Here is a 110,812-nt window from a genome sequence, read left to right as displayed (position 1 = left end):
TCGGCATCAACGCGATCTTCTACTACTCGACCACGCTGTGGAAATCGGTCGGCTTCAGCGAGTCGGACTCCTTCACCACCTCGGTGATCACGGCGGGCATCAATGTGCTGATGACGGTCGTGGCCATGCTGTTCATCGACCGGGCCGGGCGGCGCAGACTGCTGAGCATCGGGTCCGTCGGGATGTGCTGCGCCCTGGCGCTGACCGCCTTCGCCTTCTCGTATCAGCGGGGCAGCGGGAACGACGTGTCCCTCCCGTCCCCGTACGGGCCGCTGGCGCTGGTCGGCGCCAACGCCTTCGTGGTGTTCTTCGCCCTCTCCTGGGGCCCGATCATGTGGGTGATGCTGGCGGAGATGTTCCCCAACCGGATGCGGGCGATGGCCCTGGCCATCGGTACCGCCGCCAACTGGATCTTCAACTTCCTGGTCACCTTCTCCTTCGAGCCCATGACCCGCAAGGTGGGGCTCACCTGGCTCTACGGCGCGTTCGCCGGCTTCGCGCTGCTGTCCTTCGTCTTCGTCCGCACGAAGCTGCCGGAGACCAAGCGCCTCGAACTGGAGGAGATGACGGGCGAGACACACCGGCGCCGGCCCCGGAGCGCGTCGCCGTAGCCGCCGGGACCCGGCGGCGGACGAGCGGCCGGGCCGTCAGCGGGTGTACTCGGCCAGATACCGCTGGACGCGCTCCACATGCGGGCGCACCCGCGCCGGGACACCGCCGGCCTCGACGACGGTGCGGGAGCTGGTGCGGTAGCCGGCCGCCATCAGCGCGGGCAGTTCCCGCTGCATGCCGTTCTTCTTGTACTGCCGATCCAGCCAGCACACGTAGTCGGACATCGCCGAGATGGCGTCGGGCGGTGACATGTAGCTCTTGTCCCCGTCGTGGTCACCGTCCCTGGCCCACCCCTTGAAGACCGACGGCGTCCACATGGCGATCCCGTACTCGTCGGTCCCCGGCCGCCTGGCGTCCGCGTCGAAACCGCTCTCCGCCTTCAGCATGGCCGCGAGGAAGGCGGGGGTGACCTCGTCCTCGGAGCACTGGAGCGCCGCCCTGGTGAGGACGGGACGCAGCGCGCGGGGCACGTCCGAGTCCGCGGGGACGGCCCCGGAGACCCGCGCCGAGGGGGGACCGCCGTCGGCAGCGGCCGGGTCCTCGCCGGTCCGCAGCAGCGCGAACGCCCCCGCCGCCAGCGGCACGGCGGCGACGGCCGCCGCCAGGAGGGCGAGGCGGCGCCGCGGGCGGCCCGTACCGGGCCCGCCGGGCCCCCGCGCACCGCGCGGCACCGGGGCCCGGTGGGCGCGGCGTCAGAGTTCGAACTGCTCCAGGTGGCGGGGGGACACCACGCGGCTGTGGGAACCCGCGGCCTTGCGGAGCCGGTCGACCGCGGCCCGGTCGGCCGTCCCGTGCACCGCGGGGTCGTCCAGTGGCGTGACCAGGTCGTCGTGGTGGCTGGGGACGATGACGCGGGGCCTGCCCAGCGTTTCGACGGCGCGCTCGAAGTAGTCGTGCACGGCGGCGTGCCCGCTGGCGCCGAGGACCAGGACGTCGGGCCGGGCGCCGGAGACCTCGCGGGCCGCGAAGTTGGCCGTGCCGCTCAGGAACATGACGCTCAGCCGGTCGCCGACGGTCACCTGGTAGCCGAGCGTGCCGCCTTCCACCAGGTCGTTCAGGGTCCGGGGCCGGGCCGGGGGCGCGGTCAGGGTGCCGTAGGGGTCGAAGCCGTAGCCGCCGACCTGGCTGTGCAGGCTGCGCACCACCTCGACGGTGTAGTCGGGGCGGGATTGCTTGCCGGGTGGCATCAGGGGGTGGCGCAGCACCTCGCCGCCGGAGACCACCGCGGGCCGGTGCTTGCGCCCCTTGCCCGGGACTCCCATGGCGGTGAGCAGGTGCAGATGGGTCTCCGAGCCGAGGACGGTGATCTCCGCTTCCCGCCAGGCCGGGTGTTCGAGCAGGTAGGGGACGTCGGCGAGGTGGTCCCAGTGGCCATGGGTGAGCAGCAGGAACTCGGGGGCGCCGGTGAGGTGTTCGCGCAGCACCCGGTCGATGATGCGGTGGTCCACCTCCAGCTTCCGGGTCATGTCGGGCTTGCCGTCGGCACCGGTGAAGCCCTGGCGGGTGAGGTAGGGGTCGATCACCACGCGGTGTCCGTCGAAGGTCATCTCCCAGCCCGCGATGCCCAGCCAGCGCAGCCGTACCCCGCTGTTCCCCGGGCGGCTGCGGCGGGCCGCGGGGCGGGCGGCGGTCGCCCGGTCGCCGGAGAAGGCGTCGGCCGCGGAGGCGGCGGCGATCCCCGTGCCGCCGACGGCTCCGGCGGCGATGCCGGTGCGCAGCACGCCGCGGCGGCTCGGGCGCCGGGGGACGGCTGCGGGCTGCTGATCGGACATGGGTGGCTCCTCGGTCTGGGGTCGTGCGGGCTTCCCGCGCCGGTGGCCGGACCGGGCTCGGGAGCAGGGAGTCAAACCCAGGGGACACCTGGTGTCGAATACACTCTCGACCGGAAAGCGATTCATTCGGCATATCACCGCAGGCCATGGGGGGCGCATGCTGACGGAGCGGCATCTGGAGATCTTCGTCGCGCTCGCCGAGGAGGAGCACTTCGGCGATGCCGCGCAGCGCGTGGGCATCACCCAGCCGCCGCTTTCGCAGGCACTGCGGCGACTGGAGGCGCTGCTGGGAGTGCGGCTGTTCGACCGGGGGCGCGCGGTGTCCCTGACGCCGGAGGGCGCGCTGCTGCTCCCGCACGCGCGCCGCGCGCTCACCGCGCTGGCCGAACTGCGGGAGACCGGAGCGCGGGAGCACGCGGACGGGCAGCGCCTCCGGCTCGGACTGCCGCCCGAACTGCCGCCTCCGCTGGGCGCCGCGCTCGCCGCGGCCCCGGGCCGGGCCGGGGCCGGCGGCCGGGTCTCGGTACTGACCGCGCCGACGGCAGCCCTGCTGGCGGACGTCTCCGCCGGACGGCTGGATCTGGCCGTGGTGCGCCATCCCGCCGTGCTGCACGGGCTGGCCGCGGGGCCGGTGGCGCTGCTGCCGACCTGGCTGCTGGCCCCCGGCGGCACCGACGGCGCGGCGGCCGCCGGCCGGTTGCCCTACGCCGTGCGTCCGCGGGCCGAGGCGCCCGCCGCCCACGACCTGTTCCTGGACACCCTCGCGGGGCGGGGACGACGGGTGGAGACGGTGGTCGTCTCGGACGAGCGTGCCGGACTCGCCCTGGCGGCCGCCGGGCAGGCCGTGCTGGTCACCGCGGACTCCGGGCTGCGGGCCGACGGTGTCGTGCGGCAGCGGACCACCGCGCCGGCGCTGCCGCTGCGGCTGCGCGTGGTGTGGGACGCCCGGCGGCTGGCCGCGGCCGGCGCGGACGAAGCGGCCGACGTGCTGGTGGCGGCGCTGGCCACCGGCACGACGGTCGGCGAGGGCACACGATGAGCGCGGCCCCGGGCAAGGGCGTGGAGCGCACGCTGCGCGGGATGTTCGACGACGCCGGGGTGCGCGGCTGGCTCCACGTGGCCGAACTGCACCGTCCCGCGGCCCGGGTGACGGTCGACGCGGACGGCCTCGCGCTGATGGGGTCGGTCTACAAGCTGCCGCTCATGGTGGCCTACTGCCGGCAGGTGGACGCGGGCGCTCTCGACCCGCGGCAGCGCCTCACACTGCCCGCCGGGGACCGGCTTCCCGGGCCGACCGGTCTCTCGCTGCTGCGGGACGAGGTGTCGATGTCGCTGCGCGACCTGGTCGTCATGATGATGAGCATCTCGGACAACGCGGCGGCCGACGCCGTGCTGCGGCAGGTCGGCACCGCGGCGGTCGAGGAGACCTGCGCGGCACTCGGCCTGCACCGCACCCGGTTGGACGGCGGTGCCGCCGGGTCGCTGGCGCGGCTGCTCGCGGAGACCGGCGCGGAGTCGGTGGAGGCGGCTCTCTCCAGGATCGCCGACAACGACCGGGCGGTGCCGCCGGGCGTCTACGACCCCGCGTGGGCGGCCGCGACCACCCCTGCGGAACTGGCCGTACTGCTGCGCGCCGTCTGGCTGGACGAGGCCGCCTCCCCCGGCAGTTGCGCCTTCATGCGCGCCACGCTGGGACTCCAGCCCTGGCAGCACCGGCTCGCGGCGGGATTCCCCTACGACGAGGTGGCGGTGTACGGCAAGACGGGGACGTTCGGCGCGATGCGGCACGAGGCCGGAGTGGTCGAACTCGCCGACGGGCGCGGATACACGGCTGTCGTCTTCACCCAGGCGGCCCGCGCCGACCGCCGGCTGCCCCGCGCGGACGCGGTCATCGGTGCCGCGGCCCGCACCGCTGTCGAGCACCTGCGGAGCGCTGGGTAGCACCGGCGCGGGCAGCGCCCGGCCACCGGGCGGCCGGGCGCGGGGCGAGGAAGCCCGGCAAAGACGCGGGACGGCTCAGGCGGCGGCGCGCGGCGGGTGGGCGTTGCCGTCCTCGTCCTCGCGCTCCTCGATCTCCTCGCGCACCCGGCGGCAGGCCGCCGCGAGCAGGCGGGAGACGTGCATCTGCGAGACGCCCAGCCGGCGGGCGATCTGCGACTGCGTGAGCTCGCGGAAGAAGCGCAGATACAGCAGGCGCTGCTCCCGCTCGGGGAGCCGGCACAGACAGGAGCGGACCGCCTCGCGGTCGACGACGTGGTCGTAGCCGCCCTCGTCCGAGCTGAGGGTGTCCATCAGGCAGATCGCCCCGTCTCCGCCGTCGCCTCCGCCGCCGGACTCGGCGGCGACAGGCGCGTCCAGGGAGAGCGAGTTGAAGCACTGGAGGGCTTCCATCCCGGTGAGGATGTCCTCCTCGGAGAGGCCGCTGTGGGCCGCCAGTTCGGCGACGGTCGGCGATCGCCCGGACGAGGTCAGCTCCAGCTCCCGGAGGCTCGCGCGGACGCGGTTGCGCAGGTCCTGGACGCGGCGCGGGACGTGGATCTCCCACATGTTGTCCCGGAAGTGGCGCTTGAGCTCACCGTAGATGGTGGGGATGGCGAAGGTCTCGAAGGCGTTGCCCCGGGCGGGGTCGTAGCGCTCGACGGACTTGACCAGCGCGAGCGCGGCGACCTGCTCGAGATCCTCCAGCGACTCGCCGCGGTTGCGGAACTTGCGGGCCAACCGGTGTGCCATCGGCAGCCACGCCGTGACCACGCAGTCCTGGAGCCGGCGGCGCTCGGGGCAGTCCTCCGGCAGTTCCGCCAGCGCGGCGAAGTCGGCCGCGGTGTCGGGCGCGTCGTGATGGGTACGACGGGTGGTGCGGGACGGGGCGGACGGGTCGGCCTCGTCCGGAGCGGTCCCGTCCGGAGCGGCCCGGGACGCGGCGTCGGCGGCCCGGAAGGGGTTGCTCGCGCCCTCGTCCGGGGCAGCGGCGACGCTGTCGTCCTCGGTGGTGCGGATCTGCGTGGTCTTCATGGACTGCTCACTCCCACGTCGCACATGGGTGCCGCGCAAGGCAGGCGGGAAGCGACCCCCAGTCCGCTCCCGGGCGGGATCTGTGCCGGTGCCGCCGTGTTCCCAGCGGCCCGATTTCACCGTGACACACACCACGCCGCACGGCATCTTCGCAGGTCACACCCGAATGCGCGGGGTGGGCACCGGTCGACGCACGGTGGCCACCGGGTCGGCTCGGGGTGCGGGCGCGGCCGGCGGGGCGAGCGGAGGGTTACTGCAACTCGACCAGGTAGCCCACGAAGAACAGCAGCACGGCGACGACGACGAGGGTGATGAGCACGACCGGCACGACGCTCCAGCCGGTGGCGGGGTTGTGCTTCTCGAAGGGACCGGACTCCGATGTGCTGCCCTCCGCCGGCGGTGTCTCGCCCGGCGGCACCTCGCCGCCGGGCTCCAGACCGGTGGTGGTGTCCGGATCGGGGTCAGGGTTGGCGTAGCTCATGGCTCCCGAGTGGACCGGCACAACCCCTCGTACACCTCACCCGCGCCCGATAAGATGTTCGGAGAGACGATCATTCGTCGATATTTCGAACAGGAGGGGCCATGGGACGGCTCGTGCCCGCGGTGACCAGGGCGCTGGACATTCTGGAGCTGTTCCTGGAGCGGGACGGCCCGCTCTCGGCACCCGACATCGTGCGCGGGCTGGGCCTGCCCCGCACCACCGTGCACGAGCTGGTCGGCACCCTGACGGCCCGCTCCTACCTGGTGCCGGTGCCCGGCCGGGCGGGCCACTACCGGCTGGGGGTGCGCGCCTACCAGCTCGGCAGCCGGTACGCCGAACAGCTCGACCTCGCGGCCGAGGGGCAGCAGGTGGCCCGCTCGGTGGCCGAGAGCTGCCAGGAGACGGTGCATGTCGCGATCCTGGAGGACACCGACGTCATCTACGTCGCGAAGGTGGACTCCACCCAGGCCGTGCGCATGGTCTCGGCCGCGGGCCGCCGGCTGCCCGCGCACTGCACCGCCGTCGGCAAGATGCTGCTCGCCTCGCTGCCCGCCGAGGAGCTCGCCGCGCGGCTGCCCGACGGGGCCGGGCTGCGTGCCATGACACCTCGCAGCGTCACCGACGTGGCGGCGCTGTGGAAGGAACTGGAGCAGGTCGCCGAGCGCGGGTTCGCCGTCGAGGAGAGCGAGTCGAACCCCGATGTGAGCTGCGTGGCCGCGCCCGTCCGCGACCGCTCGGGCCGGGTGGTGGCGGCGCTGTCGGTCTCGGTGCCGCTGATCCGCTGGAACCGGGAGCGGCGGGACGAGCTCGCGGAGCTGGCCCGGCGCGGCGCCGGGCGGCTGTCGGAGCGGCTGGGACACCCGAGGCGGTGACCGGGATGCGAGCCGAGACCGCCGTGCCCGCGGCCGCCGTGCTCGGCGAGGGGCCGACCTGGGACGCGGCCGCCGGGCGGCTGATCTGGGTGGACATCCTCGCCTCCCGGGTGCACACCTTCGACCCCGCGACCGGCAGGCGCACGGTGCTGGCCACCGAGCAGCACGTGGGTGCGGCCAAGCCGCGCGCGGGCGGCGGGCTGGTCGTCAACCTGCGGGACGGGATCGGGCTGTACGACGCGGACGGCCGCTTCCGCTGGCTGCGTCACCAGGCGGTGCCCGGCCGCCGGGGCAACGACGCGGCCGTCGCACCCGACGGTGCGCTGTGGGCGGGCACGATGCGCTACGACGAGGCGCCGGGCGGCGGCACCCTGGAGCGGTTCGCGCCGGACGGCCGGGTCCGCACCGTGCTGGACGGCGTCACCGTCTCCAACGGAACCGGCTGGAGTCCCGACGGGCGGCGGCTGTACTACATCGACAGCCCCACCCGGCGCCTCGACGTCTTCGACGTCCGGGAGGACGGGCTGCCCGCCGGCCGGCGCCCGCTGGCGGAGGTCGAGCCGGGCGCGGGCCACCCGGACGGACTGACCGTGGACGCGGACGGGTGCGTGTGGGTGGCGCTGTGGGACGGGGGCGCGGTGCGGCGCTACACGCCCCGGGGGGTGCTGGACCGGGTGGTGCAACTGCCGGTGCGGCGGCCCACCGCCTGCGCCTTCGGCGGTCCCGGGCTCCGCGATCTGTACATCACCACGGCCCGCGCCGGGCTCGCCGCACCCCGCCGGCCGGCCGGTGCGCTGCTGGTCCTCCGCGACGCGGGGCAGGGACTGTGCGGGCCGCCCTTCGCCGGGTGAGCCCCACCGGGTGAGCCCCCGCCGCCGGGCCCGGGGCCTGCCGTCGCCGCGCGCGGACGCACGACGGCGGCAGCCGCCGGCACCGCCCCGGCCGGACGCCCGGGCCGGTGCCGGGCGTCCGGTCCGCTCCCGGCGTCGCTCTCAGCGTCCGGCCCGGCGCTTGTTCCAGACGTCGAATCCGACCGCGGCCAACAGCACCAGCCCCTTGATGACCTGCTGGTAGTCGGTACCGATCCCGACCAGGGACATGCCGTTGTTGAGCACGCCGAGGACGAGTCCGCCGATGACCGCTCCCACCACGGTGCCGACGCCGCCGCTCATCGAGGCGCCGCCGATGAAGGACGCGGCGATGGCCTCCAGTTCGAAGTTGAGGCCGGCCTGCGGGGTGCCGGAGTTGAGGCGGGCGGCATAGACGCACCCGGCCAGCGCGGCGAGGACGCCCATGTTGACGAAGACGAGGAAGGTGACGCGCTGGTCCTTGACGCCCGAGAGCTTGGCGGCGGCCTTGTTGCCGCCGAGCGCGTAGACGTGCCGGCCGACGACGGCGTTGCGCATCACGTAGCCGAGCCCGATCAGCAGCGCGCACATCACCAGCATCACCACGGGCACCCCGTGGAAGCTGGCGAGCGTCAGCGTGAAGGCGAGCACGGCGGCGACCAGGGCCACGCACTTGGCGACCCACAGCGTGGTGGGCAGCACCTCCAGTTCGTACCGCAGCTGCCGCCTGCGGTCGCGCCGCTCGCGCAGCAGCAGGAGGACGATGGCGACCAGCCCGATCACCAGCGTGGGGTTGTGGTACTGCGTGTAGGGGCCCATCTCCGGGATGAAGCCCTTGGCGAGGTTCTGGAAGCCGGTGGGGAAGGGCGAGAGGGACTGGCCGCCCAGCACGATCTGGGTCAGTCCGCGGAAGAGCAGCATCCCGGCGAGCGTCACGATGAAGGACGGGATGCCGACATAGGCGATGAAGAAGCCCTGCCATGCTCCGGCGACGGCACCGATCAGCAGCGACAGGATCAGCGCCGGGACCCACGGCATGCCGTGCTCGACCATCATCACCGCGGCCATGGCGCCGACGAAGGCCACCAGCGAGCCGACGGAGAGGTCGATGTGGCCGGCGATGATGACGATCATCATGCCCATGGCCAGGATGAGGATGTAGCCGTTCTGCTGGATCAGGTTGGAGACGTTGTTCGGCAGCAGCAGCGTGCCGTCCGTCCATATCTGGAACAGCACGATGATCAGGACGAGCGCCGTGAGCATGCCGTACTGCCGCATGTGGCCGCGTACGTTCTCCAGCAGCAGGGAAGCCGCCGACCGGGCGGCTCCCTGCGCGGCGGGCGGGGCGTCGGTGGGATCGGTCGTGGTGGTCATGGCGGGCCTCAGCTTCTGTTCCGGGTCATGTGGCGCATCAGGACCTCCTGGGTGGCGTCCGCACGGGCGACCTCGGCCGTGAGCCGGCCCTCGGCCATGGTGTAGACGCGGTCGCACATCCCCAGCAGTTCGGGCAGTTCGGAGGAGATGAAGAGCACGGCCTTGCCCTGTGCGGCGAGTTCGTCGATGACGGTGTAGATCTCGTACTTGGCGCCCACGTCGATCCCCCGGGTCGGCTCGTCGAGGATCAGCACCTCGGGGTCGGCGTGGATCCACTTGCCGAGCACGACCTTCTGCTGGTTGCCGCCGGAGAGCCGGCCGACCTGCTCGTGCACGGTGGGCGCCTTGATGTTCATGGAGGTGCGGTAGCGCTCGGCGACGGAGCTCTCCCGGTGCTCGTCGACCACGCCGTGCCGGGCCAGCCCGCTCAGCGAGGCCAGCGAGATGTTGCGGTTGATGGTGTCGATGAGGTTGAGGCCGTACTGCTTGCGGTCCTCGGTGACATAGGCCAGGCCCGCACCGATCGCGGCGGGGACGGTCCTGGTGCGCACCTCGCGGCCGTCGATCCGCACCGTGCCGGACTCGTAGCGCCCGTAGGAGCGGCCGAAGACGGACATCGCCAGCTCGGTGCGGCCCGCGCCCATCAGCCCGGCCAGCCCGACGATCTCACCGCGGCGCACCGACAGGGACACGTCGTCGACGACCTTGCGCTGCTGGTCGACGGGGTGCCGTACGGTCCACCCGGACACCTCCAGCGCGGTGCTGTGCTCGCCGCCGTACCGGGTGCGCTCCGGGAAGCGGTGGTCGAGATCGCGGCCGACCATGCCCCGGATGATGCGGTCCTCGGACAGCTCGGGGGCGTCGTCGGGGTGCGCGCGCACCGGGAGCGTCTCGATCGTGCGGCCGTCGCGCAGGATGGTGACGGTGTCGGCGATCCGGCGGATCTCGCCCAGCTTGTGCGAGATGACGATGCTGGCGATGCCCTGTTCGCGCAGCTCCCGGATGAGGGCCAGCAGGGTGGCGCTGTCCTCGTCGTTGAGCGCGGCGGTGGGCTCGTCCAGGATGAGCAGCTCCACCTCCTTGGACAGCGCCTTGGCGATCTCCACCAGTTGCTGCTTGCCGACGCCGAGGTCGGCGACGGGAGTCTGCGGGTTCTCCCGCAGACCCACTCTCCGCAGCAGCTCCGCCGCCTGCCGCATGGTGGCGCCCCAGTCCACGAACCCGCGCCCGGCGCACTGCTCGTTGCCGAGGAAGATGTTCTCGGCGATGGACAGGAAGGGCACCAGCGCCAGTTCCTGGTGGATGATGACGATGCCGCACTGCTCGCTGGCGCGGACGTCCTTGAAGGCGACCGGCTCGCCCCGGAAGCTGATCCGACCCTGGTAACTGCCGTGCGGGTGCACCCCGCTGAGCACCTTCATCAGCGTCGACTTGCCCGCGCCGTTCTCCCCGCAGACGGCGTGGATCTCCCCGGGGCGCACGGTCAGGTTCACCTCGCTGAGTGCCGTGACGCCCGGGAAGGTCTTGGTGATCTCCCGCATCTCCAGGACGGGGCGGTCCCGGCCGGTGTCGCCGCCGGCCGCGCTCACTTGAGCTGCCCCGCGGTGAAGTAGCCCTCGTCGACCAGGAGCTGGGTGTTCGACTTGTCGACGGAGACCGGTTTGAGCAGGTAGGCGGGTACGACCTTCTTGCCGTTGTCGTAGTCGGTGGTGTTGTTGACCTCGACCTTCTTGTCGTTGAGCAGCGCGTCACCCATCCGCACGGCCTGCTTGGCCAGCTTGCGGGTGTCCTTGAAGACGGTCTGGGTCTGCTCCCCGGCCACGATGGACTTCACCGAGGCCAGCTCGGCGTCCTGGCCGGTGACCACGGGCAGCGGATGGCGTTTGCTGCCGTAGCCGGCGCTCTTGAGCGCGGAGATGATGCCGATGGAGATGCCGTCGTAGGGCGAGAGGACCGCGTCCACGTCGGTGCTGCCGTAGTTCTTGCTGATCAGGTCGTCCATCCGCTTCTGCGCCGTGCCGCCGTCCCAGCGCAGGGTGGTCGCCTGGTTCATCTTCGTCTGCTCGCTGCGCACCACCAGTTGTCCGGTCTTCAGGAAGGGCCGCAGCTTCTTCAGCGCGCCGTTCCAGAAGTACTTGGTGTTGTTGTCGTCCGGGGAGCCGGCGAACAGCTCGATGGTGTAGTGCTTGTCGGCGTCCTCGTCCGGTTTCTCCAGTCCGAGCCGGTCGAGGATGTACTGGCCCTGGAGTTCGCCGACGCGCTCGTTGTCGAAGGACGCGTAGTAGTCCACGTTCTTCGTGCCGAGGATGAGCCGGTCGTAGGAGATGACCGGAATATGGGCGTCGGCGGCCCGTTTGAGGACATTGGTGAGGGCCGAGCCGTCGATGGCGGCGACGACCAGCAGCCGGTGCCCCTTGGTGATCATGTTCTCGATCTGGGCGACCTGGTTCTCGACCTTGTCGTCCCCGTACTGCAGATCGGTCTTGTACCCGGCCTTGCGGAACTGCTCGGCCATGTTCCTGCCGTCGGCTATCCACCGCTCGGACGACTTGGTGGGCATGGCCAGGCCGATCGTGCCGCCCTTGCCCTTGTCCGGCTGGTAGCGGCTGCCGCCGCGTGCTTCCTGGCCGCAGGAGGCCAGGGCGGTGACGAGCGCGGCGGCCAGTACCGCGGAGACGGCGGTACGGCGTCTGCGGGTGCGCATCTTCAGTTCCCTTCGGACTCGGTGTGCTCGAAGCGGTGCAGCGGCCCCGGCAGCCGGGAGCCGAGCGGGGACATGCCGTCCGCCGCGCCGTGCCGGGCCAGCAGGTCCAGGGCGAGCCGGCCGCGGCGCACCCGCTCGCGCGCCGTGTCCAGCACGGCGGCACGCAGCTGCCGCCCGGACGGGTAGACGCCGGGCGCCCTGGCCAGCCCGAACTTCAGGTAGAGCGGGGCGCCGCGCCGGATCAGCTCGGCCAGTTCGTACATCCGTACGTAGCCGCCCAGGTCGTCGGGGGCCTCGATGTACATGTCCATCGGCGCCCCGCTGACCCGCCGGATCTCGGTGAGGTGGTCGGGCGTCAGATCGCTGGGCACGTTCAGCGAGTCGGCGCCGAGCCGCTCGTAGACCGCATACGAAGCGGGGTTGACCGGCCCGATCAGCGCCGAGACCTTCAGCGTGGTGCCCGCGGGCAGGATGCCGGCGGCGCGGGCCCGGTGCAGCGTCCACAGCACCCCCTCGTCGGCGACGAGCAGGCAGCGCACCCCCAGTCCGGTGGCGCGCACCGCGTCCTCCACGCACCCGGCGAGCGCACTGTGGCCGCGGGCCCGCAGCCCGGCGCCGCCGGAGTCGGTGCGGGTGGCGGCTCCGGTGTCCCAGGTGCCGCGCGGGCCGGTGAACAGGCACAGCTCGATGTCGCGTTCGGCGCACGCCTGGACCATCTCGGTGATCTCGGCGTCGGTGAGCATCCAGATGCCACTGCCCTGGCTGATGCGGTGCAGCGGCACGTCGAGCCGGGCCGACTCGGCCAGGACGACGGCCAGCGCCTCGGGTCCCTCGCAGGAGGGCACCTCGGTGCGCCACCGGCCGCCGTCGGGGAAGGCGTGCGGGGAGGTGTCGACGGGTTCGGGCGGGGAGGGGGGCAACTCCAGGGCGGTGAGCGCGGGTTCGCCCGGCAGTCGGGGTGCGGTGCTGGTGGTCACGGGGCTCCTTCGGTACGGGGCGGGTGGCCGTGCGGGGAGGGAGAGCGTGCGGGGGGGGGAGGGCGTCAGGGGTGCAGCAGCACCTTGCCGACCGCGGGATCGCCGTCGGCGACGAGAGCGACGGCCTGCTCGAACTCATCCACCGGCAGCCGGTGGGTGACCAGCGGCAGCGGATCCAGCAGTCCGCGGGCGAAGGCACGCACCGCGTGCACCCAGGCGGCGGGCGGGGCACCGAAGACGGTGTCCACCCGCAGCGCGCCCAGGACGAGCGCGGCGGGGTCGAGTTCCGCGGCCCCGGCGGGCGGGATCCCGGTGAGCACCAGCCGTCCGCCGCGGCGCAGCAGCCCGGCCGCCTGCCGCGCCGCACCGGGGACCCCCGCCGCCTCGACCACGATGTCGTAGCCGCCGAGCCCGGCGGTCTCCCGGTGGTGCCGGTAGCCGGTGGCGCCGAACCCGGCGGCGAGCTCCGCGCGTCCGGGGCGGGCACCGGTCAGCAGCAGTTCGGCGGGCGAGCCCGCGGCCAGCAGCCGGACCGCGAGCAGCCCCAGGGTGCCGTCCCCGACGACGGCCACCCGGTCCCCGGCGCGGACGCCGGCACGCAGCGCGGCGGCCGCGGCGCAGGCGGCGGGCTCCAGCAGGGCCGCGGCCGTCAGATCGGCGTCGTCCGGCAGAGTGTGCAGCAGCCGGGCCGGGAGGGTGAGGGTGGGAGCCATGGCACCGGGCTCGGTGAAGCCGGTCTCGGCGTACCCGGCGGTGCACAGCGTGGACGCGCCGGTGCGGCAGCGGTCGCACAGCTGGCAGTTGCGGAACCCCTCCCCCACCGTCTTGCGGCCCACGAGCGTGCCGGGCACCCCGTCGCCGACCGCTTCGACGGTGCCCGACCACTCGTGACCGGGCGTCACCGGATAGCGCGCGTACGGCGCGGGGCGGTTGCCCTGGTGCAGCTCGCGGTCGCTGCCGCAGATCCCGGCGGCGTGCACCCGGACCCGTGCCTCGCCGGGACCGGGCGGGCGCGGGGTGTGCGGGACGAGGCGGACGGTGCCGGGTGCCTCCAGGACGACGGCGCGGCCGTCGCCGACGGTCCCGGCGGTCACCGGCCGGCGCCGCTCGGGTCGCGGGTCTCCCAGCCCTCGGCCCACAGGTCGAAGTGGGCGCGCTGCTGGGGGAACTCCGCGGCCGCGTCGGTGTCCAGCTCCACGCCCAGGCCCGGCTCCCGGGAGAGCGGGAAGCAGCCGGTCGCGGGGTCCACCTCGGGGGCGCCCCTGACCACTTTCCTGATCTCGGCGTCGGCGAAGTCGTTGAAGTGCTCCAGCACCTTGAAGTTGGGTGTGGCGAAGCCGACCTGGAGGCTGGCGGCGGTCAGCACCGGGCCGCCGACGTTGTGCGGCGCCACCAGCGTGTAGTGGGTCTCGGCCGTGGCGGCCAGCTTGCGGGTCTCGGCGATGCCGCCGAGGTGTCCGAGGTCCGGCTGGACGATGTCGGCGGCCTGGCTCTCGAACAGCTCGCGGAACTCGATCCGGTCGTGGATGCGTTCACCCGTGGCCACCGGCATCTCCACCTTGTCCGCGACCTTGGCGAGCGCCTTGAGGTTCTCCGGCGGCACCGGCTCCTCCAGCCACGCGGGCCGGAACGGCGCCATCTCGCGGGCGAGCCGGACGGCGGTGGCGGGCGCGAACCGGCCGTGCATCTCCAGCATGAGTTCCGCCTCGGGGCCGATGGCGTCGCGCACCGCCTCGATGAGGGAGACCGCGTACCGCGTCTCGGCGTGGGAGAGTTCCAGGTGGCCGGTGCCGAACGGGTCGATCTTCAGGGCGCGGTAGCCGCGCGCCATGACGTCCCGGGCCGCACGGTGGTAGGCGTCGGGTGTGCGTTCGGTGGTGTACCAGCCGTTGGCGTACGCGGGGACGGCCTCGGTGACGTTCCCGCCCAGCAGTTGCCACACGGGCACGCCCAGCGCCTTGCCCTTGATGTCCCAGCAGGCGGTCTCCACGCAGGCGATGCCGGACATCACGATCTCGCCCGCGCGCCCGTAGTCCCCGTACTTCATCCGCCGGACCAGGTCCTCCGTGCGGAAGGGGTCGGAGCCGCTGATGTGGTTGACCTCGGCCTCTCGCAGGTAGCCGAGCAGCGCTTCGGTGCGGCCCAGCATCCGGGTCTCTCCGACCCCGGTGAGTCCTTCGTCGGTGTGGACCTGGACATAGGTCAGGTTCCGCCAAGGCGTCCCGACCACGTGGGTACTGATACCGGTGATGCGCACGAGAACCGCTCCTGAAGTCGTCCGCCATGTTCGACATTTCGACACGTGTTCGAAATAGCGATGTGACACTAAGGAGGGCCCAGGGGGGTGTCAATGGTCGGAACGAGCTTTTCTGCGCGATCTGTTGAGTGAGCGTGATCGGCTTTGTTGCCCGCTGTGCGGTGTCCTCGCGCGCGGTCCGGGAACGCGCGCGGTCAGGAGCGCGGGGTGATACTGCTGTGCACCCGGTAGCGCGGCGGCTCCTGCCCCGCGCGCGGCGGACACAGCCGGACGGCGACCGGGCCCGCGAAGCTGAAGCGCCGCTCGGCGGCGTGCCGCCGCACCTCGGACGCGAGCCGCTCACCGACCGGCCCCGCCTGGCCGGCCAGCCGCGCGTAGCTCTCGGAGGGCAGTTCCAGCTCGAAGGCGTTGGGCACCACCGTGCGGCCCCGGCCCACGATGACCGCCTTCGCCTCGCACTCGCGGCGCAGCACCTCCAGCACCTCGACCGGCTCCTCGGCGCCGCGCGCGAACAGCCGCCACAAGGAGTCGGAGAAGCGCTCCATCCTGCTCTCGACCTCACGGAAGAACGTCATCGCTGCCCGATTCCCCCTTCGCGCCCGAGCATGTCCCCCCGATCAGGTGATTCGGAGCGCCTCGACGGGAACGCACGTGCGGGCAGGGTCGCCCGGTCGTCGTGCAGCGCACGGACGGGCAGACAGGCGCCGCCCGGGGCGGGCACCGACCGGCGCCGGCCCCGGGCCGGGAGGCTCAGCCGCGGCGCGACTCGGTGTGCAGACCGAGGGCCTGGGCCAGCTCCTGCACGTTGCGGAAGCGGGTGTCGGCGGGGAGACCCGCGGCCATGTCCACGAGCCGGTCCGGGGCGTGCTCGGCGCGCAGCGCGTCCAGCACCTCCGCGCGCCCGGTCGGGTACAGATGCCGGCCCAGGTACTGGGCGATCTCCGAGCGCAGCTCGACGTCGCGGGGCGTCATCCCGGCAGGGGTGCCGCCGGTCCGCAGGGCCTGCGGGTCCCGGAAGGGCTCGGGCTGGTCCTCGCCCGAGGGCTCCATCTCCCGCCCTTCCTCGCGGTTGGAACGCAGCTCGCCGCGGAGCCGCTTCTTGGCCTCGTCGTCCTGGATCGGTCCGTTCTTGTCGTTCTCCTGCATGGTGTGCTCCTTACGCGCTGAGCAGACAGAAGGAGGCTCCCTTGGGATCGCGGAGCGTCGCGGTCCGCCCCAGGGGTCCGGCCCGGGGCGGGGTGGCGACGGTGCCGCCTTCCCGTTCCGCGGCACTCAGCGCCGCGTCCAGGTCGGGTACCCGGAAGTACGGCTCCCACCGCGCCCGGATGGCCGGATCGGGCGGCGCCTCCAGGGCGCCGCCGCGCAGCCCGGCCACCGGGGCGCCGTCGACCCGTACGACGATCTCGTCGTACTGCTCCTCGTAGGTGACCCCGTGGCTCGGGTCGGCCATCCAGTCGAAGATCTCTCCGTAGAAGACGGCGGCGGCGAAGGCGTCGGAGGTGTGCAACTGGAGCCAGGCGGGCGCGGGGCCGGACCCCACCCACCAGGAGGCGGGCCCGTCGCCCTGCCACAGGCCGAACGGCGCGCCCCACCGGTCGGCCGCGATGACGGCACGGCCGCCTCCCGCGCGCAGCGGGCCGACCGCGACGGTCGCACCCCGCTCGGCGATGCGTTCGGCGACCACGTCGGCGTCCTCGACCTGGAAGTACACCGTCCAGCGCTCGGCTTCCGGTCCGGCGCCGGGGGCGAGCTGGTTGATCCCGGCGACCGGCTGACCGGCCACCGTGGCGATCCGCCGGTCGGGCCCCGCGTCCGAGGTGACGAAGGTCCAGCTCAGCACCGGCCCGTAGAACTCCTCGGCGGCCCGTTGATCAGGGGCCATCAGACTCACCCAGCAGGGCACTCCGCCGACCGCAGCCATGTGTCCGCCTTCCCGCCGCGTGGGGCATCGCGCGTGCTCCACTCAGGGTACATACGGCTGCGTAGCAGGCATAACGGACACTTTGGTGAAGGCGCGCCCACCGCGCCGCATCCCGCGGCAGAGGCCGATCGGACCCCTTCCCGGAGTCGCACCCGGGAGAGCCGGTACGCCGGTACGCGCCGGTACGCACGGATCTCCGCACGGACCGTACCGGCGTCACGGCAGGGTGAGGATGCGGGGCCCCTGGTCGGTGACGGCGACGGTGTGTTCGACATGGGCGGCCCGGCTGCCGTCGGTGGTCAGCAGCGTCCAGCCGTCGGCCCCGGTGCGGTAGGCGTTCCGTCCACCCGCCATGAACATGGGTTCGATGGCGAGCACCAGGCCGTGGCGGAGCGGGAAGCCGCGGCCGGGACGGCCCCGGTTGGGCACATGGGGGTCCTCGTGCATGCTGCGGCCGATGCCGTGGCCACCGAAGTCGGCGGGCATGCCGCAGCCGGCCTGCCGGGCGACGGCGTCGACGGCGTGCGAGATGTCGCCGAGGCGGCCGCCGGCCCGCGCGGCGCCGATCCCGGCATCCAGAGCCCGGCGGGTGGCGTCGATCAGCTCACGGTCCGCGGGGCGCGGGGTGCCGACGGTGAAGCTGACGGCCGCGTCACCGGTCCAGCCGTCGAGCCGGGCGCCGCAGTCGAGGCTCACCAGGTCGCCGTCGCGCAGCCGGTAGTCGGTGGGGACGCCGTGCACCACGGCGTCGTTCACGGAGACGCAGAGCACGGCCGGGAAGGGTGTCGGCGCGAAGGAGGGCCGGTACCCCAGGAACGGGGAGTCCGCTCCCGCCTCGGCCAGCACCGTTCGGGCCGCCTCGTCCAGCTCCCGCAGGGACACCCCGATCCCGGCCGCCTCCCGGGCCGCGGCCAGGGCGCGAGCCACCACCCGCCCGGCCTCCCGCATCGCATCCATCGCGGCGTCGGTCTTGATCTCCACCATGTGCTGCGTCTCCCCGCCTCACCACTACCCAATACTTATACCGGTATTAGTATCACAGTCATGGTGAGGACTCCTTTGACCCCGGAGGAACGGGAACGCGGCGAGCGGTTCGGCCTGCTGCTGCGTCAGGCGCGCGGCAGCAGGAGCATGACGGAGGTTGCCGCCGCCGCGGGCGTCTCCGCCGAGACGCTGCGCAAGATCGAGACCGGCAGGGCGCCCACCCCGGCCTTCTTCACCATCGCGGCCCTGGCCTCGGCCCTGCAGGTGTCCCTGGACACGCTGGCCGCGGGCTGTACGCCGGATCCGGAACAGGAGGAGGCGGCGCTCTCCGCCTGACGGCGGCGCCCCGCACACGCGCCCTCCGGGGCCCTGAGCACCGTTCACGCAGGTGACAGCGGCGACAGCGGCGACAGCTGACCCTGAACCGGTGGCTCGGGGCAGCAGGGGTCCGCGATCATGAACCGACCGCCGCCTCCGCCGAAGGACCACGCCCATGCCTGTGCCCGCCGATCCGACCGTGCTCCACCCGATGCCCGGGCAGCCGCGGGTGGTGCTGCTCAAACCGCTGGTGACGTCCCCGCTGATCGAGGTCGGCGAGTACTCCTACTACGACGACCCGGACGATCCGACCGCGTTCGAGACGCGCAACGTGCTGTACCACTACGGCCCGGAGAAGCTCGTCATCGGCAAGTTCTGCGCACTGGGCACCGGCGTGCGGTTCCTGATGAACGGCGCCAACCACCGCATGGACGGCCCCTCGACCTTCCCCTTCCCCACCATGGGCGGTGCGTGGGCGGAGCACTTCGACCTGCTCACCGGGCTGCCCAGCCGGGGCGACACCGTCGTCGGCAACGACGTCTGGTTCGGCCACGGCACGACGGTGCTGCCCGGGGTGCGGATCGGACACGGCGCGATCATCGGCTCCGGCGCCGTGGTCACCCAGGACGTACCCGACTACGGAATCGTGGGCGGCAACCCGGCCCGGCTCCTGCGCACCCGGTACAGCCCCGAGGAGGTCGCCCGGCTGCTCGCGGTGGCCTGGTGGGACTGGCCAGCGGAGCACCTCACCGCTCAGCTGCGGACGGTCATGTCGGGCAGCGTCGCCGAGCTGGAGGCCGCCGCCCCGCGGACGTGACGCTCCCGCGGCTCCGTCGCCCCCGCACGCCACTCGGCGCCCCGCCCGGCCGCCCGGCTCCACGCGCGGCGCCGGGAGGCGGCGCCCCGGCGAAAAGGGGATGCCCGCGGGCCGGGGCGGGACTACAGTCCCGCGCATGTACTTCTGCGCTCAGATCTACGGCTGACACGGCCGGGGCAACGCCCCGCCGCTCCCCGGCACGCCCCTGTGCGCGCCCCGTCCGGTACCGCCGGGCAGGCCGGCGCGCGGGCCTGCCGTGTCCTGTCCGCCGCAGATCTGAAGTGAGTGATCACCCTTGTCCCGTCGCCGTGCCCATATCGCGATGGTGGGCATCCCCGCCGTCAGCCACGTCCTGCCCAGCCTCGAGGTCATCCGCGAACTGGTGGCCCGCGGCCACCGCGTGACCTACGCCAACGACCCGGCGGTGGCCGCCATGACGGCGGCCACCGGAGCCGAACCGGTCGTCTGCACCTCCACGCTGCCGGTCGCCGACAACAACTGGCCCGAGGATCCCATCGCCGCGATGGACCTCTTCCTCGACAACGCCGTACAGGCGCTGCCCCGGCTGCAGGCCGCCTACCGCCATGATCCGGCGGACCTGTATCTGTACGACATCGGCGGCTACGCCGCCCGCGCGCTGGCCGAAGCGCAGAACCGGCCGCTGATGCAGCTCTCCCCGACCTTCGTGGCCTGGGACGGCTACGAACAGGAGATCGGTGCGCAGCTGCGCCGGTTGCCGGGCGCGGCAGCGCACCGGGCCAAGTTCGCCCGGTGGCTGGCCGGCTGCGGCGCCACCACCACCGATGTGGACGCCTTCGCCGGCTCGCCCCCGCGCGCCCTGGCGCTGATCACCCCGGCGATGCAGCCGCACGCCGACCGGGTCGACTCCCGCCGGGTGGACTTCGTCGGTCCCTGCTTCGACCCGGCTGCGTCCGCCGACCGGTGGACCCGGCCGGCGGACGCGGAGAGCGTGCTGCTGGTCTCCCTGGGCTCGGCCTGCACCCGGCGACCGGAGTTCTACCGCCGGTGCCTGGCGGCCTACGGCGACCTGCCCGGGTGGCATGTCGTCCTCCAGATCGGCAAGTACACCGACCCGCGGGAACTCGGCGCCGTCCCCGCCAACGTCGAGGTGCACCCCTGGGTGCCGCAGCGGGCGATCCTGGAGCAGGCGGACGCCTTCGTCACCCACGCCGGGATGGGCGGCTGCGGAGAAGGGCTGCTGGCGGGCGTCCCGATGATCGCGGTGCCGCAGGCCACCGACCAGTTCATGAACGCCGACCGGCTGGTGGAACTGGGCGTGGCCCGCCGGCTGGACACCCCGGAGGCGACCGCCGAGGCGCTGCGCACGGCGCTGCACGAACTGGTCACCGACCCGGAGGTCGCCCGCCGTTCGGCACTGCTGCGCGCGCAGGCACGGGCCGCGGGCGGCACCGCGCGCGCCGCCGACCTCGTCGAGGAGATGCTGGACTGATCCCGCCTGCGGCCGGGCACCGGGGTGCGCCCCGGTGCCCGGCCGCCCCCCGTCCCGGTGCCCCGGCCGTCCTGGGCGATCCGGGCGTCCTCAGCGCTCCAGCAGGAAGGTGGCGATCTCCCAGGGGCGCAGCCGCACGGCGACGGACTCGTCCGCCACGGACAGTTCGCCCTGCCCGACCGGCCGGCCGAGCAGATCGCAGCGCCGCGCGTACCGCAGCCCCGGCAGCGCGAGCCGGGCCGGCACCGGGTGCGGGACCTCGGCGACGACGCGGACCTCCAACCGCCCCTCGCGCTCCCGCACCGCGCTCAGCACCACGCCTTCACCGGCGAGGGTGAGCCCGTGCCCCGCGCCGGGCAGCGGGGTGGCGGCGGGCGCGGTGCCGGGCAGCGCGGTGAAGGGGTGCCGGAAGGACTCGGCGGCGGTGTGCACCCCCGACTCGTGCCACTCGCCCGGGTACGGCAGCACACCGAACGTCACCGTCCGCGGGCCGCGGCACTGCGCCTGCGGGGTGGCGAACTCGCCGCCCGCGGGCTCGTCGCGCCACACATGGCGGTTGCGGGACATCATGCCGGTCGGCCGCAGCAGGGTCAGCGCCAGCTCGCGGCCCCCGTCCACCAGTTCGTACTCGGTGGCGTGCTCCAGCAGCACGGCCGCACCGCCCGCCGCGACGAAGGCGGCGGCCGGGAAGGTCGGCAGCGGCTCCTCGCCGAAGCCGCCCTCCGCGGTCAGGCCCCGCTCGACCACGGCGAACTGGCCCTCCGCGTGCGAGGAACGGGCGCGGCGGGGCAACGGGACGTGCAGCCGGACGCGGTGGTCCTCGCTGCGGTTGTCGAAGGAGACCCGCAGCCGCACGAACCGCTCGCCGGACCGCAGTTCGACGCGGGTGAGCACGGTCGTCGGCTCGGTGGCGGCGGTGCGGCCGTCGGCGGCGACGTCACCGGCCGCGGGCCAGGAGTAGCGGCGCTCGATCTCGTACGCGCCGAGCAGCGGGCCCTCGGCGAGCCGGCGGATGGTGACCTCGGTGGGCCGGTCCACCAGCACGTCGTGCCGGGGCGGTGCGTAGTTGTAGGTGTCGCCCAGGTCGCCGCCGTCCACCACCCGGCCCAGGCCGGTCAGTTCGCTCCCGTCCGCGGTCCGCACGGTGCAGGTGCCGTCCTCGGCGGGCTCCACGGTGAGCAGTCCGTTGGTGAGGGCGCCGTCCGCCGCGCGCACCGGGTGCGCGGGCTCGGGCGCCGCGCCCGGTGCGGCGCGCACGGCCGTGTGGCCCAGCGCCGGTGCCGGGACCGCCGCGACGATCCGCTGCCGGGGCTCGGCCTCGATGACCACCCGCCAGTCGCCTTCCGGCCGCGCGGCGGACAGCGCGTCCCGGACCTCGGCGACGTCGAATCCGGCCTCGCTCCTGCGGGCGACGGTGAAGTGCAGCAGCCGCTCGGCGGGGTCGAGGTGCCAGGAGGTGATCTCCTGTCCGTAGAGCTCGCTGCCGTGCACCCGCGCCAGCACGGTGGGCAGCCGGTCGGCCGGAACGGTGTCGTCGGCCAGCAGCGTGGGCGCTTCGGCCGTCCGCTGGGCGGGGAGGACGGTGCCGTCCGCGGCGGTCAGGTGCACGGGGCCGTCGCCCGCCACGTCCAGCTCCACCAGGTCGGTGCGGGGCGTGGGCGTCGGGTTGAGCAGCAGATGCGCATCGTGCGGTACCTGCGAGGTCAGCCGCTTGCCGACCATGTCCCGTACCGCCAGGCCCAGTTGTTCGGCCTCCGCGATGCGTGCCGCGACCTGCTGCGCGGTCTCGTCGCAGCCGCAGCCGGTGACGGAGTCGTGGCAGGAGACCTCGATCAGGCGGTGCCAGGCCATCTCCAGGAAGCGCTGTGCCGTCTCGTCGAGCCACAGCGCGGCGGGGGGCTCGGCGTACCGCTCCACGGCGCGTTCGGCACGGGCCATGGCCTGCTTGAGCGGGGCGCGCGCGGAGAGGACGCCGGGCAGGATGTTGGCCCGCGCGTGGCTGCGCAGTTCGCCGTGCACGGCCCGCAGGCCCGCCGTGCCGGTGGGCTGCGCGGCGAAGTACTCGGCCATGGTCGCCAGCCGTAGCCGGACCCCGCCCTCGGCCGGCTGCCGCCGGTTGTGCCGCTCCAGCAGGTCGGCCAGATCCGCGGCGGGTGCGGTGTGGTCCGAGCCGTACATCGCCAGCATCGGGGAGCCGTCCGGGCGCCAGGCGCGGAGCGCCTCCGCGACGGCGCCGGCCCGCTCCGCGACCCGCGCCGGGTCGTCGAACAGGCCCGCCGCGCTGCCGTATCCGCCCGCGGCCAGGTACTCGGTGCGGACGGCCGTGCCGTCGGGCGCGGTCCAGGCGAAGACGTGGCTGTCCACGGAGGCCGGGACGCCGCGCCACACGCAGGCGTGTTCGAGCCCGGCTCCGCGCAGGATCTGCGGCATCTGGGCGCAGTGCCCGAACATGTCGGGCAGATAGCCGACGGGAAGCGAACCGCCCAGCTCCTGGCTGCGGCGCAGCCCGAGTTCGAGGTTGCGGACGATGTTCTCGCCGGAGCAGAGGAACTCGTCCAGCAGGATCTGCCACGGCCCGACGGACAGCCGGCCCGCGGAGACCAGCGCCGCCAGCTGTGCGCGCCGCTCGGGCCGGACCTCGAGGTAGTCGTCGACCGCGACGGCCTGCCCGTCGAGGGTGAAGCGCTGGCGCGGGTCGTTCTCCATGCGCTCCAGCACCGCGTCCAGCAGGCCGATGAGCTGGAGGCGGAACTGCTGGAAGGGCAGATACCACTCGCGGTCCCAGTGGGTGTGCGGCACGATGACGAGTTCGTCCGTGCCCGGCTGTGTGACGCTCATGCGGTTGCTGCCTCTCCGTCGCAGGGGAGCCGGTGGTGGGCCGCGTACGCCGCGACGGCGCGCTGCGCGGTGGTCAGGTCGGCCAGCGCGCCCTCGGTCCCGGTACGCGGCGGGGTGCCCTCGGTGACCATCGTGTGGAAGGCGGCCAGCTCCTCCTCGAACGCCTCGGTCACCGAGCGGTGTTCGGCGCGCCGCTCGGTGTGCGGCCCCTCCCCGGGGGCGGTGGAGGTCTCGGTCAGCACGGTCGGCGCGTTCATCAGATACGGCGAGGGGAAGGCCAGTTCCAGGGTGCCGCTCTCGTGGTGGACGGTGAAGGTCTCCCGGTAGGCGGCGTGCCCGGGCAGGAAGTGCCAGCGGATCGCGTAGCGGGCGCCGCCGGGCAGCCGCCCCGACAGTTCGACGGAGCCGGGGCCCTCGGCGGAGGCGCCCCACATGGCGGCCAGGTCGACGGTCTCGGGGGCGCCGGCCGCGGTCCGCAGCAACGACAGGTCGTGGCTGATGGAGCCGATGACGATGTGGTAGAGCGAGCGCATTTCCGGGGTGGCGGCGCTGCCGAGCGCCGTATCGGTGAGCGCGTCGTCCCGGGCGGTGAGCGCGGCCAGTTCCGCCGGGTCCGCGTCGCCGCCGGGCGCGGGCAGCCGGGCGAAGGCGAGCTGGTCGGGTCCGGTGGGGTGCAGGACGCACACCTCGGCGGACCGGACGCGGGAGGGCCCGCCGGCCTCCGCGAGCAGCGCCGCCAGCCTGCGGGCGGCCGGGTCGTACTGCTTCATGTAGCCGACCATCAGCCGCGGGCCGCGCTGCTGGGCGCGTTCGGCGTCGGCGATCCGGGCCGCCTCGGCCCGGGTGAAGGCGAGCGGCTTCTCGCACAGGACGGCGTGCCCGGCGCGCAGCGCGGCCTCGGCGGCCGGACCGTGCGAGCCGGAGGTCAGCAGCACGACGGCGTCGAATCCGCCGTCGGCCAGCAGTGCCTCGGTGCTCGTGTGCCGGTGCCCGGGCGGTACGCCGTACCTGTCCCCGAGCTCCGCGAGGGCGCTCGGGGACAGGTCGCACAGCGCGGTGATCTCGAACAGTTCGCGGCGCCGTTCCAGCAGCGGCAGATGTGCGGTGCGTGCGATGGCCCCGAGCCCGGCGACGGCGATGCGCAGTGGCCGGCCGGCGGGCGTGGCGGTGGCGGGGGTCATGGGTGCGGCCTTTCCTGACGGAGCGGTTCGGGCGGTGTCCGGTGCGGTCCCCCGGGCGGCGGATCGCGCAGCAGGCTGCGGAGCAGTGCGCTGTTCGCCTTCTGCTGCGCGGCGAGGGCGCCCTGGTCCGCTTCCCGGCCCCGGTCGTGGTCCGCACTCCGGTCCCGGTCCTGGTTCCGGTCCTGGTTCCGGTTCCGGTCCGTAGGAGGGGCGTCCTGCTCGACGACCAGCCAGCCGCCGTAGTCCGCCGCGCGCAGCGCCGCCAGGACGGCGGGGAGGTCGATGTCGCCCTCGCCGAGTGCGGGGAACCCGCCGGCGGCGACCACCGCCCACAGGTCCCCGCCGGCGCGGCGGACCCGTTCGTGCACGGCACGGTCCGCGTCCTTGAGGTGCACCTGGCGGATCCGGGGCCCGAACTCGGCCACCGCCGCCACCGGATCGCCGCCGGCCAGCCACCAGTGCCCGGTGTCCAGGCACAGCGAGACATCGGTGCGGGAGAGCAGCAGGCGTGTCTCCGCGGGGGTTTCCACCGCGGTGCCCAGGTGCGGGTGGAAGACGGGCTCCAGTCCGCGCTCCCGGCACCGGTCAGCGGCCCGCTGCACATCCGCGGCGAAGCCCTCCCACTCCTGGTCCGGACGGCCCGGACCGTCCGGACCGTCCGCGGGCAGCCGGTCCGGGCCGTAGGGCACGCCCGGGGCCGCGAAGCGCTCCGGGTCGGCGGGGCAGGCCAGGGTGGGGCGCGGCGCGAAGAGCGCGTCGTCGACCGGGACGGCGGTGAAGGCGTCCAGCGCCCGGTCGAGGGCGCGCAGGTCGGCGGCGAACGCGGCGGGCTCCGCGCCGTAGCGCAGATCGGCCCAGCCGCCCGCGAGGGAGAGGCCGTGCCGGGCGAGGCGGCCGGCCAGCGCCTCCCCCTCGCCGAGGTAGCCGAGCGGGCCGCTGTCGGTACCCCGGTAGCCGTGGTCGCGGAAGGCGGCCAGCAGACGGTCCGGCGGGAGCGGGTGGTCGGGACGGTATATCCCGTACGAGACGGGGGCGTTGGCGATGCGGACGCGCATGGATCCCTTTCGTCGCGCCGGGTGAACGCCCGGACGGTTCAGGTGCACAGGGCCACCACCTCGCAGGTGTGCGTCTCCAGCCGGTGGAGCCCCTCGGCGGCCGGCAGCCGGACGGTGTCGCCGCGCACCACGGTGCGCCGCCCGTCGGGCCGCACCAGTACGGTGCCGTCGGCGTCGAGGGCGAGCAGTTCGTCCCCGTACCGCAGCAGCACGGCGGCACCGGGACCGGCCGAGACGGCTGTGCGGCCCGCCGCGAGACCGGCCAGGACGTCGCCGTTCGGGCACAGCACCCAGGTGGTCGGCGCACCGAGGGGGCGGCCCTGCTCGGGTCGGTGGAAGTCGCTGCCGCCGAGCGGGACGACCTCCTCGCGCCAGGCCCGCGCCCAGGCGAGGGGTGCCGAGTGCCGTCGGTCGGTCCAGGTGTGGTGCCAGAGTTCGGCGTGCCGGGGCCGCCGTGCGGCGAAGGGGAGTTCCCAGCCGCAGTCGTCGGCCAGCGGGTGGTTGACGGACAGGACGCCGCCCGCGGTCTCGGCCTGCTCCAGCCACTCCCCGGCGGGGCGGCGGAAGTCGATCCACCCGGTGTCGCCGAAGACGTTGGCGTGCCCGAGGTCGGTGGTGACCTCCTGGCCGGGCAGCAGCCGGATGCCCTGCCGGCGGGCGACGGCCGGCAGCCGGGGGTGGTGGCTGACGGTGTTGTGGTCGGTGACGGCGAGGAAGTCCAGGCCCTCGGCGGCCGCGGCGCGGGCCAACTCGTCCGGGGTGAGGGAGCCGTCGCTGTGCACCGTGTGCGCGTGCAGATCACCGGCCAGCCACTCCGCGCCGTCCAGCCGGGGGACGCCGCGCCGCGGACGCCGGTCCGCCGCGGGGTGCGGGGGCGGGGTGGTGGCCGGCGGCGCCGCGGGCGCCCGGGTGCCGAGCCGGGCCCGCACCGTCCAGGGCAGGCCCTGGGGCGGGATGCGGTGCAGCCGCAGCAGTACGTGCCAGGTCCCGGGTTCCAGCGGGCCGGGCAGATAGCCGGGGGTGGCCCACTCCTCGGTGACGGTGAAGGTGTCCCGGGCGCCGCCGGACCAGCCGCGGAACTCCCCGTGCGGGCCCAGGAGTCCCAGGTCGAGCACGCCCGCGGCGCGCGGGTAGGAGAGGGCCGCGGTGAGGGCGCCGGTACCGCCGGGGACCTCGACCGGGACCGTGCGGAGGACCTCCTGGGCGCGCTGCTCCATCGTCCAGGTGCCGTGCCGGATCTGTTCGCGTACGGTCATGACAGCGGGGCCGCCGCGGTTCCGGCCTCCGCGCGGGCACCGAGGAGGCCTCCGTCCCGGTACAGCAGTGCCCGGTCCGCGCGCGGCAGGGCCCAGCCCGGGGCGCCGGGCGCCGGCTCGCGCTCCTCGGGGACGACGACCTGCACGCTGCTGCCGTCCTCGGGCTCCAGGGTGACCAACTGGGCGCTGCCGAGGTTCTCCACGACCGAGACGGTGCCGCCCACCGCACCGTCCACCGCGCTGTCGGACCAGCTCAGGTACTCGGGGCGGATGCCGTAGACGACCTCGTCGCCCGCCGCTGCCAGCGGGGCCGCCTCGTCGGGCACCGGCAGTTCGCCGCCCGCCACCCGCACGGTCCCCTCCGCGGTGACCCGGCCCGGCAGCAGGTTCATGGGGGTCGATCCGATGAACGAGGCCACGAAGGTGCTGGCGGGGCGGCGGAAGACCTCGGTGGGGGTGCCCACCTGGCGCAGTTCGCCGCCCTCCATCACCGCGAGGCGGTCGGCCATGGCCAGCGCCTCGGCCTGGTCGTGGGTGACGAAGACGGTGGTCACGCCCAGTTCCCGCTGGAGCTTCTTGAGGAAGGTGCGGGCCTCCAGGCGCATCCGCGCGTCCAGGTTGGACAGCGGCTCGTCGAAGAGGAAGACCTGCGGATGGCAGGCCATGGCGCGGGCGAGCGCGGCCCGCTGCTGCTGGCCGCCGGAGAGCTGGCCCGGCCGGCGCTCCGAGAGGTGGCCGAGGCCGAGTTCCTCGGCGGTTTGCCGCGCCTTGGCGGCGCGTTCCGCTCTGCCCACCTTCTTGATCTTCAGCGGGTAGCCGATGTTCTCCTCGACGGTCATGTGCGGGAAGAGGGCGTAGTCCTGGAAGACCATGGCGATGTCCCGGTCGCCCGGCTGCAGCTCCGTGACGTCGCGCGCGCCGATCCGGACGGTGCCGCCGCTGGCGGCCTCCAGTCCCGCGATGGTGCGCAGCAGCGTGGATTTGCCACAGCCGGAAGGGCCCAGGAGGGCGAAGAACTCGCCGTCCCGGACGGTCAGGTCCAGGTCGTGCAGGGCCCGCACGCCACCGGGGTAGACCTTGGCGAGCCGGTCGAGAGTGATGTCTGCCATCAGGCCTTGATCCCTCCGTGGAAGCGGAAGCCGTAGCGGCGGCTGACGAAGAGGAACATCAGCACGACCGGCAGCGAGTAGAGCAGGGAGAAGGTGGAGATCAGCGCGAGGTCGGGCTGGCCGCCCTCGGTGTAGAAGGTGTACATGACCACCGCGGCCGGCGACTTGTCGGGCGAGCGCAGCAGCAGGAACGGGATGAGGAAGTTGCCCCACACCTGGGCGACCGTCCACACCCCGACCGTGGCGAGTCCGGGCCGGACCACCGGCACGACGATGTCCTTCATGACGCGCAGCGGAGAGGCGCCGAAGACCCGCGCGGACTCCTCGTAGGAGCGCGGCGTGGTGTCCATGAAGTCCTTGAGGATGAAGATCGCCGCGGGCAGCAGTCCGCCGGTGAGGACGAGGACGACCCCGAGGTAGGAGTCGACCAGGTCGAGTTCCGCGGCGAGCAGGAAGATCGGCACCATCGCCGCGGTGCCGGTGACGATGGAGGACAGCAGCAGCAGCGCGTACAGCAGCCCGTCCCGGCCACGGATGCGCACCCGGCTGAGCGCGTAGGCGGCCAGCGCGGAGAGCCCCACGACGAGTACGGCGCTGCCGGCGGCCAGGATCAGCGAACTGGCCAGTGAGTCGACGGCGTTGGGGTTGTTCCAGAGCCGTTCGAAGTTGGCGAGGGTGAAGTCGGGCACCGAGACGGTGATGCCCGGGTGCTTGTCGAAGGGGGCGCTGGCCAGCCACAGCATGGGCAGCGCGAAGAACGCGAGGGTGAGGGCGACCAGGAGGTAGACGCCGACGCCGCGCAGCAGTGCGGCGGCGGGGTTCGCCGGAGTTCTCACGCTGACTCCTCCAGTTCGCTGCCGCGGGCGCCGTCGGCGGATGCTCCGCGTGCGGTCCGGGTCTTCTTCTTGCGGTTCTTCTGGCCGAGCAGCCGCAGGTAGATCACCGCCACCACCAGGTTGATCAGCAGCATCAGGAAGGAGAGCGCGGCACCGTAGCCCAGCTCGCCGCTGCCGAGCGCCGTCTTGTAGATGTGCACGGGCAGCGTCTCGGTCTTCCCGTCGGGGCCGCCGGCCGTGATGAGGAACGGGGTGAAGTCGTTGAACGTCCACAGGCTGATCAGCAGCAGGTTCGTCAGGATGTGGCCGCGGATGCGCGGGAAGACGACGTCGCGCAGTTGCTGGAATCCGCTCGCCCCCGCCAGCCGCGCGGTCTCCAGGTGGGACGCGGGCACGTTCCCGAGGGCCGCGCTGTAGAGCATCATCGAGAAGGCGCTGCCGCGCCAGATGTTGTAGACGATGATCGACAGCATCGGGTGGTCGAGCAGCCAGGCGGCGCCGGGCGTGCGGAGCAGTTCGTTGAGAGTGCCGCCGTCCCGGTCGAGGAAGGCGATCCACAGGAAGGCGACGACCGAACTGGGCAGGATCCAGGCGAGCATCACCAGTGCTTCGAGTGTCGTCCTGAGCCATCCGCTGCGCTCGCGCATCCACCAGGCGAGCGCGAAGCCGAGTCCGGCCTGGCCGATGACGGCGGAGCCGAGGACGAAGAGCAGGGTGAGGCGGAGCGAGTGCAGGAAGCTCTCGTCGCCCAGTGCCTTGGTGATGTTGTCGAATCCGACGAAGCTGGGGTCGATGGCGGGGATTCCGGTCAGCCGGTAGTCGGTGGCGCCCAGGTAGAGCGTCCAGACGGCGGGCAGCACCAGGAACAGGGCGATCAGCACCAGCGCCGGCGCGACGAAGGCGGCGGCCCGGCGGCGGCCGAGTCCGGCCGCGTCCCGCTCCGGCTCGCGTCCTCCCGCTTCGTGCGGGCCGCGGTCCGCCGCCGGAGCGGCCTGCTCAGCCGATGATGTGGTCGCTGCCACCGAGCACCTCCTCCAGATCCTTGCGGTAGGCGTGTGCGACGTGGTCGGGCTCCTGGCCCGCCACCACCCGGGCCGTCGCCTCCTGGAGCGCGAGGGAGACGGCGGTGTAGGCGGCGAGCGGGGGCCGGAAGCTGGTGACGGGCAGCGCCTTCTCGGCGCAGAACCGGAGCATGGGGTCCTTCTTCAGGACCACGTCGTTCACGTCGTCCCGCTCGGTGATCATGGCGGCGTCCCCGAGCCGTGCCCGCAGCGCGCGCGCCGAGTGCAGCGCGGTCAGCAGCGCGAACGCCTGCCGGGGATGGCGGGTGTTCGGGTTGAGCACGTGCACGGCGCCGCCGGAGAGGCTGACGTGGTCCCGGCCGCCGATGCCCTCGTGCCGCGCCCGGGCGGGCACCAGGGCATAGCCGACATCGTTGTCACGCCGCTTCATGGGGGCCGTTCCGGTGCCGGGGGAGATCACGTCCCGCCAGAAGTAGTCGCCCTCGGCCAGGATGCCCAGCCTGCCCTCCGCGAACTGCTCGAAGGACTTGTCCCGCCCCTTGGCCTCCTGCTGGAGCCGCGGGTCGCCCAGTCCGTGCCGGTAGACGTCCCGGTAGAAGCCGAGCACGGCGCGGAGCTCCGGGGTGTCGCCGTACCAGCGGTCCCCCTCGGCGATCCGGCCGCCGGCCCCGGTGAGCAGCGGGAGCAGGCCCTGCATGGTGGTGGCCTCGCCCATCGCGGTGCCCGCGTTGATCTGGAGCGGGGTGACACCGTCGAGACGCTTGAGCGTGCGGGCCGCGTCGAGGATGTCCTGCCAACTGGCGGGCTGCCAGTCGGCGGGGAGTCCCGCCCTGCGGAAGAGCGGTTTGTGGAAGTAGAGGACCCGCGCGTCGGTGCCCGCGGGTATGCCGTACAGCTGTCCCTCGAAGCGGGCGAGGGAGCGCACCTTTGGACTGATCTGCCGCCAGCCGGACCAGTCGGTCACGCCGGACCCGGCCACCTCGCGCAGCGGTCTGATGTACTCGGCCTGCGCGAACTCGCCCAGCCAGATGCCGTCCAGCGCCATCACGTCCGGCCCCGCCTGCGCCTTCAGGTCGAGGGCCAGCTTGGTCTTGTACTGCTCGTCGTCGACCCCGCTGGGCTGGAACTCCACGCGTACGTCGACGCCTTCGGCACGCTGCTGGGCGACGAAGCGGGGTATGACCCAGCGCTCGATCCACTCGGCCTCGTCGGCATTCTTGCCGCCCGCGACGGCGTTTGTGGCGACGCTGAGCGCTATCGCACCGTCCCCGCCCTCGCCCCCGCGTGGATCGAGCGGGCTCCCGCAGCCTGCGAGTGCCGCCGAACCAGCTCCGAGGACGGCGGCGGTCAGCGCGGTTCTCCGCGCGACAACTCCCATCCGGGCCCCTCCTTGCGTCCTTGCGCCAGAGATCGTGCCCGGAAGAGTGGCACGGTGCCCGGATGACGTAAAGAGCTGTTGTCCTTACATTTACATCACGGACACAACGCCCGGCGGCCGGCCACCGCGGCAGGGCGCGTCAGCGCGGAGAACGCCGGGTGGCCCCGGCGGTGATGCGCCAGGCCGCGTACAGAAAGGCGATCAGCGCCACGAAGATGCCGATGACCAGCAGGTAGAACAATCCCTCGACGATGGAGCCGAAGACTCCCAGCAGGATCGCCACCGCGACCAGGAACAGGAACAGCAGCATCGCGACCTCCCCGTCTCAGCGGCGCGCGAGGCGGCGCTCGCCACCCGCGCCCGGGGTGTACTCGATCTCGTAGTGGGCGAAGACGGAGGGCTCGTCCCCGGCCGGCAGCACGTCGTCCGTGCCGATGGAGGGGGCGTCCTTGACCTGGCTCCTGGGGTACCGGACCTTCAGATACCCCGGCCCCACGGTGGCTCCCGCCAGCGGGACGAAGACGAGCCGGTGCCGGGTGGGCATTCCGACGGTCACGGTGGCGAAGGAGGGCTGGTCGGTGGCCGTGTCCACGTACACCGACTCCAGCGGGCCGATTCTGCTGCCGCCCGCGTCCACCACGTCGTGGCCGCGCCACTCCCGGATGTCGTCCGGCTCGAACATCTCTTCCTCCCATGCAGGGGGCCTGCCTCCATGGTGGCACCGGAATCCCCGGCGCTCACGGCAGCGCGCCGAGAGGCGGCGCGCGCCCCCTGCCTCCGGGCCACGGACGGTGGCGTCGGGTCGCCCGCCGCGGTCGCCGCGGGGACCGGCCGGACCCCGCGGCGCGACCCCGCCCCCCCGGACCGGCTCGGCGCCCCCTCCGGCAGGGCCCGGTGCACATCCGGCGGGCACCCGGGCGGACGGACGGCAGCGTGGCGGCGGGTGGCCGCCACGCGGACCCCGGCGAAGAGGGACCGGGGGCGGGAGCCCGCCGAGGACGGACCGGCGGCAGCGCGCCGGGGCACCGTCGCCGCGCCTCGGGCACCCCCGGAGCGCCGCCGATCGCAATCGCGTAGCCGCGCCCCCGACGAAGCCCTGCGGCGGAGCCACCGCGGAACGAACCCCGGGAGCAGATACGCCGGTGGGGACACGAAAGTTCGATTTTCAATCGCACGCACGACCGCCGTCGACGTCCAATTTTCGCCGTTGCGGCTGAGAACCAGCGGCCGAAACCGGCAACCTCCCTATCTACCGGACGAGTTCACCCATCGTTCACCTTCGGCGCGCGGGTTCGTCACGCCCTGTGGGTGACGATGGAATCGGCCCAGCTCGGAGCGGTGGACCGGAGGACGACGATGCGACGCCACGTGACCGCCGCCAAGGCGTGCCTCTCGGCCCTCGTCCTGCTCCTGTCCGTCCTGCTGGCCGCCGAGGGCACCGACACCCTCCGCTCCGCGGCGAGCGGTCCGGCGGCACCCGCCGTCACCACCGCGGACCTCTCCCCCTCCGCGGGGCACGAGACCGAGCACGGGGCGGCCGCCTGCCACCCGCGCCGCACCGTCCGGCACCCGGGCGCGCCGCCGGCCCCCGGTGAGCGTCCGCCGCACGCGTGCGCACCGCGGCTCGGCCCGCCGGCCGCCGCGGGGCGGATCGCGCTGCCCGGGAACGGCAGCGCCGGCATGCCGTGGCGCAGATCCGTCGAGGTCCCCGTACTGCACCAGGTGCTGCTGCACTGATACCGCCGGCGGCAGCAGCCCGCCGCGGCCGGCCGTGACCGGCCGGTGAGCGGCGCGCGCCGCCGCGGGGCGCGGCCCCGCCGACTTCCGTACGCGGCCTCCGTACCGCGGTCCGTACCCGGCCCCCGCCGCCCGGTCCCGGACCGGGGCTCCGTACGTCCATCCCGTACGCACCTGAACGCAAGGTGATCCAGATGCGCTCTCTCATCCCGCACGCACGCTCCTTCTCCACCCGCATCAGCGCTCGCGACGACGAACGCGAGAGCTACGGCAGGCTGGCGCAGGGCCAGTCGCCCGAAGCCCTGTTCATCTCCTGCTCCGACTCGCGGGTGCAGCCCGCCGTGTTCACCGGCGCCCGCCCCGGGCAGCTCTTCGAACTGCGCACCGCGGGCAACGCGGTGCCGCCCTGGACCGGAGCCGAACGCCCCAGCGGCGAGTCGGCCACCATCGAGTACGCGGTCCGGGTCCTGGAAGTGCCCGAGATCGTGGTGTGCGGGCACTCGCACTGCGGCGCGGTCGGCGCCCTGGTGCGCGGTGAGGACCTGGCGGCCGTGCCGGCCGTGCACAGCTGGCTGACCGCCCAGCTGCAGTCCTCCGCCGAGCTGGCCCCCGACGACGAGGCCCGCACGCAACCCGACGTGTCCGCCGCCGTGCAGCGCCATGTGCGCGCCCAGTTGGCCCGGCTGCGCGACCATCCCTGCGTCGCCGAGCGCGAGGCCGCCGGGCTGCTGCGGCTCCGCGGCTGGTTCTACGGCATCGACACCGGCCTGATACTCCAACTCGACACGCGTCTCGACGCGTTCCTCCCGCTGTGAGAGGTGGCGTCATGACGCACTCCGACAACACGCACAACGCCCGGAACACCCGAAGCCCCGGGAGCGACGGGCGGCCCCCGGGCGGCGGACGCCGGAGCGGCCCGCTGCCCGGCCGGGACACCCTGCGGGCGGACTTCACCGCGTCGCTGGTCGTCTTCCTCGTCGCCGTGCCGCTGTGCGTGGGCATCGCCGTCGCCTCCGGCGTACCGGCCGAACTCGGGCTGCTGACCGGCATCGTGGGCGGTCTGGTCACCGGGTTCCTGCCCGGCAGCAGCATCCAGGTCTCCGGCCCGGCCGCCGGGCTGACGGTACTGGTGTACGAGGCCGTGCAGACCTACGGCATCGGCGCACTCGGCGTCCTGGTGCTGCTGGCCGGGCTGCTGCAACTGCTGATGGGCCTGCTCAGGCTGGGCCGGTGGTTCCGCGCCATCTCCGTCTCCGTCGTGCAGGGGATGCTCGCGGGCATCGGCCTGGTGCTGATCGCCGGTCAGCTCTACGCGCTCGCCGACGCCGAGGCGCCCGCGAGCGGCCCGGAGAAGATCCTGGGCCTGGGCGGGCTGGTGCTGGACACCGCGCGCGACAGCACCGCCGCGACCGCCCTGGCGATCGGGGCCGGGACGGTGGCCGTCCTGCTGCTGTGGCCGAAGTGGCGGGCCGCGGCCCGGGTGCTGCCCGCGCCGCTGGCGGCGGTGCTGCTGGCCACGACGGCGACGGCGATGTTCGACCTGCCCGTCGCGCGCGTCGAGGTACAGGGCCTGCTGGACTCCGTCCAGCCTCCGGGCCTGGACGAGTTCGGCGGCCTCGCCTCGCTCGGCATGCTGGGCACGGTGCTCGCGTTCACCCTGATCGCCTCGGCCGAGTCGCTGTTCAGCGCGGCGGCCGTCGACCGGCTGCACGAGGGGCCGCGCACCGACTACAACAAGGAGCTGATGGCCCAGGGCGCCGGGAACACCGTGTGCGGGGCGCTGGGCGCGCTGCCGATGACGGCGGTCATCGTCCGCAGCTCGGCCAACGTGCACGCCGGGGCCAGGACGAAGATCTCCCGGGTGCTGCACGGCCTGTGGCTGCTGCTGTTCGCGGCCGCGCTCCCCGCTGCGCTCGGCATGATCCCGCTCGCCGCGCTGGCGGGCATCCTGGTGCACGCGGGCTGGAAGCTGATTCCGCTCCGCGACCTGGGGCCGATGTGGCGGGAGCACCGCGCCGAGGTGGTGGTACTGGCCGTCACGGCGCTGGCCATCGTGCTGACCAACATGTTCGAAGGGGTGCTGCTGGGACTGCTGATGGCCGTCGTCAAGACCGCCTGGGAGACCTCGCACGTCCACGTCGAGACGGAGGACCCCGGGGCCGGGCGGCCGCTGCGGGTCACTGTGCTGGGAAACGCCACCTTCCTGCGGCTGCCCAAACTGCAGGACCAGTTGGAGGCACTGCCGGCCGACCGGCGCGTCGAACTGTGCCTGGAGAGGCTGCGGCACATGGACCACGCCTGCGGACTCGCCCTGTCCACCTGGGAGGAGCAGCACAACAAGGCGGCCGCACGCGGCGGCGCCGCCGGGCCCGGTGCCGGGGAGCAGCACGGGGAGCAGCACGGGGAGGGCGCTTCTAGCATGATCCGATGACACGATTCGAGGGGTACGCGGCGCTGGTGACCGGCGCCGGACAGGGCATCGGAGCGGCCGTCGCACGCCGGCTCGCCGCCGAAGGCGCACAGGTCCTGGTCACCGACCGGGATCCGGAGCGCGCCGGGCGGATCGCCGCGGACATCCGCGGCAGCGGCGGCCGGGCCGAGTCCCGCGGCTGCGACGTGACGGACACCTCGGCGGCGCAGGCGGCGGCCGACCGCGCCGCCGAGGTGTTCGGAGGGCTCGACGTCCTGGTCAACAACGCCTACGCCTGCCACCGCGATCCGGCCCGTTTCGAGGACTGGCAGGAAGCGTCCTGGTACGAGGACTTCGAGGTCACCCTGCACGGGGCGGCGCGGTGCACCCGTGCCGCGCTGCCCCTGCTGGCCGCGGCCGAGGGGCGGGGCGCCGTCGTCAACGTGGGCTCCGTCAACGCGGAGCGGCACTTCGGGGACCACGCCTACAGCGCCGCCAAGGCCGGACTGGCCTCCCTCACCCGCACCCTGGCGGTCGAGTCGGCGCCGCGCGGGGTGCGGGTCAACCTGGTCGAGCCCGGCACGGTGCGCACCGACGTGTGGCGGGAGCGGGCCGGGATGCTGGAGCGCGTCGCCGCGCACTACCCCCTCGGACGGGTGGGCGAGCCCGCCGACATCGCCGCCGCCGTGGCGTTCCTGGCCTCCCGGGACGCGGCCTGGATCACCGGGGTCAGCCTCCCGGTGGACGGCGGACTGCTGGTGTCCAACCTGGCGATGAACCGCACCATGGCGCAGCCCTGACCGGCCGCCCCCGGCCCGGACGGCGCCGGTCCCGCCCCGTCCGGGTCCGGGCGCGCGGACTCAGTCCTCGGCGCGCCGCGCGAGCTGCCGCGCGTACCCGGCCATCGAGCGCTGATAGCGCGGCAGATGCGGTGCGAGAGCCGTCAGCAGGAGGGGCACCGCCTCGCGGGAGCGGCCGAGGTCGGTGAGAGCCAGCGCGAGAACGGCACGCACAGCGTCCTCCAGCGCGACGACCTCGGCCCTCTCACGCGCCCCGCCCGCGCTGTCCGTACCGTCGGTGCCGCCGCTGCCGTCCGTCCCGATGCCGCGGTCCAGTTCGGCCCGCAGCAGCGCTTCGCTCTCCGCGGACCGGTCCAGGTTGCGCAGCGAGCTGGCGAGCTGGATGACGGCACGGCGGCGGCGCACCCCGGCCAGTCCGCCGTGCAGCGCCTCCCGGTAGAGCGGGACGGCCCGCTCCGGGAGGCCCGTGGAATCGAAGGCGCAGGCCCGTTCGAAGGCGGCCGGCGGGCTCCCGGCGGGCTGTTCGTCGGCCAGCTCCCCGATCGCGGCGCGGAAACCGTCCGCTCCGCGCTCGGCCACCAGTGCGTCCATCCGCGCCCAGGTGTCGGCCACCCGCCGCTCCCAGTCGGCGCCGTCCCCGCTCCTGCCACCCGCGTCCTGTCCGTTCACGGCGCCAGCTTCACACGCCGGGCGGCCGGCGGCCAGCGGCCGGTCGGTGCGAGGCGGTGGGGCCGGGTGCGGCGGGGCGGAAGCGGGCCTCCGCCCCGCCGCATCTGCCGTCGCCGCGGCGCGGCGCCGCGGCGGCGGTGTCAGACGTGCACGCCGCGGCTGCGCAGCCAGGGCAGCGGGTCGACACCCGAGCCGACGTCGGGCGTGACCCGGACCTCGAAGTGCAGGTGTGGCCCGGTGGAGTTGCCGGTGCTCCCGGACAGCCCGATCTGTTCGCCCGCGTGCACCCGGTCGCCCTGCCGGGTCTGGATCCGGGAGAGGTGCGCGTACTGGGTGTAGTAGCCGTTGGGGTGCTTGATGACGATGTGGTTGCCGAACGGCCCGCCGCTGCCGGTCCGTACGACGGTCCCGGCGCCGACGGCCCGCACCGGAGTGCCGGTGCCGACCGCGAAGTCCTGGCCGGTGTGGCTGTGCGCCCAGCGCTTGCCCGCCGAGGCGTAGCCCGCCGACAGCGTGTAGCTCTCGACCGGGGCCACCCACTTCGCCTCCTCGCCGCCGGAGCGGAGCGCGGCACGGGTGATCGGGCCGGCGGCGCGCGCGGCCCTCTCCTCCCGTGCCTCCCGGGCCCGCCGGCCGGCCTGCGTCAGCCGCCGTTCGACGGCGCGCTGCGCGCGTCGCCGCCGGTCGGCCTCGGCCTTCAGCTCGCCCAGCACGGTTCGCCGGTGCGCCCGCTGCCGGTCCAGCCGCCGCTGGACCGTCTCCGTGGTGCGCAGCAGCCGGTCGAAGGCGTGATCGCCCTGGTGCTGGGCACGCAGCTGGTCGAAGAGGGTGTCCGGTGATCCGGTCGTCAGCAGCCGAGTGGCAGGAGCCCAGCCACCCTGCTGGTACTGCCGGCGGGCGACGGCGCCGAGCCGGCGGTGCAGCCGCCGCAGCCGGTGCTCCCCTCTGCTGACGGCGCGTTCGGCCCGGGCGACCGCCGCGCGCTGGGCGGCCACCTTGCGGGTGGCGGCCTCGTAGCGGGCGGCGGCTGCCGCGGCCTCCCGGTAGAGCGCGGGCAGCGGTCGCGCGGCCTCGGCGACGCCCTTCGCGGGGGCGGTTCCCGCGGCCTGCGGCGTGCCTCCGGCGAGTACCGCGGCACACACCAGTGCGGCCAGCGGAGCCGCTGCCCGTCTCGTTCGTACGGCCTCATTCATGGCACGATCGTGCGGCCGGGAACCGCGTGAAGGCCGGTTGGCGAGCGCGGCGCGCGGGCAGCTTGAGCCGTTCGCCGCAGCGGTCCGTCCTCAGGACGGGTGCTTTCCGGCCCGGTGCGCGGGTGCGTCAGTCGTGCCGGGCGGCGGCTGCCGGGCGGCCGGAGCCGGGATCCGCGTCGCCGCCCTCCCCGGGCCGGGGCCGCAGCAGCAGCCAGGCCAGGACGGCGGCGACCGCGAGCAGTGCGGCACCGGCCAGCCCGGTGGCCTGGACGCCGCCGGTGAAGGCGGACCTGGCCTCGGCGAGCAGCGCCCTGCCGGGCTCACCGCCCAGCCGCACGGCGTCGGCCTGCGCGTTGCCGAGCGTCTCGCGGGCCGCCTCCAGCGCGGCGGCCGGTACGCCGTCCACCGGGTCGAGGCGCATCCGGTAAGCGGAGGAGAGCACGCTGCCCAGCACGGCCACGCCCAGGGCCCCGCCCAGCTCGATACCGGTCTCGGAGACGGCGGAGGCGGCCCCGGCGCGCTCGGGCGGGACGGCGGCCAGGACCATGCTGTTGGTCAGCGTCATCACCGTGCCCACGCCCAGGCTCACCAGGCAGAAGGCCAGGACGACCAGGGCCACCCCGTGGCCGAGCGGCAGTGCCGTCAGCACCGCGAATCCCGCCGCCGCGGTCGCCAGCCCCGCGGTGATCAGCTGCCGGACGCCGGTGTGGCGGGCGGCAGCGGCCGCGAAGAACCCGGAGGCCACCGAGAGGGCGGCGCCGGGCAGCAGGAGCAGTCCGCCGCGCAGCGGGGAGAGGCCGGCCGAGAGCTGGAGGAACTGCGGGATGAAGAAGAGCGAACCGGCCAGCACGAAGACGACGAGCACGTTGGTGACGATCGCGGCGGAGAAGTGCCGGATGCCGAAGAGCGAGAGGTCGATCAGCGGGTCGGCGAGGGTGCGCTGGCGGCGGACGAAGACCGCGCCGAAGGCGAGCCCCAGGACGAGGAAGGGCAGGGCCGCGGGGCCGTCGCCGTGTGCGAAGGACTTCACGGCGTAGACGGCGGGCAGCACGGCCAGCAGGGTGAGCGCCGCACTGGGCAGGTCGAAGCGGCCCGGCGAGGGGTCCTTGGTCTCGGGTACCAGCAGCGGCAGGCCGATCAGCGCGAGCAGTACCAGCGGCAGGTTGATCAGGAAGACCGAGCCCCACCAGAAGTGCTCCAGGAGCACTCCGCCGATGACCGGGCCGAGCGCGGAACCGGCGCTGAAGGCCGAGCCCCAGGCGGCGACGGCGACCAGCCGCTGGCGCTCGTCGCGGAACATGTTGCGCAGCAGCGAGAGGGTGGAGGGCATCAGCGTCGCGCCGGCCACGCCGAGCAGCACCCGGGCCGCGATCAGCCAGCCCGCGCTCGGGGCGTAGGCGGCGAGCGCGGAAGCGGCGCCGAATCCGGCGCATCCGGCGATCAGCAGTCGGCGCCGGCCGATGCGGTCGCCGAGGGTTCCCATGGTCACCAGCAGTCCGGCGAGGACGAAGGAGTAGATGTCCACGAGCCACAGCAGCTGGGTGCCGGAGGGCGCGAGGTCGGCGCTGAGGGCGGGGACGGCGAAGCCGAGGACGGTGAGGTCGACCGCGATCAGCAGCACGGGCAGGGTGAGGATCAGCAGCCCCGCCCACTCCCGGGGTCCGGCCTTCTCGGTCGTCTCCTGCGCCATGGCTCGCTGTCTCCGTCTCCCGGCGCCTGCGCGGCGCGTTCTGCCCGGTGTGCGGTGCGGCGGCACGCGCGTGCGGCGCGTTCCTCACGCGCACCGCACTTTTGTGTACAGCCGTACATAAAACTGTGTACTAGGGTACACAGAATCGCCGGAGCCGAGAAAGGCGGACAGCGCCGATGGGAGCGAAGCGCGGGCCCGCCGACCCCGCACGCCGGGAACGGATCATGGCCGCCACCGAGCGCATCCTGCTGCGGGGCGGCCTCGCGGCCCTCAGCCACCGCGCGGTGGCCCGCGAGGCCGGGGTACCACTGGGCTCGACCACCTACTACTTCGCCACCCTGGACGACCTGCTCGACGCGGCCATCCGCCGGCTGAGCGAGCGCTACGCGCTCCGGCTGCACGCCTGGGGCGCCGCGCTGGGCGACCTCTCCCGCGCCGGACTCGTCGAGGCACTGGCCGACCTGGTGGAGGCGCTGCTGCGGGAGGACCGCCCCGCGTTGGTGCTCTCCTTCGAACTGTCCGCCGCCGCCATGCGCAGACCGGAACTGCGCGAGGCGGCACTGCTGTACGCGGAGACCGAGCGCGAGGTGCTGCGCGCGCACACCGGCGAGCGCACGGCGCGCGCGCTCTCCCGCGTACTCGACGGCCTGCTGCTGCACTCCCTCGCCGCGGCGGCCCCGCCCACCCGCGCCGACATCACAGGACCGCTCGCGGCGCTGCTGACGCCCGAGGAGTGAGCGCCCGAGGAAGAGCGCCCGGCGCGGGAGCGCCTCCGGCACACCGCGCGCCCCCGGCCACGATCGCCGAGGGCGCCTCACCATGCTGTCCGCGGCGCCGGGCCGGGCACCTGGCCGTACGGCGCGGGGCCGCCGCCACGCGCTGCTCAGGGACCGGGCTCAGCCGGCTCCGCCGCTGCCGAAGGAGCCGCTCTTGCCGGGCTCCCACTTCTTGCGGGTGGGGGGTTCGCCCGGATGGTGCTCGCGGTCGCCCTGGTCGTGCACCCCGCTGTGCGGCAGCCGGCGGATCCCGTCGCGCGGCATCTCGTCCGGCTCGCGGTTCTCCGTGATCTCCTCGACCGGGCCGCTCTCGGGCAGGTGCGGCTGCTGGTCGGGCTCCGGGAGTTCGGGCTCACGGCTCTTGATCCGGATGCCGAGCCACACGGCGCCGATCAACGCGGCCACGATCAGCAGCCCGATGAGCCCGGGCACCAGGCCCACCAGATGGTCGCGGGCGGCGAGGTCCGCCGCCGCTGCGAGGACGTCCGCGTTCATGTACTCAGCCCCCTTCGGCTCGCGGTGTCGCCCCACGGGGTTTCCGCAGCGGCCGGGCAGGAAACCTCACCCGGGGGCGAGCACCCGGTTGCGCCGGGCTCAGTCGCCGTCCTGCGCGCTCGCGGCGGTACGGCCGTTGACCGCGCGCACCCCCGGCACCGCCACCAGCTCACCCACCAGCTCCGGCACCGAGCCCGGCCCGGAGACCGCGAGGGTCAGCCGGGCCAGGTCCGGTTGCCGCTCGTCCATCTGCTCGACGTTGGTCTCGGTCACCGCGAACCCTCGCTCCGTGCACAGTTCCAGCACCGTGCGCAGCACGCCCCGCCCCTCCTGGTAGGTGAGCCGCAGCCGGCCGGGCTCCACGCCCGGCAACCGGTCGCTGATCTTGGTGAAGCCCCACACGGTGAGGAAGTGCATCGCCACGACCGCCACGGCCAGCAGCGGCAGGCCCGCGCCGCACGCCATCCCGACCGCGGCCGAGACCCACACGATCGCCGCGGTCGTCAGACCGCGCACCACGTCGCGGCGCAGGAAGATGACTCCCGCACCGAGGAACCCGACGCCCGAGACCACCTGCGCCGCGATCCGGGAGGGATCGAAGGAGACGTCCTCCCTCCCCATCAGATCGGCGAAGCCGTACTTGCTGACCAGCATGAACAGCGCGGCACCGATGCCCACCAGCGCATGGGTGCGCAGCCCCGCGCTCTTGCGCTTGGCCCGCCTCTCCAGTCCGATCAGCGAGGTCAGGACGAAGGCGAGGGCGAGGTCGGCGAACTGGGGCCAGCCCTGGCCCGTCGAGGAGAAGAACGCGTCGTTCATGTCCGAGGTGTCACCGCTTCACATCATCCGTCCGGACAGGCGGCCCGCAGGCCGGTGGCGGTCGGGCGGTGTCCGGCACCGCGCCCGCTCCGCACCGCCCGCACCCGCCTCCGGCGGGTCCGGCTGCCCGTCGCTCCTGGTTTCCTGGGCTCCTGACGAAGTTTCCCGTTTCCCTCCGATCAGCGTCCGTTATATCCCGGTTCGCCGTTTCGTCACCCGAAGGCTGGGGACCCGCTCCCGTGAGCCGACCTCGGAGGTGATCCCCCGTGCAGCACCCCCAGACGACCCGTGACGAGAACGCCCGGGAACCCCGCCGCCCGACGGTGCACGTCTCGCGGACGGCGAGCCGCCCGGACGGCCCCATGAGCTACGGGCCGCGCTCCTCCCGCGGCGACGGGGACCCGGAATCGCACATCTTCCGCGGCGAGGACTGAGCCCGGGCCGTCCGGAGCGACCGGGTACCCGCGCACGCGCACAGCACTCCGCCCGAGTTCCGGGCGGGCCGGCGGAGGACGGCGCCCCGGCGGAGGACCGCCGCGCGGAAGGGCGGTACGGAATCGGCCGGCGGCCTTCCGGAACGCCGGCGGCAGCCTTCCGGAACGTCACTGGACGCACAGCGCGAGGATCGTCGCGTCGTCCTCGGCCTCACGCCCCAGCAATGCCGCGGCCACGCAGTCGACGGCCTCCTGGGCGGAGGCACCGCGCTCCGCGCACTCCCGGGCGGCCGCCATCAGCGCTGCGATCCCCTCGTCCAGGTCCATGCCGCGGCGCTCGATGACCCCGTCCGTGTACCAGAGCAGCAGATCGCCCGAGCACAGCCGGGTGGTGGTGAGCGGATAGGCCGCATGCGCGGTGACCCCGAGCATCAGCCCGTGCTCCGCCTCCAGCAGCCGCGGCACCCCGTCCCGCACCAGGACCGGCGTGGGATGCCCGGCACTGGCCCAGCGCAGCACCCGCGCCCTCGGGTGCAGATGGCCGACCACACAGGTGGCGGTGGTGTCCAGGCCGCTGTAGTAGACGACCTCGCCCAGTGCCGTGGTCAGCGCCGCCGCGTCCTGGTCGGTGTAGGCGAGTCCGGCCAGCGCGGAGCGCTGCTGCACCGCCCGGCTGGCCGCGTCCACACCGTGCCCGGAGGCGTCGCCGACGGCCAGCAGCACCCGCCCGTCGGGCAGCTCCCGGCACTTGTACCAGTCGCCGCCCACCCCCGAGTCGGAGGGCACGTAGACGGCGCCGACGGAGAGCCACGGCGCGGTGAGGACCCCCAGCGGCGGGGTGAGCGCCTGGCGGAAGGTCTCCGAGACGCGCCGGTCGACGGCCGCCTCCCGGCGCAGCCGCTCGGTCTCGGTCAGGGCCCGGCTGAGCAGTTCCTCCTGGCCGGTGACGTTCCGCGCGGTGAACAGCAGGGAGTCCGGCACCCCGGCGCCCTCCGGCTCGGCGTGGCCGATCCAGCGGATCCGCCGTTCCCGTCCCGCCACCCGGAGGGTGACCTCGCGGTCCACGACCTCGCCGCCGTGCAGCAGCGCGCTCATGTCGGCGGCGAAGGCGGGCACGTCCTGCGGGACGATCCTCCGCCGCAGCTCCAGCAGCTCGGCCGTCACGTCGTCGACCGAGGTCACCGAGCGGGCCTCGCCGTCCAGACCGTGCTCCGGCTCGGCCGCGGCCGCGGGCGCGGTGGGCAGCCCCAGCAGCCGGCGCAGCCCGTGCGACCAGCGCATCCGGCCGCTGACCAGGTCCCACTCCGCCCACCCCAGCCGGCTGCGCTCCTGGATGCGGTGGCTGAGCCGCACGTCGCCCACCGGTTCCCAGTTCGTCAGCAGCAGGCCCTCGTCCGGCAGCAGCACCACCGTGCCGCGCAGCCGCCCGCGTTGGAGACCGCCGTCGACCAGGTCGACGTAGTCGAGGTCGTCGGCGGTCGCCGGGCCGCACCCCTCCAGCGCCCTCCGGTAGACGTCGTACATCCCGCCGGCCCGGATGCCCGGCCGGGTCTGCGACAACGGCCGGCCGAGCAGGTCGCGGGGGTCGCGCTCCACCCCGCTCAGTTCGAGGTGGTTGGCGCCGACGACGAGGAAGTCGCGGGCCGCGCCGTCCCCCGCGTACTGCGGAAGCAGCACCGCGGCGCTGCCCCGCAGCACACCCAGCACCGCCGGCAGCCAGGACGGCAGCCCGGGCAGCACCGCCACCTCGGGGGTCGCCCGGTGGGCGGCACCGGCACGGCGGGGCGGTCCGCTCCCGGTGCTCCGGGCGGAGGAGGCGGGGAGACTCCGCCCCTCGGTGACCCGGACCCGCGCGCGGTGCCGGGCGCACGCCTCCGTGCGCAGCGCGACCCGGTCGAGTTCCCGGAAGGCGTCCTCCGGGGTTCGGGCGGCGGCTGCGGAGCCGGGGTCCGCGGAGAAGGCATTCATATGTGCTCATTGTCGGCCTCGGCACGGATCTTCGCCGGGCGGCGACCGGCAGTCGGGCGGATCCCGCGGCGCCCTCCGGGGTGCGGAGCCGCCACCCCTTTCCCCAGCGGCGGGCCGTTCGTCCCGAACCGGCCGGTCCGTCGCCTGCGGGCACCGCGGGATCGGCCGGGCGCCGCACCTAGAATCGGGAGCATGACGGCAGACGAGGGGTCGGTGCGGGTCGACAGCTGGATCTGGTCCGTCCGGCTGGCCAAGACCCGTTCCCAGGCGGCGACCGCCGCCCGCGGTGGACACGTCAAGGTCAACGGTGCGCGGGCGAAGGCGGCACACACCCTGCGGGTGGGCGACGAAGTGCGGGTGCGGCAGGCCGGGCGGGAGCGCATCGTGATCGTCAGACGGCTGCTCAAGAAGCGGGTGGGGGCCGCGGTCGCCGTCGAGTGCTATCAGGACAACAGCCCGCCGCCGCCCTCCCCGGTGGAGGTCCCGCTCGTCCCCCGGCGCGAACGGGGAGCGGGCCGTCCCACCAAGCGCGACCGGCGCGAACTGGACCGGCTCCGCGACGTGCGGCGCACGGTGCCCGAACCGGAGTGAGGTGCGGTCTCCCGAGCCGGTCGGACTCGCTGCCGGAGCCGGACCGCTCGAACGCGCGGTCTAGAGTTTGCGGATGACCGAGCGGAGCCGACGGCCGCTGGCAGGCGTACTGGCAGCGATGGCCGTGTCCCTGACCGGGACCCGCATCTCGGCCATCGCACTCCCCTGGTTCGTCCTGGTCACCACCGGCAGCACCGCCCGCACCGGGCTGGTGGCCCTGTGCGAGATGGCCCCCTACGTCCTGGTCAAGGCGTTCACCGGACCGCTGGTGGACCGGATCGGACCGCGCACGGTCTCCTGGATCACCGACGTGGTCAGCGCCGCCGCGATCGCCGCCGTCGGCCTGCTGCACCTGGTGGACGTGCTCTCCTTCTGGCTGCTGCTCCTGCTCGTGGCGGTGATCGGAGCGGCCCGCGGGCCCGGCGACCTGTCGAAGGAGATCATGGTCCCGGTGGCCGCGGAACGCGCCCGGGTGCCGCTGGAGCGGGCCGCCGGACTGGCCGGGGTCACCGAGCGGCTGGCGTCCACGGTGGGTCCGGCCGCCGGTGGCGCGGTGGTGGCCCTGCTCGGTGCGCAGACCGCGCTGTTCGCCATCGCCTGCTGCTTCGCGGCGGGTTCGGTCCTCATCGTGCTGCTGCTGCCGGGGCGCCGCGCGACCGAGCCGGCCGGCTCGGGACCCGACACCGACACCGCGTCCGAGGACGGCTACTGGCGGCGGCTCGGTGCCGGTTTCCGCTTCCTGCGGCGCGATCCGCTGCTGCTGACGGTGATCGCGATGGTCGGCGTCACCAACCTCCTGGACGCCGCCTTCGCCACGCTGCTGCTGCCGGTCTGGGCCCGGGAGTCCGGCAACGGGCCCGGCGCGATCGGGCTGGCCAACAGCGCACTGGGGATCGCCGCGGTCCTCGGCAGCCTGCTGGCCGCCGCTGTCGCGCACCGGATGCGCCGCCGCCCCGTCTTCTTCGCCGGGTTCCTGCTGGCGGGCGCCCCCCGGTTCCTGATCCTGGCCGTGGACGTGCCGCTGTGGGCGGTGCTGGCGGTCTTCGCGCTCGGCGGCTTCGGTGCGGGCTTCCTCAATCCGATACTGGGGGCGCTCAACTTCGAACGGGTACCCGGCGAACTGCGCGGCCGGGTCAACGCGCTGGGCGACTCGCTCGCCTGGGCCGGTATCCCGCTCGGCGGTCTCCTCGCCGGTACCGCCGTCGCCTCCTTCGGCCTGGTGCCGGTGCTGTGCACCGGGGCCGCGGCCTACTTCCTCACCACGAACCTGACCGGGCTGCGGCCGGAGTGGCGCGAGATGGACCGGAAACCGCCGCGGCCCCGCAGCCCCGGCGACGAACCCCCGGACGCGGACGCCGGAGCGGACGCCGCATCCGACGGCCGGGGCACGGCGCCGGGGCCGGGCACGGCCGGCGACCTGACCTCCGCCCGACCGTAGCCCGCGGGATCCGCCGCACGGGCCCGGCCGCCGAACCGCGCACGGCGGCGGCGGCCCGGAGCCCGCGGCGCCGGGCCGCAGGGCGCCCTCCCTCCCGGCGCGGGCCGGTTCCGGCGGGGCGGCGCCGGGGTTCCCCGCGGGGCCGGAGGCCGGCCCGGCGGGCGTCCAGCCGGGCGGCAAAGCGCTTCGGCAGGCATGCCGGAGCGGCGGCCAGGGGACCCGGCACGCATGACGATCCTCGGTCTGCCGGACCGCATCCGCGCATGCCTGTTCGACCTGGACGGCGTGCTGACCAAGACGGCCGCCGTGCACGCCGCCGCGTGGAAGGAGATGTTCGACGCCTATCTGCGGGACCGGGACGGGCCCGGGTTCCGCCCTTTCGACCAGGTGGCGGAGTACGACGCCTATGTGGACGGGCGCCCGCGGGCCGACGGCGTGCGCACCTTCCTCGCGGCGCGGGACATCCACCTCCCGGAGGGCGACCCCGACGATCCGCCCGGCCGCGAGACGGTCAACGGCCTGGGCAACCGCAAGAACGACCTGCTGCTGCGGAAGATCCGCACCGACGGTGTGGCGGCGTACGACGGATCGGTGCGGTATCTGCACGCGGTGCGGGCGGCGGGGCTGCGGACGGCCGTGGTCTCCTCCAGCGCCAACTGCCGCGACGTGCTGGCCGCGGCCGGTATCGAGGACCTGTTCGAGGTGCGGATCGACGGGATCGTGGCCCGGGAGCGCGAGCTGCCGGGCAAACCGCGCCCGGACACCTTTCTGGCCGCCGCCGCCGACCTGGGGACCGCAGCGGGCGAGTCCGCCGTCTTCGAGGACGCGCTCGCCGGGATGGACGCCGGACGGGCCGGGGACTTCGGCTATGTCGTGGGGGTCGACCGCACGGGACAGGCGGACGCGCTGCGCGCGCACGGCGCGGACACCGTCGTGCAGGACCTGGCCGAACTGACGGACCGGGAGGGGAACCGGGAACGGGACATCTCCCGCCCCCCGGCGCGGAAGGAGCGCCCGTGATCAGCAACTCGTCCTACGCCGTGCAGCCCTGGTCGCTGCGCGAGAGCACACTGGACATCGACCGGCTGCCGCAGAGCGAGTCCCTCTTCGCACTCTCCAACGGGCACATCGGCTGGCGCGGCAACCTCGACGAGGGCGAGCCGCACGGTCTGCCCGGCACCTATCTCAACGGGGTGCACGAGCTGCGCCCGCTGCCGTACGCGGAGGGGGGCTACGGCTACCCGGAAGCCGGGCAGACGGTCATCAACGTCACCAACGGGAAGGTCATGCGGCTGCTCGTCGACGACGAGCCGTTCGACGTGCGCTACGGCAAGCTGCGCTCCCACGAGCGGGTGCTGGACCTGCGCACCGGGCTGCTGCGCCGGGTCTGCGAGTGGAGTTCCCCGGCGGGCTGCACCGTACGGGTCACCTCGACCCGGCTGGTCTCCTTCAGCCAGCGGGCCGTCGCCGCCGTCTCCTACGAGGTGGAGCCGCTGGACTCGGACGTGCGCGTCGTCGTGCAGTCCGAACTGGTCGCCAACGAGCAGCTGCCGCAGAAGAGCGGCGAGGACCCGCGGGTCGCCACCGCGCTGGAGGACGTGCTGCAGCCGGAGGAGGACTTCGCCTCCGACATGCGGCTGCGCCTGGTGCACTGCACCGAGCGCAGCGGGCTGCGGGTCGGCGCGGCCGCCGACCACCTCGTGCACGGCCCCGAGTCGACCCGCACCTCCAGCGAGAGCGGCGAGAACGTCGCGCGGCTCACCGTCACCGCCGAGCTGCGGCCGGGCGAGCCGCTGCGGGTGGAGAAGCTGGTGGCCTACGGCTGGTCGGGGGTGCGCTCGCTGCCCGCCGTGCGGGACCAGGTCGACGCGGCCCTCGCCGGAGCCCGCAGCAAGGGCTGGCAGGGGCTCGTGGACGAGCAGCAGGCGTATCTGGACAGCTTCTGGGCGCGGGCCGATGTGGAGGTGGACGGGGACGCGGAGATCCAGCAGGCGGTGCGCTTCGCGCTCTTCCACGTGCTGCAGGCCGGTGCCCGGGCCGAGAAACGCGCCATCCCCTCCAAGGGGCTGACGGGCTCCGGCTACGACGGCCACTCCTTCTGGGACAGCGAGCAGTTCGTGCTGCCGGTGCTCACCTACACCTCGCCGGACTCGGTGGCCGAGGCGCTGCGCTGGCGGCAGGAGACCCTGCCCGCGGCCCGGGACCGGGCCCGCCAGCTCGGCCTGCGGGGTGCGGCCTTCCCCTGGCGGACCATCGACGGCTCGGAGTGCTCCGCATACTGGCCGGCCGGCACGGCCGCCTTCCATGTCAACGCCGACATCGCGGACGCGGTCACCCGGTACGTCGCGGCCACCGGGGACGTGGAGTTCGAGCGGGAGACGGGGGTGGAGATCCTGGTGGAGACCGCCCGGCTGTGGCACTCGCTGGGCCACCACGACCATCACGGCATCTTCCACTTCGACGGGGTCACCGGGCCCGACGAGTACAGCGCGGTCGCGGACGACAACCTGTACACCAACCTGATGGCGCAGCAGAACCTGCGCGAGGCGGCGGACGTGGTGGAGCGGTACACCGAGCGGGCCGCCGCGCTGGGGGTGGACGACGAGGAGGCCGCCGCCTGGCGGGACGCGGCCGAGGCGGTGGCGCTGCCGTTCAACGAGACACTGGGCGTGCACGAGCAGTCGGCGGGCTTCACCGGGCACCAGATGTGGGACTTCGCCGCGACCGGCCCCGACCAGTATCCGCTGATGCTGCACTTCCCCTACTTCGACCTGTACCGCAAGCAGGTCATCAAGCAGGCCGACCTGGCACTGGCGCTCTACAAGCGCGGCGACGCCTTCGACGCGGAGCAGAAGGCGCGCGACTTCGACTACTACGAGCAGATGACCGTCCGGGACTCCTCCCTGTCCGCCTGCTGCCAGGCCGTGATGGCCGCCGAGGTCGGGCATCTGCGGCTCGCCTACGACTACGTGGGCGAGGCGGCGCTGATGGACCTCGCGGACCTGGAGAGCAACACCCGCGACGGACTGCACATCGCCTCGCTGGCCGGGGCCTGGATCGCGCTGGTCGCCGGGTTCGGCGGGATGCGGCTGCGGCACGGCATGCTCGACTTCTCCCCGCTGCTGCCCGAGCAGTTGAGCCGGCTGGCGTTCACCGTGCAGGTGCGGGGGCGGCGGCTGCGGGTGGAGATCCGCAGCCGGACGGCCGTCTACACGCTGCTGGAGGGCGAGCCGCTGGAGCTGTGCCACTGCGGCGGGCGGTTCACCCTCTCGGCCGGGGAGCCGCAGACCCACCAGGTGCGGCGCCCGCCGCCCCGCCCCGAACCGTCTCCGCCGCAGGGCCGGCACCCCGCCCGGCGGCGCGGCGGGCCGGTGCCGGTCGAGCCGGGACGGTGACTCCGGCGCGGCTCGGGGCGGCGGCGCCGTGCCGCCCGGAGCCACCGCCCGGAGCCGCGCTCAGGCGTGGCGCTGCAGCTCCCGCCGGGCCAGCGACCGCTGGTGCACCTCGTCCGGCCCGTCGGCCAGCCGCAGCGTCCGCGCCGACGCCCACAGGTGGGCGAGCGGATAGTCCTGCGAGACCCCGGCGGCGCCGTGCAGCTGGACGGCGTCGTCGAGGATCCGCACCACCGCGCGCGGCGTGGCGATCTTGATGGCCTGGATCTCGGTGTGCGCGCCCCGGTTGCCGACGGTGTCCATCAGCCAGGCCGTCTTCAGCACCAGCAGCCGCAACTGCTCCACCTGCACCCGCGCGTCGGCGATCCACTCGCGCACCACGCCCTGCCGGGCCAGCGGTGTCCCGAAGGCCGTCCGGTCCAGCGCCCGGCGGCACATCAGCTCGATGGCCCGCTCGGCCATGCCGATCAGCCGCATGCAGTGGTGGATGCGGCCCGGACCGAGCCGGGCCTGCGCGATGGCGAAACCCCCGCCCTCCTCGCCGACGAGTGCGGACGCCGGGACGCGGACGTCGTGGAAGACCACCTCGGCGTGGCCGCCGTGGTAGTGGTCCTCGTACCCGTAGACGGACATGGCACGGCGCACCTCGACGCCCGGGGTGTCCCGGGGGACGAGCACCATCGACTGCTGGCGGCGCACGTCCGCGCCGTCCGGGTCGGTCTTGCCCATGACGATGAAGACGGCGCAGTCCGGGTGCATCGCCCCGGAGATGTACCACTTGCGGCCGGTGACGACGTACTCGTCGCCCTCCCGCCGGATCCGGGTGCCGATGTTGGTGGCGTCCGAGGAGGCGGCGTCCGGCTCCGTCATGGCGAAGGCCGACCGGATCCCGCCGGCCAGCAGCGGCTCCAGCCACCGGGCGCGCTGCTCGGGCGAGCCGAACTGGGCGAGCAGTTCCATGTTCCCGGTGTCGGGCGCCGCGCAGTTGAGCGCGGTCGGCGCGAGCTGCGGACTGCGCCCGGTGATCTCGGCCAGCGGCGCGTACTGCAGGTTGGAGAGCCCGGCCCCGTACTCCGCGTCGGGCAGGAAGAGGTTCCACAGCCCCTGCTCGCGTGCCTCGGCCTTGAGCTCCTCCAGGACCGGCACCGTGCTCCAGGGCGAGTCCTGCGCGGCGCGCTGCTCCTCGGCCGTCTGCTCGGCCGGGTACACGTGCTCCGTCATGAAGGCGAGCAGCCGCTCGCGCAGTTCCTCGGTGCGCGCGTCGTATGCGAAGTCCATGTGCTGCCTCAGCCCTTCCGCAGAGTGGAGAGTCCGTTGTCGATGAAGACCGGTACCAGTTCGCCGATCCGGTCGAAGCCGGCGCCGACCGTGCTGCCGAGCGTGAAGCGGTAGTGGATGCCCTCGAGGATGACGGCGAGCTTGAAGTAGGCGAAGGCGGTGTACCAGTTGATCCGCGAGACGTCCCGGCCCGAGAGCCGCGCGTAGCGTTCGATCAGCTCGGCGGCCGAGGGGTGCCCCGGGGCCCCGCTGGTGGTGCTGACCGGCGAGTCGGGCACGTCCTGCCGTTCGCTGTACATCGCCAGCAGCCCCAGGTCGGTCAGCGGGTCGCCGAGCGTGGACATCTCCCAGTCGAGCACCGCGGCGACCTCGCCGCCGGTGTCGATCAGCACGTTGTCCAGGCGGTAGTCGCCGTGCACGACGGTGGGCCGCGGCGAGTCGGGCAGCGCCTGGCCGAGCGCGCCGCGCAACTCGTCGACGCCGGCCAGCTCACGGCTGCGGGAGGCCTCCAACTGCTTGCTCCAGCGGCGCAGCTGCCGCTCCAGGAAGCCCTCGGGCCGCCCGAAGTCGCCCAGTCCCACCTCGTGCGGATCGACGGCGTGCAGCGCCACCAGCGTCTCGGGCAGCGCCAGGACGACCTCGCGGGTCCGCTCGGCGCCGAGCGGGGCGAGTTCCTCGGCGGTCCGGTAGGGGGTGCCCTCGACGTGGTCCATCACGTAGAACGGCGCGCCCAGCACGTCGGGGTCCTCGCACAGCAGCACGGTCCCGGGCACCGGCACCGGGGTGTCGCGCAACGCGCTGATGACGCGGTACTCGCGGGCCATGTCGTGCGCGGTGGCCAGCACGTGCCCGAGCGGCGGCCGCCGCACCACCCACCGGCCGGTCCCGTCGGTGACCCGGTAGGTGAGATTCGACCTTCCGCCCTGGACGACCTCGGCGTTCAGCGGCCCCCGCACCAGTCCGGGGCGCTCGCGCTCCAGGTGCGCGGCCAGCCGTGGCAGATCGAGACCGGGCGGGTTCTGTTCGCTCATCGTGCGCGCTCCTTCGGCATCGGTCGGACCGATCATGCCGACTAGTCGGTATGGAGTCCAGAGGGGGTCACCTGCCGGTCCGGATTCCGTTCCTCGCGGCCGGGCGACGGGGCCGGTGGAAGACGGTCCGGATTGACCGCCGTCCTCCCGGCTCGGTGTGTGATGCACCGCTTTCCGACCGAAGTCCCATGACAGCCGCACGGGTGGCGCTCTAGCCTCGGGGCATGCCCATGGGTGACAACGAGCCGCTGTTCGTACGCGACGAGCGCTCCAGGAACGGCTACGTCCTCAACCACCGCAACCCCTCCGGCCTGGCCCTGATCATCGTCCTCTCGGTCGGGGTGCTGATCCTGGCCGCCGTCGCGCTCGCCTGACCCGCGGGCCGAAGCGCGTCCGGCCCGCGGGCCGGACCCCGGCGGGCGCCCCTCAGCACACCCGGGCACGCGCCAGAGCGCTCCGCACGGCCTCGCGGGTCTCCTGCGGGGTGCCGGCGACGGAGACGGCGGCACCGTGCTCGTCCCCGCCGAGCGGTTCGAGGGCCTCGAACTGGGAGCGCAGCAGGCTGGACGGCATGAAGTGGCCGCCGCGGCGGTCCAGCCGTCGCGCTATCAGCGGGCGGGGGCCCGTCAGGTGGACGAAGAAGAGCCGCCCCGACGCCCGGCGGAGCCGGTCGCGGTAGCGGCGCTTGAGCGCCGAGCAGACCAGCACACCCCCGTCGGCGGGGCTCCCGGCGGCGGCGCGGCGGCGCAGCCAGTCGGCCAGCGCGTCCAGCCACGGCGCCCGGTCCGCGTCGTCCAGCGGGACACCGGCCGACATCTTCTCGATGTTGTGCGCGGGGTGGAAGTCGTCCGCGTCGGCGAACGGCACACCGAGCGCCCCGGCCAGCCACTCCCCGACGGTGCTCTTGCCGGACCCGGACACCCCCATGACGACCACGAGCGGCGCGTGCGTCCCCGCCGGGCCGTTCACAGCAGCATCATTCCGCCCACTCCGACCAGCACCAGCACACAGGCCAGCGCCCCCATGGTCTGAGCCGCCCCCATCGTCCGGGGCCGGGACCGGGAGAGCGCACGGATCCGGCGGTGCGCGGTCACCAGCAGTCCCACCCAGGCCAGCGCGCCGAGGCAGGCAGCCGCCACGGCGGGGCCGGAGGGGTCGGCGAGCGCCACCCGCGCCGTCAGCGCCACCGACACCGCGCAGGTCAGCGTGGTACGGCGCCAGGCCAGCCAGGTGCGCTCCGGCTGGGCGCCCGGATCGCGGGGCGGCTCGCCGCTCACCGGCCGGCCAGGCCGAACACCACGACGGCGACGACCAGCAGCGCCGCGAACGCCGTGCCGCCCGCCAGCAGCACCGGGAAGCGCGAGGCGGGCAGGTCCTCGCCGCGGCGCATGGCACGCTCGCAGCGCACCCAGTGGTTCACGGCCCGGACGGCGCACAGGGCGGCACCGGCCAGCAGCACGGTCGCGACGGCCGTGCGCACCCCCCAGCGCAGGTCGGTCAGGAACTGGTCGACCGCGATCCCGCCCGCCACCAGGGCCAGCGCGGTGCGGATCCAGGCGAGGAAGGTGCGCTCGTTGGCGAGCGAGAAGCGGTAGTCGGGCGTGGTGCCCTCCTCCCTGAGCCGCTGGGGGGCGAACCACAGCCGAAGAGTCGCCGAGAGCCGGTCGCGCATGGTTCAACCGTACGCGGTGACCTGCGGCGCTTCCCCACGGGGACACCCGCGCCGGACAGGTGCACCCCTTACCGGGCGGCGAGCCGCCGGTGGCACTCGAGTCCGTCCGGGACGATGTCGCCCCGCGCCTCCCAGCCGGCCAGCCGCCGCTCCAGCTCCTCCTCCGGCAGGAAGTCCCACCACGCGACCTCTTCCGGCTGCGGCCGGACGGGCTGCGTGCACACCACCTCGTACACCTGGAGGAACCAGGAGTATTCGGGCGTCCCGAAGAGGAACTTCAGCCGCCGCTCGGGCTGCGGCAGCCCGCTGACGCCCAGTTCCTCCTCGGCCTCCCGGAGGGCCGCCGTGTCGTAGTCCTCGCCCGCGCCCACCACGCCGCCCACCACCACGTCGTACATCCCGGGGAAGATCAGCTTGGTGGGGGTGCGGCGGTGCACGAAGATCCGGCCCGCCGCGTCCCGGACCCGGATGGCGGTGCTGCGGTGCCGCAGCCGACCGGCGTAGACCTCGCCGCGCAGCCGCTGCCCGACGACCCGGTCCTGCCCGTCCACGATGTCCAGCAGCTCGTCCGCCGAGCGTCCCTGCTGTTCCATACGCCCATCCAAGCACCGCGGACGGGCTGCGCGCAGGGGTGTCCGCGGGCGGGCCCGGAGGTTACTCTCCGGTCACCGGTCCCGGTGCGGGTGTCCGCACACCTGCTGCCGCAGTTGTCAGGAAAGGTGGGAGCATGGCGTACGACGCCGATGTGATCGTGGTCGGAGCCGGACTCGCGGGTCTCGCCGCGACAGCCGAACTGGCCGACGCCGGGCGGCGCGTCCTCCTCCTCGACCAGGAGCCCGAACAGTCGCTCGGCGGGCAGGCGCACTGGTCCTTCGGCGGGCTGTTCTTCGTCGACTCGCCCGAGCAGCGACGGCTGCGCATCCGGGACAGCCGCGAACTCGCCTGGCAGGACTGGCTGGGCACGGCCGCCTTCGACCGGCCCGAGGACCACTGGCCGCGCCGGTGGGCCGAGGCGTACGTGGACTTCGCGGCGGGCGAGAAGCGCGCCTGGCTGCGCGCCCAGGGGCTGAAGCTCTTCCCCGTGGTGGGCTGGGCCGAGCGGGGCGGCTACGGCGCGGGCGGCCACGGCAACTCGGTGCCCCGGTTCCACATCACCTGGGGCACCGGGCCCGGCATCGTCGAACCGTTCGAGCGGCGCGTCCGCGAGGGCGTGGCACGCGGCCTGGTCGAACTGCGCTTCCGGCACCGGGTGACCGGCCTGTCCCGGACGGCCGGAGCGCTGGACACGGTGACCGGCCAGGTGCTGGAGCCCAGCGACGCGCGGCGCGGCACGGCCAGCGGCCGGGAGCCCGCCGGCAGCTTCGAACTGCGGGCCCAGGCCGTGATCGTGACCTCCGGCGGTATCGGCGGCAACCACGAACTGGTGCGCGCCCACTGGCCCGAGCGGCTGGGCACCCCGCCCCGGAAGCTGCTCTCCGGAGTGCCGGCGCATGTGGACGGGCGGATGCTCGACGTGGCCGGAGAGGCCGGCGGCCACATGATCAACCGCGACCGGATGTGGCACTACACCGAGGGGATCGAGAACTGGAACCCCATCTGGGCCCGGCACGGCATCCGCATCCTGCCCGGGCCCTCCTCGCTGTGGCTCGACGCCACCGGACAGCGGCTGCCGGTCCCGCTCTTCCCCGGCTTCGACACCCTGGGCACCCTCGACCACATCATGCGGACGGGGCACGGCTACACCTGGTTCGTCCTCAGCCGGAAGATCATCGAGAAGGAGTTCACGCTCTCCGGTTCGGAGCAGAACCCGGATCTGACCGGCCGGTCCGTGCGCGAGGTCCTGGGCCGGGCACGCGGCGGCGCCCCCGGCCCGGTGCAGGCGTTCATGGACCACGGGGCCGACTTCGTCATCGAGCGCGATGTCGCCGCCCTGGCCCGCCGGATGAACGAGCTGACCGGTGACGGGCTGATCGAAGCGGCGGCGCTGCACCGGGAGATCGCCGCCCGGGACCGGGAGATCCGCAACCCGTTCACCAAGGACCTCCAGATCACCGCGCTGAACGGCGCCCGGCGATACCTGGGCGACCGGCTCATCCGGGTCGCGGCCCCGCACCGCCTGCTGGACCCGGCCGCCGGTCCGCTGATCGCGGTCCGGCTCAACATCCTGACCCGCAAGAGCCTGGGCGGGCTGGAGACGGACCTGTCCTCGCGGGTGCTCGCCGGGCCCGTGCGGGAGGCGGCGGACGCGGCGCGCCGGGGCGACCCGGTCCCCGGGCTCTACGCGGCGGGCGAGGTGGCCGGTTTCGGCGGCGGCGGTGTGCACGGCTACCGCTCGCTGGAGGGCACCTTCCTGGGCGGCTGCCTCTTCTCGGGGCGCACGGCCGGACGGGCGGCGGCCGCCGCGGTCGCCTGACGTCGTCCCGGGCCGGGCACGGCGCCGGGTGCCCGCCCGGGCGGCGGACACGGCGCCGGGTGCCCGCCGCCCGTCCGGGGCCGGTCAGCCGGGCACCACCGCCACGCGGCCCGTGGTCACGCCGTCGAAGACCCGCTGGACGGCGTCGGCCGCGCCGTCCAGCGGTACGCGCTCGCTCACCAGCGGCCGGACCGCGCCGTCCGCCGCGAGGCGGGTGAGCTCCTCGTGGCAGCGGTCGACGGCGGAGGGCTCCCGCTGCGCGTACAGCCCCCAGTGCAGCCCGAGGACGGAGTAGTTCTTCACCAGCACGTGGTTGAGTCCGGGGGTGGGCACCGCGCCGCTCGCGAAGCCGACCACCACGATGCGCCCCTCGAAGGCGATGCACTTGGCGGACGCCGCGTAGGCGTCGCCGCCCACCGGGTCGTAGACCACGTCGGCGCCCGCGCCGCCGGTGGCCTCCTTCACGGCGCCGACCACGTCCTCGCTCCTGCGGTCGACGACCACGTCGCAGCCCAGGTCGCGGGCGACCTCGGCCTTCGCGGCACCGCCGACGACCCCGATCACACGTGCCCCGGCGGCCTTGCCCAACTGGACGGCCGCACTGCCGACGCCGCCCGCGGCGGCGTGCACCAGCAGCGTCTCGCCCTTCCGCAGTCCGGCGCGCCGGTGGAGCCCGAACCAGCCGGTCTGGTACCCGATGTGCAGCGCGGCGGCCTCGGCGTCGTCCAGCGCGTCGGGCGCGGGACGGGCGCTCTCCTCGGTGACGACGGCCGTCTCCCCGAAGGCGCCGCAGGGCAGCACCGGCTGCCCGAGCACCCGTTCCCCCGCCCGGGCCCCGCCGACGATCTCGCCGCAGAGCTCCACGCCGGGGGTGAACGGCAGCGGGGGGCGCACCTGGTACTCGCCCCGGCACAGCATGGCGTCCGGGTAGTTGACGTTCGCGGCCCGGACCCGGACCAGCAGTTGCCCCGGGCCCGGTTCGGGCTCGGGCACCTCTTCCAGCCGCATCACGTCGCGCGGTTCGCCGTTGGTGTGGACGCGCCATGCCTGCACGGATGGTCCTTTCGTCGACGGGGGACCGCGCTCCGCGGCCCCGGGCCCGCTCAGTGCCGCAGTGCCCGCAGCAGCAGATCGGCCAGGTGGTCGGCGACCTCCTGCGGCGTGAGCCGGCCGCCCGGCCGGTACCAGCTGCTGAGGTGGTGCACGGAACCGAAGTGGTAGTCCACGACCAGGTCGGCGGGGGTCGCGTCGCTGAACACACCGGAGCGCCGGCCCTCTTCGATCAGCGCACGGAACCTCTCGTGGTAGCGGCGGCGCTCGGCCCGCACCTGCTTCTGCTTCTCCGGGGAGAGCTGGTGCATCGAGCGGAAGAAGATCATGGCGTCGTCGAGGTTGTCGATGGTGGTGACGACGACGTCCGCCGCGGCCTGCCGCAGCCGCTCCTCCACCGGGGCCGCACGGTCGGCGAGCAGGTCGAGGCGCTCCTGCTGGAGGCGCAGCAGCCGGCCGTAGATCTCGTGGAGCAGATCGTCCTTGGAGCCGAAGTAGTGGTAGAGCGCGCCCTTGGTGACGCCTGCCGCCTCCACGATCTCCTGCACGGACGTACGGTCGTACCCCTGTTCGGCGAAGAGCCGGGTGGCGGCCGCCATCAGCCGCTGCGGTACCGGAGCCCGGGTCTCGTCCCCGCCCCGGCCCCGGGCGCGCGCCGGGCGCGCCCCGCCGCCGTGTGCCGGATCTCCCTCACCGGCCCTGGTCGCCATGGCCGCCACCTGCCTCTCGCTCATCGTTCACCGGCCGGCGCCGCCCGGCCGGCCCGGCTGCCCGCTCGCCGTCGGGGCGCCATCCTGCCGGGAACGCAGCTCCCGCCGGAGGATCTTGCCACTGGTGGTCTTGGGCAGCTCCGGCAGCACCTCCACCTCGCGGGGGTACTTGTAGGCGGCAAGCCGCTCCCTGCAGTACCCGCTCAGCTCCTCAGAGGCGGCCGACGCGCCCTCGCGCAGACTGACGTACGCCTTGACGGTCTCGCCGCGGTACTCGTGCGGCACCCCGACCACCGCGGCCTCGCGGACGGCCGGGTGCGTGTAGAGCACGTCCTCGACCTCGCGGGGCCAGACCTTGAACCCGGAGGCGTTGATCATGTCCTTCTTGCGGTCGACGACGTACAGCCAGCCGTCCGCGTCCATGAATCCGATGTCCCCGGTGCGCAGTTCGCCGCCGGGCATCCCGGCGGCGGTCTCCGCGGGCCGCCGCCAGTAGCCGGGCACCACCTGCGGGCCGCGCACGGCGATCTCGCCCTGCTGCCCGAACGGCACCTCGGCGCCGCTCTCGTCGAGTATCCGCACCACCGTGTCGGGGCCCGGCAGGCCGACGGCCAGCGTGCCGGACTCCGGGTCGACCGGCGCCTCCCGGCCGGGCGGTACGGAGGCGCACGGGGCCGAGCACTCGGTGAGGCCGTAGCCGTTGCCGATGTAGGGGCCGAAGGCGGCGCGGAACTTCTCCACCAGCGCGGGGGGCAGCGGCGCGCCGCCGGAGGAGAGGTGCGTGAACGAGGCGAAGTGTGCGCGGGACGCGGCCGGGTGCGCGGCCAGCGCCATGAACGCGGTGGAGGGGCCGACGGTGTAGGCGGGCCGGTGCTCCAGGAAGGCGTCCAGGACGACGCCCGCGTCGAAGCGGTAGGCGAGCGCGAGCGTGCCCTTGTTGGCGATGCAGCCGCACAGCTGCACGACCGCTCCGGTGATGTGGAAGAGCGGGGCCAGTGCGAAGACGCACGCCCCCTCGGGGATGCCGTGGCCGACGCGCTGCCGCTCCGCGTTGTAGGCGAGGTTGGCGTGCGTGTTCATGGCGCCCTTGGGGGTGCCGCTGGTCCCGGAGGTGTAGCTGATCAGGGCGATGTCCTCGCCGGTGAGTCCGCGTCCGGCCGGAGCGGGCGCACCGCTGCGGGCGACGGCGAGCAGGTCCTCGGCGTCCTCGGCGGGCGCGCGCCGGCCGAAGTCGAGCACCCGGGGGTCGTCCCGCGTCTGCAGGTCGAGTTCGCAGGCGGTCAGCACCGTGCGCACGGTGCCGCCGGCCGCCGCGGCGCGCAGCCGGTCCTCCCAGGCACGGTCGGAGCACACCAGTGCGGCCGCCTCCGCGTCCTGGAGCACATGCGCCACCTCGCGCTCCTTGTACATGGGGTTGACGGGCACCACGGTGGCGCCCGCCTTCCACGCGCCGAGCAGCGCCAGCACGTAGTGCGGGCTGTTCTGCAGCATCAGGGCGAGCCGGTCGCCCTTGGCCAGGCCGCGTGCGGCGAGGTGCGCCGCGACGGCGTCGGAGAGCGCGTCGGTCTCGGCGTAGCTGAGCCGGCCGTCGAAGTAGCCGAGCGCGGTCCGGTCCGGTACCTCGCGGACCGCGGCGCGGAAGGCGTGCAGCACTGTCTCCGGGGGTGTGACGGGGGCGCGTTGGGTCTCGGTGAGCTGGGCGAGCCAGGGCTTGTCCCCGTACCCGGCGGCGCCGGCCGACGTCATGCCGGCTCCCCTTCCCGCGTCCCGGCGGGTCCTCGCGTGGTCCCGCCGGCCGCCTCCTCGACCTTGCGCTGCAGCTGGTTCATGGCGCTCAGCCAGCTGTCGGTCCCGGTGGCCCGCGCGGTGTAGTGCCGCTGGGTGGTGGCGTGCGGCAGGACGAGGAAGCGCCCGTCGGCGAGCGCGGCGAACAGCGCGTCGGCCACGGCGTCCGGGGCGATGGCGCCGGGCCGCAGCACGAGGTCGCCCGCGACGCCGGTGGCCTCCAGCATGTCGGTGCGTACCCCCTCGGGACAGACGGCGTGCACCTGGAGGCCCCGGTGCCGGTAGGTGACCGACAGCCACTCGGCGAAGGCGAGTGCCGCGTGCTTGGTGACGCTGTAGGGCGCCGAGCCGACCATCGTGAGGAGTCCGGCCGCCGAGACGGTGGAGACGAAGCGCCCCCGCCCGCGCTCCAGCCAGTCCGGCAGCAGCTCGCGCGCTGCCCGGACGTGCGCCATCACGTTGAGGTCCCAGGCGGCGTCCCACTGCGCGTCGGGGGTCTCGGGGCCGCCCTCGGTACCCAGACCGGCGTTGGCGCAGAACGTGTCGACCGCTCCGCCGAGCGCCTCGCGCGCGGGCGCCACGACAGTGGCGGCGTCCCCGGGGACGGCGATGCCGCCGATCTCCTCGGCGACCGCCCGGGCGCGGCCCGGGTCCAGGTCGTTGACCGCGACCCGCGCGCCCTCGGCGGCGAATCTGCGGGCGAGGGCGGCTCCGATGCCGCCGCCCGCTCCGGTGACGACGACGGCACTGTCGCGCAAGGACTCCATCGGCTGCGCCTCCCACTCTCCGGGCGTGTGCTCCTGCGGCCCCGTTCGGGCGCGGCCGGCGGAGGGGCTCCGCGGTGTCGCGCCCGGTCGGCAGACTAACCAGTCGGTATGTCGTTGCGGAAGGGGTGCCGGTGTCCCTCCCGGCAGTGCTTCGGGAACGGCGGCGCCCGCAGGCTCGTTCCTCTGCTGTGGGCGGCGCGCGGCGCCGCGTATGCGTGACCGGTGGAGACCCCGGAAGCGGCTGCGCCCGATGAGGCGGGGCCGCACCCCTTACAGGAATAGCGGACCGCATCCGGGGTAATCCGCCACGCCGAAGCAAGTGCGCGCTCTCCGCGCGAAAAAGCATCGCCGGAGACGGATCCGAACCGCGGGGCGGCACGTCACATCCCCGACGACACGGGTCCTCTCCGCCGGAGGTGGGATGATTGGCCGGTTTCAGAGCGCTCGCCCGACAGGTCCGGGATCCGGACAGAGAACGGTCCCAGCGGCGACAGGCGCTGCGCAAGTGCCTGGAGCGGTTCGCCCCCTACGGACACCGCGCCACCTGGCAGCACCTGTGCAGGAACGCCGGGTTCGACCCGGAGGACCGCGAACCCGACCCCGCGCTGCTCGTCGCGGCCCTGGAGGAACTGGAGGAGGCCCGCGCGGTCTGGCTCGCCTACGAGTCCGAAGTCGCCGACCGCCGCAGGCGGGAGAAGCACAAGGGGATCAGGCAGCCGACCGCACTCGACGAGTGGCACCGCAGGACGTGGGGCGGCAGGTCGCTGCTGCGGTGCGACCCGGCCCGGCCGCCCACCCCCCGGCTGGCGGAGGTGCTGCGCCGCATGATCGCCATGCCGGGCGGCGTCCGGGACGCGCCCCCCTACCGCCGCGCCCTGCGCAAGGAGCGGGGAGCCGGAGCCCGTACGGAGATCCGCACCGAGGGCACCGGCCGCCGCGAGAGCCGCAATCCGCACCGCGCGGGCGCCGGCTCCCGGCTCGGGTTCGGCAGTCCGCTGCCCTCCCAGGGCTGAGCGGCGGCCGCACACGGACGACCGCGGCGCCCGCCGGCCGGGGACGGGCCGGCGGACCGGGCGCGGCGCCGGACTGCGGCACCGGGCCGGGGCGCGGCACCGGACGGGCGCGGTGGGCGGCGGGGGCCGGGGTGGCGCCGCTCGGAGCCCTGCTGGCATGCTGACGGGCACGTGCTGAGCAATCGCTTATTCGGCATCTGCTCCGCGACTTACCAGCGTGGGAGGTTGTTTGCATGGCGGAACCCCAGGTTTTCACCTCGGCCCCGGAGCTGCGCGCCGCGGTCGGACAGGAGCTGGGCGTCAGCGACTGGCTCGAGGTGGACCAGAAGCGGATCGACCTCTTCGCGGACGCGACCGGCGACCATCAGTGGATCCACGTGGACCCGGAACGCGCCGCCGAGGGCCCCTTCGGGAGCACCATCGCACACGGCTATCTGACCCTCTCGCTGCTGCCCGCGCTCGTCCCGCAGATCCTGCGCGTCGAAGGAGTGCGGATGGGCGTCAACTACGGCACCGACAAGGTGCGCTTCCCCGCCCCGGTGCCCGTCGGCTCCCGGCTGCGCGCCCGGGCGACCCTGGCCGACGTCAGCGAGACGCCGGACGGCGGGGTACAGGTCGCCGCGCAGGTGACCGTGGAGCGGGAGGGCGGCGACAAGCCGGTGTGCGTCGCGGTGAGCCTCAGCCGCTACTACTGGTGAGACCGGCGGGCCGCCGGCCCGCCATCCGCAGGGCGAGATCGGCGTACAGCGCGCCGATCTCGTCCGGCGTCCTGCGGCCCTCCGGGCTGAACCAGCGGGCGACGTCGATGCACAGCGACATCACGGCCAGCGCCGTGCCCCGCAGATCTGGGATGTCGAACTCCCCGGCCGCCACTCCCTCCTCCAGGACCGCGCGCAGAATCTCCTCACTGCGCCTGCGCAGCAGCACGATCCGCGCGTAGTGCTCCTCCCCCAGCGCCGCCAGCTCGTACTGGACCACCCGCGCCGTGGTGTGGTGCTCCGCGTGCCAGCGCACGAACGCGCGGACGGCGCGGGCGAGCCGCTCCGCGCAGTCGGGCGCGCTCGCGACGGCCTCCTCCAGCACCGCGACCGAGCGCTCGTGGCCGACCCTGCTGATGTGGAAGAGCAGCTCTTCCTTGGTCTTGTAGTGGATGTAGAGCGCGGCGGGGCTCATTCCGGCACGTCCGGCGATGTCGCGGGTGGTGGTGGCGTGGAAACCCCGCTCGGCGAACGCCTCCACGGCGCCGAGCAGCAGGCGGCGGGCGGCGTCCGGAGTGACGCCGCCGAAGGATTCATCGATCACACCCGTCGTCATCCGCCCAGCTTACTGCGCACTGAGCGGATGCTTAGCCCGCACCCCGCCGGGGCCCGGACCTCCGCGGGTGGCCTGACCCCGCCGGGGCCCGGAAGAGCATCGCGCCCCGGCGGCCGGGCCGCGGATCAGAAGACCACCAGCGTGCGCCCGCCCCGCCCGGCGCGCATGGCCGCGAAGGCGTCCCCGACCCCCTCCAGCCCGACCCGCTCGCTCACCAGCGCCCCCAGCTCCAGCCGCCCGTCCCGCACATGCTGGGCGAGCACGGGGACGTCCCGCGCGGGGTCGGAGTCGCCGTAGACGCAGCCGCGCAGCTCCCGCGCGAAGTGGAAGATCTCCAGCGCGGAGAAGGTGACCTGCTCGTCCTTGCCGCCGATGCCGACCACGACGGTCCGGCCGCCCCGCCGGGTGCAGTCCCAGGCGGCGCGGACGGTCGCCGCCCGCCCCACGCACTCGACGGCCACGTCGGCGCCGTAGCCGCCCTCGGTGAGCGCGCGGACCTCCTTGGCGGTCTTCTCCCCCGCCACGACGAAGTCCGTCGCCCCGGCGGCCCGCGCCATCTCCTCCTTCTCCGCGGAGACGTCCACCGCGACGATCTGTCCGGCACCGGCCAGCCGCGCCGACTGCAGGGTGGCCAGCCCCACCCCGCCCACACCGAACACCGCGACCGACTCGCCCACCCGCACCCGGGCGCTGTGGTGCACCGCGCCGTACCCGGTGAGCATGGCGCAGCCCAGCAGCGCCGCGTCCTCCAGCGGCACCCCCGCGGGGAGCGGGAGGACGGCCCGGCGCGGGACGACCGTCTCCTCGGCGAAGGCGGCGACGCTCAGCCCGGGATAGAGGCCGTCGCCGCTGCGGGTGCGCGCATAGGGGGTGGTGGTGGCGTCGTTGGCGCGCACGCACAGCCACGGCTCGGACAGCTGTGCGCAGAAGTGGCACTCGCCGCAGCTCGGCGCCCAGTTGAGGACGACCCGGTCACCGGGGGCGACGTCCCGTACGTCCTCGCCCACGGCCACGACGGTCCCCGCGCCCTCGTGGCCGAGGACGGCCGGTACGGGCTGGCGCAGAGTGCCGTTGGCCAGCGAGAGGTCGGAGTGGCAGACGCCGGCGGCGGCGAGCCGCACCCGCACCTGGCCGGGTCCGGGATCCGGCAGGGCTATCGAGGTGACCTCCAGCGGTGCCGAGACGGCGGGCAGGACGAGGGCGCGAACCATGCGGGCTCCAAGCGGGATGCGGGACGGGGTGGCCTCGGACGGACCGGCCCGGCGCGGCCGGTGTGGGCGGGTCTCAGAGCTGGAGGGACTTGGTCTGCAGATACTCCTCCAGGCCGTGCACGCCCAGTTCCCGGCCGACGCCCGACTGCTTGTATCCGCCGAACGGCGCCAGGGGGTTGAACCGGCCGCCGTTGATGTCGACCTGTCCGGTCTCCATCCGGCGTGCGAAGGCGACGGCCTCCTCCTCGTCCTCGGACCACACCGCGCCGGCCAGGCCGTAGACGGTGCCGTTGGCGATCCGCAGCGCGTCCTCGGTGTCCTCGTACTTCAGCAGGGACAGCACGGGGCCGAAGATCTCCTCCTGGGCGATGGCCATCCCGGGGGTGACGTCGGCGAAGACGGTGGGCCGGACGTAGTGGCCGTGCTCCGTGCCCTCGGGGGGCTCGGCGCCGCCCGCCACCAGCCGGGCCCCTTCCTCGCGGCCGCGCTCGATGTAGCCGGTGACCCTCTCCCGCTGCGCGGCGTTGACGAGGGGGCCGACCCGGGTGGCCTCGTCCAGCGGGTCCCCGGTGGTGTACTTGGCGGTGGCCTCGGCGGCCAGCCGTACGGCCTCCTCGTAGCGCTCGGAGTCCACCAGCATCCTCGTCCAGGCGCTGCACGTCTGGCCGGAGTTGGACATCACGTTGGCGACCCCGACCTTCACGGCCTTCGCCAGGTCGGCGCCGGGCAGGATGACGTTGGCCGACTTGCCGCCGAGTTCGAGCGCGACGCGCTTGACGCCGGACGCGGCCGCGGCGCCGATGCGGCGGCCGACGGCGGTGGAGCCGGTGAAGGAGAGCAGGTCGATGTCCTCGTGCTCGGCCAGCGCCTGTCCGGCGACCGGGCCGAGCCCGGTGACCAGGTTGAAGACCCCGGCGGGCACCCCCGCCTCGTCGACGGCCTCCGCGAACAGCCGGGCGACCAGCGGGGTGTCCTCGGCCGGTTTGAGCACCATGGTGCAGCCGGCCGCGAGGGCCGGTGCGGCCTTGGCGACGATCTGGTGCAGCGGGTAGTTCCACGGGGTGATGGCACCGACGACTCCGACCGGCTCGCGCAGCACCAGGGAGTTGCCCAGGCGTTCCTCGAAGGAGTACGCGGCGGCGAGCTCCGCGTAGCCGGTGCAGACGGCGATCGGCACGGCGGCGTGCACCTTCTGCGAGAGGGTGAGGGGCGAGCCGAGTTCGGCGGTGACGGTCCGGGCGATCTCCTCGCGCCGGTCGGTGAGGATCCGCCGGAGCGCGTCCAGCCGCGCGGCGCGTTCCGCGGGCGGGGTGGCGGCCCAGCCGGGCAGCGCGGCGCGGGCGGCGCGCACGGCTGCCGCGACGTCCTCGGGCCCGCCCGCGGGGACGGTGGCCAGGAGGGTTCCGTCGGCGGGGTTGGTGACCTCGATCGTCCCGGTGCCCGCGGCGGGGCGCCAGGCGCCGTCGATGTACATGCCGTCGTGTGCCTTCATGGGGCAAACCTACTGTCGGGTCAGCAAGGTGTCAGCACGGCGTCGGGGTGCCCTGGGTCACCGGGGCCGATGGCGCGCCCCCGCCCGGCGCGTGCCCGCCCGGATCGCCGGGCGGGCACGCGTGGTGCGTTGACGGAGACCTCCGTTATTCCTATGGTCCTCCATAGGAATTCATGATGCGGCGGGAGTTGGCGATGGGCCAGGGCACCGACAGCACCACCAGCAGCACCGGCACCTCCGCCGGCCGGGCAGGGGATCAGGCGCGCGGCGCGGCCGGGCAACTGACCTACCAGGCCGGGTTCGGCAACGAGCACAGCAGCGAGGCCGAGCCGGGCGCACTGCCCCTCGGCCGCAACTCCCCCCAGCGGGCGCCGCTGGGCCTGTACGCGGAGCAGTTGAGCGGCAGCGCGTTCACCGAGCCCCGGGCGCACAACCGCCGCTCGTGGCTCTACCGCATCCGCCCCTCGGCGGCGCACCCCCGCTTCGTCCGCACGGACAACGGCGGCCTGCGGAGCGCGCCCTTCGCCGAGACGCAGCCCGATCCCAACCGGCTGCGCTGGGGTCCGCTGCCCGAACCTCCCCCGCGCTCGTCGAGCGGGGAGCACCAGGAGCACTCCCGGGGCACCGACTTCCTGGCGGGGCTCTGGACGCTGGGCGGCAACGGCGACGCGCGGCAGCGCAGCGGGATGGCCGTGCATCTGTACGCCGCCAACGCGTCCATGACCGACCGGGTCTTCAGCGACGCGGACGGCGAACTGCTGATCGTCCCCGAGCGCGGCGGGCTGCTGCTGCACACCGAGTTCGGGCCGCTGAGCGCGGCCCCGGGGCATGTGGCGCTGATCCCGCGCGGGGTGCGCTTCCGGGTGGAACTGCTGGCGGAGAGCGCGCGCGGGTACGTCTGCGAGAACTACGGCCGCCCCTTCGTGCTGCCCGATCTGGGGCCGATCGGCGCCAACGGGCTGGCCAACGCACGGGACTTCCTGGCCCCCACGGCGGCCTACGAGGACGTGGAGCGGCCGGTCGAGGTGGTCAACAAGTTCTGCGGCAACCTGTGGAAGGCCGTCTACGACCACTCGCCGCTGGACGTCGTGGCCTGGCACGGCAACCATCTGCCCTACGTCTACGATCTGCGCCGCTTCAACGTGCTGGGCAGCATCAGCTACGACCATCCCGACCCCTCGATCTTCACCGTGCTGACCTCGCCCTCGGACACCCCGGGCCTGGCCGGGGTGGATTTCGTGGTCTTCGCACCCCGCTGGCTGGTGGGCGAGGACACCTTCCGGCCGCCGTACTTCCACCGCAACGTGATGAGCGAGTACATGGGCCTGATCGAGGGCGCCTACGACGCCAAGGCGGGGGGCGCGGACGGCTTCGTACCGGGCGGGGGCTCGCTGCACAACATGATGTCGGCCCACGGCCCCGACCGGGAGACCTTCGAACGGGCCTCGGCAGCCGAGCCGGCACCGCAGAAGATCGACGACGGGCTGGCCTTCATGTTCGAGACGCGCTGGCCGGTGACGCTCACCGGGCAGGCGGCGGGCGCCGCACACCTGCAGGCGGACTACGACGCGGTGTGGCAGGGTCTCGAGCGCCACTTCCCGGCTCCCTGACATCCCCGGTCGGTCCGCCCGCGCGGGCCCCGCGCGGCCCCGCTCCGCCGGGGCCCGCACCGGTCGTATGCGGACCGCGGCGGGCCGACCTCACCCGTGGAGGCACGCCCCATGACGCCGCTGTTCACCCCCGACTCCGTCGAGCTGAACCGGAAGCTGCCCCTCTGGTATCAGGTCTCCCAGTCCCTCCGCGCCTCCATACTCGGCCGCCCTCCGCAGGCGCCGGACCGGCTGCCGCCCGAGGACCGGCTGGCCGAGCACTACGGTGTCAGCGTGCTGACCATGCGCCAGGCCCTCAAGGAGCTGGAGACGGAGGGCCTGATCAGCAGGCACCGGCGGCGCGGCACCTTCATCGAACCGGAGGCGCGCCGGGCCCGCCCGGTGCGGCTGCTCGGCTCGGTGGACACGATCGTCGCCCAGCAGTCCGGGGAGCCCACCACGCTGCTGGGCCACGGGCCGGAGCCGGTCCCCGCCGAGCTGGCCGAGTACTTCCCCGGCCAGCAGGAGGCGATGGCCTACCGGCGGCTGCGCTGCGAACGGGAGAGCGGGGAGCCGACCAACTGGGCCTGCAACCTCATCCGCAGGGACGTCGCCGACCACATCGATCCGGCGGATCTGCGGCGCGACTGGCCCATGACGAAGGTGCTGCGGGACGCCGTGGGGGTGCGGATCAGCAGGATCACGGACACGGTCGAGGCACGGCTGGCCGATCCGGAGACGGCCCGGCTGCTGCGGGTGCCGCTGCTGAGCCCGATCCTGCACTACACAGGAGTGACCTATGACGCGGAGGGACGCGTGGTGGACGTGGTCCGCATCCACTACCGGGGGGACCGCTTCGCCTTCTCCGTGACGTTGGAGAACCTGGCGGACCACGACGAACGGGCGTGACGGGGGCGACGGGCCGGGAGGGGGCGGGCCGGGGAGCCGGGGCCGGGCCCGGGGCAGAGCGGGGGAAGCACGGGAGAAGCGGGAGACACGAGGGGGGAAACGGCCGCCGGGACGTTCCGCGGAGGATCCGCGGACTCCGCGAGGGAGCAGTCCGGCGGCCGCCTTCAGCCGCGCTCGCCGAACAGCGTGCGGCGCAGCTTGCGCAGCGGGGCGAAGAGGGAGACCCGCGCACCGCGGTTGCGCGTGCGGCTGTGCAGCGCGTCGCGCTGTGTGATCTCCCGCATCAGCGTGGTCGCGTCCTCCGCCTCGCGCGGTGGGACGGCGGGGCCCGCGAGCACGGAGAGGTGCCGATCGAGGCGCGAACTCGTCGCGCCGGTACCGCATTTGATCGCGGGCACCCGCGCCCTGCTGCCGACTGTTATCTGTTCCATGTCACTCCCCACCCGTACGAGGGCACCCGGCCCGGGCAGAGTAACCCTATCTCCCGACTACGACATGCGTGTATCCCGGCCACAGCATTCACCTGCCCCACAAGGCTGTTGACGCACACGGTACGCCGTCCGGGCAGCTGACCGGCACCCCGGGAAGTCCTGCGAACCAGGACGAACCAGCCGGATTCCAGGAGGCTTCGGGCGCACACAGGGGGCGGACGGGCTTCCGGGATGCGCGGGTGACGCGCCGCGAAACCCGCGTGCGAGTGCCGCCGCCATGCCGGATCATGGCGTCCATGTGTACCGACCGCCGACCCGACCAGAGGAGCGCTGCCCTGGCTTCCGAGACCTCGACGACGCCCCCGGCCACCCCCGCCCCCGGCACCGCGGCGACCGCCGCGACCGGAAGCGGCGCACCGGAACCGACCGCGCCCGAACGGGCACTGGTGCCGCAGCTGCAGATCGACGACAGCGACTCCACCGGCGACATCATCGACGCCCTCTTCCTGGGCCGCTTCACCCTGGGGGAACAGCCGTACTCGCGCAGCCACACCGTCGACCGTGTCAAGAAGGGGCGCACCCTGCTGCCGCCGGGAGCGCAGATCCTGCGGGAGGCCAAGGACGACAACTCCGGCTCGGTGCTGGCCGAGGGAGAGGGCTGGACGGCGCGCGTCTCGCGCTGGAACCGCGGCGCCGAGGTCACGGTCACGGCGGTCACCGACGAACTGGCCGAACAGCGGCTGCGACAGGCGGTGGACGGCGCGGAGGACGAGCCCGAGCCGCAGGAGGACCAGGTGTCCATGGGGTTCTGGTACCACTCCCCCATGCGCGGCCCGCGCCGCACCTCCCGCACCATCAGCGCCGGCGCCTGGTCGGACGTGCGGCAGAACTACACGGCCCGGGTGGCCACCGCCATGGACGACCTGATGAAGGTCACACCGGACGAGATCTCCGGGCGCCTGCTGCTGCTGCACGGCCCGCCCGGCACCGGCAAGACCTCCGCGCTGCGCACCCTGGCCCGGTCCTGGAGCGAGTGGTGCCAGGTGGACTGCGTCCTGGACCCCGAGCACCTGTTCAACAACATCGGCTATCTGATGGACATCGCCATCGGCTCCGACGACTCCGACCCGGACTCCGGCCGCTGGCGGCTGCTGCTCCTGGAGGACTGCGACGAGCTGATCCGCGGCGAGGCCAAGTACGCGGCGGGGCAGGCGCTCTCCCGGCTGCTGAACCTCACCGACGGGCTGCTGGGCCAGGGCCGCAACGTACTGGTGGGGGTCACCACGAACGAGGACCTGGAGCGGCTGCACCCGGCGGTGGTGCGGCCCGGGCGCTGCCTGGCCCGGATCGAGGTGGGCTCGCTCAGCCGCGAGGAGGCGGTCGCCTGGCTCGGCACCGAGGACGGCGTCGGCCGCGAGGGCGCCACCCTCGCGGAGCTCTACGCCCGGAAGAAGGGCAGGCGGCCCGCCGACGTCCCCGGACAGCAGCGGGAGAGCGCGGGCCTGTACCTGTGACCGCCGGGCGGCGTCCCCTGCCCCGGCCGGAGACCCCCACTCGCCGGGGGCCGGGCCCGGCGAGCCCGGCAGCCGCCCGCGCGGACAACCATCGGCCGCGCTCAGGGGTCTGACACCACGACAGTTCGCCCAGGGGGAGGACCCACCATGCGCACGCGCTCCGCCGCCGCGGCCACCACCGCCGCCGCCGTCGCCCTGCTCACCGCCGCAGCGGCCACCGCCGCCGCGGCCCCGTCCCGGACCGCGGCACCGGGCTTCCTGACCGCCGACGACCTGCCGCCGCACGCCACGTCCCCGTGGTACGAGGGCGCGGTCACCAAGGGCCTGCCGGACCCGGAACCCTTCTGCGTGGACGGTGCACTGCCCGACACCTCCAGCACCTACCACCGCCTCTTCGGCACCGACTACGACACCCACGCCTCCCAGGTCGCCACCACGACCGCGTCCGTGAAGGCGGCGGACAAACTCGCCTCGAAGCTGGCGGACCGCGCGGCGGGCTGCGCCGCCGACTGGCTGCGGGACCACCCCGGCAGCACGGCCTCCTGGGACGACTACGGCACGGTCGACGCCGGGGACAGCACACACCTCTACGGCGTGCACACCGCACCGCCGGAGTCGGAGCACGGCGTGAACCTGTTCGCGGTGATCCGCAAGGGCACGAAGGTCACCGTGGTGCGCTGGGCCGAGATGGGCACCCTGCCGGACGCCCCGGTCGCCGCGTTCCGCACCACCGCCACCAAGGCCGCGGCCCGCCTCTGATCCCCGGTCACGCGCCGCGGTCCCCGCGCCGGTCCGGTCCGGGACCGGCGCGGGGATCCGCCCGCAGGGAGCGGCCGGGCTACCCGCCGTACTGGGCGCGCAGCGCGTCCCGGGCGGCGGACAGCGCCGCGTCCCGACCGGCGTCCAGCCGCCTCGCCCGGGCGGCGAACGCCTGTGCCGCCTCGGCCAGCTCCCGCTCGGCGACCCCGCCGGCGGCGGCGATGAAGGTGCCGTTGCGCCCCCGGGTCTCGATGACGCCGTCGGCCTCCAGCGCGCGGTACGCCTTGGCGACCGTGTTCGCGGCGAGCCCCAGCTCCTCCGCGAGGCCCCGCACGGTGGGGAGTTTGTAGCCGGTGGGCAGGTCGCCGCCGCGTGCGAGCGCGGCGATGCGCGACCGCACCTGCTCGTAGGGCGCTTCGGGCGCGTCCGGGTCGAGGTCGATGGCCAGGGCGTTCGTGGGGTTCGGCGGCACGGGTCCTCCGGGGAGCGAGCGGGTACGGGCCGATTCTCCCCCACCCCGGGAAATCCGGAGGCGCCGCGCCGCGCCGCCGACGTAGCCTCCGCGCCATGACGTCCCAGATCCGCGCCTTCCGCGCCGACGACCCCGGCGACGCCCGGTCCGTGGCCGCGGTCCGCCGCGCGACGATCCCGTATCTGGTGTGCACGGCCGAGACGGTCGCCTGGGAGGTGGCGCAGGCGCCCGCGGGGCAGCGGCGGCTGCTGCTGGTGGCCGAGGACGCGGACGGCACGGCCACGGGGTGCGCGGAGGCGGGCCTGGTCGCGGGGAGCGTGGAGCCGGGTCGGGGCTTTCTGCACACGGTGGTACCGCCCGGCCGCCGGGGCCGGGGCACGGGCTCGGCCCTGGTGGCCGCGGGCGAGGCGTATCTGGCGGGGCTGGCGGTGCGGCGGGTGTACAGCTGGGTCGCCGCGGACGGCCACGCCGCCGGGTTCGCCGGGCGCCGCGGCTACCTCCCCTCCCGGCAGGCGCACTTCCTCGGACGCGGGCTGGACCGCGCCGCGCTGCCGGAGCTGCCGGAGCCGCTGCCGCCGGGCGTGACCCTGCACCGGGTCGCCGAGTTCGCCGACGACCTGCGGCCGCTGTACGAGGCCGACACCGAGTGCGCCGCGGACGAGCCGGGCGACGTGCCGGTGGGCCGGACGCCGTACCCGCAGTGGCTGCGGCACAACTGGCAGCGGCCCGACTGGAACGCCGAGCTGAGCAGTGTGGCGCTGGTGGACGGGCGGGTCGCGGCCTACAGCGTCGCGCAGACCGACGGGGTGGACCGCTACTGGTCGGGGATGACGGGAACCCGGCGAGCCTTCCGCGGCCGGGGGCTGGCGCGACTGGCCAAGCTGGCCGCGCTGCGGCGGGCCCGCGCGGCGGGCTACCGGCACGCCTACACCGGGAACGACGCGACGAACGAGCCGATGCTGGCCGTCAACCGGCGCCTGGGCTACGCGGAGGTCGCCACGGAGTGGCGGTGCGTCAAGCGGATCTGACCGGCCGCCGCCCCGGTCCGGCGGCGGGCCCGGGCGCACGGCGCCCGCACCGTGCGCCCGCACCGTGCTCTCACAGTGCCGAGCGGTTCCCGGTGTCCACGGCGGCCGTGGCGTCCGCGGCCTCCCGTGCGGCGCCCCGTACCTGGTCGGCGGTGAGCGCGTATCCGGTTCCCGCGTCCGTGGTCGAGCGCGCGAACACGACGCCGTACACCCGCCCGTCGGAGGTCAGCAGCGGCCCGCCGGAGTTGCCCGGGCGGACCTGGGAGCGGATGGCGTAGATGTCGCGGGTGGTCAGCGAGCCTCCGTAGATGTCCTGGCCGCGGGCCGGGGTGCGGGCCGCCACGGCCGCGGCGCGCAGATCGAGGCCGCCGTTCTCCGGATAGCCGGCCACCACGGCCCGGTCCCCCCGCCCGGCGTCCCCCGCGAAGCGCAGCGCCGGCGCCTCCAGGCCCGGTACGTCCAGGACGGCGATGTCCTTGTCCGGGTCGAAGAGGACGACCCGCGCGTGGTGGGGGCGGCCGACACCGCCGACCCGGACGGTCGGCGCGTCGACACCGGCGACGACGTGCGCGTTGGTCATCACATGGCCGCGGGCGTAGACGAACCCGCTGCCCTCCTGCCCCTGTCTGCCGCCCCGCACGTCGGCGACGCCCTCGACCTTGACCGTGCTGCGCTGCGCGGCGGAGGTCGCCGCCTCGGTGACGGCGTCCCCGGACGGCTGCGGCACGGAGGCGCCCGGCTCCTGCTCGAAGGGGTTGAAGACCGGTGGGAAGCCCGCCGTGGTGAGCGCCCCGGTGGCGCGGTTGAACCAGGTCGCCGCGCTGTCGGGCATCCGCTCGTGCACCCCCTCCAGCAGCGCGGAACCCCGTATGGCCTGGTTGAGCGCGGGTGAGGGGGAGGTCGCGAGCGCGCTGCCCGCCATCCAGCCGACGACGAGGACGGCCACGACGTTGACGAGGGCACCGCCCGCTCCGTCCACCCGGCGCACAGGGGTGCGGCGGAGCGTGTGGCGTATCCGCCAGGCGAGCTGGGCGGCCAGCGCGTGCCCGGCCAGCGCGGGTACCAGCACGGTCAGCAGCGCGAGCAGGGTGGCGGTGGTGGTGCCGCGGTCCGCGAGGCGGAGGACGTAGGGGAGCAGCCACACGCCGAGGGAGGCGCCCCCGACGAACCCGGCCAGCGAGACCAGGCCCGCGACCAGCCCCCGGTGGTATCCGGCACCCGCGTAGGCGAGCGCCGCGACGATCAGGAGCAGATCCAGCAGGTTCACGGCCTGCTCCTCCTCTCGTGCGCCGGGTGTCCGCCTCGGCCCGCGGCGGTGTCCGCGGGGCGGCCGGGCGGGGCGTTCCGGGAGGAAAACGCACAAGCCCAGCTCACGGTTCCGCGCGGGGTGGTGCGGCCCCGAGTCTGTCGGGGTGCTTAGACCCGGCTTAAGCGCTCCCTAAGGATCCGGGCGACGGCCGCCGACGGGCCGTTCCGGGCCCCCGGTGTGGCTAACGTGCGGGCCACCGGGGCGGGTTCGGCGGCAGCCGCTGGGGAGGCGGTGCACCCCGAACCCGTTCCGGCCCCCGCAGCCGCCGCTTCCGGGCGGCGTTCCCCCGTGACAAGGAGCCCTTCACATGTCCGTTCGCCGCACGGCCGCCGGAATCGCCGCGCTGGGCGCCGCACCGCTCGCGCTCGTCCTGGCGACGGCCGCACCCGCCGCCGCGCACGGTTCGATGGCCGACCCGGTCAGCCGGGTGTCCGCCTGCTTCGCCGAGGGGCCGGAGAGTCCGCGGTCGGCTGCGTGCAAGGCGGCGGTCGCCGCGAGCGGGACGCAGGCGTTCTACGACTGGAACGAGGTCAACATCCCGGACGCGGCGGGCAGGCACCGGCAGATCATTCCGGACGGGAAGCTGTGCAGCGCGGGCCGGGACAAGTACAAGGGGCTGGACCTGCCCCGTACCGACTGGCCGGCCACGGCGATGAAGGCCGGCCCGCACACCTTCCGGTACCGGGCCACCGCGCCGCACAAGGGCACCTTCGAGCTGTATCTGACCAAGGACGGCTACGACCCGTCCAAGCCGCTGACCTGGTCCGACCTGGAGCCGGAACCGTTCGCGAAGGCGACCGACCCGGCACTGGAGGACGGCGGCTACGTCATCGAGGGCACCGTGCCGAAGAGGTCGGGCCGGCAGCTCGTCTACAGCATCTGGCAGCGCTCGGACAGCCCGGAGGCGTTCTACAGCTGCTCGGACGTCACCTTCGGCGGAGAGGGCGGCGACGGCGCCGGGAAGGCGCCGAAGGCGCCCGACGCGCAGCAGATCGCGGCGGGCGCGGACAAGTCGACCGTGGACCACGGCGGGCACGGCGGCGGGGACGGCGGGTCCGGGCACGGCACGGAAGGCGGCGGCGGACACGGCGACGGCTCCGCGGCTCCCGGGTCCGGGCCGGGCGGCGAGGGGCCCGCGCCGCAGGGCGGGGCGGCGCCGCGCGGTGGGGCCGAGGACGCCGACCTGGCCGAGACCGGTGCCGACAGCGGTACGGTCCCGCTCGCCGTGGGCGGCGCCGCGGTTCTCGCGACGGGGGCCGGGGGGCTGATCGCCGCCGCCCGCCGCAGGGCCGCCTCCTCGGCCCCGCCGCGCGGCTGAGCGTGCCGGTCGGGTACGGCGCCACCTCCCCTCGCAGCGGGGCGGGCGGCGCCGTACGCTCGTTCCCGGCAACGGGGTTGAGGGAGCGGAGCAGTCATGACGGCACGTGAGGCGGCAGCGGTCGGGGCGGCGGACGCGATGGTGGAGGTCACCACCGAGGAGGAGTTGCGGGCCCTGGTGGGGCAGCCGGCCCCGCACGCGGTGCACAAGACCCGCACCACGCTGCATCCCCTGGACCGCGCGTGGCTGGCCCGCTCGCCGTTCTGCCTGGTGGCCACCTCGGCGGCCGACGGGAGCTGCGACGTCTCCCCCAAGGGCGATCCGCCGGGGTTCACCAAGGTGCTGGACGACCGGACCGTCGCCCTGCCCGAGCGACCGGGCAACAGGCGGGTGGACGGGCTGCGCAACGTCCTGTCCAACCCGCACGTCGGCCTGATCCACTTCCTGCCGGGCCGCGGTGACACGCTCCGGATCAACGGCCGGGCGCGGATCGTGCGCGAGGCGCCGTTCCTGGACGGGATGGTGGCGCGCGGTCACCGTCCCGCGCTGGCGCTGGTGGTGGAGATCGACGAGGTCTTCCACCACTGCTCGAAGGCGTTTCTGCGCTCCGGCACCTGGGATCCGGAGACCTGGCAGCCGGACGCGCTGCCGAACCGCGCCCGGCTGGCCAAGGCCCTGGACCGGACCGAGGACTCCCTGGAGTTCCTGGAGGAGTACTACGGCCCGCGGTACGCCGAGAAGATTCACACCGAGGGGTGAGACCCGGCGCCGGTCCGCCCCGGGAGAGGGCGGATCCGCCTCAGGAGAAGCAGGTGGTGCGGGTGGCGTGCGCCGGGTCGAGGGCGTTCGCCGTCTCGTGCCAGGCCGCCCGGTCGGCGAGCGCGATGGCCAGGTGCTCGGAGATGTCGACCGGGCACAGGTCCTGGAGCGTCACGTTCTTGACGTCCGGCCCGTCGAGGAACTGCGTCCGGTAGGGCGTGACGACCTCGTCGTACCTGGTGGCGATCACGGTGTAGGCGACGCCGGGCACCGTGTCGCCGCCCGCGTTGAGCTTGTCCAGGAAGTCGGAGCCCTTCTTCTGCTGGAGCAGCGCCGGGCCGATCTCGTCGACCACGTCGCCGACGGGCGGGAACTGGTCGGCGAGCGCGGCCAGACCGCTGAGGGTGGTGCCGTGGTTGCTGGGGGCGATGCCGACGAGGGCGTTCACCTTCGGGGCACCGCCGAGGAACTTGAGGTAGTACCGGGGCATCATGCCGCCCTGCGAGTGGCCGACGATGTCGACCTGGCCGGTGCCGGTGGAGTCGAGCACCTTGTCGACGTAGGCGGAGAGCTGCCCGGCGGAGTCCTCGATGGGGCCGAGTCCGTGGAAGAAGGGTTTGCCCGGCAGCTGCCCGTAGTCCAGTGAGAAGACGCAGTAGCCGCGCCTGACCAGGTAGGGGGCGAGTCCCAGCCAGTTGTCCACGGAGTTGCCGAAGGTGCCGTGGACCAGTACGACGGGGCGTGGGTGTGCGGCGGACGGTTTGCAGGAGTAGTCGTTCCAGCCGCTGGTGGTGCGTGCGCTCTCCGGCGCCGCGGTGGCGGTGGCGGGCAGTGCCACGACCGCCGCGACGGCCAGGGCCAGCGCGGCGGCCGCGGACCTGCGGATGCGCGATCTGCGGAGGGGTTTGTCCGACGGCGGCGCGGGGGTCTTCGACGACGCTGCCGGTGTCGACGGCTTCAGCCTCATGTCCGGCTCCTCATGCTGTGAGGGATGGGGGGGGGGAGCGGAGCTGTTGAACCGCCGTCAACTTACGCGCGAGTAAGGTCACTGGCCAGTAGTCGCGCACGAATTTGTTACCGGGAGGTTTCCGTCCCCGTCCCGGACCCCGCCCCCGGGGTCGACTGCGGACCACCGGAGCGCCCCCTCGGATCACGCCTCCGCGCACCCGGGAACCCCTTGCATCAGATACGGGGTGGGGGTATACATGACCTCGACCCCACCGATACCCCAGGCGGGTATGACAGAGTGGGGGTGGAGAACACCCAGGCCCCGGCATCCGGCCGGGCACCGCCGAGGAGACGTGATGACCGCGACGCATGAGAGCACGGAGCGGACCGCGGGCGCCGGACGCCCCGCCGCGCAGACCGAGGTCGAGCTGGCGATCGGCGGCATGACCTGCGCCTCCTGCGCCGCCCGCGTCGAGAAGAAGCTCAACCGGATGGACGGCGTCACCGCCAGCGTCAACTACGCGACGGAGAAGGCCAAGGTCAGCATGGCCGACGGCGTCCAGGTGACCGATCTGGTCGCCACCGTCGAGGCCACCGGCTACACGGCGGCCCCGCCCGCCCCCCGGCACCCGGAGCCGGCGCCGGAGCACGGCGGCGGCGAGGGCCCGCCCCCCGCGGACGGCGGGGACGACGAGCTGCGCACCCTGCGCGAGCGGGTGATCGGCTCGGCGGTCCTGGCGGTGCCGGTCATCGCGATGGCGATGGTCCCCGCGCTCCAGTTCACCTACTGGCAGTGGCTCTCCCTCACCCTCGCCGCGCCCGTCGTGGTCTGGGGCGCCTGGCCCTTCCACCGCGCCGCCTGGACCAACGCGCGGCACGGCGCGGCCACCATGGACACCCTCGTCTCGCTGGGCACCTCGGCCGCGATGCTCTGGTCGCTGTGGGCGCTGTTCTTCGGCACCGCGGGCATGCCCGGGATGACGCACCCCTTCGAGCTGTCGATCGGGCGCAGCGACGGCGCGGGGAACATCTATCTGGAGGCGGCCGCCGGTGTCACCGCCTTCATCCTGGCCGGGCGGTACTTCGAGGCCCGCTCCAAGCGGAAGGCGGGTGCGGCGCTCAGGGCGCTGCTGGAGCTGGGCGCCAAGGAGGTGACCGTCCTGCGGGACGGCCGCGAGCTGCGGATCCGCACCGAGGAGCTGGCCGTCGGCGACCGCTTCGTCGTCCGCCCCGGCGAGAAGATCGCGACGGACGGCACCGTCACCGAGGGCAGCTCCGCGGTGGACGCCTCGATGCTCACCGGCGAGTCCGTGCCCGTCGAGGTCGGAGTCGGGGACGGCGTCACCGGCGCGACGCTCAACGCGGGCGGACGGCTGGTGGTGGAGGCCACCCGCGTGGGCTCCGACACCCAGCTGGCCCGGATGGCCGCGCTGGTCGAGGACGCGCAGAACGGCAAGGCCGCGGCGCAGCGGCTCGCGGACCGGATCTCGGCGGTCTTCGTCCCCGTGGTGATCGTGCTCGCGCTGGCGACCCTCGGCGGCTGGCTGGTGGCCGGCGCCGGAGCGACGGCCGCGTTCACCGCCGCCGTCGCCGTCCTGATCATCGCCTGCCCCTGCGCGCTGGGCCTGGCCACCCCGACCGCGCTGATGGTCGGCACCGGACGCGGCGCCCAGCTCGGCATCCTGATCAAGGGCCCGGAGGTGCTGGAGACGACCCGCAGGGCGGACACCGTGGTGCTGGACAAGACCGGCACGGTGACGACCGGCGAGATGACGCTGCTGGCCGTGCACCTGGCGGAGGGAGTCACCAGGGAGGAGGCGCTGCGGCTGGCGGGCGCCCTGGAGAACGCCTCCGAGCACCCCATCGCGCAGGCGGTGGCCAGGGGTGCCGAGCGGGAGCACGGCACGCTGCCGGTCCCCGAGGACTTCGCCAACGTCCCCGGGCTCGGCGTCCAGGGGGTCGTCGAGGGTCACGCGGTGCTGGTGGGACGCGAGAAGCTGCTGCGGGAGTGGGCGATGGAGCTGCCGTCCGCGCTGGCCGCGGCCAAGGAGGAGGCCGAGCGGGCCGGACGTACCGCGATCGCGGTGGCCTGGGACGGCGAGGCACGCGCCGTCCTGGAGGTCGCCGACGCGGTGAAGCCCAGCAGCGCCGAAGCCGTCCGGCGACTGCGGGCACTGGGGCTGACCCCGGTGCTGCTGACCGGTGACAACCGGGCCGTGGCCGAGTCGGTGGCCGCCGAGGTCGGCATCCCGGCCGACGACGTGATCGCCGAGGTCATGCCCGAGGACAAGGTCGGCGTGGTCAAGCGGCTCCAGGACGAGGGGCGCTCGGTCGCCATGGTCGGCGACGGCGTCAACGACGCGGCGGCGCTCGCACAGGCCGACCTGGGGCTGGCGATGGGCACCGGGACGGACGCGGCCATCGAGGCCGGGGATCTGACCCTGGTACGGGGCGACCTGCGGTCGGCCGCCGACGCCATCCGGCTCTCCCGGCGCACCCTGGGCACCATCAAGGGCAATCTCTTCTGGGCCTTCGCCTACAACGTGGCCGCACTGCCGCTCGCCGCTGCCGGACTGCTGAATCCGATGATCGCGGGCGCGGCGATGGCGTTCTCCTCGGTGTTCGTGGTGGGCAACAGCCTGCGGCTGCGGAGGTTCCGCGCGGCGGAGTGAGCGTGGGCGGCCTGCGGCGTCCCGGGAGGCCGGGGCGCCTCAGGCCGCTTTCGGCGGGTCCGATCCGGCCGGGCGCACCGCGGCCGCGCCGAAGCGGCGGCGGGCCCGGTCGGCCGCCGCCTCCGCACGGCGGGCCTTCTCCTCGCGGACGTCGAACGACAGCTGGTGGGAGGCGAGTTCGGCCGCCGTCAGCTCCTCGGCGCGGAGCGCCAGGCCCCGGACCCTGGCACGCTGCAGGCCCAGCGCGTCGTGCAGCGCATAGGCGGCGGCGGTCAGCCCGGGGGTGTGCGCGGTGGGTTCGGGCAGCGTGCGGGTACGGGTGGTGGCGGTGCGGTCGGCATAGCGGACGGTGAGGGTGAGAGCCCGGGCCACCTGCCCCTCGGCCCGCAGCCGGAACCCCAGCCCGTCGGCGAGGGTGAGCAGCGCGGCACGGCGCCGGACGGCGTCGAGTTCGTCCCGTTCGAAACGGTGCTCGGCGCCCGCGGAGCGCGGCGGTGCCGTGGGGGTGACGGGCGCGGGGTCGATCCCCCGCGCCCGTTCGTGCAGCCGCCGCCCCGCGGCGGCGCCGAGGATCCGCTGGAGGGTGGCGGGCGGCGCGGCGGCGAGCCGGCCGACACTGTCGAGGCCGTAGGCGCACAGCGCACGGGCGGTCGCGGGGCCGACCCCGTGCAGCGCGGCCACCGGTCTGCGGTCGAGGAAGCCGGCCGCGTCCTCGGGACGCACCTCACGCACCCGCCCCGGCTCCCCCGCCTGTGCGGCCATCCGCGCCAGCAGCGGATTGGCGGCGACCCCGACGGTGCAGTCGGTGCCGTACAGCGCGAGGGCGCGCAGCCGCACGAGCCGCGCCAGGTCGACGGCGTCCCGTCCGAAGTACCGCAGCGCGCCCCGGACGTCGGCGAGCGCGGCGTCCGGCGGCAGGGCCTGGACGACGGGGGTGATGTCGGTGAGCAGGGCGAGGAGCGCGTCGTGGCGTCCGGGTCCGGCGGCCCCGGCACCGTCGAAGTGCACATAGAGCACGTGGGATCGCCGGGCTCCGGCCGGTGCCGGCGCCGGGCCGCTCATCCCGCGCTCCCGGGGCTGGAGTGCCACATCCTGCGGAGCGCTCTGGCCGAGCCCGCCGTCTCGCCCGCGGGGCGCAGGTCCGCCCAGGGGTGCATCTCGTATCCGGGGGCGACCTGGAGGGTGCGGCCCGGACCGTCGGCGGGCTGCGGGCCGCCCTCGGGCGGCTCCGCCAGCCGGGCCGTGACCGCCTCCAGGCCGCCGGTGCGGCGCAGCTCGACCAGTTCGGCCAGGTCCCAGGCGGCGGAGCCGACGACGGTGAGGCTGCGCGGCCCGCGCCGCTGGACGACGCCGCGCACCAGCAGCAGCCAGGAGTGGAAGACGGTGTGGGCGCAGGCGACGTGCGCGTCCTCGAAGAAGGCGAGGTCGGAGAGGCCGGTTCCGTCGTCCAGGGTGGTGAAGATGACGCGCTTGCCCGAGGCGAGCGGCGGGGTCTGGGTGGCGGCCTTGGCCCCGGCGATCAGCACCGTCTCGCCGTGCCGTGCCGAGCGCAGGGTACGGGCCGAGCGGGCGCCCAGTTCCCGCAGGAAGGCGACATGGTCGGTCATCAGATGGCGGGAGGTGTCCATGCCCAGGACGTCGAGTTCGGCGCCGAGCCGTTCGCCCCGGTCCAGGTCGGGCAGGTGGACCGGTTCGGCCTGCTGCGGGGCCCGGTCCGCGGGTCCGGCGCCCTCGCCCAGTGCGAGCTGCCCCTCGCGCGCTCCGGCCGCACGCTGGGTGCGGTGCAGTTCGGCGAGGTGCAGCAGCAGGTCGCGGCGGTTGCCGCCGGGGGCGAAGGCGTCCAGCGCGCCGACCTGGGCGAGGCGTTCGGCCACGGGCCGGGAGGGGCGGGCCCGGCGCCAGAAGTCCGCGAGCGAGTCGTAGGGCTGCCCGGCCTCGATACGGGCCGCGTCGGCCTCGCTGATGCCCTGCACCTCACCGAGCGCGAGGCGCAGCCCCCACACCTTGGATTCGGACTCCAGTTCGATCCGATAGGAGGCGGCGGACCGGTTCACCTCCAGCGGCAGCACCGGAACCCCGCGCCGCCGGGCGTCCGCCAGCAGCAGCCGCTTGGGGTACATCCCCGGGTCGTGCTCCAGGATCCCGGCATAGAAGGCGGCGGGACGGTGCGCCTTGAGCCACGCGGACTGGTAGGTCGGCACGGCGAACGCCACGGCGTGCGCCTTGCAGAACCCGTAGGAGCCGAAGGACGCCACGATCTCCCAGGCGTGCGCGACGGTCCCGGCTGCGAACCCCCGGCGCGCCGCCGCGCGTTCGAACCAGAGTTTCGCGGCGGGACGCTGCTCGTCGTCCTTGAGCACCCGCCGCACCTCGTCCGCCCGGCCGCGGTCGCAGCCGGTGAACCGCGAGAGGATGCGGATCACCTGCTCGTGGAAGACCGCGACGCCGTACGTCTCGGCCAGCGGCTCCGCCAGGTCGGGATGCGGATGGCGGATGCGGCGCCGCCCGTGCCGGGCCTCGACGAAGGGGTGGACCATGTCGGCGCCGACGGGCCCCGGCCGGAAGAGGGAGATGTCCACGACCAGGTCGTGGAAGGTCTCCGGCTGGAGCCGGCCGATCAGCTCGCGCTGGCCCGGCGACTCGATCTGGAAGCAGCCCAGCGTCTCGGAGGAGCGGATCAGTTCGTAGGTGGCCCGGTCGCCCTCCGGGACCGCGTCCAGGTCGATCCGCTCCCCCGCCGCCCGCTCCACCTCGGCGACCGCGTACGCCATCGCCGACTGGAGCCGCACACCCAGCACATCCAGCTTGAGCAGTCCGAGGTCCTCCACGTCGTCCTTGTCGAACTGCGCCATCGCGAAGCCCTCGCCGCTGGTGGGCACGACGGGCGTACGGGCACGCAGCGACGCGTCCGAGAGCAGCAGTCCGCACGGGTGCATGGCCAGCCCGCGGGGCAGCCCGTCCAGCGCCTCGACCAGCTCCCAGAAGCGCTCCCCGTGCCCGGCGGGCGCCCCCTCGGCCGCCTCCCGCCGCAGTTCCGCCAGCTCCGGCAGCTCGGCCAGCGCGGAGCGCGCGTCCCGCGCCCTGATGTGCGGGAACGCCTTGGCGAGCCGGTCGGTCTCGGCCGGGTCCAGCGCCAGCGCCGCGCCCACGTCGCGGATGGCGTGCCGCACCCGGTAGGTCTCGGGCATGGCGACGGCGGCCACCCGCTCCTCGCCGAAGCGCTCGAAGACCGCGCGGTAGACCTCCAGCCGCCGGGCCGACTCCACGTCGATGTCGATGTCCGGCAGCTCGGCCCGGCGCGGCGAGAGGAACCGCTCCATCAGCAGCCCGTGCTCGACCGGGTCGGCGTGTGCGATGCCCAGCAGATGGTTGACGAACGACCCGGCGCCCGAGCCGCGCGCGGCGACCCGGATGCCCCGCTCCCGCACGTCCTCCACGATGCGGGCGACGGTCAGGAAGTACGAGGAGTAGCCGAGCTTCTCGATGACGGCCAGTTCGTCCTCCAGCCGTCGCCAGCGGGCGGGCTGCCGGTCGTAGCGGCGGGCGACCATCGCGGCGGCGCAGCGGGAGCGCAGGACCCGCACGGCGGTGCGGCCGCCGGTGCCGGCCAGCCGGGACTCGGGGAAGTGGACCCGGCCCAGGCCCAGATCCTCCTCGGGGTCGACCCGGCAGGCCTCCGCGGTCTCCTCGGTGAGGGCGAGCAGGCGGTGTGCGGTGTTGCGCCGGTATCCGGCGGCCTCGGCGATCCGCTTCGCGGCTGCGGCCATCTCCGCGGGTCCCTTCAGCCAGCGCTCACCGCTGTCGAGCCCCGCGCGCGGGTCGACGGGGACGAGGCGGCGGGCGGCGTCCAGCACGTCGGCGACGTTCACCTCGGCGGACGGCGCCGGATCGGCGTAGCGCACGGCGTTGGTCAGGACGGGTGCGACGCCCTCCTGCGCGGCCAGTCCCAGCGCTCCGGCGGCCTCGCGCAGCGGCCCGGCGGCGGAGACGGCCAGCCGGAGCGCGTCGCCGTAGATCTCGCGCCACCACCCCAGGAGCGCGGCCGCGCGGTCGGGGCGGCCCGCGGCGAGGGCGTGCCCGACGTCGGAGCCGGCGCCGAGCAGCACCGTCACGGCGCCGCCGCGCAGCGCGGTCCGCGCGAGGAGCGGCGCGTCCTGCCCGGCAGCGTGCGCCTCGGTGATCATCCGGCACAGTTCGGCCCAGCCGCGGGCGCCGTCGCGGGCGAGGAAGACGGCGCGCCGGGCGGACTCGTCGACGAAGCGCCCGCCTCTGACCGGGGTGCGGCGCCGCTCCCCGCCTCGCACGTCCGGCCGGTCCGGCGGTGGTCCGACCGCGAGGTCGACCCCGTACACCGGGCGCACTCCGGCGCGTGCGCACGCCTTCGTGAAGCGGACGGCACCGGCGACGCCGTCCCGGTCGGTGAGGGCGACGGCGGCCATTCCCCGTTCGGCGGCCCGCTCGGCGAGGGTCTCGGGGTGCGAGGCGCCGAAGCGCATGGAGAAGCCGGAGGCCACGTGCAGATGCGTGAACGCCGACATCGTCCGCACCACCTCCTGCCTCAGCACCCCCCTCTGTCCCGAGCAACCACAATAGACCAGCTATCGAATCTGTATTCGAATAGCACACCATGCCGCCGCTCCCGCCGCCGCACGGGGGCGGCCACCGGAGCGGCGGACCACCGGGCGCGGGGCCGTGGCGGGCCCCGGTGGGGCGGGCGACCGGGACCGGCCGCCGGACTGCTCACATGTGGGTTCCGCCGCGCTCGCCGTACGCTGTCTGCGGGGGCTGACCGCAGGACTGCGCACGCCCCGCGCGTGAACCCTCCGGGGACGGGTGGTACCGCCGTCGGCTCCCCCGATGCCGGGGCCACCCGATGCCGGTGCGACCGTGCCGGGCTGTGACCCAAATCAAAGTGCTGGCACCCCGTACCCGGCACCGTGCAGGGTAGGGGCACGCGGGACACGCACGAGACCAGCGCGGCGGGACGAACCCACGAGGCCGCGCGTTCAGCAGAAGGAGCCCCATGAAGGTCGGGATTGTCGGAGCCACCGGTCAGGTCGGCACAGTGATGCGCGAGATTCTGGCCGAGCGTGATTTCCCGGTCGACGAACTGCGGCTGTTCGCCTCCGCGCGCTCCGCGGGCCGGACGCTGCCCTGGAAGAGCGGCGAGGTGACCGTCGAGGACGCGGCCACGGCCGACTACACCGGTCTGGACATCGTCCTGTTCTCCGCGGGCGGTGCCACCTCCAAGGCGATCGCCGAGAAGGTCGCGGCCCAGGACCCGGTCGTCATCGACAACTCCTCGGCCTGGCGGATGGACCCCGAGGTGCCGCTGGTCGTCTCCGAGGTGAACCCGGAAGCGGCCCGCCGGCGTCCCAAGGGCATCATCGCCAACCCGAACTGCACCACCATGGCCGCGATGCCGGTGCTGCGTCCGCTGCACGCGGAGGCGGAGCTGACCGCGCTGGTCGTCGCCACCTACCAGGCGGTCTCCGGCAGCGGCCTGGCGGGCGTCGCCGAACTGGACGGCCAGGCACGCAAGGCGGTGGAGAACGACGCCGCCCGGCTCGCCTTCGACGGCGAGGCGGTGGACTTCCCCGAGCCGGACAAGTTCAAGCGGCCCATCGCCTTCAACGTGCTGCCGCTGGCCGGCTCGATCGTCGACGACGGCCTGGCCGAGACCGACGAGGAGCAGAAGCTCCGCAACGAGAGCCGCAAGATCCTGGACATCCCCGCGCTGAAGGTCTCCGGCACCTGCGTGCGCGTCCCCGTCTTCACCGGTCACTCGCTGCAGGTCAACGCCCGCTTCGCACACCCGCTCAGCCCCGAGCGGGCCGCCGAGCTGCTCGCCGCGGCACCGGGCGTGGAACTGTCCCCGATCCCCACCCCGCTCCAGGCCGCGGGCAAGGACGCCAGCTACGTGGGCCGGATCCGCGCCGACGAGACGGTCGAGCACGGCCTGTCGCTCTTCCTGTCCAACGACAACCTGCGCAAGGGCGCCGCGCTCAACGCCGTGCAGATCGCCGAGCTGGTCGCCGCCGAACTGGGCTGACCACCGGGACGTCCGGAACGGTCCGGCGAGACGCCGGAGCGGGCCGCCCCCCGACCGGGTGCGGGCGCCCTCGTCCTCCGTCCGGTGGCACGGAAGAACGCCGCCCGGCAGCGGCACAGCAGCACGGAACCCCCCGGACCGCGTCCGGGGGGTTCCGCTGTGGGGGGTTCCGAGCCCCTTCCGGAGGGGCTCACCAGGATCCCGTGCGGGGGCGGGCCGACCGGCCGGGGCCGGCCGGTCCGGCGGAGTCAGCCGATCTCGGCACCGAGCGCGTCGAGCGCGTCGGGCACCGGCTGGAAGTAGGTCTCGCCGCCGGAGGAGCAGTCACCGCTGCCGCCGGAGGTGAGGCCCAGCGCCTTGTCGCCCGCGAAGAGCGAGCCGCCGCTGTCGCCCGGCTCGGCGCACACGTCGGTCTGGATCAGCCCGTTGACGGTGCCCTCCGGGTAGGAGACGGAGGCGTCCAGCGCCTTGACCGTGCCGTCGTGCACCTGGGTGGTGCTGCCGCTGCGGGTGACCGTCTGGCCCACCTCGGCCTCTCCGGCGCCGGAGATGGCCTGGGTGCTGCCGTCGTACAGGTCCACCTCGCTCGGGTGGTCGGTGTCGCCGGTGTAGGTGGCGATGCCGTAGTCGTTGCCCGGGAACTTGCCCTCCCCGCTCTCCGCGATGGGCTGGCCGCCCTGCGAGTCGGACCACGAGGAGATCGCGGTGGTGCAGTGGCCCGCGGTCAGGAAGCCGGGCTTGCCGTCCGCGGTGGTGACGTTGAAGCCGAGCGAGCAGCGGCCGCCGTCGCCCCAGATGGCGTCCCCACCGGCGATCTTGGTGGTGAACTTGCCCTCGGTGCGCTTCAGCTCGGCCTTGCCGCCCTGGGCCTTGAGCTGCTTCTTGAGCTTGGCCAGCTCGGCGCCCTTGACCGTGCTGTCCGCGGTGACGACCACCTTGTTGGATTTCACGTCGACGGCGCGGGCCGTGCCCGTCACGTCGTTCTCGGTGAGTGCCTTCTTGGCGGAGGTGAGCTGGGAGAGCGTGTGCTCGACGACCCGGGCCCTGGCTCCGGCCGCCTCGACCTTCTCCTTGGCCGCGTCGTCGGTCACGTTGACGACGAGCTGCTTGGCCTCGGCGTCGTAGTAGGCGCCCGCGTCACCCTTGATGTCCGAGGTGAGCTTCGAGGCCAGCTCCGATGCCGAGCCGGCGGAGAGGGTCTTGACCGAGGAGGCCTCGGGGGCGGCGTTGGCGGTGGTGACCGTGAGCGCGCCGGCCGCGAGGGCCGCGGCGCCCGCGCCGGCCAGCATTATCCGCCTCTTGGGTACGCGTCGGTGGTTGGACAAGGTGATACCTCCAGTGGGGGGTTGGGACCGCCCCGGAGCGGGGTGGTCCCGGAGGATGCACGGACACGGCCCTCTCACCCAAGAGAAAGTCGCGTCCATGCCAACTTGTGCGCCGAGTATTGCGATCCCCCCGGCCTCCGCACAAGGTCCAGATCACGTCAGCCGACCGGAAGTTCGGTCCGGCTGTCAAGATGCCGAACGTCCCGCCCTGTCCCTGACGTCCGGCGGGACGAACACGACGGGCGACACCGCGTGTTCATGAGGTAAGGCATGGACCTGTCCGGTATTCGTCGCCCCGGCGGCCGAATTGCAGCAGCACGGCGAGGCGTTCTGCCGCACGTCCGCCCGCGTGCGGCGACGCGGCACCCGTCGCGCACACCAACACACCCGCGCACGTGCGCACAAAGACGCCCCGCCGCAGAAACGGCCCTTCCACGCCCCGCAGTCCGCAGTCCGCAGTCCGCAGTCCGCAGTCCGCAGTCCGCAAGAGGACGCCCCGCGGCACGGGTCCGCCCGCACACACGGAAGTGCCCGTACACACACCCAGGGAGCGTGTACGGGCACAGGACCGAGCGGTGCTCGGCCGGCACGGGTGGCGCTGCGTCAGTAGACGTTCACGCCGTACGCGTTGAGCGCCTCGGTGACCGGCTGGAAGAAGGTCGTCCCACCGCTGCTGCAGTTGCCGCTGCCGCCGGAGGTGAGGCCGAGTGCGGTGCTGCCCCGGTAGAGGGGGCCGCCGCTGTCGCCCGGCTCCGCGCACACGGTGGTGCGGATGAGGCCGTAGACGATGTCGCCGCCGCCGTAGTTGACCGTGGCGTTGAGCCCGGTCACCTGGCCGCTGTGGGTACCGGTGGTGCTGCCGCGCCGGGTCACGGTCTGACCCACGGACGGGGTGCCGGCACTGGTGATGTCCTGCCCTCCGACGGTGCCGGGGTGCGAGATCGAGGTGTTGTCGTAGCGCACGATCCCGTAGTCGTTACCCGGGAAGCTGGAGCCGACGGTGGGCCCGATGCGGGTGGAGTGACTGGAGTTGGTGTACCAGTCGCCGCCGCCCTCGGTGCAGTGCCCGGCGGTCAGGAAGTAGTACGTGCTGCCGCTGCGGACGTTGAAGCCCAGCGAACAGCGGTAGGAACCCGAATAGATGGCGTCCCCGCCCGAGAGGTACTTCTTGAACGTACCCTTGACGTGCTCGATCTCCACCGCGCCCGCGTTCTTCCCGGCGCTGTGCCGGATCCGGGCGATGTCGGCGTCCGAGACGCGGCTGTCGACCGCGACGACGACCTTGTCGCTCTTCTTGTCGACGTGCCAGGCCGTACCGGCGACATCCGCCGCGCGCACGGCGTCGCTCGCCGAGCCGAGCTGGCTCGCGGTGAAGGTGTGGGGGGACGGAGCTTCCGCGGCGGCCGTGGCGGGCACGATCAGTGCCCCGGCCGCCACCATGCCCGACGCGACGGCGATCAGCCGGTTGCGTCTGCGTCCGGCCGTGCTGTCGTTGGCTTTTGTGCGTTTGATCTTCACTTTTCCTCCCGATCAGGGAAACCAAGCGTGCTCCTGACAAACGCTGCATGGAGTATTCGCGTCGGCATTCCGGCCTCGCAAGGGCGTCTTTCGGACTCCGCCGGTCCAGTTCGCCTGCCGTCCACACCGTTTGACACCGGGAGGCGCGGGGGAGAAGAGGGTTCTGGCCTATCCCTGGCCAGCCCCTTGTCAATCTGGGCGCACGACCGGGCCGTCGCTCACTCGGATGTCGTCGGGCGACCACCGGTCACGGCCGGAACGGGGCAATGCGGCACATTCCCGCACCCCGTCACCAGCCACTCGGAACAACAACCTTGCTCGAGCGCCACCCGTTTGTGCACCAGAACCGTCACGAATGTCGTGCTGGACGGGTAACCGCTTGGCGCATCATCAGCATCATGGACGACCATAGGGGTTGCGGACCCGCGGCGGAGCGCTAGCAACGGTGGGACACCGCGCAGAGGAGAGGAGGCGTCCATGGGATCGGTGCGCAAGGCGAGTGCCTGGCTGGGCCTCGTCGACGACAGCGAGATGCGGTACTACGACTATGCCGACGGGGCGGACGGCCCGGCCGAGGGGCCGGAGACCGGGAACGCCGCACGCGAGCCGTGGGTCACCGACCCCAGAGTGCGCGTCACGGCCGAGACGGCGCAGGACCAGGGCACCAAGATCGCGACGGTCAGCCCGGACTGCTTCCGGGACGCCCGCGGCATCGGCGAACTCTTCCGGGACGGGGTCCCGGTGATCGTCAACCTCACCGCCATGGACCCCGCGGACGCCAAGCGCGTGGTCGACTTCGCGGCCGGGCTGACCTTCGGCCTGCGCGGCTCCATCGAGCGGGTCGCCAACCGTGTCTTCCTGCTGACGCCGCCCGACTACAGCGTCGTCACCAACGAGGACCGCCGCGACCAGGGCGGCTTCTTCAACCAGAGCTGAGCTGCGGAGGGGCCGGTGAGCGGCCCCTCCGCAGCGCGGTGGACGCTGCTCAGCCCCGGAAGGCGTCGATGCCGGTCAGTGCCTTCCCCAGCACCAACTGGTGCATCTCCACCGTCCCCTCGTAGGTGAGCACGGACTCCAGGTTGGTGCTGTGCCGCATCACGGGGTACTCCAGCGAGACGCCGTTGGCCCCCAGCACGGTCCGGGCGGTCCGGCAGATCTCGATGGCCTCCCGGGTGTTGTTCAGCTTGCCCAGGCTGATCTGTTCCGGCCGCAGCCGTCCCGCGTCCATCCGCCGCCCCAGGTGGTGCGCGAGCAGCATCCCCTTGTGCAGCTCGACCGCCATGTCGGCCAGCTTGGCCTGGGTGAGCTGGAAGGCGGCCAGCGGCTTGCCGAACTGCTCCCGTTCGGTGGCGTAGGCCAGCGCCGTCTCGAAGCACGACCGCGCGGCGCCCATGGAGCCCCACACGATTCCGTACCGGGCGTGGCTCAGACAGCTCAACGGGCCGCGCAGTCCGCGCGCCTCGGGCAGCACCGCGTCCGCCGGCAGCCGCACCTCGTCCAGGACGAGTTCGCTGGTGACCGAGGCGCGCAGGGACCATTTGTGCTTGATCTCGGGCGCCGAGAAGCCCGGCGCGTCCGTCGGGACCACGAACCCGCGCACCCCCTCCTCGGTGCGGGCCCAGACCACGGCGACCCCGGCGACCGAGCCGTTGGTGATCCACATCTTGCGGCCGGTGAGCACCCAGTCCGTACCGTCGCGCCGGGCGTGGGTCCGCATTCCGCCGGGGTCGGAACCGTGGTCGGGTTCGGTCAGCCCGAAGCAGCCGATCACCTCCCCCGCCGCCATCGGCGGCAGCCAGCGCTGCTTCTGCTCCTCGCTGCCGAACCGGTGGATGGCGTACATCGCCAGCGAGCCCTGGACCGAGACCAGGGAGCGGATACCGGAGTCGGCGGCCTCCAGCTCCAGGCAGGCCAGACCGTACTGCACGGCACTCGCGCCCGCGCATCCGTAGCCGGTCAGGGACATGCCCAGGGCGCCGAGCGAACCCAGTTCCCGGGCGAGTTCCCGGATGCCGGGCAGCTCCCCGCGCTCGTACCAGTCGGCGACATGGGGCAGGACCCGGTCCGCGGCCCAGGAGCGCACGGTGTCGCGCACGGCGCGGTCCTCGTCGCCGAGCAGGTCGTCGATCCCCAGCGGATCGTGCGCGTCGAACGCGGGCAGCGGGCTCATGGGCGGCCTCCGGAAGGGAACGATCACGGATACCGACCAGACGCTACGGCTGGGTAACGCCCCGCGACAAGGGGTTCTCGGCGCGCCCCGGCCGGTCCTCGCGGATCCGGGCCCGCCGCGGGGCACCGGAGGCGGCGCCCGGTCCGGCACCGGAGGCGGCACCGGCCTCCGCGTCGCCGGAGGACTCCTCGCGCACGGCGCCGCCGGCGGTCTCCATCCGCCTGGGCAGCCGCAGCGCCGCCAACGCGCCGAGCAGCAGCAGGCAGGCGCTGACCAGCAGCGTCACATGCAGTCCGGTGACGAACGAGGACCGCGCGGCGGACCGCAGTGCGGCTCCCGGAGCGCCGCCGAGGTGTCCGGCGACCTCGTACGCCTCCCCCAGCGAGTGCGCCGCGTCGGCGCCGGTGCGGTCGGGGAGGCCGAGGCGTCGCGCCGCGTCCCGCACCCCCGGCCCATAGGCGGCGTTCATCACGCTGCCCAGCAGTGCGATGCCGATCCCGGCACCGAGCTGGTAGGCGGTCTCACCGACGGCGGCCGCGCCCCCGGACCGGCCGGGCGGTGCCTCGCTGAGCATGGACTCGTAGCAGCCGAACAGGGTGGTCTCCAGGCCGAAGCCGAGCAGCACGAACCCGCCGACCAGCAGGCCCGGCCGATCGTGCTGGCCCACCCCGGTCAGACACAGCACCGCGGCCGCGGTCACCAGGAAGCCGAGCGCGACCATCGCGCGCGGGCCCAGCAGCGCCAGCAGCCGGGAGCCCAGCAGCCCCGCCGCGATGGCGGCCACGGACAGCGGCAGCAACCGCAGTCCGGTCTCCAGCGGGGAGAGCCCGAGGACGAGCTGCAGATACTGGGCCGCGATCAGCGCCAGTCCGACCAGCGCCAGCACGGTCAGCACGATGCAGCCCACGGAGGTGCCGAAGGCGGCCCGGGTGAGGGTGCCGAAGTCGATTAGCGGATGGGTGCGCCGCCGCTGGCGGCGCACGAACAGCGCGATCAGCACGGCTCCGGCGAGCAGCGGCAGCCAGCACAGCGGGGTGAGCACCTCGCCGCCGCCCGCCTGCTTGACCCCGAGTATCACCCCGAAGAGGCCCAGCGCCGCCATCACGGCGCCCAGGACGTCCCAGGGACCGCCGCTGCCGGTCGCCGACTCGGGCAGCAGCCACCGCCCCACCGGGAGGCTGGCGGCCATCAGCGGAATGTTGACCAGGAAGACCGAGCCCCACCAGAAGTGCTCCAGCAGCGCTCCCCCGACCAGCGGCCCGACCGCCGCGCCCACCGCGGCGACGGCGCTCCAGATACCGACGGCCAGGGCCCGCTCGCGGCGGTCGGGGAAGACCTGGCGCAGTATCGAGAGGGTGGCGGGCATGATCATGGCGCCGCCCACCCCGAGCAGGCCCCGCGCGGCGATCAGCACGTCCGCGGTGGCCGCGTACGCGGCGACGGCGGAGGCGGCGGCGAACAGCGCATAGCCGAACAGCAGCACCCGGCGGGTGCCGATCCGGTCGCCGAGGGTGCCGAAGAGGATCAGCAGCGAGGCGCACACCAGCGGATAGGTGTCCACGATCCACAGCAGCTCGATCGAGCCGGGGCGCAGGTCCTCGGAGACCGCGGGCACGGCGACGTGCAGCACGGTGGCGTCGACGGCCACCAGCAGCAGGCTCGTGCAGAGCACGACGAGCACGACCCAGCGGTTCGCCTCCCGGTCGGGCCGCCGCGCTCCCGGTCCGCTGCCGGGGACGTCCGCCGCCTTCCCCGATATGGCCGAGGTCGTCCCGGACATGTACGCACCTCCTGTTGCTCTCGCACCCGCGGGACGGACCGTGGGGGTGGGGGACGGCTGCCCGGGTCGCTGTCGCACGCGGCCCGATCGGCGTCGGCGTCCGGCCCCGGTGAAGAGGGGCGAGTGCCGGTCAGCGTACGCGAACCGGCACGGGCGTCCAGTGCTCCCCCATCAAACGGAAGGAGCGCCCCCGGTGCGGTTGCCCGACGTGCGGCTGTCCATGACCCCGATTTTCCCGCAGTTTCCGGACACCGGTCGCGCCCGGCCCATCGGCCGCCCGCCGCACCGCGGGCCGGGGGCGTGGCCAATAATCGTCCGAATGACTGACCTCGCCGACCCGGGCACACCCGAGGTGCGCCCCGGGACCACCGGATACGGCGGCCCCCGGCCGCTGCGCGGGCCCGCCGCCGCACTGCTGGCCTACGCAGGCGTGCGCGTGCTGGGCCTGCTCGTGCTGGCGCTGTGGAGCGCGGAGCGGGGTGCGAGCGCGCACACCCTGCTCACCGCGCGCTGGGACTCCCTGTGGTACACCCGGGTCGCCGACGGCCGATACGGCTACCAGGTGCGGCTGCCGGACGGCGGCGTCCATTCCGACCTGGCCTTCTTCCCGCTGCTTCCGGCGCTGGAGCGCGGGCTGTCCGAGCTCTCCCCGCTCACCGCGCCGGACGCGGGCATGCTGGTGAGCTGGCTCTCCTCGCTGGCGGCGGCCTGGGCGCTGTATCTGACGGGCGCACGGCTGCACGGGCACCGCGCGGGAGTCTGCCTGGCGGTGCTGTGGGCGGCGCTGCCGGTCGGCGTGGTGCAGTCGATGGCCTACAGCGAGTCGCTGTTCACCGCGCTGGCCGCCTGGGCGCTGTGGTCGGTGCTGCGGGGCCGGTGGGTGTGGGCGGGCACGCTGGCCGCGCTGGCGGGGCTGACCCGCCCGGTGGGGGCCGCGGTGGTGGCCGCGGTGTGGCTCGCCGCGCTGCTGGAACTGCGGCGCGAGCGGCGCCGGCCGGAGGCGCGCAGGGCGCTGGGACTGCTGCTGGCACCCGTGGGATGGCTCGGGTACGTCGTCTGGGTGGGGTTCCGCACCGGAAGTGTGACCGGGTACCTGGACGTCCAGGGGCAGTGGGGCAACGGCTTCGACGGCGGCTGGGCGTTCGCGGGCTTCGTCCGGGACACCTTCGCGGACACGGCCGCCGGCGGCCTGGGGCTGCTCGCGGGGGTGGCCCTGGTGCTCGGGCTGTACGTGCTGTGCGTGCGGAGCCGGCAGCCCGCGGCGCTGCTGGTGTACACGGGGCTGGTGGTGGCTCTGGCGCTGGGCGCCAAGGGCTACTTCGGCTCCAAGCCCCGGCTGCTGCTGCCCGCCTACCCGCTGCTGCTCCCGGTGGCGGTCGCGCTGGCGCGGTGGCGGCGCGCCGCTGCCGCGGTGCTGCTGTGCGGTCTGGCAGTCGTCTCGGCCTGCTACGGCGCCTGGTGGCTGAACGGTTCCGGACCGCCGTGAGGCCGGCCGGGGCGCACCGGACTACGGGAAGCGCAGGGGGCGTACGCAGGTGCGCGGGCCGCGCCGACGCGCGGAGGAAAGCGGGGTGCACGGACCACTGAATGGTGCGAATTTCCGTCAACCCACGTGTGACGGAAGTCGCTTCACGGTCCCGTCCCGACAATGAATCGGGCCCGGAATCGTGGGGGATAAACAGCGCCCGGACCCGTGCGGGGTGCTTTTGCACATCACATCGGCATCACGAACGGGCCGCCCTCGCCGGACCGGCTCTTCACGGCCGGTAATCTCGATTAGGTGCGTACCGACCGAATCTTCTCCCGGCTGGAGCAGGAGCCTCATCGCCCGCGGGGGCCCTTCCCGCGGATGAGCCCTGTCCGGCTGGGCCTGTTCAGCACCACGGTCGCCTTCTACCTGGCGATCGTGGTCGCCGTGCTGGGCACGACGTGGCTCGTGCAGCTCGACTGGCAGGTCATGCTCTTCCGCCCCTACAAGCAGTGGCCCGCCGTCCACGGGTTCCTGGACGCCTTCGTGGTGCTGGGGCAGCGCGGTCCCACCGCGGTGCTGGTCGCGGCGTGGCTGGGCTGGCGCTCCTGGCGGCAGCGCACGCTGCGCCCGCTGCTGGCCCTGGGGTTCGCGCTGCTGCTGCTCAACGCGTCGGTCGGCGCCGTCAAGATCGGCCTCGGCCGCCTGGGCCCGCACTACGCGACCGAGATCGGCTCGGCCGAACTGTGGGCCGGCGGGGATATATTCCCTTCGGGACACACCGCCAACGCCGTGGTGACCTGGGGCATCCTCGCCTACCTGGCCACCACGCCGCGGGCCCGCAGATGGCTCTCCGTCGTCGCCGCCGTCTTCGCGCTCGGGGTGGGCGCGACCACCGTCTACCTCGGTACGCACTGGGTGAGCGACGTGCTCCTCGGCTGGGCCGCCGGACTGCTGATCCTGCTGGGGCTGCCCTGGTGCGAACCCGCGATCGCGCGGGTGGAGGCCACCGTCCTGGCCTGGCGTGAACGGTTCAGCACGGCGAGCTCACCGCAGGCGGGGGACGCCTCGCCGGCCGCCTCGCCCGCCGCGCAGCCGATGCCCGCGCGGCAACCGCTGGTCGGGGCACGGCTCCCGGCACAGGACTCCGGGAACGGGACCCGCGCTGCGCTGCCGCGCACGGCGGACGAGGCGCGCTCGGCCGCCTCGTCCCGGTCGTGACCGCCGGGCCTCAGCCCGCCCAGCAGCGGACCACCCGGTCGTCCTCGACCGCCAGGTTCAGCCGACCCACCACGTACTCCATGGTGATGATCGCGTCCGGCTCCAGCCGGCGCACGCTCGACCACCCCCGCGCGCGGGCCCGCTGTTCGGCCTCCTGCGCGCCGAGACCCACATAGTCCTCGGGGGCGTCCTGCGGGGTGCCGTCGGGGGGCTGCGGTGCTGCGGATTCCGGTGCCATGGGACCACCGTATGCACCCGGCCGGGGCAGCCGGAAGTCCCGCCTTCGCAGCAGCGGCGTCACACTTGCGTCACAACGCTCCGTGCACGCTCCCCCGTTGCCCGCTTCACTCGTACGTGGCCGCTGCACATCTGTACGCCACGCAATTCGACGAATTCCGCATTCGCTTTCCGTCGGCCGAAACAGAGGCATTGCCGACTGTCCTACGAATTCCGGAACGGTGCGGGAAGCACACTTTAAAACCGTCGGAAGAGCAGCCGAATACCGCGTTACCGCCGCTCTTCCGGCGGATCCGCGGGGACCAGCGCGCGGGCCAGCCGATCGTGCAGCAGACCGATCTGCTCCGCCAGGTCCGCGGGCCCGCGGACCTCGAAGTCGAAGTCGAGCAGGAGCAGATGGACGAGCAGCGTCTCCCGCGAGGCGGCACCGGTCCGCAGCAGGCAGCTGTGCTCGTCGACCGCCTCCAGGGTCCCGGTGGCCAGGGATATCCGCTCGGCCGCCACCGCCACGGGAGCGTGCAGCAGAACCGTGGCCCGCGCCGGATAGGCCCATGTGGACACGCCCTCGGCCACCCAGGCGGCCAGATCCTCGGCGGGCGCCGGCCGGGGCTCGAAGCGCGGTCCGTGCGGCGGAGTCAGGGTGAGGCGGTCGGCCCGGAAAGTCCGCCAGTCGGCGCGCCCGGTGTCCCACGCCACCAGGTACCAGCGGCGGTGCGTGGTCACCAGCCGGTGCGGCTCCACCAGCCGGTGCGAGGAGGCTCCCCCGCGCGCCTCGTACCGGAAGCGCAGCTGCTCGTGGTCGCGGCAGGCGCGGGCGAGCTCGGCGAGCGTACCGGGGTCGGCGGTGGGCCCGCGGTGCGGACCGGTCAGCTGCACGGTGAACTCGTTCAGCGCCGCCACTCTCCGGCGCAGCCGGTCCGGGAGGACCTGTTCCAGTTTGGCGAGGGCCCGCTCCGAGGCGTCCCTGATCCCCTCGACGGCGCCGCCCGCCGCGCCGCGGAGCCCCACGGCGACGGCGACCGCCTCGTCGTCCGCCAGCAGCAGCGGCGGCAGCCGGGCCCCGGCGCCGAGCCGGTAGCCGCCTGCCGTGCCGCTGACGGAGTGGACCGGATAGCCCAGCTCACGCAGCCGGTCCACGTCCCGGCGGACGGTGCGGGGGGTGACACCGAGCTGTCGGGCGAGGTCGCCGCCCGACCGGTCGGGGTGGGCCTGCAGCAGCGAGAGCAGCCGCAGCAGCCGAGCCGAGGTATCCAGCATGGAGCGATTCTGGCAGCACCCGCGTCCGGTCCGCGCCCGGGTTTCGGACCGGACGGGACGGGCCCGGGACCCGCTCGGCACCGTCCCCGCGGCCCGGTTCACTCCGCGCGGTCGATGCGCACCGCCAGGTCGTTGTTGAGCGTGTAGTAGGGCTTCGCGGTGACCGCGACCGGCCCGGCGGCGACCGGCCCGGCCCCGGCCGGTTCCCCGGCGTCCCGGGCGACGGGCTGCGCGGGGTAGGTGAAGATCCGCTTCTTGTCCGGGACGTCGTCCAGGATCCGCGCGACCCGCACCGCCTCGGCCCCTTCGGCGGGGCGCAGCCACAGGTCCCACAGCCGGCCCCCGGCCAGCGCCGCGAACGGCAGCACGGCGGCGAACTCCCGCCGGTCGCCCCCCGGCCCGGCCGCGTCGGCGACCACCGGTTCGGCCGGTCCGCGCCGCGGCCACGCCTCCAGCCGCGCGGTGGCGGAGACCTCAGCGCCGTAGAGCCGTCCGCCGACCTCCAGGGCACCGTCCCGCATCCGCAGGGCGCCCGCCTCGGCGTGCGGCCAGCGCATCCAGGCCCGGACACTGAGGTTGCCGTGCTTGGTGGCGTAGGGGATGCGCACGCCCAGCCAGCCGCGGTTCTCGTGCGGCACCCGGTCCACCAGCGAGCGCAGGTCGTTGACGCCCGGCGAGAGCCTGCGCGGGTCGCGTCCGGCGAGCGCGAGGAAGACGTTCCAGCGCCCTTCGGTCAGCCTGACGGTGCTGGGCAGCGCGGCGCGCAGCGTGCCGGGCTCCGCGTCCTGCACCGGGGTCAGCGGCAGCCGTACCTCTTCCGTCTCGCCCGAGGCGTCCGGGCGGCGGCGCAGCAGCAGTCCCGCGTCCTCGCTCCCGGTCCCGGCTTCGGTGCCGGCGAGTCTCAGGTCGAAGGTGAGGCCACCCGCGCTGTCGGCGGTGCAGTCGGTTGCCGGGCCGCGCTGGGCGGGCTGTGGGGGCACGGGGTCTCCAGCGTCGTGGCGGTGCTCCTCCTCGGCGCCGAGGGGACGAGGGGCGAGCGGGCCGTCGGCGACGGACGCCGCTCCTGTGGTGACGGTCCGGATCGTGCTGCCGCTCATGCTGTGCTTCCTCCCTGGAGCGCCGCCTGCCCGTCGGTCAGCGCGTCCTTGACGGCGTAGGCCCCGCTCAGCAGCGAGGCGCGGGTACGGTGCAGGCCCCGGCTGCCCTTGCCGACGAGGTCGTGGAGTATCGACTCGTAGCGGGCCCCGATGAGCGAGGGGTCGAAGCGCGCGGAGTCGGCAAGCGCGGCCCGGCCCATCCGGCGGCGCAGTTCGTCGTCGTTGATCAGGCCGAGGAGCGCTCCGGCGACGGCGTCCTCGTCGCCCGTCGGCACGAGGCGTCCGTCGACGCCCGGCCGGACGATCTCGGCGGGCCCGTGCGGGCAGTCCGTGGCGACGACGGGCAGGCCGCAGCGCATGGCCTCGACGATGGTCATGCCGAAGGACTCCAGGCTGGAGGTCACGGCCGCTATCGACCCCTTGGCCCACTCCGGCTCGATGGGGTGGATGGGTCCCATCAGGAAGACGTGGTTGTAGAGCCCTAGTTCGTCTATCAGGGAGCGCAGCTCCGGCCGCTCCCGTCCTCCCCCGTAGATCCGCAGCCGCCAGTCCGGCCGCTCGGCCACCACCTTGGCGAAGGCGCGCACCAGCAGGTCGTACCGCTTGGCCGGGGCGAGCCGGCCCGCCGCGACGACCCACTTGCTGGTGCCGTCCGCCGGTTCGACGGCGGGTGCGGGGACGCTGTTGGGCACCGCCTCCACCCGGACTCCGGGCAGCCGCAGCAGCCGGCGGTAGTCGGCGGCGTCGGCCTCGGTGACGGTGGTCAGCGCGTCGAGCCGGGGGTAGACGGTGCGCAGCACGCGTTTGAGGCCGCGCGAGTGCGTCGCGAGAGTGAGGTGCTCCTGTCCCAGTCTGGCGGGCCCGCGCCGGGTCTGGCGGGCGAGGTGGACGTTGAGGCCCGGCCGGGTGCCGATGACGACGTCCGCCTCGGTGCTGCCCAGGTGGTCCCCGATGAGGCGGTCGGTCAACTCGCTGTACATCGGGTACTTGCCGTCGGCCTCCGGGAAGATCCGGGCCGGCCGGGTGTGTTCGGCGCCCAGGCTGTCCGGTGAGCGCACCCCGCGGGTGTCGACGAGAGGGCGCAGCCGCACGCCCGGTCCCGGGTCGAACACCGGCCGGTCCCGGGTCCGGAAGACCGAGACGACTTCGACGTCATGGTGTTCGGCCAGGGAACGGGCCAGGTTGTAGGTGGTACGGACGGTTCCCCCGATGGCGTACCCGTTGTGGAGCAAGAAGGAAATGTGCATTTGTCCCGAGTCCCACGCATCCTCGCGGTCAGTCCCCCTCTGTCCGCCTGTCACCGAGCTAGACCGTTAAGTGCGGTGCAGGGTTGGGTGCGTTGAGCAGGTTGTTTCAGAAGAGTTCTGAATGGTTTTACTTTTGTGACCTGTTGAGGGGAACGAAATCCGTACCCAGGACGTAGCCGACGGTGCCCACGACAACGCGGCGGCCCCGCCAGGCGTACGCCTGGCGGGGCCGCTCCACGCCCGGCCGTCCGGCGGCCGGGCGCGAGTGATCAGACGTCGAGCTTCTGACCGGCGAGGATGAGGTCGGGATCATTCCCGATGACGTCCTTGTTGGCGCGGTAGAGGTCCTTCCAGTCCTTGCCGTGCGCCGCGGCGATCGAGCCGAGGGTGTCACCGCTCTCGACCGTGTAGTTGCCGGACCCGCCGCGTGTGGCACTGCGGCCCGGGTGCGTGGCGGGGCGGTCGCTCGACGGGGAGTCGCTGCGGGGTGCCGACCGCTGCCCGGAGTCCTGCCCGGACTGCGCCGGGCCGGTCGCCCGGGGCGGGGTGCCGGAGGCTCCGGCCTTGACCGAGCAGTTGGGCCAGGCGCCCCAGCCCTGGGCCTGCTGCACCTTGGTGGCGACCGCGATCTGCGCGGCCCTGCTCGCCTTGTCGGCGGTGGGCGCGTAGGCGCCGCCGCCGTACGCACGCCAGGTGCTCGCCGAGAACTGCAGGCCGCCGTAGTAGCCGTTGCCGGTGTCGGTCTGCCAGTTGCCTCCGCTCTCGCACTGGGCGATGCGGTCCCACACTCCGTCGTCGGATGCCGCCGAGGCCGTCGGAGCCGTGGCGGCGAGCAGGGCGAGCGGGGCGGCGAGACCGGCACCCGTGAGCACTGCTGTACGACGCTTGGACAAATCAAACCCTCTCCACGAACCCGGGAGACCCCGTTGCTCCCCCCGTGCGGACCGAGTGGCGGTGGACGCGTCCGGCGCCCGCACTCGGCTCCACCTGTCCCGGGTGGTGCTCGATGCACCGCCGAGGAATGTAGGGAGCACCTCGCCCGAATTGCAACCAGAACACTGTCTTTGCAGGCCATGCACCGGTTACCGGCTATAACAGCGGTTTCAGGACACCCCCCGAACAGGGGCATTCCAGGCAGTAGTTGACAGTCCGGCCCGTCCGCTGTGAGTCAGCTCACCAGTCGAACTCCTGCGCGCTCGACAGGTATTGACGGGGTGTGAACTCTTCTCCCGGTTATGTGACCGGTTGCGTACGAACGGGGGACGCGCACCGGCACCCGCGCGTGACCGCGACCACAGGTCTCCCGTTGTCCAGGCGAACAGGAACCGAAAGCCAGGAGTCCCCGTGTCCCCCATGCTCGATGTCAGCGACGCCGTACGCGCCGAGATCGGCGAAGCCGAAGCCGAGAGGCTGCTCGCCGGAGAGAACGCCCCAGGAGACTACGACTGCACCTCGTGCCGCGCCCGGGGCAACACCGGCCAGGAGCGCACCAGCACCGTGCTGTTCGTCGGCGAGGAGACCGCGGTCCTCGCCTTCGCCCACGCGGCCTGCATCCCCTCCCAGGTGGTGACCGTCGCCGAGGACCAGCTCCAGGGCGCGGTACGCACCCTCTCCGCGCCCGAGTCCGCCCCGGCCGGGCCGCCGCCCGCCGTCCCCTCGCCCGCCGCCGAACCCGGGACGGGACAGCGCCAGGCGGTGCTGGGCATCACCTGCGGCCAGGTCCTCATCGACGGCACCGCGCGCTCCGCGCTCGTGGTGGAGCCCACCGGCCCGATCGCCCGCCCGGGATCGGACGGCCCGGGCGACGACTTCCTGCCGCTGCTGATCGAGCAGGGCTTCATGCCCGTCACCGACGTGGAGCTGCCGCCCGCTCCGGTGGCCGGGTGGTCGGTGCTGGTGGCCATGGGTCAGCTGCACGCCGTCTTCCAGCCTCCCGCCACCCCCGGCGGGCAGCCGGTCGCCTGGTGGCAGGCGCACCAGCCGCTCGCCGTCACCGAGGGCTGGCGCACGGCGGCCGCCAAGAGCCACACGGTCGTGGTCTACGCCGCCCCCGCGGGCTCCATCGGCCAGCAGCCGCGCGAGGACCTGCTGCGGGAAGCACTGGAGAAGGCGGCGGCCGGCGGCGTGCTGGTGGCCGGCACGATGCCGCTGACCGGCACATGAGCCGCTCCCCGCACAGCCGCGGGCCGTGCTCCCGGCACCTCCCGGCGGCGGGGGGCGGGAGCACGGACACCCCCGGACAACTGGTGCGATCCGGTCATTCGCCACACGGGGCCGCATCCGGTGTGCCGCACGGTCGTTGGGCAGACGTGCAGCAATACGAGCCTCTCCGAGCCCATCACCCGCATCTCGGCCACGGCCGCGCCGTGAGCGCCTCCGGGGCCCCCGCCGTACCCCGGATGCGGGCGCCGTTCAGCTCGTCCCCCGAGGGGGCCACCCCCATCTACGACTCGCTGTACGCGGAGTACCGCAGACTCTTCCGCGCCCTGCCGGGAGACCGCTCCGGCGAGGAGGAGCTGCGCTTCGAGGGGTTCGGCACGGCGCACGGCATCGGGTCCGGCTCCTGGAGCGGCCAGGAGTCCCCGGCCGCCTGGCACACCCCCGCCTGGCAGCTTCCGGCGCTGCCCCCGGCACCCCGCCACGGCCCTCACCGCTGACGGCACCCGCCGGAACCCGGCCCCGGGTTCCGGCGGATCGGCGTCCGGAGCGGCTACTTCTTGCGGCCGCGCTTCTCGCGCACCCGGACCGAGATCTGGACCGGAGTCCCCTCGAAGCCGAACTCCTCGCGCAGCCGCCGCTCCACGAAGCGCCGGTAGCCGGCCTCCAGGAAGCCCGAGGCGAACAGCACGAAGCGCGGCGGGCGGGTACCGGCCTGGGTGCCGAAGAGGATGCGCGGCTGCTTCCCGCCGCGGACCGGATGCGGGTGCGCGGCGACGATCTCGCCGAGGAAGGCGTTGAGCTTGCCCGTCGGGACCCGCGTCTCCCAGCTCTCCAGGGCCGTCTCGATCGCCGGCACCAGCTTCTCCACATGCCGCCCGGTGCGTGCCGAGACGTTGACGCGGGGCGCCCAGCGCACCTGGACGAGGTCCCGCTCGATCTCCCGTTCCAGGTAGTAGCGGCGCTCCTCGTCCAGGGTGTCCCACTTGTTGTAGGCCAGCACCACGGCCCGGCCGGAGTCCACCGCCATGGTGATGATGCGCAGATCCTGCACGCTGATCGACTCGCTGACGTCGATCAGCACGACGGCGACCTCGGCCTTCTCCAGCGCCGCCGCGGTACGCAGCGAAGCGTAGTAGTCGGCACCCTCGGCCATGTGGACCCGCCGCCGGATACCCGCCGTGTCCACGAACTTCCAGGTCCGGCCGCCGAGTTCGATCAGCTCGTCCACCGGGTCGCGGGTGGTGCCGGCCTCCTCGTTGACGACGACGCGCTCCTCGCCCGCCACCTTGTTCAGCATCGAGGACTTGCCCACGTTGGGACGGCCGATGAGCGCGACCCGGCGCGGGCCGCCCAACGGGACGCCGTCGAAGTTCTGCCGGGGCGCCTCGGGCAGGGCCTTGAGCACCTCGTCCAGCATGTCGCCCGTACCGCGCCCGTGCAGGGCCGAGACGGGGTGCGGCTCGCCCAGGCCCAGCGACCACAGATAGGCAGCGTCGGCCTCTCCCGAGGGGCCGTCGACCTTGTTGGCACACAGCACCACGGGCTTGCCCGCGCGGCGCAGCAGCTTGACGACCGCCTCGTCGGTGTCGGTGGCGCCGACGACCGCGTCCACCACGAACACCACCGCGTCGGCGGCTTCGACGGCGAACTCGGCCTGCGCGGCGACGGAGGCGTCGATGCCGAGGACGTCCTGCTCCCAGCCTCCGGTGTCGACGACCTTGAACCGGCGGCCCGCCCACTCCGCCTCGTAGGTCACCCGGTCCCGGGTGACACCCGGCCGGTCCTCGACCACGGCCTCGCGGCGGCCGATGATCCGGTTCACCAGGGTCGACTTGCCCACGTTGGGCCGGCCGACGACGGCGAGGACGGGCAGCGGCCCGTGCCCCGCCTCGCCGAGCGCGCCCTCGACCTCGTCCTGGTCGAAGCCCTCCTCGGTGGCGAGCTCCATGAACTCGGCGAACTCGGCGTCACCCAGCTCACCGTGGCCGTGCTCGGTGCCGTCGTCGGCGGGGTGCATCTGGTCGTTCATGACGTCTCGTCCTCGTCGTTCAGCGGGTCTGTGCGGCTGCCGCGAAGGGTGCGGCCGCCGGTGGTACGCGGGTCAGGGTCCGGCGCGGCCGGTGAGCCGCCTGGCCTCGGTCAGATGCCCGGCGAGCCGTTCCTGGAGCCGTACGGTGGCCTCGTCCAGCGCCGTCCTGGTCCGGCGGCCGGAGCCGTCGCCCACGGTGCACGGATCACCGAAGACCACGTCGACCCGGCCGCGCAGCGGCGGCAGCGCCCGTATCACCCGGCCGGGGCGGTCCGAACTGCCGAGCACCGCGACCGGGACGACGGGCGCACCGGAGCGCAGCGCGAAGTAGGCGAGCCCGCCGCGCAGCGCGGCGAAGTCGCCCTCGCCGCGGGTGCCCTCCGGGAAGATCCCCAGCGCCCCGCCCTGCTTCAGCACCGCCAGTGCGCCGGTGACCGCCGTGCGGTCGGCGCCGCCGCGGTCGACCTCGAGCTGGCCGATACCGCGCAGGAACGGGTCGAGCGGACCGACGAACGCCTCCTTCTTGATCAGGAAGTGCACCGGCCGCGGTGCGGTCCCCATCAGCATGGGTCCGTCGATGTTGTGCGCGTGGTTGACCGCGAGGATCACCGGGCCGCTCGCCGGCACCCGCCAGGCGCCCAGCACCCGGGGGCGCCACAGGGTGTACATCAGCCCGATGCCGATCCGGCGGCCGACGGCGGCGCCCCGCTCGCTCGCGGCGGAGTCGGATCCCGTCACCTGGCGGCCTTCTCCCGGTCCTGCGCGGGACCCTCCTTGTCCGCCGCCGCCTTCTCCACGAGGGTGACGACGCACTCGACGACCTGCTCCAGGGCCAGCTCGGTGGTGTCCACCTCGACGGCGTCGTCGGCCTTCTTCAGCGGGGAGGTCTTGCGGCTGGAGTCCGCCCGGTCGCGTGCGGTCAGCGCCTGCTGGGTGGCGGCCAGGTCGCCGACGGAGGTGCCGTCGGCGGTCTTGAGCTCGCCGTTCCGCCGTGCGGCACGCGCCTCGGGAGATGCGGTGAGGAAGACCTTCAGGTCCGCGTCGGGCAGCACCGTGGTGCCGATGTCCCGGCCCTCGACGACGATCCCGCCGCGCGCCTCCGCCGCGATCGTCCGCTGGAGCCCGGTAATCCGCTCCCGCACCTCGGGCACCGCGCTGACCGCGCTGACCGCGGCGGTGACCTCCTGGGTGCGGATCGGGCCGGAGGCGTCCGCGCCGTCGGCCGAGATCGCCGGGGAGAGCGGGTCGGTGCCCGAGACGATGCTGGGCTTGCCCGCCGCGGCCGCGACGGCGTCGGCGTCGGCGGTGTCGACGCCGTTGTTCAGCATCCACCAGGTGATCGCCCGGTACTGGGCCCCGGTGTCGAGGTAGCTCAGCCCCAGCCGGGCCGCGACGGCCTTGGACGTGCTCGACTTGCCCGTGCCGGAGGGGCCGTCGATGGCGACAATCACTGCCGGGGTTGCAGACACGGTTGTGGGCACCTTTCGTGGGTCTGAGGCTCGCGCGCGGCGCACAGGAACGGACGGGACCGCCCTGGGTCCCCGCACCAGGCTACCGGCTGCCACGGACACGCCAGGCCGCGCGTCCGGCCCCCGGCGCCGCCCGCGGGGCGGCCCCGGCCGGGTCCGGGCGGGCGCCCGGGGCCCGCCGGGCCCCGCGGTCTCACTGCCGCAGGGACCAGCCGCGTTCGCGCAGCGCCTGCTCCAGCACCGGCACCGCACCCGGCTCCACCATGAGCTGCATCCGGCCGGCCTGCTGCCCGGTCGCGTGCTCGATGCGGACGTCCTCGATGTTCACGCCCACCGATCCCGCGTCGGCGAAGATCCTGGCGAGCTGCCCCGGGCGGTCGCTGATCAGCACCGTCACCGTCTCGTAGACGGTCGGCGCCTGACCGTGCTTGCCCGGGACCCGGGCCCGTCCCGCGTTGCCGCGGCGCAGCAGCTCCGCGACGCCCGCGGTGCCGCTGGAGCGCTTCGTCTCGTCGGCCGACTCCAGCTCGCGCAGCGCCCGTACGGCGGTGTCCAGGTCGGTGGCGACCGCGGCGAGGATGTCGGCCACCGGGCCCGGGTTCGCGGCGAGGATGTCCACCCACATCGCCGGGTCGGATCCGGCGATCCGGGTCACGTCCCGGATGCCCTGGCCGCACAGGCGCACATCGGTCTCGGCGGCCTCCTCGAGCCGCGCCGCGACCAGGGTCGAGAGGAGCTGCGGGGTGTGCGAGACCAGCGCGACGGCCCGGTCGTGCGCATCCGCGTCCATCACCACCGGCACCGCTCCGCAGAGCGCGATCAGCTCCAGCGCGAGGTTGAGCACCTCCGTGTCGGTGCCCTGGGTGGGGGTGAGCACCCAGGGGCGCCCCTCGAACAGGTCGGCCGAGGCGGCCAGCGGGCCGGACTGCTCGCGGCCGGACATGGGGTGGCTGCCCAGGTAGGTCGTCAGGTCGCCGCCCCGCTCCAGCAGCTGACGGCGCGGGCCGCCCTTGACGCTGCCCACGTCGATGACGCCGCGGGCCAGCCCGGCACGCTGCACCTCGGCCACGGTCGCGGCCAGGTGCGCCGGCGGCACGGCCACGATCGCCAGGTCGACGGGTGAGCCGGGGGCCGGTTCCTCGCCGGTTCCGGCGCCCAGCGCGACGGCCGTGCGGACCCGCTCCGGATCGCGGTCGCGCAGGTGCACCTCGACGCCCCGCGCGGAGAGGGCCAGCGCGGCCGAGGTGCCGATGAGTCCCGTACCGAGCACGAGGGCGGTGCGCATTGCCGTGGGGTGTCCTTACTGGGCGATGTCCTTGCGGAGGGCGGCTGCGGCGCCCAGATAGACGTGCTGGACGCCGGACCTGGGCAGCTCGGTCTCCGTGTGAGCAAGGATACGGACCACCCGGGGCATCGCACCCGCGACCTGGAGTTCCTGCGCGCAGATCAGCGGCACGTCCGCGATGCCCAGCTTGCGGGCCGCGGCGGCGGGGAAGTCGCTGTGCAGGTCCGGGGTGGCGGTGAACCAGATGCTGATCAGGTCCTCGGTGGAGAGGCTGTTGCGCTCCAGCACCTCGGTCAGCAGTTCCCCGACCCGCTCGTTCATGTGTCCGGCCTCGTCCCGGTCGAGCTGGACGGCCCCCCGCACCGCACGCACCGCCACCGCCGCTCGCCCCTTTCCGACCCGTCGCCGGTCCCGATCCCCTGCCGGCCGCCTGCCCGGCGGGGGCCAGGGTAGGTACGTTCCAGCGCGGATGTCCGGGCCGCCCGCACAGTGAGACGGTACAAGTGGAGGCATGCTCTTCCACGTGGTCCCGCTCGACGACTGGTTGCTCGCCCCGGACCGTCCGTACGCACCGCGCGCGCTGGCCGAGGACGGGTTCATCTCCTGCACGCCCGACGAGAAGCAGGCGCTGGCCGTGGCCGACGCGCGCTTCCGCGAGGCGGTGGGGCCGCTGATGGCCCTCATGATCGACGAACGGCGGCTGGACGCCCGCGTCTGCTGGGACCCGGCGCCGCGGATCCACGGCCGGGTGAACCGGTCCGCCGTGGCGGGCATGCTGGAGGTGCGGCGCGACGACGAGGGCCGGGCCGTCGATCTGGCGCTGTGGTCCTGAGCACCCCGGGCCCGCCCGCTCCCGGCGGCCGGGCGCGGGGTGCGCTCCGGGAGCCGGTGGCGCGGGGCCGGGTGCCCGCGGCCCGGGCAGGCCCTCCGCGACCGCGGAGAGCCGCGCGCCGCTACAGGCCGACCTCGCCCATCAGCATGCCGACCTCGGTGTTGGTGAGGCGGCGGAGCCAGCCGGACTTCTGGTCGCCCAGCGCGATGGGGCCGAAGCGGGTGCGCACCAGCCGCTCCACCGGGAACCCGGCCTCGGCCAGCATGCGCCGCACGATGTGCTTGCGCCCCTCGTGCAGCGCGACCTCGACCAGGTAGTTCTTCCCGGTGTTCTCCACGACCCGGAAGTGGTCGGCGCGCGCGTAGCCGTCGTCGAGCCGGATCCCGGACTTCAGCTGCTTGCCCAGGTCCCGGGGCAGCGGGCCCTGGATGGCGGCCAGGTAGGTCTTGGTCACGCCGTATCGCGGATGGGTGAGCCGGTGGGCCAGCTCACCGTGGTTGGTGAGCAGGATGATCCCCTCGGTCTCGGTGTCGAGACGGCCCACGTGGAAGAGCCGGGTCTCCCGGTTCTGGACGTAGTCGCCCAGGCACTGGCGGCCGTCGGGGTCCTCCATGGAGGCGACGACCCCGGCGGGCTTGTTCAGTGCGAAGAAGAGGTACGACTGGGTGGCGATGGTCAGCCCGTCGACCTTGATCTCGTCCTTCTCCGGGTCGACGCGCAGCCCCTGCTCCCGGACGATCTCGCCGTTGACCTCGACCCTGGCCTGCTCGACCAGTCCCTCGCAGGCGCGGCGGGAGCCCATGCCCGCACGTGCCAGCACCTTCTGCAGGCGCTCGCCCTCCACCTCGCCGAACGTCTTGGGGAGCTTGACCGGGGGCTTGCTGTGCCGGGCCCGGTTGCGCTCCTCGATCTGCGCCTCGTACTCGCGGGGGCGTGCGGGCGCCGAGGCCCGGCGGGCGCGTGCCTTGGGGGCGCCGCTCTTGGTCACGTCCTTGCGCACGTTGCCCTTGCCGCCGGGCTTGCCGCCCTGGCCCTTGGCGGAGCCGCCCTGCCCCTTCGGGGCGCCGGGCTTCGCCTTCGGGGCGCCGGGCTTGGCCTTCGGGGCGCCGGGCCTGCCGCCGCCGGACCCGGAGGTGCCGGACCCGGAGGTGCCGGACCCGGAGCCGCCCTGGGGGTAGCGGCGCTCCTCGGGGCGCGGCGGCCGGGAGTCCGCGGACTGCTGCCGCCCCCGCTGCCCGCCCTGGCCCTGCCGGCCGCCGGAGGCGCCCTGCCCGCGCCGGGCGCCCTGCCCGCGGCCTTCCTGGCCGGAGCGGCTCGCGCCGCCCTGGTTGCCGCCTCGGTTTCCGCCGGTGTTCCTGCCGCTGCTTCGCATCAATGTTCCGTCTGGGAGTCGGGGGAAGGATCGTCTACGTCGAACGACGGCATACCTTCCTGGGTCTCCCCCTCGACGGCCTCCGCTTCCGGGAGGAAGGGCGCCAGCTCCGGAAGCTCGTCCAGGCCGCGCAGGCCCATCCGCTCCAGGAAGTAATGCGTCGTCCTGTAAAGGATCGCACCTGTCTCGGGTTCCGTGCCCGCCTCCTCCAGCAGACCGCGCTGGAGCAGGGTGCGCATCACGCCGTCGCAGTTCACACCGCGGACGGCGGAGACCCTCGAGCGGCTGACCGGCTGCCGGTAGGCGACGACGGCGAGGGTCTCCAGCGCCGCCTGGGTCAGCCGGGCCTGCTGACCGTCCAGCACGAAGCGCTCCACCGCGTCCGCGTAGTCGCTGCGGGTGTAGAACCGCCAACCGCCCGCGACCAGCCGCAGCTCGAAGCCGCGGCCCTCGACGGTGTACGCGTCGGCCAGCTCGCGCAGCGCGTCCGACACCTCGCGCGGGCGCCGCTCCAGGACCTTGGCCAGGTGCTCGGGGGTGGCGGGCTCGTCGACGACCATCAGCACCGCCTCCAGCGCGGGCTTCAGAGCCAGCTCCGCGACACCGTCGCTCCCGGCGGGCTCCGCCTCCGCGCCGCGCTCCTCCTCGGCCTCCTGCACCTCGTAGGTCTCCGCGCGGCTCTCCTCCGGACCTTCGGCCGCCCGCTCCGGAGCCTCGCCCTCCGCCGCTCCGGGGGTCCCGCCGGTTCCGGCCCGGTCGCCGACCGCTTCAGTCATCCTTGCGCTCTCCTGGCTCCTGGTCGAACTCGTCGGTCACCAGCGGTGTCCCGTCCCCGGCGTCCGCGGTGCCGCTCCATCTGACGAGGAGCGCGCCCAGCGCCTCGTCCTGGTCCAGTGCGACGGCCCGCTCCCGGTACAGCTCCAGCAGCGCGAGGAAGCGGGCGACGACGGTGAGGGTGTCGGGGGCGTCCCGGGTCAGCTCCTGGAAGCTGGCCTCGCCCCGCTCCCGCAACCGCGCCACGACCACCTCGGCCTGCTCCCGGACGCTGACCAGCGGCGCGTGGATGTGCTCGACGTACACCTGCGGCTTGGGCTTGGGCCGCATCGCCTTGACGGCCAGCCTGGCGAATCCCTCCGGGCCGACGCTGAGGGCCACCTCGGGCAGCAGCTCGGCGTGGTGCGGCTCCAGCCCGACGGTGCGCGGGTGGCGCCGGGCCTCCGCGTCCAGCCGGGCCGCGAAGATGTTCGCGATCTCCTTGTAGGCGCGGTACTGGAGCAGCCGTGCGAAGAGCAGGTCCCGGGCCTCCAGCAGCGCCAGGTCCGCCTCGTCCTCCACCTCGGCCTGCGGGAGCAGCCGGGCGGCCTTCAGGTCGAGCAGCGTGGCCGCGACGACGAGGAACTCGGTGGTCTGGTCGAGGTCCCACTCGGGGCCCATGGCGTGGATGTGGGCCATGAACTCGTCGGTGACCCGGGAGAGGGCGACTTCGGTGACGTCCAGCTTGTGTTTGGAGATGAGCTGGAGCAACAGGTCGAAGGGGCCCTCGAAGTTGTCGAGGACGACCCTGAACCGCCCGTCGTCGGCCTCCTGCTCGCCCTCGGCGGCTGCGGCCGGCCCGGCGGGGCCTTCGGGGCGCGCTTCTCCGGCGGCCGGTCCGGCGGCTTCTTCCGGGTCGCCGGACGGTTCGCCGGGCTCCGGTGCAGGTGCGGCATGTTCCGCCGGTACCGGAGCGGGCGGCGCGCTGTGCGCCACGGGTGCCGGTACGGGCGCCGCGGGCTCATCGGGACTCCCGACGGCGGCGGGCTCCGCCTCGTACGCCGTCCCGGGCCCCCGCCCCAGCGGTCGGCGGGAGCCCCGGCTGCGGAGTGCGTCGTCAGGAGTGGGCATCGCAGGCAGCGTACTGGCAAGCAGGTCAGCGCCCGCGCAACCGCCGTACGAGAATGCTCGCGTCTCCGCGGGATTCGAGGTCGGCCAGTACGACGGCCACGGCCTCGCGCACGATCCGCCCCCGGTCGACGGCGAGTCCGTGTTCGCCGCGCAGCACCAGCCGGGCGTGTTCGAGGTCCATCAGTTCCTCGGCCGAGACATAGACGGTGATCTTCTCGTCGTGCCGCTCGCGCCCGCTGGGGCGGCGGGCGGCCCGGCTGCGGCGGGAGGTCGCCGGTGCGGCGGAGGCCGTCGGGGAGGCCGTTCCCGAAGCACCGGACGGCTGACGTCCCTTGGCGGCACCACCGCGGCGCCCGGTGCGCTCGCCGGGCGCCGGGCCCGCCTGTTGGGGCGGTGCGCTCCGCTGGTCGTCGGCCGTGGCCGTGCCGCGCGCACCGCGCGGGGTGCGCCGTGCACCGCCGGGCTCGCCGCCGGACTCGTCGGCCGCGGAGCGCTGGGCACCGCCGGTCTCCGGAACCGGCTCGGAGGCGGGAGCGGGCACCCTGGGAGCGACGGGGCCGGCCGCGGCCGGGCCCGCCGAAGGCTGCGCCGGGGTCTCCCCGTTCGCCTGGCCGACCTGCGCGGACCGCTCCTCCTGCGGCGCGGACGGCTGTACGGCGGCGCCGCCTGTCGTACGGAACAATTCGTCGGCTGCCGGGAGACTCACTCGGCGTGGCACCGGGCGAGCACCTCCCTGGCGAGCTGGCGATATGCGGCGGCGCCGACGGAGTTGGAGGCGTACGTCGTGATCGGCTCACCCGCGACGGTGGTCTCGGGGAAGCGGACGGTGCGCCCGATGACGGTGTGGTAGACGTTGTCGTCGAACGCCTCGACCACCCGGGCGAGCACCTCGCGGCTGTGCACGGTCCGCGAGTCGTACATCGTGGCCAGGATGCCGTCCAGCTCCAGTTCCGGGTTGAGCCGCTCCTGGACCTTCTCGATCGTCTCGGTCAGCAGGGCGACTCCGCGCAGTGCGAAGAACTCGCACTCCAGCGGGACGATCACCTTGTGCGCCGCGGTGAGCGCGTTGACCGTGAGCAGGCCGAGCGAGGGCTGGCAGTCGATGACGATGAAGTCGTAGTCGTTGAGCAGCGGGCCCAGCGCGCGCTGCAGCGTCGACTCGCGGGCCACCTCGCTGACGAGCTGCACCTCGGCCGCCGACAGGTCGATGTTGCTGGGCAGCAGGTCCATCCCGGCCACCGCGGTCTTCAGCAGCACCTCGTCGGGGGCCAGGCCGCGCTCCATCAGGAGGTTGTAGACCGTCAGGTCCAGTTCCATCGGATTGACGCCGAGACCGACCGAGAGAGCACCCTGCGGGTCGAAGTCGACCAGCAGCACGCGTCGTCCGTACTCCGCGAGCGCCGCACCCAGGTTGATGGTCGAGGTCGTCTTGCCGACGCCGCCCTTCTGGTTGCACAT

105 protein-coding genes (1 of these 105 cut by a window edge) are annotated in these 110,812 nt (G+C 74.0%); 37 read left to right on the top strand and 68 right to left on the bottom strand.

The window, feature by feature from the left end:
• Nucleotides 1-611 carry the final stretch of a sugar porter family MFS transporter gene (locus A949_RS0107655; protein WP_019355417.1) on the top strand. Its footprint begins 847 nt before the window's first position, so 611 of the gene's 1,458 nt are visible here — the last part of the coding sequence; its start codon lies beyond the left edge, outside the window; its stop codon occupies nt 609-611.
• A gap of 36 nt (nt 612-647) precedes the next feature.
• Here A949_RS0107655 and A949_RS0107650 read toward each other — a convergent pair whose 3' ends face one another.
• Together A949_RS0107650 and A949_RS32805 are read right to left on the bottom strand one after the other, a co-directional pair.
• Nucleotides 648-1,283, bottom strand: coding sequence for a transglycosylase SLT domain-containing protein (locus tag A949_RS0107650; protein WP_019355416.1), 636 nt, complete (start codon nt 1,281-1,283; stop codon nt 648-650).
• Between the two features lie 21 nt (nt 1,284-1,304).
• Nucleotides 1,305-2,384: an MBL fold metallo-hydrolase gene (locus A949_RS32805; RefSeq protein WP_019355415.1), complete on the bottom strand. Its 1,080-nt coding sequence runs from the start codon at nt 2,382-2,384 to the stop codon at nt 1,305-1,307.
• Nucleotides 2,385-2,541: 157 nt separating this feature from the next.
• On the opposite strand from A949_RS32805, the gene A949_RS0107640 reads away from it, so the two are divergent.
• Together A949_RS0107640 and A949_RS0107635 are read left to right on the top strand one after the other, a co-directional pair.
• Nucleotides 2,542-3,423 carry a LysR family transcriptional regulator gene (locus A949_RS0107640; RefSeq protein WP_019355414.1) on the top strand — a complete coding sequence of 294 codons (882 nt, stop codon included), beginning with the start codon at nt 2,542-2,544 and terminating at the stop codon, nt 3,421-3,423.
• Nucleotides 3,420-4,325: a serine hydrolase gene (locus A949_RS0107635; protein WP_019355413.1), complete on the top strand. Its 906-nt coding sequence runs from the start codon at nt 3,420-3,422 to the stop codon at nt 4,323-4,325. Before A949_RS0107640 ends, A949_RS0107635 begins: the two co-directional genes overlap by 4 nt.
• A 75-nt stretch (nt 4,326-4,400) precedes the next feature.
• On the opposite strand, the gene A949_RS32800 is transcribed toward A949_RS0107635, so the two are convergent.
• A complete protein-coding gene (locus A949_RS32800) occupies nt 4,401-5,396 on the bottom strand; it encodes a SigB/SigF/SigG family RNA polymerase sigma factor (protein WP_019355412.1) in 996 nt (331 codons plus the stop codon).
• Between the two features lie 250 nt (nt 5,397-5,646).
• Nucleotides 5,647-5,877 carry a DUF6480 family protein gene (locus A949_RS0107625; protein ID WP_019355411.1) on the bottom strand — a complete coding sequence of 77 codons (231 nt, stop codon included), beginning with the start codon at nt 5,875-5,877 and terminating at the stop codon, nt 5,647-5,649.
• 101 nt (nt 5,878-5,978) lie between these two features.
• On the opposite strand from A949_RS0107625, the gene A949_RS0107620 reads away from it, so the two are divergent.
• A complete protein-coding gene (locus A949_RS0107620) occupies nt 5,979-6,749 on the top strand; it encodes an IclR family transcriptional regulator (protein WP_019355410.1) in 771 nt (256 codons plus the stop codon).
• Between the two features lie 5 nt (nt 6,750-6,754).
• Nucleotides 6,755-7,600, top strand: a complete 846-nt coding sequence (locus A949_RS0107615; protein ID WP_037705998.1) for an SMP-30/gluconolactonase/LRE family protein — start codon at nt 6,755-6,757, stop codon at nt 7,598-7,600.
• A gap of 141 nt (nt 7,601-7,741) precedes the next feature.
• On the opposite strand, the gene mmsB is transcribed toward A949_RS0107615, so the two are convergent.
• The 10 genes from mmsB to map all read right to left on the bottom strand — a co-directional run bounded on the left by mmsB (nt 7,742) and on the right by map (nt 17,814).
• Nucleotides 7,742-8,971 (bottom strand): multiple monosaccharide ABC transporter permease, encoded by a 1,230-nt coding sequence (gene mmsB, locus A949_RS0107610; RefSeq protein WP_019355408.1) that lies wholly within the window; start codon nt 8,969-8,971, stop codon nt 7,742-7,744.
• Nucleotides 8,972-8,979: 8 nt separating this feature from the next.
• The gene (gene mmsA, locus A949_RS0107605; protein ID WP_019355407.1) at nt 8,980-10,560 is read right to left on the bottom strand and encodes a multiple monosaccharide ABC transporter ATP-binding protein; all 1,581 of its coding nucleotides are present in this window, start codon (nt 10,558-10,560) and stop codon (nt 8,980-8,982) included.
• Nucleotides 10,557-11,675, bottom strand: a complete 1,119-nt coding sequence (gene chvE, locus A949_RS0107600) for a multiple monosaccharide ABC transporter substrate-binding protein (RefSeq protein ID WP_019355406.1) — start codon at nt 11,673-11,675, stop codon at nt 10,557-10,559. The genes mmsA and chvE overlap by 4 nt, the downstream gene beginning before the upstream one ends.
• A 2-nt stretch (nt 11,676-11,677) precedes the next feature.
• Nucleotides 11,678-12,652, bottom strand: coding sequence for a hypothetical protein (locus A949_RS0107595; RefSeq protein ID WP_019355405.1), 975 nt, complete (start codon nt 12,650-12,652; stop codon nt 11,678-11,680).
• Nucleotides 12,653-12,717: 65 nt separating this feature from the next.
• Complete coding sequence (locus tag A949_RS0107590) at nt 12,718-13,746, bottom strand: zinc-dependent alcohol dehydrogenase (RefSeq protein ID WP_026004429.1); 1,029 nt, start codon at nt 13,744-13,746, stop codon at nt 12,718-12,720.
• Nucleotides 13,743-14,909: a mandelate racemase/muconate lactonizing enzyme family protein gene (locus A949_RS0107585; RefSeq protein WP_019355403.1), complete on the bottom strand. Its 1,167-nt coding sequence runs from the start codon at nt 14,907-14,909 to the stop codon at nt 13,743-13,745. Before A949_RS0107585 ends, A949_RS0107590 begins: the two co-directional genes overlap by 4 nt.
• 194 nt (nt 14,910-15,103) lie before the next feature.
• Nucleotides 15,104-15,484 carry a DUF3662 domain-containing protein gene (locus tag A949_RS0107580; protein ID WP_019355402.1) on the bottom strand — a complete coding sequence of 127 codons (381 nt, stop codon included), beginning with the start codon at nt 15,482-15,484 and terminating at the stop codon, nt 15,104-15,106.
• 175 nt (nt 15,485-15,659) lie between these two features.
• Nucleotides 15,660-16,055 carry a DUF2795 domain-containing protein gene (locus A949_RS0107575; RefSeq protein ID WP_019355401.1) on the bottom strand — a complete coding sequence of 132 codons (396 nt, stop codon included), beginning with the start codon at nt 16,053-16,055 and terminating at the stop codon, nt 15,660-15,662.
• 10 nt (nt 16,056-16,065) lie between these two features.
• Nucleotides 16,066-16,830, bottom strand: a complete 765-nt coding sequence (locus A949_RS0107570) for a VOC family protein (RefSeq protein WP_019355400.1) — start codon at nt 16,828-16,830, stop codon at nt 16,066-16,068.
• A gap of 216 nt (nt 16,831-17,046) precedes the next feature.
• Nucleotides 17,047-17,814 carry a type I methionyl aminopeptidase gene (gene map / locus A949_RS0107565; RefSeq protein ID WP_019355399.1) on the bottom strand — a complete coding sequence of 256 codons (768 nt, stop codon included), beginning with the start codon at nt 17,812-17,814 and terminating at the stop codon, nt 17,047-17,049.
• Nucleotides 17,815-17,874: 60 nt separating this feature from the next.
• Between map and A949_RS0107560 the strand changes: the two genes are divergently transcribed.
• The 3 genes from A949_RS0107560 to A949_RS0107550 all read left to right on the top strand — a co-directional run bounded on the left by A949_RS0107560 (nt 17,875) and on the right by A949_RS0107550 (nt 20,420).
• The gene (locus tag A949_RS0107560) at nt 17,875-18,150 is read left to right on the top strand and encodes a helix-turn-helix domain-containing protein (RefSeq protein WP_027760963.1); all 276 of its coding nucleotides are present in this window, start codon (nt 17,875-17,877) and stop codon (nt 18,148-18,150) included.
• Nucleotides 18,151-18,307: 157 nt separating this feature from the next.
• Nucleotides 18,308-18,949 carry a CatB-related O-acetyltransferase gene (locus tag A949_RS0107555; protein WP_019355397.1) on the top strand — a complete coding sequence of 214 codons (642 nt, stop codon included), beginning with the start codon at nt 18,308-18,310 and terminating at the stop codon, nt 18,947-18,949.
• 322 nt (nt 18,950-19,271) lie between these two features.
• Nucleotides 19,272-20,420: a macrolide family glycosyltransferase gene (locus tag A949_RS0107550; RefSeq protein WP_019355396.1), complete on the top strand. Its 1,149-nt coding sequence runs from the start codon at nt 19,272-19,274 to the stop codon at nt 20,418-20,420.
• A 90-nt stretch (nt 20,421-20,510) separates the two neighbouring features.
• Here A949_RS0107550 and A949_RS0107545 read toward each other — a convergent pair whose 3' ends face one another.
• From A949_RS0107545 to A949_RS0107500, 10 genes are all read right to left on the bottom strand, one after another.
• The gene (locus A949_RS0107545) at nt 20,511-23,258 is read right to left on the bottom strand and encodes a hypothetical protein (protein WP_019355395.1); all 2,748 of its coding nucleotides are present in this window, start codon (nt 23,256-23,258) and stop codon (nt 20,511-20,513) included.
• Nucleotides 23,255-24,439 (bottom strand): Gfo/Idh/MocA family protein, encoded by a 1,185-nt coding sequence (locus tag A949_RS0107540; RefSeq protein WP_019355394.1) that lies wholly within the window; start codon nt 24,437-24,439, stop codon nt 23,255-23,257. The genes A949_RS0107545 and A949_RS0107540 overlap by 4 nt, the downstream gene beginning before the upstream one ends.
• Nucleotides 24,436-25,494, bottom strand: coding sequence for a sugar phosphate isomerase/epimerase family protein (locus tag A949_RS0107535; RefSeq protein WP_019355393.1), 1,059 nt, complete (start codon nt 25,492-25,494; stop codon nt 24,436-24,438). Before A949_RS0107535 ends, A949_RS0107540 begins: the two co-directional genes overlap by 4 nt.
• A 38-nt stretch (nt 25,495-25,532) precedes the next feature.
• Complete coding sequence (locus A949_RS0107530) at nt 25,533-26,750, bottom strand: CehA/McbA family metallohydrolase (protein WP_019355392.1); 1,218 nt, start codon at nt 26,748-26,750, stop codon at nt 25,533-25,535.
• The gene (locus A949_RS0107525; protein ID WP_019355391.1) at nt 26,747-27,859 is read right to left on the bottom strand and encodes an ABC transporter ATP-binding protein; all 1,113 of its coding nucleotides are present in this window, start codon (nt 27,857-27,859) and stop codon (nt 26,747-26,749) included. The genes A949_RS0107530 and A949_RS0107525 overlap by 4 nt, the downstream gene beginning before the upstream one ends.
• Nucleotides 27,859-28,695, bottom strand: a complete 837-nt coding sequence (locus tag A949_RS0107520; RefSeq protein WP_019355390.1) for a carbohydrate ABC transporter permease — start codon at nt 28,693-28,695, stop codon at nt 27,859-27,861. Before A949_RS0107520 ends, A949_RS0107525 begins: the two co-directional genes overlap by 1 nt.
• Nucleotides 28,692-29,717 carry a carbohydrate ABC transporter permease gene (locus A949_RS0107515; RefSeq protein ID WP_019355389.1) on the bottom strand — a complete coding sequence of 342 codons (1,026 nt, stop codon included), beginning with the start codon at nt 29,715-29,717 and terminating at the stop codon, nt 28,692-28,694. Before A949_RS0107515 ends, A949_RS0107520 begins: the two co-directional genes overlap by 4 nt.
• On the bottom strand, nt 29,692-31,095 hold the full coding sequence (locus A949_RS0107510; protein WP_019355388.1) for an extracellular solute-binding protein: 1,404 nt from the start codon (nt 31,093-31,095) through the stop codon (nt 29,692-29,694). The genes A949_RS0107515 and A949_RS0107510 overlap by 26 nt, the downstream gene beginning before the upstream one ends.
• 139 nt (nt 31,096-31,234) lie before the next feature.
• A complete protein-coding gene (locus tag A949_RS38470) occupies nt 31,235-31,405 on the bottom strand; it encodes a hypothetical protein (RefSeq protein WP_019355387.1) in 171 nt (56 codons plus the stop codon).
• Between the two features lie 15 nt (nt 31,406-31,420).
• On the bottom strand, nt 31,421-31,777 hold the full coding sequence (locus A949_RS0107500) for a PRC-barrel domain-containing protein (RefSeq protein ID WP_019355386.1): 357 nt from the start codon (nt 31,775-31,777) through the stop codon (nt 31,421-31,423).
• A 626-nt stretch (nt 31,778-32,403) separates the two neighbouring features.
• Between A949_RS0107500 and A949_RS0107495 the strand changes: the two genes are divergently transcribed.
• The 4 genes from A949_RS0107495 (at nt 32,404) to A949_RS0107480 (ending at nt 36,042) form a co-directional block, all read left to right on the top strand.
• Nucleotides 32,404-32,832 (top strand): hypothetical protein, encoded by a 429-nt coding sequence (locus A949_RS0107495; RefSeq protein ID WP_139141084.1) that lies wholly within the window; start codon nt 32,404-32,406, stop codon nt 32,830-32,832.
• Nucleotides 32,833-33,026: 194 nt separating this feature from the next.
• On the top strand, nt 33,027-33,647 hold the full coding sequence (locus tag A949_RS0107490) for a carbonic anhydrase (protein WP_019355384.1): 621 nt from the start codon (nt 33,027-33,029) through the stop codon (nt 33,645-33,647).
• Between the two features lie 11 nt (nt 33,648-33,658).
• Entirely contained in the window at nt 33,659-35,263 is a 1,605-nt protein-coding gene (locus A949_RS0107485) for a SulP family inorganic anion transporter (RefSeq protein WP_019355383.1), read from the top strand.
• Complete coding sequence (locus A949_RS0107480; protein ID WP_019355382.1) at nt 35,260-36,042, top strand: SDR family NAD(P)-dependent oxidoreductase; 783 nt, start codon at nt 35,260-35,262, stop codon at nt 36,040-36,042. Before A949_RS0107485 ends, A949_RS0107480 begins: the two co-directional genes overlap by 4 nt.
• Nucleotides 36,043-36,102: 60 nt before the next feature.
• On the opposite strand, the gene A949_RS0107475 is transcribed toward A949_RS0107480, so the two are convergent.
• The 3 genes from A949_RS0107475 to A949_RS0107465 all read right to left on the bottom strand — a co-directional run bounded on the left by A949_RS0107475 (nt 36,103) and on the right by A949_RS0107465 (nt 39,594).
• A complete protein-coding gene (locus tag A949_RS0107475; RefSeq protein WP_019355381.1) occupies nt 36,103-36,711 on the bottom strand; it encodes a tetratricopeptide repeat protein in 609 nt (202 codons plus the stop codon).
• A 140-nt stretch (nt 36,712-36,851) separates the two neighbouring features.
• Nucleotides 36,852-37,904 (bottom strand): M23 family metallopeptidase, encoded by a 1,053-nt coding sequence (locus A949_RS0107470; RefSeq protein ID WP_078565367.1) that lies wholly within the window; start codon nt 37,902-37,904, stop codon nt 36,852-36,854.
• A gap of 127 nt (nt 37,905-38,031) precedes the next feature.
• Entirely contained in the window at nt 38,032-39,594 is a 1,563-nt protein-coding gene (locus A949_RS0107465; RefSeq protein WP_019355379.1) for an MFS transporter, read from the bottom strand.
• 176 nt (nt 39,595-39,770) lie between these two features.
• On the opposite strand from A949_RS0107465, the gene A949_RS0107460 reads away from it, so the two are divergent.
• The gene (locus tag A949_RS0107460) at nt 39,771-40,331 is read left to right on the top strand and encodes a TetR/AcrR family transcriptional regulator (protein WP_019355378.1); all 561 of its coding nucleotides are present in this window, start codon (nt 39,771-39,773) and stop codon (nt 40,329-40,331) included.
• A 159-nt stretch (nt 40,332-40,490) separates the two neighbouring features.
• Here A949_RS0107460 and A949_RS0107455 read toward each other — a convergent pair whose 3' ends face one another.
• Both A949_RS0107455 and A949_RS0107450 read right to left on the bottom strand, forming a co-directional pair.
• On the bottom strand, nt 40,491-40,865 hold the full coding sequence (locus A949_RS0107455) for a DUF6479 family protein (RefSeq protein ID WP_019355377.1): 375 nt from the start codon (nt 40,863-40,865) through the stop codon (nt 40,491-40,493).
• 99 nt (nt 40,866-40,964) lie between these two features.
• The gene (locus tag A949_RS0107450) at nt 40,965-41,684 is read right to left on the bottom strand and encodes an MgtC/SapB family protein (RefSeq protein ID WP_019355376.1); all 720 of its coding nucleotides are present in this window, start codon (nt 41,682-41,684) and stop codon (nt 40,965-40,967) included.
• Between the two features lie 266 nt (nt 41,685-41,950).
• Between A949_RS0107450 and A949_RS38025 the strand changes: the two genes are divergently transcribed.
• Nucleotides 41,951-42,118, top strand: coding sequence for a hypothetical protein (locus A949_RS38025; RefSeq protein ID WP_019355375.1), 168 nt, complete (start codon nt 41,951-41,953; stop codon nt 42,116-42,118).
• A gap of 168 nt (nt 42,119-42,286) precedes the next feature.
• On the opposite strand, the gene A949_RS0107440 is transcribed toward A949_RS38025, so the two are convergent.
• A complete protein-coding gene (locus tag A949_RS0107440) occupies nt 42,287-44,086 on the bottom strand; it encodes a PP2C family protein-serine/threonine phosphatase (protein WP_026004427.1) in 1,800 nt (599 codons plus the stop codon).
• Between the two features lie 192 nt (nt 44,087-44,278).
• On the opposite strand from A949_RS0107440, the gene A949_RS0107435 reads away from it, so the two are divergent.
• From A949_RS0107435 to A949_RS0107420, 4 genes are all read left to right on the top strand, one after another.
• On the top strand, nt 44,279-44,677 hold the full coding sequence (locus tag A949_RS0107435; protein ID WP_019355374.1) for an RNA-binding S4 domain-containing protein: 399 nt from the start codon (nt 44,279-44,281) through the stop codon (nt 44,675-44,677).
• A 73-nt stretch (nt 44,678-44,750) separates the two neighbouring features.
• Complete coding sequence (locus tag A949_RS0107430) at nt 44,751-46,115, top strand: MFS transporter (RefSeq protein ID WP_026004426.1); 1,365 nt, start codon at nt 44,751-44,753, stop codon at nt 46,113-46,115.
• Nucleotides 46,116-46,343: 228 nt separating this feature from the next.
• Nucleotides 46,344-47,135: a beta-phosphoglucomutase family hydrolase gene (locus A949_RS0107425; protein WP_019355372.1), complete on the top strand. Its 792-nt coding sequence runs from the start codon at nt 46,344-46,346 to the stop codon at nt 47,133-47,135.
• Nucleotides 47,132-49,510 (top strand): glycoside hydrolase family 65 protein, encoded by a 2,379-nt coding sequence (locus A949_RS0107420; RefSeq protein ID WP_019355371.1) that lies wholly within the window; start codon nt 47,132-47,134, stop codon nt 49,508-49,510. Before A949_RS0107425 ends, A949_RS0107420 begins: the two co-directional genes overlap by 4 nt.
• A gap of 60 nt (nt 49,511-49,570) precedes the next feature.
• Here the strand turns inward: A949_RS0107420 and A949_RS0107415 are convergent, their stop codons facing one another.
• Together A949_RS0107415 and A949_RS0107410 are read right to left on the bottom strand one after the other, a co-directional pair.
• Nucleotides 49,571-50,785 carry an acyl-CoA dehydrogenase family protein gene (locus A949_RS0107415; RefSeq protein ID WP_019355370.1) on the bottom strand — a complete coding sequence of 405 codons (1,215 nt, stop codon included), beginning with the start codon at nt 50,783-50,785 and terminating at the stop codon, nt 49,571-49,573.
• A gap of 8 nt (nt 50,786-50,793) precedes the next feature.
• On the bottom strand, nt 50,794-51,816 hold the full coding sequence (locus A949_RS0107410) for a phosphotransferase family protein (protein ID WP_019355369.1): 1,023 nt from the start codon (nt 51,814-51,816) through the stop codon (nt 50,794-50,796).
• A gap of 224 nt (nt 51,817-52,040) precedes the next feature.
• On the opposite strand from A949_RS0107410, the gene A949_RS38465 reads away from it, so the two are divergent.
• On the top strand, nt 52,041-52,190 hold the full coding sequence (locus A949_RS38465) for a hypothetical protein (protein ID WP_019355368.1): 150 nt from the start codon (nt 52,041-52,043) through the stop codon (nt 52,188-52,190).
• Between the two features lie 52 nt (nt 52,191-52,242).
• Here the strand turns inward: A949_RS38465 and A949_RS0107400 are convergent, their stop codons facing one another.
• The 4 genes from A949_RS0107400 to A949_RS0107385 form a co-directional block, all read right to left on the bottom strand.
• Nucleotides 52,243-52,743, bottom strand: a complete 501-nt coding sequence (locus A949_RS0107400; protein ID WP_037705992.1) for a gluconokinase — start codon at nt 52,741-52,743, stop codon at nt 52,243-52,245.
• A gap of 38 nt (nt 52,744-52,781) precedes the next feature.
• Entirely contained in the window at nt 52,782-53,093 is a 312-nt protein-coding gene (locus A949_RS0107395; RefSeq protein WP_019355366.1) for a DUF202 domain-containing protein, read from the bottom strand.
• Nucleotides 53,090-53,488 carry a YidH family protein gene (locus A949_RS0107390; protein ID WP_019355365.1) on the bottom strand — a complete coding sequence of 133 codons (399 nt, stop codon included), beginning with the start codon at nt 53,486-53,488 and terminating at the stop codon, nt 53,090-53,092. Before A949_RS0107390 ends, A949_RS0107395 begins: the two co-directional genes overlap by 4 nt.
• A 68-nt stretch (nt 53,489-53,556) precedes the next feature.
• Entirely contained in the window at nt 53,557-54,081 is a 525-nt protein-coding gene (locus A949_RS0107385; RefSeq protein WP_019355364.1) for an NUDIX domain-containing protein, read from the bottom strand.
• Nucleotides 54,082-54,215: 134 nt separating this feature from the next.
• Here A949_RS0107385 and A949_RS0107380 point away from each other — a divergent pair, with 134 nt between their 5' ends.
• A complete protein-coding gene (locus A949_RS0107380) occupies nt 54,216-55,901 on the top strand; it encodes an FAD-binding dehydrogenase (protein ID WP_019355363.1) in 1,686 nt (561 codons plus the stop codon).
• A gap of 84 nt (nt 55,902-55,985) precedes the next feature.
• Here the strand turns inward: A949_RS0107380 and A949_RS0107375 are convergent, their stop codons facing one another.
• The 4 genes from A949_RS0107375 to A949_RS0107360 all read right to left on the bottom strand — a co-directional run bounded on the left by A949_RS0107375 (nt 55,986) and on the right by A949_RS0107360 (nt 60,213).
• Nucleotides 55,986-56,954 (bottom strand): NADPH:quinone oxidoreductase family protein, encoded by a 969-nt coding sequence (locus A949_RS0107375; RefSeq protein ID WP_019355362.1) that lies wholly within the window; start codon nt 56,952-56,954, stop codon nt 55,986-55,988.
• Nucleotides 56,955-57,004: 50 nt separating this feature from the next.
• Nucleotides 57,005-57,550, bottom strand: a complete 546-nt coding sequence (locus A949_RS0107370) for a TetR/AcrR family transcriptional regulator (protein ID WP_051019414.1) — start codon at nt 57,548-57,550, stop codon at nt 57,005-57,007.
• A gap of 138 nt (nt 57,551-57,688) precedes the next feature.
• Nucleotides 57,689-59,407, bottom strand: a complete 1,719-nt coding sequence (locus tag A949_RS32795) for an AMP-binding protein (RefSeq protein WP_019355360.1) — start codon at nt 59,405-59,407, stop codon at nt 57,689-57,691.
• Entirely contained in the window at nt 59,404-60,213 is an 810-nt protein-coding gene (locus tag A949_RS0107360) for an SDR family oxidoreductase (protein WP_019355359.1), read from the bottom strand. The genes A949_RS32795 and A949_RS0107360 overlap by 4 nt, the downstream gene beginning before the upstream one ends.
• A 425-nt stretch (nt 60,214-60,638) precedes the next feature.
• Between A949_RS0107360 and A949_RS32790 the strand changes: the two genes are divergently transcribed.
• Both A949_RS32790 and A949_RS0107350 read left to right on the top strand, forming a co-directional pair.
• Nucleotides 60,639-61,226, top strand: coding sequence for a hypothetical protein (locus A949_RS32790; protein ID WP_037705987.1), 588 nt, complete (start codon nt 60,639-60,641; stop codon nt 61,224-61,226).
• A 233-nt stretch (nt 61,227-61,459) separates the two neighbouring features.
• Complete coding sequence (locus A949_RS0107350; RefSeq protein ID WP_019355358.1) at nt 61,460-61,924, top strand: MaoC family dehydratase; 465 nt, start codon at nt 61,460-61,462, stop codon at nt 61,922-61,924.
• Here the strand turns inward: A949_RS0107350 and A949_RS0107345 are convergent.
• The 3 genes from A949_RS0107345 to A949_RS0107335 all read right to left on the bottom strand — a co-directional run bounded on the left by A949_RS0107345 (nt 61,905) and on the right by A949_RS0107335 (nt 65,243).
• On the bottom strand, nt 61,905-62,540 hold the full coding sequence (locus tag A949_RS0107345; protein ID WP_037705986.1) for a TetR/AcrR family transcriptional regulator: 636 nt from the start codon (nt 62,538-62,540) through the stop codon (nt 61,905-61,907). The two genes, A949_RS0107350 and A949_RS0107345, sit on opposite strands and share 20 nt — an antisense overlap.
• A gap of 125 nt (nt 62,541-62,665) precedes the next feature.
• The gene (locus A949_RS0107340) at nt 62,666-63,751 is read right to left on the bottom strand and encodes a zinc-binding dehydrogenase (protein ID WP_019355356.1); all 1,086 of its coding nucleotides are present in this window, start codon (nt 63,749-63,751) and stop codon (nt 62,666-62,668) included.
• 73 nt (nt 63,752-63,824) lie between these two features.
• Nucleotides 63,825-65,243: an aldehyde dehydrogenase family protein gene (locus A949_RS0107335; RefSeq protein WP_019355355.1), complete on the bottom strand. Its 1,419-nt coding sequence runs from the start codon at nt 65,241-65,243 to the stop codon at nt 63,825-63,827.
• Between the two features lie 194 nt (nt 65,244-65,437).
• On the opposite strand from A949_RS0107335, the gene hmgA reads away from it, so the two are divergent.
• Nucleotides 65,438-66,853, top strand: a complete 1,416-nt coding sequence (gene hmgA, locus A949_RS0107330; protein ID WP_051019413.1) for a homogentisate 1,2-dioxygenase — start codon at nt 65,438-65,440, stop codon at nt 66,851-66,853.
• Between the two features lie 111 nt (nt 66,854-66,964).
• On the top strand, nt 66,965-67,741 hold the full coding sequence (locus tag A949_RS0107325) for a GntR family transcriptional regulator (RefSeq protein WP_019355353.1): 777 nt from the start codon (nt 66,965-66,967) through the stop codon (nt 67,739-67,741).
• Nucleotides 67,742-67,905: 164 nt separating this feature from the next.
• Here the strand turns inward: A949_RS0107325 and A949_RS0107315 are convergent, their stop codons facing one another.
• Nucleotides 67,906-68,172: a hypothetical protein gene (locus tag A949_RS0107315; RefSeq protein WP_037705985.1), complete on the bottom strand. Its 267-nt coding sequence runs from the start codon at nt 68,170-68,172 to the stop codon at nt 67,906-67,908.
• A 296-nt stretch (nt 68,173-68,468) separates the two neighbouring features.
• Here A949_RS0107315 and A949_RS0107310 point away from each other — a divergent pair, with 296 nt between their 5' ends.
• Complete coding sequence (locus A949_RS0107310) at nt 68,469-69,686, top strand: DUF5925 domain-containing protein (RefSeq protein ID WP_019355351.1); 1,218 nt, start codon at nt 68,469-68,471, stop codon at nt 69,684-69,686.
• A 147-nt stretch (nt 69,687-69,833) separates the two neighbouring features.
• Entirely contained in the window at nt 69,834-70,445 is a 612-nt protein-coding gene (locus tag A949_RS0107305) for a hypothetical protein (RefSeq protein ID WP_019355350.1), read from the top strand.
• A 79-nt stretch (nt 70,446-70,524) separates the two neighbouring features.
• On the opposite strand, the gene A949_RS0107300 is transcribed toward A949_RS0107305, so the two are convergent.
• Nucleotides 70,525-70,917, bottom strand: a complete 393-nt coding sequence (locus A949_RS0107300; RefSeq protein WP_019355349.1) for a GntR family transcriptional regulator — start codon at nt 70,915-70,917, stop codon at nt 70,525-70,527.
• A 95-nt stretch (nt 70,918-71,012) separates the two neighbouring features.
• On the opposite strand from A949_RS0107300, the gene A949_RS0107295 reads away from it, so the two are divergent.
• Nucleotides 71,013-71,945, top strand: a complete 933-nt coding sequence (locus tag A949_RS0107295) for a GNAT family N-acetyltransferase (RefSeq protein WP_019355348.1) — start codon at nt 71,013-71,015, stop codon at nt 71,943-71,945.
• 70 nt (nt 71,946-72,015) lie between these two features.
• Here the strand turns inward: A949_RS0107295 and A949_RS0107290 are convergent, their stop codons facing one another.
• On the bottom strand, nt 72,016-73,212 hold the full coding sequence (locus A949_RS0107290; protein ID WP_019355347.1) for a MarP family serine protease: 1,197 nt from the start codon (nt 73,210-73,212) through the stop codon (nt 72,016-72,018).
• A gap of 349 nt (nt 73,213-73,561) precedes the next feature.
• On the opposite strand from A949_RS0107290, the gene A949_RS0107285 reads away from it, so the two are divergent.
• Nucleotides 73,562-74,572 carry a lytic polysaccharide monooxygenase gene (locus tag A949_RS0107285; protein WP_019355346.1) on the top strand — a complete coding sequence of 337 codons (1,011 nt, stop codon included), beginning with the start codon at nt 73,562-73,564 and terminating at the stop codon, nt 74,570-74,572.
• A 96-nt stretch (nt 74,573-74,668) separates the two neighbouring features.
• Nucleotides 74,669-75,331: a pyridoxamine 5'-phosphate oxidase family protein gene (locus tag A949_RS0107280; RefSeq protein WP_019355345.1), complete on the top strand. Its 663-nt coding sequence runs from the start codon at nt 74,669-74,671 to the stop codon at nt 75,329-75,331.
• Nucleotides 75,332-75,371: 40 nt separating this feature from the next.
• On the opposite strand, the gene A949_RS0107275 is transcribed toward A949_RS0107280, so the two are convergent.
• Complete coding sequence (locus A949_RS0107275) at nt 75,372-76,298, bottom strand: esterase/lipase family protein (RefSeq protein ID WP_019355344.1); 927 nt, start codon at nt 76,296-76,298, stop codon at nt 75,372-75,374.
• 337 nt (nt 76,299-76,635) lie between these two features.
• On the opposite strand from A949_RS0107275, the gene A949_RS0107270 reads away from it, so the two are divergent.
• On the top strand, nt 76,636-78,951 hold the full coding sequence (locus A949_RS0107270; protein ID WP_019355343.1) for a heavy metal translocating P-type ATPase: 2,316 nt from the start codon (nt 76,636-76,638) through the stop codon (nt 78,949-78,951).
• A 39-nt stretch (nt 78,952-78,990) separates the two neighbouring features.
• Here A949_RS0107270 and A949_RS0107265 read toward each other — a convergent pair whose 3' ends face one another.
• Together A949_RS0107265 and A949_RS0107260 are read right to left on the bottom strand one after the other, a co-directional pair.
• Nucleotides 78,991-80,013: a DNA polymerase Y family protein gene (locus A949_RS0107265; protein WP_026004422.1), complete on the bottom strand. Its 1,023-nt coding sequence runs from the start codon at nt 80,011-80,013 to the stop codon at nt 78,991-78,993.
• Complete coding sequence (locus A949_RS0107260; protein ID WP_019355341.1) at nt 80,010-83,489, bottom strand: DNA polymerase III subunit alpha; 3,480 nt, start codon at nt 83,487-83,489, stop codon at nt 80,010-80,012. Before A949_RS0107260 ends, A949_RS0107265 begins: the two co-directional genes overlap by 4 nt.
• A gap of 485 nt (nt 83,490-83,974) precedes the next feature.
• Here A949_RS0107260 and A949_RS0107255 point away from each other — a divergent pair, with 485 nt between their 5' ends.
• A complete protein-coding gene (locus A949_RS0107255) occupies nt 83,975-85,003 on the top strand; it encodes an aspartate-semialdehyde dehydrogenase (protein WP_019355340.1) in 1,029 nt (342 codons plus the stop codon).
• A gap of 248 nt (nt 85,004-85,251) precedes the next feature.
• Here A949_RS0107255 and A949_RS0107250 read toward each other — a convergent pair whose 3' ends face one another.
• Nucleotides 85,252-86,292 carry a S1 family peptidase gene (locus A949_RS0107250; protein ID WP_019355339.1) on the bottom strand — a complete coding sequence of 347 codons (1,041 nt, stop codon included), beginning with the start codon at nt 86,290-86,292 and terminating at the stop codon, nt 85,252-85,254.
• Between the two features lie 639 nt (nt 86,293-86,931).
• Entirely contained in the window at nt 86,932-87,846 is a 915-nt protein-coding gene (locus A949_RS0107245) for a S1 family peptidase (protein WP_019355338.1), read from the bottom strand.
• 477 nt (nt 87,847-88,323) lie between these two features.
• On the opposite strand from A949_RS0107245, the gene A949_RS0107240 reads away from it, so the two are divergent.
• On the top strand, nt 88,324-88,782 hold the full coding sequence (locus A949_RS0107240) for a cell division protein SepF (RefSeq protein WP_019355337.1): 459 nt from the start codon (nt 88,324-88,326) through the stop codon (nt 88,780-88,782).
• Between the two features lie 49 nt (nt 88,783-88,831).
• Here A949_RS0107240 and A949_RS0107235 read toward each other — a convergent pair whose 3' ends face one another.
• Nucleotides 88,832-90,016, bottom strand: coding sequence for an acyl-CoA dehydrogenase family protein (locus A949_RS0107235; protein ID WP_019355336.1), 1,185 nt, complete (start codon nt 90,014-90,016; stop codon nt 88,832-88,834).
• A 43-nt stretch (nt 90,017-90,059) separates the two neighbouring features.
• Nucleotides 90,060-91,796, bottom strand: coding sequence for an MFS transporter (locus A949_RS0107230; RefSeq protein ID WP_019355335.1), 1,737 nt, complete (start codon nt 91,794-91,796; stop codon nt 90,060-90,062).
• 319 nt (nt 91,797-92,115) lie between these two features.
• Here A949_RS0107230 and A949_RS0107225 point away from each other — a divergent pair, with 319 nt between their 5' ends.
• Nucleotides 92,116-93,282 carry a glycosyltransferase family 39 protein gene (locus A949_RS0107225; protein ID WP_019355334.1) on the top strand — a complete coding sequence of 389 codons (1,167 nt, stop codon included), beginning with the start codon at nt 92,116-92,118 and terminating at the stop codon, nt 93,280-93,282.
• Nucleotides 93,283-93,576: 294 nt separating this feature from the next.
• Nucleotides 93,577-94,485 carry a phosphatase PAP2 family protein gene (locus A949_RS32785; RefSeq protein ID WP_037705988.1) on the top strand — a complete coding sequence of 303 codons (909 nt, stop codon included), beginning with the start codon at nt 93,577-93,579 and terminating at the stop codon, nt 94,483-94,485.
• Between the two features lie 10 nt (nt 94,486-94,495).
• On the opposite strand, the gene A949_RS0107215 is transcribed toward A949_RS32785, so the two are convergent.
• The 5 genes from A949_RS0107215 to A949_RS32780 all read right to left on the bottom strand — a co-directional run bounded on the left by A949_RS0107215 (nt 94,496) and on the right by A949_RS32780 (nt 99,216).
• Nucleotides 94,496-94,723 carry an I78 family peptidase inhibitor gene (locus A949_RS0107215; protein WP_019355332.1) on the bottom strand — a complete coding sequence of 76 codons (228 nt, stop codon included), beginning with the start codon at nt 94,721-94,723 and terminating at the stop codon, nt 94,496-94,498.
• Between the two features lie 269 nt (nt 94,724-94,992).
• Nucleotides 94,993-95,979, bottom strand: a complete 987-nt coding sequence (locus tag A949_RS0107210; RefSeq protein WP_019355331.1) for a helix-turn-helix transcriptional regulator — start codon at nt 95,977-95,979, stop codon at nt 94,993-94,995.
• A gap of 98 nt (nt 95,980-96,077) precedes the next feature.
• Complete coding sequence (locus A949_RS0107205) at nt 96,078-97,076, bottom strand: hypothetical protein (protein ID WP_019355330.1); 999 nt, start codon at nt 97,074-97,076, stop codon at nt 96,078-96,080.
• Nucleotides 97,073-98,323 carry a glycosyltransferase family 4 protein gene (locus tag A949_RS0107200; RefSeq protein ID WP_019355329.1) on the bottom strand — a complete coding sequence of 417 codons (1,251 nt, stop codon included), beginning with the start codon at nt 98,321-98,323 and terminating at the stop codon, nt 97,073-97,075. Before A949_RS0107200 ends, A949_RS0107205 begins: the two co-directional genes overlap by 4 nt.
• A gap of 269 nt (nt 98,324-98,592) precedes the next feature.
• Nucleotides 98,593-99,216, bottom strand: coding sequence for a LysM peptidoglycan-binding domain-containing protein (locus A949_RS32780; RefSeq protein WP_106428759.1), 624 nt, complete (start codon nt 99,214-99,216; stop codon nt 98,593-98,595).
• Between the two features lie 460 nt (nt 99,217-99,676).
• Between A949_RS32780 and A949_RS0107190 the strand changes: the two genes are divergently transcribed.
• Nucleotides 99,677-100,486, top strand: coding sequence for a hypothetical protein (locus A949_RS0107190; protein WP_019355327.1), 810 nt, complete (start codon nt 99,677-99,679; stop codon nt 100,484-100,486).
• Between the two features lie 236 nt (nt 100,487-100,722).
• Entirely contained in the window at nt 100,723-100,980 is a 258-nt protein-coding gene (locus tag A949_RS0107185) for a hypothetical protein (protein WP_019355326.1), read from the top strand.
• A gap of 53 nt (nt 100,981-101,033) precedes the next feature.
• Here the strand turns inward: A949_RS0107185 and der are convergent, their stop codons facing one another.
• The 5 genes from der to aroH form a co-directional block, all read right to left on the bottom strand.
• Complete coding sequence (gene der, locus A949_RS0107180) at nt 101,034-102,512, bottom strand: ribosome biogenesis GTPase Der (protein WP_019355325.1); 1,479 nt, start codon at nt 102,510-102,512, stop codon at nt 101,034-101,036.
• A 72-nt stretch (nt 102,513-102,584) separates the two neighbouring features.
• Nucleotides 102,585-103,250, bottom strand: coding sequence for a lysophospholipid acyltransferase family protein (locus A949_RS0107175; protein ID WP_019355324.1), 666 nt, complete (start codon nt 103,248-103,250; stop codon nt 102,585-102,587).
• Nucleotides 103,247-103,981 (bottom strand): (d)CMP kinase, encoded by a 735-nt coding sequence (gene cmk, locus A949_RS0107170; RefSeq protein WP_037705982.1) that lies wholly within the window; start codon nt 103,979-103,981, stop codon nt 103,247-103,249. The genes A949_RS0107175 and cmk overlap by 4 nt, the downstream gene beginning before the upstream one ends.
• 193 nt (nt 103,982-104,174) lie before the next feature.
• A complete protein-coding gene (locus tag A949_RS0107165; protein ID WP_019355322.1) occupies nt 104,175-105,266 on the bottom strand; it encodes a prephenate dehydrogenase in 1,092 nt (363 codons plus the stop codon).
• A gap of 15 nt (nt 105,267-105,281) precedes the next feature.
• Nucleotides 105,282-105,644, bottom strand: coding sequence for a chorismate mutase (aroH, locus tag A949_RS0107160; protein ID WP_019355321.1), 363 nt, complete (start codon nt 105,642-105,644; stop codon nt 105,282-105,284).
• Nucleotides 105,645-105,777: 133 nt separating this feature from the next.
• Here aroH and A949_RS0107155 point away from each other — a divergent pair, with 133 nt between their 5' ends.
• Nucleotides 105,778-106,098 (top strand): DUF952 domain-containing protein, encoded by a 321-nt coding sequence (locus A949_RS0107155; protein ID WP_019355320.1) that lies wholly within the window; start codon nt 105,778-105,780, stop codon nt 106,096-106,098.
• A 121-nt stretch (nt 106,099-106,219) separates the two neighbouring features.
• On the opposite strand, the gene A949_RS0107150 is transcribed toward A949_RS0107155, so the two are convergent.
• The 5 genes from A949_RS0107150 to A949_RS0107130 all read right to left on the bottom strand — a co-directional run.
• Complete coding sequence (locus A949_RS0107150; protein ID WP_019355319.1) at nt 106,220-107,470, bottom strand: pseudouridine synthase; 1,251 nt, start codon at nt 107,468-107,470, stop codon at nt 106,220-106,222.
• Nucleotides 107,470-108,246 (bottom strand): SMC-Scp complex subunit ScpB, encoded by a 777-nt coding sequence (scpB, locus tag A949_RS0107145; protein ID WP_019355318.1) that lies wholly within the window; start codon nt 108,244-108,246, stop codon nt 107,470-107,472. Before scpB ends, A949_RS0107150 begins: the two co-directional genes overlap by 1 nt.
• On the bottom strand, nt 108,239-109,354 hold the full coding sequence (locus tag A949_RS0107140; RefSeq protein WP_026004420.1) for a segregation and condensation protein A: 1,116 nt from the start codon (nt 109,352-109,354) through the stop codon (nt 108,239-108,241). Before A949_RS0107140 ends, scpB begins: the two co-directional genes overlap by 8 nt.
• Before the next feature lie 25 nt (nt 109,355-109,379).
• On the bottom strand, nt 109,380-110,060 hold the full coding sequence (locus tag A949_RS0107135) for a hypothetical protein (protein ID WP_019355316.1): 681 nt from the start codon (nt 110,058-110,060) through the stop codon (nt 109,380-109,382).
• Nucleotides 110,057-110,812: ParA family protein (locus tag A949_RS0107130; protein WP_019355315.1), on the bottom strand; the 756-nt coding region annotated here is incomplete at its 5' end. The genes A949_RS0107130 and A949_RS0107135, both read right to left, overlap by 4 nt.

Origin of the sequence: Streptomyces sp. AA1529 (assembly GCF_000280905.1) — a bacterium.
Classification (GTDB): Bacteria; Actinomycetota; Actinomycetes; order Streptomycetales; family Streptomycetaceae; genus Streptomyces.
The sequence above is the reverse complement of the archived record's forward strand: the minus strand, read 5'-3'. Positions and strand labels throughout refer to the sequence as shown.

Excerpts from the sequence above, each read along its gene's own strand:
- A949_RS0107560 (WP_027760963.1), top strand. The coding sequence starts at position 17,875 with ATGGTGAGGACTCCTTTGACCCCGGAGGAACGGGAACGCGGCGAGCGG.
- A949_RS0107345 (WP_037705986.1), bottom strand. The coding sequence starts at position 62,540 with ATGACGACGGGTGTGATCGATGAATCCTTCGGCGGCGTCACTCCGGAC.
- chvE (WP_019355406.1), bottom strand. The coding sequence starts at position 11,675 with ATGCGCACCCGCAGACGCCGTACCGCCGTCTCCGCGGTACTGGCCGCC.
- A949_RS0107335 (WP_019355355.1), bottom strand. The coding sequence starts at position 65,243 with ATGAAGGCACACGACGGCATGTACATCGACGGCGCCTGGCGCCCCGCC.
- A949_RS0107265 (WP_026004422.1), bottom strand. The coding sequence starts at position 80,013 with ATGAGCGGCCCGGCGCCGGCACCGGCCGGAGCCCGGCGATCCCACGTG.
- mmsB (WP_019355408.1), bottom strand. The coding sequence starts at position 8,971 with ATGACCACCACGACCGATCCCACCGACGCCCCGCCCGCCGCGCAGGGA.
- A949_RS0107275 (WP_019355344.1), bottom strand. The coding sequence starts at position 76,298 with ATGAGGCTGAAGCCGTCGACACCGGCAGCGTCGTCGAAGACCCCCGCG.
- A949_RS0107340 (WP_019355356.1), bottom strand. The coding sequence starts at position 63,751 with ATGGTTCGCGCCCTCGTCCTGCCCGCCGTCTCGGCACCGCTGGAGGTC.
- A949_RS0107435 (WP_019355374.1), top strand. The coding sequence starts at position 44,279 with ATGACGGCAGACGAGGGGTCGGTGCGGGTCGACAGCTGGATCTGGTCC.
- A949_RS0107545 (WP_019355395.1), bottom strand. The coding sequence starts at position 23,258 with ATGAGCGTCACACAGCCGGGCACGGACGAACTCGTCATCGTGCCGCAC.
- A949_RS0107230 (WP_019355335.1), bottom strand. The coding sequence starts at position 91,796 with ATGTCCGGGACGACCTCGGCCATATCGGGGAAGGCGGCGGACGTCCCC.
- A949_RS0107255 (WP_019355340.1), top strand. The coding sequence starts at position 83,975 with ATGAAGGTCGGGATTGTCGGAGCCACCGGTCAGGTCGGCACAGTGATG.
- A949_RS0107325 (WP_019355353.1), top strand. The coding sequence starts at position 66,965 with ATGACGCCGCTGTTCACCCCCGACTCCGTCGAGCTGAACCGGAAGCTG.
- A949_RS0107370 (WP_051019414.1), bottom strand. The coding sequence starts at position 57,550 with ATGGCGGCCGCCACCCGGCTCTTCGCCGAACAGGGGTACGACCGTACG.
- A949_RS0107555 (WP_019355397.1), top strand. The coding sequence starts at position 18,308 with ATGCCTGTGCCCGCCGATCCGACCGTGCTCCACCCGATGCCCGGGCAG.
- A949_RS0107305 (WP_019355350.1), top strand. The coding sequence starts at position 69,834 with ATGCGCACGCGCTCCGCCGCCGCGGCCACCACCGCCGCCGCCGTCGCC.
- A949_RS0107155 (WP_019355320.1), top strand. The coding sequence starts at position 105,778 with ATGCTCTTCCACGTGGTCCCGCTCGACGACTGGTTGCTCGCCCCGGAC.
- A949_RS0107205 (WP_019355330.1), bottom strand. The coding sequence starts at position 97,076 with ATGAGCGGCAGCACGATCCGGACCGTCACCACAGGAGCGGCGTCCGTC.
- A949_RS0107425 (WP_019355372.1), top strand. The coding sequence starts at position 46,344 with ATGACGATCCTCGGTCTGCCGGACCGCATCCGCGCATGCCTGTTCGAC.
- A949_RS0107450 (WP_019355376.1), bottom strand. The coding sequence starts at position 41,684 with ATGAACGACGCGTTCTTCTCCTCGACGGGCCAGGGCTGGCCCCAGTTC.
- A949_RS38465 (WP_019355368.1), top strand. The coding sequence starts at position 52,041 with ATGCCCATGGGTGACAACGAGCCGCTGTTCGTACGCGACGAGCGCTCC.
- A949_RS0107535 (WP_019355393.1), bottom strand. The coding sequence starts at position 25,494 with ATGCGCGTCCGCATCGCCAACGCCCCCGTCTCGTACGGGATATACCGT.
- A949_RS0107430 (WP_026004426.1), top strand. The coding sequence starts at position 44,751 with ATGACCGAGCGGAGCCGACGGCCGCTGGCAGGCGTACTGGCAGCGATG.
- A949_RS0107575 (WP_019355401.1), bottom strand. The coding sequence starts at position 16,055 with ATGCAGGAGAACGACAAGAACGGACCGATCCAGGACGACGAGGCCAAG.
- A949_RS0107485 (WP_019355383.1), top strand. The coding sequence starts at position 33,659 with ATGACGCACTCCGACAACACGCACAACGCCCGGAACACCCGAAGCCCC.
- A949_RS0107635 (WP_019355413.1), top strand. The coding sequence starts at position 3,420 with ATGAGCGCGGCCCCGGGCAAGGGCGTGGAGCGCACGCTGCGCGGGATG.
- A949_RS0107460 (WP_019355378.1), top strand. The coding sequence starts at position 39,771 with ATGGGAGCGAAGCGCGGGCCCGCCGACCCCGCACGCCGGGAACGGATC.
- A949_RS0107295 (WP_019355348.1), top strand. The coding sequence starts at position 71,013 with ATGACGTCCCAGATCCGCGCCTTCCGCGCCGACGACCCCGGCGACGCC.
- A949_RS0107570 (WP_019355400.1), bottom strand. The coding sequence starts at position 16,830 with ATGGCTGCGGTCGGCGGAGTGCCCTGCTGGGTGAGTCTGATGGCCCCT.
- A949_RS0107235 (WP_019355336.1), bottom strand. The coding sequence starts at position 90,016 with ATGAGCCCGCTGCCCGCGTTCGACGCGCACGATCCGCTGGGGATCGAC.
- A949_RS0107310 (WP_019355351.1), top strand. The coding sequence starts at position 68,469 with ATGTGTACCGACCGCCGACCCGACCAGAGGAGCGCTGCCCTGGCTTCC.
- A949_RS0107455 (WP_019355377.1), bottom strand. The coding sequence starts at position 40,865 with ATGAACGCGGACGTCCTCGCAGCGGCGGCGGACCTCGCCGCCCGCGAC.
- A949_RS0107165 (WP_019355322.1), bottom strand. The coding sequence starts at position 105,266 with ATGCGCACCGCCCTCGTGCTCGGTACGGGACTCATCGGCACCTCGGCC.
- A949_RS38470 (WP_019355387.1), bottom strand. The coding sequence starts at position 31,405 with ATGCTGCTGTTCCTGTTCCTGGTCGCGGTGGCGATCCTGCTGGGAGTC.
- A949_RS32805 (WP_019355415.1), bottom strand. The coding sequence starts at position 2,384 with ATGTCCGATCAGCAGCCCGCAGCCGTCCCCCGGCGCCCGAGCCGCCGC.
- A949_RS0107250 (WP_019355339.1), bottom strand. The coding sequence starts at position 86,292 with ATGCTGGCCGGCGCGGGCGCCGCGGCCCTCGCGGCCGGCGCGCTCACG.
- A949_RS0107360 (WP_019355359.1), bottom strand. The coding sequence starts at position 60,213 with ATGGAGTCCTTGCGCGACAGTGCCGTCGTCGTCACCGGAGCGGGCGGC.
- A949_RS0107350 (WP_019355358.1), top strand. The coding sequence starts at position 61,460 with ATGGCGGAACCCCAGGTTTTCACCTCGGCCCCGGAGCTGCGCGCCGCG.
- der (WP_019355325.1), bottom strand. The coding sequence starts at position 102,512 with ATGAACGACCAGATGCACCCCGCCGACGACGGCACCGAGCACGGCCAC.
- A949_RS0107400 (WP_037705992.1), bottom strand. The coding sequence starts at position 52,743 with ATGGGGGTGTCCGGGTCCGGCAAGAGCACCGTCGGGGAGTGGCTGGCC.
- A949_RS0107270 (WP_019355343.1), top strand. The coding sequence starts at position 76,636 with ATGACCGCGACGCATGAGAGCACGGAGCGGACCGCGGGCGCCGGACGC.
- A949_RS0107380 (WP_019355363.1), top strand. The coding sequence starts at position 54,216 with ATGGCGTACGACGCCGATGTGATCGTGGTCGGAGCCGGACTCGCGGGT.
- A949_RS0107225 (WP_019355334.1), top strand. The coding sequence starts at position 92,116 with ATGACTGACCTCGCCGACCCGGGCACACCCGAGGTGCGCCCCGGGACC.
- A949_RS0107490 (WP_019355384.1), top strand. The coding sequence starts at position 33,027 with ATGCGCTCTCTCATCCCGCACGCACGCTCCTTCTCCACCCGCATCAGC.
- A949_RS0107200 (WP_019355329.1), bottom strand. The coding sequence starts at position 98,323 with ATGCACATTTCCTTCTTGCTCCACAACGGGTACGCCATCGGGGGAACC.
- A949_RS32795 (WP_019355360.1), bottom strand. The coding sequence starts at position 59,407 with ATGACGTCGGCCGGCGCCGCCGGGTACGGGGACAAGCCCTGGCTCGCC.
- A949_RS0107465 (WP_019355379.1), bottom strand. The coding sequence starts at position 39,594 with ATGGCGCAGGAGACGACCGAGAAGGCCGGACCCCGGGAGTGGGCGGGG.
- A949_RS0107550 (WP_019355396.1), top strand. The coding sequence starts at position 19,272 with ATGGTGGGCATCCCCGCCGTCAGCCACGTCCTGCCCAGCCTCGAGGTC.
- hmgA (WP_051019413.1), top strand. The coding sequence starts at position 65,438 with ATGGGCCAGGGCACCGACAGCACCACCAGCAGCACCGGCACCTCCGCC.
- A949_RS0107530 (WP_019355392.1), bottom strand. The coding sequence starts at position 26,750 with ATGACCGTACGCGAACAGATCCGGCACGGCACCTGGACGATGGAGCAG.
- A949_RS0107280 (WP_019355345.1), top strand. The coding sequence starts at position 74,669 with ATGACGGCACGTGAGGCGGCAGCGGTCGGGGCGGCGGACGCGATGGTG.
- A949_RS0107620 (WP_019355410.1), top strand. The coding sequence starts at position 5,979 with ATGGGACGGCTCGTGCCCGCGGTGACCAGGGCGCTGGACATTCTGGAG.
- A949_RS0107190 (WP_019355327.1), top strand. The coding sequence starts at position 99,677 with ATGCTCGATGTCAGCGACGCCGTACGCGCCGAGATCGGCGAAGCCGAA.
- scpB (WP_019355318.1), bottom strand. The coding sequence starts at position 108,246 with ATGACTGAAGCGGTCGGCGACCGGGCCGGAACCGGCGGGACCCCCGGA.
- A949_RS0107240 (WP_019355337.1), top strand. The coding sequence starts at position 88,324 with ATGGGATCGGTGCGCAAGGCGAGTGCCTGGCTGGGCCTCGTCGACGAC.
- A949_RS0107580 (WP_019355402.1), bottom strand. The coding sequence starts at position 15,484 with ATGACGTTCTTCCGTGAGGTCGAGAGCAGGATGGAGCGCTTCTCCGAC.
- A949_RS0107470 (WP_078565367.1), bottom strand. The coding sequence starts at position 37,904 with ATGAATGAGGCCGTACGAACGAGACGGGCAGCGGCTCCGCTGGCCGCA.
- A949_RS0107185 (WP_019355326.1), top strand. The coding sequence starts at position 100,723 with ATGCGGGCGCCGTTCAGCTCGTCCCCCGAGGGGGCCACCCCCATCTAC.
- map (WP_019355399.1), bottom strand. The coding sequence starts at position 17,814 with ATGGTGGAGATCAAGACCGACGCCGCGATGGATGCGATGCGGGAGGCC.
- A949_RS0107390 (WP_019355365.1), bottom strand. The coding sequence starts at position 53,488 with ATGCGCGACCGGCTCTCGGCGACTCTTCGGCTGTGGTTCGCCCCCCAG.
- A949_RS0107540 (WP_019355394.1), bottom strand. The coding sequence starts at position 24,439 with ATGACCCCCGCCACCGCCACGCCCGCCGGCCGGCCACTGCGCATCGCC.
- A949_RS0107260 (WP_019355341.1), bottom strand. The coding sequence starts at position 83,489 with ATGTCGGCGTTCACGCATCTGCACGTGGCCTCCGGCTTCTCCATGCGC.
- A949_RS0107385 (WP_019355364.1), bottom strand. The coding sequence starts at position 54,081 with ATGGAACAGCAGGGACGCTCGGCGGACGAGCTGCTGGACATCGTGGAC.
- A949_RS0107510 (WP_019355388.1), bottom strand. The coding sequence starts at position 31,095 with ATGGGAGTTGTCGCGCGGAGAACCGCGCTGACCGCCGCCGTCCTCGGA.
- A949_RS0107500 (WP_019355386.1), bottom strand. The coding sequence starts at position 31,777 with ATGTTCGAGCCGGACGACATCCGGGAGTGGCGCGGCCACGACGTGGTG.
- A949_RS0107625 (WP_019355411.1), bottom strand. The coding sequence starts at position 5,877 with ATGAGCTACGCCAACCCTGACCCCGATCCGGACACCACCACCGGTCTG.
- A949_RS0107150 (WP_019355319.1), bottom strand. The coding sequence starts at position 107,470 with ATGCGAAGCAGCGGCAGGAACACCGGCGGAAACCGAGGCGGCAACCAG.
- A949_RS0107215 (WP_019355332.1), bottom strand. The coding sequence starts at position 94,723 with ATGGCACCGGAATCCGCAGCACCGCAGCCCCCCGACGGCACCCCGCAG.
- A949_RS0107410 (WP_019355369.1), bottom strand. The coding sequence starts at position 51,816 with ATGAGCGAACAGAACCCGCCCGGTCTCGATCTGCCACGGCTGGCCGCG.
- A949_RS32800 (WP_019355412.1), bottom strand. The coding sequence starts at position 5,396 with ATGAAGACCACGCAGATCCGCACCACCGAGGACGACAGCGTCGCCGCT.
- A949_RS0107140 (WP_026004420.1), bottom strand. The coding sequence starts at position 109,354 with ATGCCCACTCCTGACGACGCACTCCGCAGCCGGGGCTCCCGCCGACCG.
- A949_RS0107615 (WP_037705998.1), top strand. The coding sequence starts at position 6,755 with ATGCGAGCCGAGACCGCCGTGCCCGCGGCCGCCGTGCTCGGCGAGGGG.
- A949_RS0107315 (WP_037705985.1), bottom strand. The coding sequence starts at position 68,172 with ATGGAACAGATAACAGTCGGCAGCAGGGCGCGGGTGCCCGCGATCAAA.
- A949_RS0107210 (WP_019355331.1), bottom strand. The coding sequence starts at position 95,979 with ATGCTGGATACCTCGGCTCGGCTGCTGCGGCTGCTCTCGCTGCTGCAG.
- A949_RS0107440 (WP_026004427.1), bottom strand. The coding sequence starts at position 44,086 with ATGAATGCCTTCTCCGCGGACCCCGGCTCCGCAGCCGCCGCCCGAACC.
- A949_RS0107415 (WP_019355370.1), bottom strand. The coding sequence starts at position 50,785 with ATGGACTTCGCATACGACGCGCGCACCGAGGAACTGCGCGAGCGGCTG.
- A949_RS0107525 (WP_019355391.1), bottom strand. The coding sequence starts at position 27,859 with ATGGCAGACATCACTCTCGACCGGCTCGCCAAGGTCTACCCCGGTGGC.
- A949_RS0107640 (WP_019355414.1), top strand. The coding sequence starts at position 2,542 with ATGCTGACGGAGCGGCATCTGGAGATCTTCGTCGCGCTCGCCGAGGAG.
- A949_RS0107285 (WP_019355346.1), top strand. The coding sequence starts at position 73,562 with ATGTCCGTTCGCCGCACGGCCGCCGGAATCGCCGCGCTGGGCGCCGCA.
- A949_RS0107480 (WP_019355382.1), top strand. The coding sequence starts at position 35,260 with ATGACACGATTCGAGGGGTACGCGGCGCTGGTGACCGGCGCCGGACAG.